The sequence below is a fragment of the Shewanella psychrotolerans genome, from assembly GCF_019457595.1.
GTDB classification, from domain to species: Bacteria; Pseudomonadota; Gammaproteobacteria; order Enterobacterales; family Shewanellaceae; genus Shewanella; species Shewanella psychrotolerans.
In genome coordinates this window covers 3806324-3921666 of sequence record NZ_CP080419.1, presented here as the reverse complement: position 1 = coordinate 3921666, position 115343 = coordinate 3806324, and the positions used below count along the sequence as shown (strand labels likewise).

Below are 115343 nucleotides of genomic sequence, written 5' to 3'. Positions count from 1 at the left end.
GAAACTGCCGAGATGGTTGCTAATATGTCAGATGATGACATCTGGCGTCTAAATCGTGGTGGTCATGATCCTGTTAAGATTTTTGCTGCGCTTCAACATGCTAAAAACACCAAAGGCCGTCCAACTGTTATTCTCGCGAAAACTGTTAAAGGTTATGGCCTTGGTGATGCGGGCGAAGGTAAGAACATCGCTCACAACGTTAAGAAGATGGATATCAGCGCGGTTCGTTATTTCCGTGATCGTTTCAATATCCCGATCCCAGATGATCAGTTAGAAGATATTCCTTTCTACCACCCTGGCCCAGATTCTGAAGAGGTTAAATACCTTAAGGAACGTCGTGAAGCCTTGCATGGTTCAATGCCTGCTCGTCGCCAGAAGTTCTCTGAAGATCTAGAAGTACCTTCATTGAAGATTTTTGACTCTGTGCTGAAAGGTTCAAATGGTCGTGAAATCTCAAGCACCATGGCGTTTGTACGTATTCTTACGGCACTGCTTAAAGACAAGAAAATCGGTAAGCGTATCGTGCCAATTATTCCTGATGAAGCACGTACTTTCGGTATGGAAGGCTTGTTCCGTCAAGTGGGTATTTATGCTCACGAAGGACAAAAATACGTACCACAAGATTCAGACCAAGTGGCTTACTATCGTGAAGATAAGTCAGGTCAAGTACTGCAAGAAGGTATTAACGAGCTAGGTGCAATGTCATCTTGGGTCGCTGCGGCAACCAGTTATTCAGTTAATGACACACCAACGATTCCTTTCTATATCTACTACTCTATGTTTGGTTTCCAACGTATTGGTGATATGGCATGGGCTGCGGGTGATATGCGTGCTCGTGGCTTTATGGTCGGTGGTACCTCTGGTCGTACAACGCTTAACGGCGAAGGTCTGCAGCATCAAGATGGTCACAGCCATGTGTTAGCCAACACGATTCCAAACTGTATTTCTTACGATCCCACTTATGGTTATGAGATTGCGGTTGTGGTTCAAGATGGTATCCGTCGTATGTATGGCGAAAACCAAGAAGATATCTTCTACTACTTGACCACAATGAATGAAAACTATGTTCAGCCAGAAATGCCAGAAGGCGCGGAAGAAGGTATCGTTAAAGGTATCTATAAGCTTGAGTCTGTATCTGGTAGCGGCAAGGGTAAGGTACAGCTGATGGGCTGTGGCACCATCCTTGAGCAAGTGCGTAAAGCAGCGCAAGCATTAGCAAAAGACTTCGGTATCTCTTCAGATGTATTCAGCGTAACCAGCTTCAATGAGTTGACTCGTGACGGTCAAACTGCTGAGCGTTACAACATGCTGCATCCAACTGAAACGCCTAAGCAAGCCTATATTAGCCAAGTGATCTCAAGTGATTCACCTGCGATTGTTGCTACTGATTACATGAAGATATATGGCGAGCAGTTACGTGCTTATATCCCAACAGATTACAAAGTATTGGGTACTGACGGTTTCGGCCGCAGTGACAGCCGTGAAAACTTACGTCATCACTTTGAAGTGGATGCTAAGTTCATCGTTATCGCAGCGCTTAAGTCACTCGTTGACCGTAATGAGTTACCAGTAGATGTATTGAGCAAAGCCATTGCTGAATACGGTATCGACGCTGATAAGATCAACCCACAGTACGCGTAAGGGGATAGATAATGGCTGAATTAAAAGAAGTTTTAGTCCCTGATATTGGTGGGGATGAAGTACAAGTTATCGAGATCTGCGTTGCCGTAGGCGATAGCATAGATGCTGAAGCATCTATCATCACCGTTGAGAGTGACAAGGCGACTATGGATATTCCTGCGCCTTTTGCTGGCACACTTGCAGAACTCAAAGTTGCGGTAGGTGATACCGTATCTGAAGGTTCGCTTATCGCTATGATGACTGCCGAAGCTGCTGATACAACCGCGCCAGCGGTTGCAGAAAAAACACCTGCACCAGCCGCGCCAGCCGAGCCAGTCACTGAGGCCGCCCCCGTTGCAGCTCCTGCACCTGCTGCATCATCAGCGTCACAAATTATCGAAGTTACTGTGCCTGATATCGGTGATGCGTCTGATGTGGATGTGATTGAAGTATTAGTGGCTGTTGGCGACAGTATAGATGTCGATACTGGGCTTATTACCCTTGAAACTGATAAAGCCACCATGGAGGTGCCTGCACCTGCTGCTGGTGTGGTTACGGAGATGAAAGTCTCTGTGGGTGATAAGGTTTCTCAAGGTTCCTTGGTGTTGATGTTACAAGTCAGCGGCGGTGAAGCTGCTGCGCCTGCACCTGCACCAGTTGCAGAGGCTGCATCTGAGGCTGCACCAGCTGAGACCACTATTGAAGTGAAAGAGATTGCGGTGCCCGATATTGGCGATGCATCAGATGTCGATGTGATCGAAGTGCTTGTTGTCGTTGGTGATGTTATCGAAGCTGACCAAGGCCTTATCACGCTTGAAACCGATAAGGCGACCATGGAAGTACCAGCACCGTTTGCGGGTAAATTGGTGTCGTTAACCGTTAAGGTAGGCGATAAGGTTTCTCAAGGCAGCGTTATAGCTACCGTTGAAACTCAGTCAGCAGCACCAGCAGAGGCTGTCGCTCCACAACCAGCGGCTGCGTCAGCGCCTGTTCAAGCGGCTGCAGCACCTGCTGCGAGTAAGCCTCCAGTACCACATCATCCGAGCGCGGGCAGTGCGCCTAAGACGGGGGCTGTGCATGCCTCACCAGCCGTGCGTCGTTTAGCGCGTGAGTTTGGTGCAGACCTGACGTTAGTCACAGGTACTGGTCGTAAAGGACGTATCCTTAAAGAAGACGTTCAGGCGTTCATTAAATATGAGCTAAGTCGTCCAAAAGCTTCTGCTGCTACAGCCGTTGCTGGTGGGGCTGGCGGGCTCAATGTGATTGCCGCACCTAAGGTTGATTTTGCTAAATTTGGCGAAGTCGAAGAGGTGCCACTAACACGTATTCAGAAGATCTCTGGTCCAAACCTACATCGTAACTGGGTGACTATTCCTCATGTCACTCAATTTGATGAAGCCGATATCACAGAGCTAGAATCGTTCCGTAAACAGCAGAACGAATTAGCTGCTAAGCAAAAGACAGGTGTTAAGATCACGCCATTAGTCTTTATGATGAAAGCAGTTGCTAAGGCGCTACAACAGTTCCCTGTGTTTAACTCTAGCTTGAGTGCCGACGGTGAGTCGCTGATCAAGAAGAAGTACTATCACGTTGGTGTTGCAGTTGATACGCCAAACGGTTTGGTTGTGCCCGTGGTTCGCGATGTCGATAAGAAAGGCATTCTTGAGTTATCTGCTGAGTTGATGGAGATCTCTATCAAGGCTCGTGACGGTAAGTTGAAAGCTGCAGACATGCAGGGTAGCTGTTTTACGATTTCGAGCCTAGGTGGCATCGGCGGTACGGCATTTACCCCAATAGTGAACTATCCTGATGTAGCGATTCTTGGTGTGTCTAAGTCTGAGATTAAACCTAAGTGGAATGGTAAAGAGTTTGAGCCTAAGCTAATGTTGCCATTATCTTTATCATACGACCACCGTGTGATCGATGGCGCAATGGCGGCACGCTTTAGTGTGACACTGTCAAGTATGCTGTCCGACATACGTACACTTATTTTGTAATGATAAAGGCTACTCATGTTGAGTAGCCTTTTGTTTAACTCGTTGACAGGTTAAAATGCGGCCACCTTACAAGAACACACGTTCACAAGCTGGCATCATCAAGTGTTGGGCCGGGCTTCCTCCCAACGGAATGAGAATGAATAGAGGAAAACATGAGTAACGAAATCAAAACTCAGGTAGTGGTATTAGGTGCAGGTCCTGCGGGCTATTCAGCGGCATTCCGTGCTGCAGATTTAGGTCTAGAAACAGTGATCGTTGAGCGTTTTAGTACCCTAGGTGGTGTATGCCTAAACGTGGGTTGTATCCCATCGAAGGCGCTACTTCACGTATCTAAAGTGATCGAAGAAGCGAAAGCGGTTGCTAGTCATGGTGTTGTATTTGGTGAGCCACAAATCGATTTAGATAAATTACGTGATTACAAGAAGAGTGTTATTAGCCAACTCACTACGGGTCTAGGCGGCATGTCTAAGATGCGTAAAGTTGATGTGGTTAATGGTCTCGCTAAGTTTACTAGCCCGAATACTCTTGAAGTGACTGGTGAAGATGGCGTTAAAGTGGTTCGCTTTGAACAAGCGATTATCGCTGCGGGTTCACGTCCAATTCAGCTGCCTTTCATTCCTCATGAAGATCCACGCATTTGGGATTCAACCGATGCACTAGAACTTAACGAAGTGCCAGGTAAGCTGCTTGTTATGGGCGGCGGCATCATTGGTCTCGAAATGGGTACCGTATACTCTTCGCTAGGTAGTGAGATTGATGTGGTTGAGATGTTCGACCAAGTTATCCCTGCTGCCGATAAAGATATCGTTCGTGTGTACACCAAGAAGATCAAGAAGAAGTTCAACTTGATCCTTGAAACCAAAGTGACAGCGGTTGAAGCGAAAGAAGATGGTATTTACGTTTCAATGGAAGGTAAAAAAGCGCCTGCTGAGCCAGTTCGCTATGATGCAGTGTTGGTTGCGATTGGTCGTACGCCAAACGGTAAGTTGATTGATGCCGATAAAGCGGGTGTTAAAATTGATGAGCGTGGCTTTATTAACGTCGACAAGCAGATGCGTACTAACGTACCGCACATCTATGCCATCGGCGATATCGTCGGCCAGCCAATGCTTGCGCACAAAGGTGTGCATGAAGGCCACGTTGCTGCAGAAGTGATTTCAGGTATGAAGCATTTCTTCGATCCCAAAGTCATCCCATCAATTGCTTATACTGACCCTGAAGTTGCTTGGGTTGGTCTAACCGAGAAAGAAGCTAAAGAGCAAGGCATTGCTTATGAAACAGCGACTTTCCCATGGGCAGCCAGTGGCCGTGCTATTGCTTCAGACTGCTCTGAAGGTATGACTAAGCTTATCTTTGATAAGGAAACTCATCGTGTTATCGGTGGGGCTATCGTAGGTGTTAACGGTGGTGAACTCCTTGGTGAAATCGGCCTTGCGATCGAAATGGGTTGTGATGCTGAAGATTTAGCGCTTACTATCCATGCTCATCCAACATTGCATGAGTCTGTTGGCTTAGCCGCAGAAGTTTATGAAGGTTCAATTACTGATTTGCCTAACCCTAAGGCAAAGAAGAAGAAATAACTTAGGTTATTCAGTGAAAAGCGCTCAATGAGCGCTTTTTTTTTGCTAGTCTTACTTATATGATGTAACCACGTTGTATTTTTAATAACATCTCCATTATTTTTAGCTGATGAATCACTGAGTTACTTTTATCTATGAGCAATAACGGCTGGTGCCGATCTATTTTTTACTTTTTGCTTTTTTGGGTTATTGCTGTACCCGTTTCAGCTGGTGATTTAGTTCAGCGGGTTTTTAGTGCGCGAGATGGACTAAATAATGCGATAGTTAATCATATTAGCTTTGATGAATATGGCTATACTTGGCTGTCTACTGAGCAAGGTCTTTATCGTGTTAGCGATACCACATCTAGGCGTATAGATAAAATAAAACAGGATATCCGTCTCTCGGATGAATACATCATCTTCACTATACCGCTTAGCAAAAATCATCTGTTAGTGAGTAGTTACGCTAACACCTATCTTTATAATTTGATGACAGATGAGTTTGTCCAGTTTGGTAGCCTTGAGCTGTTTCCTGACTTTAAAAAGAGTGGTTTACAAGCCATTACGAAGCAAAAAGATGGCAGCTATATCTTTGTAAACTATCAATCAGAGATATATCGTTTCGATTATGTGGCGATGGAGCTTAATTTTGTTAATGCCTTGCCCCATGATCCCGATATTCCGTGGAGGGTATTGGCCAAGTTTAATGATAACCAGCTTATTGTTGGTACCAGTAGAGAGCTTCAATTAAGAGACAGCTTAGGGATGCTACGGGCTCTGTTTCCTTGGACTGAAACCATGGGATTGATAAAGACCTTGTTTGAGGATCGAGCGGGTCGAATTTGGTTAGGTTCGAGTAACGGTTTGTACCGTGTTTATCCCGATTCCGTCACCGTTGAAAAAGTGGCTCAAATGCCATTTTACATCACGCATATGGCCCAAGACCAAAAGGGGTTTATTTGGTTATCTGGCAGAGATGGTTTGATAAAGTGGAATCCAGATACCTTAGAGTTAAAGCAATTTTCCGACCAACTTAAGCGCGCGGCAGACTTAGATTATGTGTATGACATCGCTGTAGACAGCAACGATATTATTTGGGTTGGTGGCTCGGGTGATGGACTGGCTGTTATAGCCGATGAACCTGATTTTTCTGTGGATAATTTGACTCGAAAGGCACCCTATAAATTGGGTGATGAGATGGTTTGGGCTATTTATGCTGAAGATCAACGAGTTTGGCTTGGTAGCGATAAAGGTTTGATCGATGTCGATAGGGATCTTAAACGTAGTGTACTAATCACGCCATTAGGAATGGAAGTCAATGACAGTATTTATACCGTTGAGAGTATGGATTCAGAGCACCTGTTATTAGGCTCGACCAATGGTCTGTTTATTTATAATAAAGCGACTAAACAAGCGATACGCTTTGCCCAGTGGACAGGGGGAGAATCCTCTTTAGAAAATAAAATGATCTTTGCTAGCTACAAAGATCCACTGTTGATTGACCGATGGTGGTTTGTGACCGCTACAGGTTTATTTTATTGGGATAATGGCACTTTAGAACCTCAGTCTTTACCTGTTAAAGGTACCGATGGGGTTGTACGCAAAGGTCCGTTACGTTCCATTTTTCGTAGTGCGGATGGTAAGTTGTGGCTTGGCGGTGAAAACTCCTTTGGTTACCTTGATAGCCGCGGCGTGTTTTTTTCTCGTAGTGATATTTTTGCCGATACTAATAGCGTTATCGAAGTTAGCTACATTCAAGAGATCGATTCTGGAGTGTTATGGTTAGGCACATCCCCCAAAGGGCTGGTGGAATACCACCCTAAGACAGGGGCTACCTATATGTTGACCAAGAAGTGGGAACTCGACTGTAGTTCTGTCTATTTTATTGAGCAGGTGCCAGGCTATCGTCTTATTGGGTGTCCAAATTCGTTAGTCAGTCAGGATTTAGTTTCTGGTCAATTACTGGTTATAGAGAAACAAGATGGGTTAATCAGTCATGAGTTAAATGACGGAGCCTCCTTTTATCAACCCAGTGCAGGGCTCTATGTCGGTAGTCCCGATGGCGTAGGCCTGGTTGATGTTCCTTTACTTAAAAATCGACTCACTGAAGATGGCATTATGCTCGAATCGATATCGGTATTTTATGAAAATAAAACAGATATTGATCTTAATCCACCAGAACATAAGGTTGTGCATCCTGGCTCGAGACTGATTAGTTTTCAGCTGACGAGTTTAGATTATTTGACCGATACTCCGTTCGAATTACAGTACCGGTTGCGCCGTGAAGGAAAATCTTCAACGGTGAATTATCTGCAGTTAAATGGACAGTCTCAGGTTAATGTGTCTGGTTTAGAAGCGGGCAATTATACCTTAGACATTCTCAGCGAGAAGAATGGCATTTGGTCGAAAACACCTTACTCATACTCATTCAGTGTTGAAGATTTTTGGTGGAATCATAGTTGGTTTAAAATTCTACTCGTATTGTCTTTGTTCCTTGTCGGTTTATATTTTTTGATCGTCAGGCAAAGACAGCTTTCTGCATTTAGACAGCTTAATAGCGCACTTCAAGAAAGTGAAGCCAGATTAAGGCAATCGCTACGTGGCAGTGATTCAGAGCTGTGGGAGTGGCACAGTGATACTGAGCTGTTTAGCTTAGAAAATAATGGTGGAAATTTTCCTAGTGATGCTAAGGCAATGACGATCTCTATGGCTGAGTTCCCCATCTTTGATGATGATAAAGAAAAGGTTCAGCAAGCCTGGTTTCGTCTTATTAATAAACAAGACGATCGTTTCGATGTTGATTACCGTTATCGTCGTAGCGATGGCTCCTTTGGGTGGACTCGGGTGAGAGGACGTCCACTTGAGTTCGATTCCGTCAGTGGCAAGGTGAAAAAGGTCGCAGGTATCTATACCGATATTACCATGCAGCGTCGCTTGGAAGATGATGTAAAGCTGTTGGCACAAGCGTTTGGTAATACATCCGAGGGGGTATTGATTCTTGATGCTGATGAGCGAATTAGAGTTTCTAATAAAGCGGCGCAACATATTTTAGGGATAAATGCAGAAGATCTTGTTGATCGCTATTTTTCTCAATTAGTTTATCAAACTGATGAACGCAGTGATGAGATTCAACTGCTACTCGAACAAGGACTCTCTTGGACTGGAGAGCATGACTTTAGGGCGGCCGATGGCACTATTTGCCCTGTATGGTTGAATCTATCGACTATGAATGACGAGCGTGGTGTTGTTTCTCACTATGTCGCCGTGTTCTCAGATATTACCGAAAGAAAGCAGACGGAAGCGGATCTACGTCGTCTTGCTAACTATGACGTATTAACTGGATTACCTAATCGGTCTTCATTTTCGACTCGACTGGCAAAAACAATTCATAAAGCTGAGTCGACGGACGAAAAATTAGCCTTGATATTTCTCGATTTAGATCGCTTTAAAAATGTTAATGATTCCTATGGCCATAGTATGGGAGACGCTTTGCTGATCGAAGCGTCGCATCGTTTGCAGTCTTGCGTCGCTGACGAGCACACTCTGTGTCGGTTCGGTGGTGATGAGTTTGTTATTTTACTACGAAATATGGACGACATTGATGAGATTAACCACCTATGTGATGCCTTAATCCGTCAGATTGAGAAGCCGTTCGAGCTCTATGGAAGAGAGTTTTTTATCTCCACCAGTATTGGCGTCAGTTTATGGCCTGATGATGCTAAGCAACCAGAGATGTTGATTAAAAATGCCGATCAGGCCATGTATCACGCAAAAGAGGAAGGGCGTGGTAATTTTCAGTATTTCTCTGCGGAGCGAAATGCAGAAGCACTTTATCATCTCAAGTTAGAAGCAGATCTGCGTAAGGCGATCGATAAGCAAGAGTTTGAACTGTATTTCCAACCACAAATTGATATTTTAAAAGACGATAAAGTCATAGGTATGGAAGCATTGCTTAGGTGGTGCCACCCTAAAGAGGGCTATATCAGACCCGATATCTTTATTAAGGTCGCCGAGTCCTGTGGTTTGATCGTGGATATAGACCGTTGGGTATTGAGGCAAGCCTGTCTTCAAGGGGCGAAATGGGAGCGAGAATTCGGGACTGGCTTTAAGTTGTCAGTCAATGTCTCTGCGGTACAATTTAGGCAGCCAGGCTTTATTCTCGGAGTCCAGCAAGCACTAGCCGATTCGGGGATGTCGCCTAACATTCTTGGTCTTGAGATCACGGAAGGCGTGTTGATGAAAGAACTACATGTGGCCAAAGAGCATCTCAAAGCGTTGCGCGGGCTTGGGATCGATGTGGCTATTGATGACTTTGGTACCGGTTATTCGTCGCTAGCTTACCTACGTAGTTTTGATGTGAGCACCCTAAAAATAGATCGCTCATTTTTGATCGATATTGCTAATAACGAAGCCGACCAAGCGATTGTTAGCAGTATTATCGAACTTGCTCGAAACCTTAAGTTAACCGTTGTCGCTGAGGGCATTGAGACTCAGGAGCAATTGGAGCAAGTCTTTAGCCGTGGTTGTTACATTATTCAAGGTTATTATTTTGCTAAACCAATGGCGGTTAGCGAATTTGAGGTTTATTTACGGGACAGAGCATAAGTCATAAACCTCTGTTCTAACTAGCTAATGAATGACTCGGAATCTGGTCAGGCTCACCTAGTTTAGCTTGTTTAATCTCTTAATCTAAGTTGAGGATAATGATGATTGGATAGCAAGCTTACTTTTTCGTTTGTTAATATGTTTGCTAGAATGTGCAACCTTGTTTCAATAACGATAATAAACAATCCTATATGATACGTTTTCTTGTATTAAGCCTTTCCCTGTGTTTTAGCATTACGACTTATGCCGAAGCGATTCGTCCCAAAATTGGGTTGGTTCTCAGTGGCGGTGGTGCAAAAGGTGCCGCTCATGTGGCTGTGCTGAAAGTGATTGAAGATAACCATATTCCAATCGATTACATTGCGGGTACCAGTATTGGGGCTTACGTTGGGGGGATGTATGCTCTGGGTTATAGCGCCGAGGAGATCGAAGAGATCATGATGGGCGCCAACTGGAATGCTGGTTATTCAGATACCATTCCCCGCGAGGCCCTCAGTTATCGCGGTAAGCAGCAGCGCGACAGGTTCAATATCCCCATTAATGTGGGTTATCGGGACGAAGAAGTACAGGTTCCAAATGGCCTATTACATGGTCAGTCTATGTCTATTTTGCTGCAGCGTTCGACGGATCTGGTGCATAAGTTTGAGCATTTTGATCAATTACCTATTCCTTATCGTGCGGTGGCAACCGATCTTGAAACCAGTGGTGCCGTGGTGATCGATAGCGGCAGTCTGGTTGATGCTATGCAGGCATCTGCTACTGTACCGGGAGCACTGCAGGCTGCTCAGTATAAGGGCCGTATCGTTGTTGATGGCGGTATCGCCAACAATATGCCGGTAGATGTGGTGAAGGCTATGGGTGCCGATATCGTCATCGCTGTGGATATCGGTTCGTCCTTGGTAAAACGAGATCAACTGGAAAGCACGGTTGCTGTGTTAAATCAGTTGTCGACCATGTTGACCAATGCCAGTACCGAGCGACAAAAGCAGTTGATGACGGATAAAGATATCCTGATCCGCCCCGAGGTGGGGGTGCTCAGTACCACAGACTTTACCATCATGCCTGAAGCTTTTCGTTTGGGTGAGGTTGCGACGCAGCAACAACTTGAAAGGCTCAAACAACTTACCGTGACCTCAGAGCAGTACGCGGCCTATCAGGCGCATAAAGATGCCGTCAGCGTAGGTTGGCTCTATAACCTTTCGCAACCTGTCGTTGCCATACGCTTCGACAACAATTCTAGGGTGAGTGAAAAGTTGTTGGCTGAAACCTTAGGTATAGCGCCGGGAGAGGTGGTCGACAAGGCCAAGTTGGAGAAGGGGATAAATAACGTTTACGCCTTAGATAAATTTGAGCGGGTTAACGCCGAGTTTATTGATACCGAAGAAGGGCGTGTCATGGTGTTGCAAACCCGCGCCAAGTCATGGGGACCCAATTACTTTCAGCTGGGTTTTAGCTGGGAAGACGACTTCACCTTAGATTCTGCCGTGGCGTTTGATGTTGCCTATACCATGACAGATCTCACCGCCTATGGCGGCGAATGGCGCAATGAACTGCGTTTGGGTTATGAGAAATTACTCTCCTCTGAGCTGTATCTACCGCTGGATTCTGATCAGCGTTATTTTTCCCGTGCCGAATTGGGTTACGAGAATAAAGATTGGACCTTGTATGAGGCGAATAGCTTGTTTTTGGAGTTGGATCAGGTCAAGTATCACGCGGAGATGGGCATAGGCTACAACTACATCAAAGAAGGGTTGGTGGAATTGGGGCTGATGGGCGACGCAGGCTACCTTGAGAATGCCATTTTAGACGGCCGTGCCGACTTTAGTTCCTATGGAGCCTATTTTAAGTTTGGCTTTGATGACCTAGACAGCATCAGCTTCCCGACTTCAGGTAATCGTCTCACGGTTAACATCTACTATCGCCGTGAGCATTCTCCCGACATTTTTGGAGACGATCCATCCGAGACTTCGTTCCAGATCAAGGCGGATTGGCGTGGTGCCCTGAGTGTTGGTAATCATGCCTTCGTGGGTAAGGCCTCGCTGGCGACCGTGGATAAGGAGCGGGGCTTTAGTGTTAACGTGTCTGAGTTAGGCGGTTTCCTCAACTTATCTGGATACCACAAGAATGCCTTAGTCGGGCCGCACAAGCTATTCGGTGCCTTCGTCTATCAATACGATCTTGGGCGCGACATGTTGGGCATGACTGATTACCCTCTCTATGTGGGGGCTAGTATTGAGGCGGGTAATGTCTGGTCTATTCGAGACAGTGTCAGCTTCGACGACCTTATTTATGGTGGCAGCCTCTATCTGGGGACTGATACTCCAATAGGTCCTGCAGCAGTCGGTTATGGCTGGACAGACGACGGCGAAAATACTGTCTTCCTGTTTCTGGGTAAGAACTGGTAGGCAGATAAAGACGTCATACAAAGTTACAAAATCACCCTACAGTCAGACTGGCTGGGGTGATAGTGTGTCATTCGCAATGGTTTAACTAACCAGAAGATTAACAATAAAGCATAAAATGAACCGGGGATTTAGAGATGAAAAGAGTCAGTCATTTGGCATTGGCCGTAGCACTCGGCTTAGGCCTAGGGGCCTGCAGTAGTCAGGATGCCAGCAAGGTAGAGAGTGTGAAAACGGTCAAGGTGTCGGGTGTAGAGAAAGAGAACTTCGACCCTCAAGTGCGTCATCAGGACGACTTCTATTACAGTGTTAATGGTCATTGGCTCGCGACCACGCCTATCCCGGCTGATAAGTCTAATTACGGCGCTTTTTCGGTTTTGTATGAGCAAAGCCAAAATGCGTTAAAAGAGATCATCGACGAAGTCGCCGCCATGCCAAACAAGGCTGAAGGCTCGAGCGAACAGAAAGTGGGTGATTTTTACGCCAGCTATATGAACACCGATCTGGCCGAGCAGCTAGGCGTAACGCCAATTAAGGCGCCGATGGCCGAGATCCAAGGTCTTAAGAATCATCAAGATGTTGCCAACCAAATGGGAAAACTCTTGGTCTCTGGTGTGCAAGTGCCACTGGGCTTCTACGTTAACAATGATGCCAAGAAGTCGACCCAGTATGGTGTCTATTTCTACCAGTCTGGCTTAACCCTGCCGGATCGCGATTACTACCTGAAAGACGACGCTAAGTTTGTCGCCAATCGCGCTGCGTTGCAAAGCTATATCGCTGAATTGCTAGAAAAGGCAGGCTATTCTCATGCCAAACGTGCGGCGAAAAATGTCGCCGAGATCGAGCATTTTCTGGCAGAGAGTCAGTGGACGCGCACCGAGTCACGTGACGCCAATAAGAGCTACAACAAGATGGATATCGCCGGCTTGCAACAGACGGTGAGCAATTTCGATTACTCACAGTTTGCCAACGGCGCCGACATGAATAAGGTCACCGAAGTGATTGTTCGCCAGCCCTCTTTCTTCGATAAATTTGGCAAGCAGTTTAATCAATTTAGCGTGGAACAGTGGCAAGATTACCTGATGTTCCATCTGGTCGACAGCTATGCCGAGTTGCTGAATAAAGAGTTGGTTGACCTACACTTTGCGTTCCATGGCAAAACATTGATGGGTATCGAAGAGCAGAAGCCACGCTGGAAGAAGGCGGTAGATGCGGCCGATCAGGTGATTGGTGAGCTGGTGGGTAAAGAGTACGTTAAGCGTCACTTTAAGCCAGAAGCCAAGGCGCGTATGGAGAAGATGATCCAAAACCTGATCAAGGGTTTTGAGGTGAGCATCAATGAACTTGAGTGGATGACGCCTGAAACTAAGGTGGCGGCCCAAGAGAAGCTGTCTAAGTTCAACTACAAGATCGGCTATCCAGACAAGTGGAAAGATTACACAGATCTTAGCATCAAGGCGGATGACCTGGTGGGGAACTACTTGCGTTACGCGCACTTCGAGTATAAGAGCATGCTGGATAAGTTAGGTCAGCCAATCGATCGCACCGAGTGGCACATGACGCCACAGACGGTCAATGCCTACTACAGCCCTGTGATGAACGAGATCGTCTTCCCCGCTGCGATTCTGCAACCGCCATTCTTTAACATGGATGCCGACGATGCGATCAACTATGGTGGTATCGGTGCCGTTATTGGCCATGAAATTAGCCATGGTTTCGACGACCAAGGGGCCAAGTATGACGGCGATGGCAACTTGAGAGATTGGTGGTCAGACAAAGACAGAGAAGAGTTTAACAAGCGCGGTGCTAAGCTGAGCGCCCAGTATTCTGGTTACGAAGCCTTGCCTGGTAAGTTTGTGAATGGTGACCTCACCTTGGGTGAAAACATTGGTGATCTCGGTGGCCTAACGGTGGCTGCGCGCTCTTATCAGCTGAGTCTCAACGGTAAAGAGGCGCCGGTGATCGACGGTCTGACCGGTGAGCAGCGTCTGTTTATCGGTTGGTCTCAGGTATGGCGTCGTAACTATCGCGATGAAGAGCTGGGTCGTCGTCTGTTGACCGATTCGCATTCACCAAGTCATTTCCGCGCCATGGGTACGCCGCGTAACATACCAGCCTTCTACGAGGCATTTGATGTTAAGGCGGGCGACAAGATGTACCTGAGCGAACAAGAGCGCGTGAAAATCTGGTAAACATTGCCTTATTTGAGACAAGCCCATCAGATGATGGGCTTTTTACTATGTCGTCTTATTAAATCAGCGCTAAGTAGCTCTCTAATTCGGTTAAATCGCTTAATTGGCAATTTGCTGCAGCCCACCTTGGTTGTTTCGCTTCATGGGGCGCGGGAATCACCGCACTGCGCATGTTAGCTGCTCTTGCAGCGATAAGACCATTAAAAGAGTCTTCAATAGCAAGGCATGATGTTGGAGGGATATCTAAGGCTTGGGCGCAATTGAGATAAACTTCAGGGTGCGGCTTGCCAAAAGTGAGCGACTCGGCACTACAGATGGCATCGAAATAAGCGCGAATATCCAGTTTTTGCATCACAGCATCGATAAGAGGTGATGATGAAGAGGTGGCTAAACCAATTTTCAATCCTCTATTCTTACAGGTATCTAGGGCTTGGATCACCCCCTTCATTGCTTTGCCATTTGTTAATATGTCTGCAGCAACCTTATCAACGATTGCGTCGGCAGTTGCTTGATTGTCATAGTTGTCCCAAGGTTGGCGTTGATACCAAAATTCGACAACTTGATCTATGCGCAGGCCTGTCGTTTGCACCATTTCCTCTAGGGAAATGGTTAAACCAAGTTGGCTAAGAACATTAAACTCAGCAGCTTGCCAGCTGGGCTCTGAATCGATTAATACACCATCCATATCGAAGATCACGGCGGCTAATATCTTTTGGCTCATTTGAATAATCCTAGGAGCATTTCAGGTGATGAAAGTGGAACATTATGCGCAATAATTGGGTAATTACGACCCATAAATGAAAGTTTTTTAGATTATTTATCGTTAATAAATACTTGATTTAGTTCGTTTACAATAAAGTGTGTAAAAAGATTAAATCGCATATATATCAATTGTTTGGTATGTGTTTCAAACTATTGTCTAATTTCATTTGTTTTATCACTGAGATAAATTGTCTTACGCCCTAGAGAATCCCCGTAATTTCTCACATCTAAGAGTGTGATCTGATTCATACTTTTGCAAAGCTGTAGTATAATGCGGTCCGGAAATACGGGTTGAGCCTGCTTGACTGTTAGCTTCTTTATTGAAGACGTGCAGTTTCGCTGTTAGAACGCCAAACAAAGAGGAATGTTGCCGTGCTAGAAGCATATCGTAAACACGTCGCAGAACGTGCTGCAGAGGGCGTAGTCCCTAAGCCACTAGATGCCCATCAAGTGGCCGAATTAATCGAATTAGTAAAGAATCCGCCAGCGGGTGAGCAAGATTTTATTCTTGGCCTGCTAGAAAACAGAATCCCACCAGGGGTTGATGAAGCGGCATACGTTAAAGCTGGCTTCCTAGACGCACTGGCCAAAGGTGAAGTGACTTCTCCAATTCTCTCTTCTGAGCGCGCAGTTGAACTGCTTGGTACTATGCAGGGTGGCTACAATATTGAGCCACTGATCGCACAATTAGACCATGCATCACAGGCTCCGTCGGCTGCTAAAGCACTGTCAAACACTCTGTTGATGTTTGATGCTTACCACGATGTGGTTGAGAAGATGCAAGCGGGTAATGATTACGCGAAGCAAGTCGTTGAGTCTTGGGCAAATGCTGAGTGGTTCCTAAACCGTCCAAAGCTTGCTGAAAAGGTAACGCTTACCGTATTTAAAGTGACAGGTGAAACTAACACCGATGATTTGTCACCAGCACCAGACGCTTGGTCTCGTCCTGATATCCCATTGCATGCCTTAGCTATGCTAAAAAACGCCCGTGACGGTATCGTGCCTGATGAAGCGGGCGTTGTCGGTCCAATTAAAGAGATCGCCAGCCTAAAAGAGAAAGGTCATCCACTCGTGTATGTGGGCGATGTTGTGGGTACGGGGTCTTCACGTAAGTCAGCAACTAACTCTGTGCTTTGGTTCATGGGTGATGATATCCCTTATGTGCCTAACAAGCGTGCTGGTGGTTTCTGCCTTGGCGGTAAGATTGCACCTATTTTCTTCAACACTATGGAAGATGCGGGTGCATTGCCAATCGAGCTAGATGTTAGCAAGATGAATATGGGCGATGTGATTGATATCTATCCATATGAAGGTGTCGTTAAGCTTCATGGTACTGATGAAGTTATTTCAGAATTCAAACTGAAAACTGAAGTATTGTTAGATGAAGTTCGTGCTGGTGGTCGTATTCCACTGATCATCGGCCGTGGCTTAACTGACCGTGCGCGTGAAACATTAGGCTTACCTGCATCTGACGTATTTGTACGTCCACAAGACGTGGTTGATTCTGGTAAAGGTTATACCTTAGCTCAGAAGATGGTCGGTAAGGCATGCGGCGTTGCCGGTGTGCGCCCTGGCCAATACTGTGAGCCTAAGATGACATCTGTCGGTTCACAAGATACTACAGGTCCTATGACGCGTGATGAACTTAAAGATTTAGCATGTCTTGGCTTCAGCGCCGATTTGACTATGCAGTCTTTCTGTCACACCGCGGCTTATCCAAAGCCAGTTGACGTTAATACTCATCACACCTTGCCTGATTTCATCATGAACCGTGGTGGTGTGTCACTGCGTCCTGGTGATGGTGTTATCCACTCTTGGCTAAACCGTATGTTACTGCCTGATACTGTCGGTACGGGTGGTGACTCACATACTCGTTTCCCAATTGGTATCTCATTCCCTGCGGGTTCTGGTTTAGTGGCATTTGCTGCTGCGACGGGTGTTATGCCTCTCGATATGCCTGAATCTGTATTGGTTCGTTTTAAAGGTCAGATGCAGCCAGGCATCACGTTACGTGATTTGGTACATGCTATCCCGTTAAAAGCGATTGAAATGGGTCTATTAACGGTTGAGAAGAAAGGCAAAATCAATGCTTTCTCTGGCCGAGTATTAGAGATTGAAGGTCTAGAGCACCTGAAAGTTGAGCAAGCGTTCGAACTTTCTGATGCGTCTGCAGAGCGTAGCGCTGCTGGCTGTACCATTAAACTGGGTAAAGAGCCAATCACCGAATATCTTAACTCTAACATCGTGATGTTGAAGTGGATGATAGCCGAAGGTTATGGCGATCGTCGTACTATCGAGCGTCGTATTACTGCGATGCAAGAGTGGATAGCTAATCCAGAGCTTATGGAAGCCGATAGTGATGCTGAATACGCAGAAGTTATCGAGATCGATTTGAATGAGATCAAAGAACCTATTCTTTGTGCGCCAAATGATCCTGATGATGCGGTATTGCTTTCATCTGTTGCCGAAACAAAAATTGACGAAGTGTTCGTTGGTTCTTGTATGACTAACATTGGTCACTTCCGTGCTACTGGTAAGATGCTAGACAAGTTTGCTAAGACCTTGCCGACACGTCTATGGATCGCGCCACCCACTAAGATGGACAGAGATCAGTTAACGGAAGAGGGTTACTACGCCATCTTCGGTCGTGTCGGTGCGCGTATCGAGATCCCAGGTTGTTCACTGTGTATGGGTAACCAAGCACGTGTTGCCGAAGGTGCTACCGTGGTATCAACTTCGACACGTAACTTCCCGAATCGTCTTGGTACTGGTGCAAACGTTTACTTAGCGTCTGCCGAGCTTGCCGCTGTGGCTGCGCTACTGGGTCGTTTACCGTCACCAGCAGAGTATCAAGAGTACGCGAAAGAGCTCGATGCGACTGCGGCTGATACGTATCGCTACTTGAACTTCGATCAGATTGATTCTTATACCAAAAAAGCCAGCGAAGTGATCTTCCAGTCTGCGGTTTAATCAATAGGATTCAGTTTTAGCGTGTAATAACGAAAGGGCCAGCTACTTAGCTGGCCCTTTTTATATTCTAATTTGAGGAACGAATTCAAAATGCTTAGAAGCTTGTGTTATACCGACTTGTTATGCAGCACTTCGAGTAGCTGATCTTCTAGTTGGAAACGGGTTTCCATTACATCGCCAAGAGATGACAGATCTTTATCTAATTGATACAAAATCTTTTCGTCGTCAGCTTCGGTATATTTATCATTAAAGTCGAGGGCGAGATCGGTTGTTTCGCTTATTTTGGGGACAACGTTTTGTGCTAATGATTGACTCTCTTTGCAATTCTTTTCATACGCACTTAATACTCGGTCATAGACTTCAAAATGACCCTCTGATACGTAGTCGACAAGTAAATCACAAAAATCTTTGACCGCTTGAAATGATGGAAGTGATTTATCTAAGGTTTCGTAGGGGGGTAATCCCGCTATCTGGCAGTACTGTATCAGTAATTTTCGACGGTTATTCAGCCACTGATCAATCAGTGTATTTGAGCCTCTCCATTTTTTCTCAGCTCTTTCTAATTGTTTTAGCATGACGTTCCCCATCAAAGTTGCTCTATGACTTCTAATGTAGGTGACAATGGCTGCTTTGATCAACCCTTTTTTAGCGAGAGAGGACTATCTTCTGTCTCGTTGAATATGATTGTTTTGTATACAAAGGTAAGTCTCTACTAAGTGATTGAGTTGCAGAAAATAAAAAGCCCAGCAATACAAATCTATTGCTGGGCGAGTAAAGTTTTTACGGGCTCGATGCGACGAGCTTCTTGATTGTTCTTGCTAGCGCAGACTTTTTATACCAAAGGCGTGAAGGCGGTGCAACTTTTTTCTGTCATATTGGGAACCAGCTTTGCTATTTATTGTCTGGGTATTTTATGTGAGAAGCGTGCTCTTAGATGGTAAAAAAATATTCGAGCGGGGTTTGTCACATAAATGTGCTGATGGAGGTTACTTTACTCGCGTAAATGCTAAACTACCGTCCCAGCAGAAATCAATAAGCGTAGGAATAGAGCCAAATGGCAGAACTCAAAAATGATCGTTATTTACGTGCCTTACTAAAGCAACCTGTTGATAGAACTCCTGTATGGATGATGCGTCAAGCTGGCCGCTATCTTCCAGAATATAAAGCTACCCGTGCAGAAGCTGGTGACTTTATGTCTCTTTGTAAAAACCAAGATTTGGCTTGTGAAGTGACACTTCAACCGCTACGTCGTTATGATTTAGACGCTGCTATCTTATTTTCCGATATTTTGACTGTACCAGATGCTATGGGGCTTGGCCTTTATTTTGAAGCTGGTGAAGGTCCACGTTTCGAGCGTCCTACTGACACCATCGACTCGATCAAAAAGTTATGTATCCCTGACCCAGAAGATGAGCTTGGCTATGTGATGCGTGCTGTCAGCACTATTCGTCGCGAGCTAAAGGGTGAAGTGCCGCTAATTGGTTTCTCTGGTTCGCCATGGACACTTGCAACCTATATGGTTGAGGGTGGTTCGAGTAAAGCGTTTGAGAAGATCAAGAAGATGGCCTACGAAGAGCCAGCGACTTTGCATCTGTTACTCGATAAGCTTGCCGATTCAGTGACCCTTTACCTGAATGCGCAAATAGCCAATGGAGCACAGTCTGTCATGATTTTTGATTCATGGGGTGGGGCACTTTCTCATCACGCTTATCGTGAATTCTCGCTACGTTATATGCAAAAAATTGTTGATGGTTTGACTCGTCATGCTGACGGTCGCCAAGTACCGGTTACCTTATTCACTAAAGGTGGCGGACTATGGCTTGAATCTATGGCTGAAACTGGCTGTGATGCATTAGGTTTAGACTGGACTGTTGATATTGGCGATGCGCGCCGCCGCGTTGGTGATAAAGTTGCCTTGCAAGGCAATATGGACCCATCTGTACTTTACGCATCTCCAGAGCGTATTCATCAAGAAGTGGATCAAATTTTAGCTTCTTACGGTGAAGGTACTGGCCACGTATTTAACTTAGGTCATGGTATTCACCAGCATGTTGATCCTGAGCATGCAGGTTCATTTATTAAGTCTGTTCATGAGCTTTCTGCTCAATATCACAAGTAAATTCTAGTTTACTTGATCGTTGTTTAAAGCCCGCTTAGCGGGCTTTCTTATAGATAAAATTAGTCAGTATTTAGATATTTTATTGGGATAAGTCGCTGTACCGTGCTGTATGCTGATTTTAATAAATGATGAAATTGCTTTTTATTTTAGGCATATGAGTAGCTTCTCAATTTTTTGTTTAGATTATGGCGCAATAACTAAACCCTGCTCTAAATCAAAGCTTTCATCTTAGTACCGATGCACTCTAGTGGCTATTTTACACCGAGAGAACACAAAGCTTTGTCATCACGGTGGTAACGGCGGTATTTTGGCCTCCCGCATTAGCTTGGATGCGGTTTTGAACCAAACAGGATAGTCATCACTTACATGCGTATTAGCAAAAAATTAGTCATTTTTGTTGTAGGTTTTTGCTTGCCTGCAATCATGGCCATCTCATCTTCTCTTGGTGTTTGGTTCGATAATCGTATCGATGAGATGAAGCACGCACTTGTCGAAGCAGAATTGACAAATATTCAAGGGCAGATAAAAAGAGATTTAACGCAGTTAGAGTTATTCAATCAGATTTATGCTATCCCCATGATGAGCTTAGAGAGCGATGATTATGATGCCTTTGAAGAAGCTTGGCTTGAGTCGGGGATCGCAGAATATTTTCACCTTTTTTACATTCAAGATGGCCAAGTGGCCCCATTTTCGCCTGCTTATGAACAAGTCAATAATTTTGATTTTTCTAACTTATCTTCGTCATTCTTAGCAATAAACCAACAAAAAACGGGTTTTGTTTTGTCTGGTGATAATGGATATATGGTGAGTGTTATTCCTGTTTCTGATGCTTTATCTATCGCCATCGTTAGGAATATCGATAAAAGTCTGCTGACTCACTATCAGGCTAATAATTTCTTAGCGAACCTCAAATTAAAGCCAGGGGAAGTCGCTAATAATCGTTTTCTTTCACAATCTGAGCCTAGTTTAGCGTTTAATGTTCCGAGTTTGACCGATGAGACCAAGCTGCACCTTGAAGTCTATTTGGGCAACAGTATGTTTATTGATATTACTAAAGATTCTTCATTGCTAATCTATTTGGTTTGGGCGTTTAGCCTATTGCTGTTGTTTATTGGTTATTTATGGTTAAGGGGCGGCGTTGTAAGACCCTTTAAACAACTTTTAGCCCAGCTAGCTAAGATAGATCCAACCGCGAAAACATATCAACCTATTCATGGCGATGGATGTTCTGAGTTAATGGCAGTAGCTGATCAAGTTAATGGGTTATTAGCGCGAGTATTCCAGCAAAAGGAGCGCTCTAAAACGACCTTAGAAGCGATTGTCGAAGCGGTTATTCTGGTTGATGCTAGGGCGAAAGTTGTTTATTTAAACCCTCAGGCTGAGCGCTTACTTAAGGTTAAGTGTGAAAGTGCGATCGGTATGGCGATAGATCAGTTATTCAAGTCCGATCGGTCTATTAATCAGGCCCTATTTACGTTTATGAAAGGGGAAAGCGACTCTGCTTTAGTGAGCAAAGTTAAGTTTGACCGTTTTTCTCCTAAGATTATGGAGCGTAGTATTAGCCATTTACGCAACTCCCGTAACCAAGTTATTGGGGCTGTAATTGTGCTGCGTGATATAACTCAAGAAGAGCTGCTTAAGCATCAACTCAGACGACGAGCAAACTATGATGCTGTGACGTCACTGCTTAATCGAAGTGCGTTTGAAGATCGTTTAATTGCTTTTAGCCGTGATGCGCAGAGCCTAGCACTATGCTACTTCGATCTTGAACAGTTTAAGTTGATTAATGACTCATGCGGCCATAATGCAGGGGACGCTATGCTGAAGATGGTGGCAAAGGCGATCCAATCGAGTATCGAAGGCGATGTATTGTTAGCCCGTTTAGGTGGCGATGAGTTTGGTTTAGCGCTCAAAGATAATGGGGTCGTGGAAGTGGCCCAGCAGGTTAAAACGATCATTGATGCTGTGTCTATGCAAGTGATGGAGCATCAAGGATGCCATTATAAAGTCGGTATCAGTGCTGGGATCGCCGTTGCCAGAGCCCCTTACATTGTGCCGCAAGAGTTACTAAAAGACGCCGATATAGCCTGTATTGCAGCCAAACGTAAGGGCAGCAATCAAATACATTTCTACGATGATAAAGATAAAGAGTTAACTTACCAACGTAATGCGCCTAAATGGGCAGTACGTATTGCTCAGGCCATCGAGCACAATGAGTTATTACTTTATTATCAGCCTATCAGAGGAATTAGCGGTAATAGTCACCGAAAACGAATGGAGATATTACTGCGTATTCAAGAGCCTTGTGGTCGGATATTACCTCCGGCGCAGTTTATTGCTGCAGCTGAGCGTTTTAAGTTGATGACTGAGGTAGATAAAGAAGTGATTCGTAAGACTTTCTTATGGCTATCTATGCATGAGGAATTATGGGTCGATCACTGCTTGTCGATAAATCTATCAGGCAATAGTCTCGGAGCCGAGGGTATGGTCGATTACATTGTTGGCCAGTTACAACGTTTTGCTATTCCGAGTCATTGTATCTGTTTTGAGATCACAGAGACCAGTGCAATTCAAAACCATCATCGAGCGATGGAGATGCTAAACCTGCTGCGTAAACAAGGATTCTCATTTGCTCTCGATGACTTTGGTACTGGTTTTGCCTCGTACGGTTATCTGCGAGAGTTGCCGGTTAATTATGTCAAAATCGATGGCTGTTTTATCAAAACGCTGGCTAGTAATGCTAAAGATTATGCCATTGTTAAATCTATCCATGATGTTTGTCGGGTCATGGGAATAGAAACGGTTGCCGAATTCGTTGAGAACCAAGATATTATCGACAGACTCCAATCGATAGGGATCAATTATGCTCAAGGCTATGCTATTGGCCGACCTCAGAGTTTAGATAGCTACCTGACTTGCGAGCAAGTTGATACTCGACTGTTAGCTTAAAACTTGTGCTTGCTACTGCTCTCTGTGAATTTAAGTGATTATGAATTAATTAGAATGTTGGTAGGCTATGGGAGCATTCCTCGATAAGGTCGTTATCAATACACCTGTTAGGCGTGTTTTTACCTTCCTACTTCTGCGTTGAATGGCCTCATAAGGGAATAACCATTCAATCATCCATTCACTTTTACTAAGTTGCCAAAAAGCACGCTGAGTCGATCACTTTCTTATACTAAATTGGTATAGCTAGGGCCGAAATAAAACAGAACATAAAAAAACCGGCCAGTGGCCGGTTCTTATTACAGGGTGTTGCTTTAACTTTCGCGAGCGATAGCGCGGTAAGCGATATCGGTGCGGAAGTAGACATCGTCCCAGTGAATCTCATCAACTAAGGCATAGGCGGCTTTTTGCGCCTCTGTCACTGTATTACCTAAAGCAGTTGCACATAACACGCGTCCACCATTAGTAACCACATGGCCCTCTTTCATCGATGTGCCCGCATGGAATACTTTGGCGTCGTTGTTACCTAGGCTTAGCCCGTCAATCACATCGTGCTTACGGTAAGCATCTGGGTATCCGCCTGCGGCCAATACCACACCAACGGCAGCACGTGAATCAAATTCGGCTGTCACTTGGTCTAGCTCGCCGCGAGTCGCCGCTAGGCAAAGTTCAACTAAATCAGATTTCAGACGCATCATGATAGGTTGAGTCTCTGGGTCGCCAAAGCGGCAGTTGTATTCAAGTACCTTAGCGCTGCCATCGGGTGAGATCATTAGGCCAGCATAAAGGAAACCTGTGTAAACATTGCCTTCAGCCGCCATGCCATCAACGGTTGGGCGAATCACATTAGCGATAGTCCACTCGTGAACGGCTTGGGTGACAACTGGTGCAGGTGAATAGGCGCCCATACCGCCCGTGTTAGGGCCATTGTCACCATTGTCGCGCGCTTTATGATCTTGGCTGCTGGCCATGGCAAGAATGTTCTGCCCATCAACCATCACGATAAAGCTGGCTTCTTCACCTTTTAAAAACTCTTCGATCACGACTCGTGAGCCTGCTTCACCAAACATATTGCCTGCGAGCATATCTTCAATTGCCGCATCTGCTTCGCTTTGGTCTTGGGCGATAATCACCCCTTTACCTGCCGCTAAGCCGTCAGCTTTGATGACGATTGGGTAGCCTGTTTTTGCCGTGACTTCAACAACGTAAGCTTTGGCTGGCTCAATTTCGGTAAAGTTCGCGTAGGCAGCCGTCGGAATATTATGGCGTGCTAAGAAATCTTTGGTGAACGCTTTAGAGGACTCTAGCTGCGCAGCACCTTGTGTTGGGCCAAAGATAGGTAGACCAGCTTCATTGAATGCATCGACCACGCCTAGAGACAATGGCACTTCCGGACCAACGATGGTGAGTTCAATTTTGTTTGCTTGAGCAAATTCAACTAATGCGTTGATCTGTTCAACGTTAATGGCAACGTTTTCTAATTTTGGCTCTAGAGAGGTACCTGCGTTACCAGGTGCAACAAAGACTTTTTCAACTTGTGCTGATTGGGCTGCTTTCCATGCTAAAGCATGTTCACGACCGCCGCCACCAATAACCAATACTTGCATTTTGATCCATCCCTCTAATTATAAAATGATTTTGTTCTTTAAACGAAAAAAGCAGCCAAAGTAGGCTGCTCTAATCTAATGGTGATTAATGACGGAAGTGACGCATGCCAGTAAATACCATTGCCATACCGTGCTCATCAGCAGCGGCAATGATCTCTTCGTCACGAATCGATCCGCCTGGCTGGATGATACAGCTGATACCAGCAGCAGCTGCGGCATCAATACCATCACGGAATGGGAAGAAAGCATCAGATGCCATAACAGAACCAACCACTTCGAGGTTTTCGTCTGCGGCTTTAATGCCAGCTACTTTAGCGCTATATACGCGGCTCATTTGGCCGGCGCCGACACCAATGGTCATGCTGTTCTTGGCGTAGACAATAGCGTTTGATTTAACAAATTTAGCCACTTTCCAGCAGAACATGAGATCTTTCATTTCAGCCTCAGTTGGCTGACGTTTTGATACGACAGTCACATCGGCTTGACTAACCATACCTTGGTCGCGGTCTTGCAGCAGTAGGCCGCCATTGACACGCTTATAGTCTAGGCTGGTGGTCTTACTGTTCCACTGGCCGCACTCTAGCAGGCGCACATTGGCTTTAGTGGCGACAACGTCACGAGCGGCTTGGCTCACACTTGGCGCTATGATCACTTCAACAAACTGACGTTCAACAATCGCGCTAGCGGTTTCAGCATCTAATTCGCCATTAAAGGCGATGATGCCACCAAAAGCAGAGGTTGGGTCGGTTTGATAGGCGCGGTTGTAGGCTTCTAATAGGTCGTTGCCAATCGCTACACCGCATGGGTTAGCGTGTTTCACGATCACGCAGGCTGGCTCATCAAATTCTTTAACGCACTCAAGTGCCGCGTCGGTGTCGGCAATGTTGTTATAAGAAAGTGCTTTGCCTTGCAGTTGTACTGCACTAGCAACAGAAGCTTCGTCAATGTTCAGATCCACATAGAATGCGGCGCTCTGATGGCTGTTCTCACCGTAGCGAAGGTCTTGCTTCTTAATTAACTGGGTGTTGTAAGTGCGCGGGAACTTAGAATCGTTATGACACTCATCTTTGCTGTGTGCCGGCACCATAGTACCGAAGTAGTTGGCGATCATGCCGTCATAAGCTGCAGTATGCTCAAACGCGGCAATGGCTAGGTCAAAACGGGTTTCAAGCGTCGTGCTACCTTCATTGGCCTGCATCTCTTTGATCACTCGATCATAGTCTTTGGCGTTAACGATAATGGTCGTGTCTTTATGATTTTTAGCGGTCGAGCGCACCATAGTTGGACCACCGATATCGATGTTCTCAACGGCATCGGCTAAGGTGCAACCTGTTTTGGCGACGGTTTCTGCAAATGGGTAAAGATTGACGGCAACGAGATCGATAGGTTTAATGGCGTTCTGTTCCATGACGATCTCATCGATACCGCGACGCGCTAAAATGCCGCCGTGCACTTTAGGATGCAAGGTTTTAACGCGCCCATCCATGATCTCGGGGTGACCTGTGTAGTCAGAGACTTCAATGACAGGCACACCGTTGTCTGCTAATAGGGCTGCGGTGCCACCAGTAGAGAGCAGTTCAACACCTTGGGCATGCAGGGCTTGTGCAAACTCAAGGATTCCGGTTTTATCAGAAACGCTTAACAGCGCGCGACGAATAGGTCTGGCATTATTCATTTTGGGTACAGGGTCCAGTAGTTATTTTAAGGATCTTTCGGAAAACAGAACCATTCATGCCTTTCATCGGCTGGCTATGCTTTCCAAAAGCCCCTCAATTTTTTTGTTACTGTCCATCACGGCGCGCGTATTTTATCGCAAAATGAGATGCCATGTTGTTTTTTTCTGCGCGATTTCACAATACGCCCACGCGAACAAGCATCTCCTGGATAAATCCTAATAATAACCCTTGACCTTAGATTTAACTCCAAGGTTTATACTTAACTTAATCAACAGCCATTTGAACTCAATTGGATGATTTATGTACCGCATTGGTGAGCTATCAAAAGCGTGTGATGTCAAAGCTGACACCTTAAGGTTTTACGAAAAACATGGTTTGCTATCGCCGTCGATGCGAACCGAGTCTGGCTATCGTATGTATACAGAGGATGATGCTGAGCGGCTGCGTTTTATCCTGCGTGCTAAAGCCGTGGGGTTTACCCTTGCTGAAATCACCGAGTTATTGTCTATTGAGCTGGATAAGTCCAATTGGGCCTGTGCTGATGTCAAAGGCATGGTCGATATTAAGCTGGAACATGTTGAGGCAAAAATTGCCGAGCTTAACTATTTTAGAGAGTCATTGCAGCGTCTGTCAGATGCCTGCTGTGGTGGGCCAGAAAGTGCTGAGCATTGCTCTATTCTTGAGGCGCTAGAATCAAATGCTGCCGAGGTGAAGTGTGAGAATCATACGCATCAGCATGCACAAACAGAGTACAAAGCAAGTTGTAAGGTAAAGGGTTAATTATGCTACTAAGTAATTTTATTGATCTGTTTTTAGACTCGGCGCCATGGTTGTTATTGGGTCTTGTGTTGGCCGGTATGCTTAAGATGTTTGTCCCCATGGTGTGGATGCAAAAACAGCTCGGTGGCCACGGTTTCAAGACGACGGTAAAAGCCGCGATTCTCGGGGCACCATTGCCACTGTGTTCCTGTGGAGTGATCCCTGCCGCAGTGGGGCTACGTCGTTCTGGCGCATCAAAAGCAGCCACCACCTCATTTTTGGTCTCAACGCCTGAAACGGGTATCGATTCGGTCAGTGTTTCCTATGTGCTGCTTGGCCCCTTCATGGCAATTGTCAGACCGATAGCGGCTGTGAGCAGCGCTATCGTTGCCGGTTTGCTGGTGGGCCGTGATGATGACGAGGTGAAAGTGAGCGATATAGCTCAGCCTGCTAGTTCAAACCAAAGTGCGACAGATAAAGGCTCTGAGGCGAGCACTAGCTGTTGCAGCAGTAATAAGCCTGTCGAAAAGCCGCTGCACAAGCAAGTGTCATCGAGCTGCTGTGGCGACAAGTCAAATGCGCCAGTGCGAATGAAAGCGGATGCCTCGCCCATGATGATGCGCCCAGCGAGCTCAGGTGCTATGGCTAAGCCAGAAGCTTTGATTAAGCCAGCGGCAGCCACTCAGTCCGCGAGTGGGTCATGCTGTGGGAGCAAGGCAACGCCCGAGCCGGTAAGCTCATGTTGTTCTACTACTGATACGGCTAATCAGAGTAATAGCCAAAGTGAGAGCTGTTGTGAATCGACCAAAGATGTGGCCACTGAGCTCAAGGGCACTTCAGTGCTGGCACGCATGGGTAAAGGTTTGCATTATGCCGCTACCGATCTAGTGCGTGATACTACCGTTTGGTTGTTGATTGGCCTCTTCTTCGCTGCGTTAGTGCAGACTTATGTGCCGGGGGATTTCATGGCTAAATGGGGTGACGGCATCTTAGCCATGCTGGTGATGGTGCTGATTTCTGTGCCCATGTATATCTGCGCTACCGCCTCTACTCCAATTGCTGCCGGGCTGCTGCTGGCCGGTGTATCGCCAGGCGCCGTACTGGTGTTTATGTTGGCGGGCCCTGCGACAAATATCGCCACCTTAGGTGTAGTGACCAAGGAACTGGGTAAGCGCGCCCTCTATGGTTATCTCGGCGGCGTTTTGGGTGTTGCTCTTATCTCTGGTGTTATCGTTAACTATTTGGTGGAGACCTTCGGTTTTGTAGTGATGCCTCAAATTGGAGAAGAGCACAACCTCTTGCCTTCTGTGATAGTTAATGGCTCGGGGATCATCCTAGCCATCTTGATGCTGAAGGTATTGCTTGCCAAGCTACCCAAGAACTGGTGGCGTCGAGATTGTTGTTCTTAAATTCATTACATATCAAGAGCGCGTTCAGCGCTCTTCTTTATTCCCAGTAAAAGTTATTTTAAATGCCTGTTTTATATAGGGTTATAACATCAAGTGTTAAACAAGTAACTTTTGGTTTAGTTTTAAGTTAATTTGAAATAAATTCCGAGTTGATATCATAGGTTCGACATACTTTTTGCGTGCATAAACAGACCTTGAGACAGACCCATAGTATGATACCAATGAGTATAAAGATGTGTCGCCCTACGACCATTTAGTACTAAAGATTAGCGCGTATGAGTGAGTGTCTTAAGCATGTCGGGAACATACAAGACCTTGTTGTTTTCAACGAGTGAAGCGCATGCTTGTTCTAGGCTTAAACTCGTTCACACAGGGCTATAAGTGCTAAAATTCGCTTGTTAGGCGTGTTTTTCGCTTCCTACTTCTGCGTTGAATGGCCTCACAAGGGAACAAGCATTCCGTCATCCATTCGCCTTGAATGAGTTGCCAAAAAACACGCTGTGTCGATCACTTTCTTATACTGATTGGTATGACTTATTGTTGGTGATGCCGATGTTTTCTTGACGCTGTTAGTTCAGATCTAATTACTCGGTTTTTTTTCACTATCGTCAAAAGGATGATTCAAAAAGTAACAATTTCAAAATCTTAATCGTGCTTAGCTTCACAATAAATCGTCGCGTTTGTTCTTACTGTTATTAAGGGGGGAGATAAGGTCCATAAAAAAATAATGATAAGGAATGACGATGAATATAGTAAATAAACGCTATTTAGCTTTGGTTGTTGCCGCTGCCTTGGGGCTCAGTGCTTGTGGTAGTGACGGTAAGGACGGTCAAGATGGAGAAGATGGTGCTCCGGGTTTACCTTCACCTCCACCAACAGTTGGCGTCTCTGAAGTCACCTCAATTGAGGTGATTGATCATGTTATTGCTGATGGTGTGATTTCATTTGAGTTTCAAGCTCTCAATGAAAATGGTATTGCCATTGATGGATTGAAAAAGGCTGAGACTAAGTTTGCAGCGAAGACAGAGAAAGGGATAGTGTTAAGTCGTGCTGGAGCTGGCACAAACGGCGGATATGGAACCTTCGACGCGACGCTGGACAGTAACCCTGAAGGCGCCTCTTTAACCCTAAATGATGCAGGAAATTACAGCTTTGTCATGCCAATGGAAAATCTATCTGCAGGCGATGAGGGCATAGTGTGGTTACGTGTTGGTGGCGCTAAGGATAGCGGTATCGCCAGAAGTCTGCCGCTTGTTGTCAGTAAGCCAGAAAATATTCACACGACAACGACACAAACCTGTCAGTCGTGCCATGTGAATTACGCTGAAGGTACACGCCGTCATGCCAGTTACACCGCAATCAATGTTGATGGTGAAACCGACTTAGTTGCTGGATGTTTAGTGTGTCATAACAATGTCTCAAGAGCCGATGAGAATGGCGGCTACGCCACTAATACTCTACAAAAAATTGGCCACATCAATCACCAGAAGTTTGAGCGTGATTTTGAAGCAACCAACTGTTATACCTGCCACGCCGAACCTGTGATTAATACCAGTGTCACCGGTAATGGTTGTACAGATTGCCATAGCGCCGGGACTGTTGACCTAGCTAATTTTGCGGCAGATGCTGACTTTGATGTTAGAGAGATGCATGCCATAAAGAGCAGCATAGTAGAGCGTCAAGTGACTCGTAATAACCACAGAACTGAAACGTCCAATTTATATTGGGATGCCGATGTTACTTGGCCTGATACCTCTGTCGGTGCTGTCTGTACAGACTTATCGCTTTATGAAGTCGTTGATGAAACAGAAACTCAGCTTAATATCGGTGAGTTGTATGCTGATCATACTTTGACCTATGCAGGTGCTTATATCCACGGTTATGACAGTGAAAACAATACCATCACAGGTCGTGCTATTGGTCGTGGGTCTGAGCAGTATGTTGAGCGTGAAGATGGTACACGTTCTATCTGTTTCCCTGAGTTACTGGAGTTTGAAGGTAGTGATGGCACAGATTTTAAGTCAGGTAACTTCATTGCCAGCACCCGAGTCACCTTTGGTTTAGGTGAGCAAGATAGTGATGCAGCTGGATACACAGGGGTATCGTTGACCGGATACTCAGAAGTCGTGTCTACGGACTACTTTGAGATTGACGTGGCGACGACCGCACCTAGTTTCGCTGTGGAAAGTGGTTATACACGTCGTCATGCCGTGACTAGTGATAGCTGTACGACCTGCCACAATAGTGAAAACAATTACCATAAAAATGGTAGCTATCAAGCCGGAGGCTTAGATTGTGTGGCTTGTCATAACAATGGACAAAATCGCTCTGCAGGGCAATCAGCACCAGGCTTTGGCCCAATGGTACACAGCATGCACTGGGGTGTGGGCAGTGTGGATGACAATGGCGATAGCAATTCAGCGACCAAGCTGAATGCCGATAACTGCGTGGCGTGTCATGCCGACGGTATCGATCTATACGCAGTGCCAAACCAATATATCTTGGCTCGTGCATTCCATGAGGGTAAGCGTGGCTTAATGGCTAGCCCGATAACTGCCAACTGTTTTGCTTGTCACAGCAATGAGCAGGCGTTAAATCATATGAAGCAACACGGTGGTGAAATTGACGCAGTTGCTGATCCACTTTGGTACAAGACCAAAACTGGAGAATCGTGTGCAACCTGTCATGACACAGGTAAGACATTTGGTGTTGAAAAATACCATGTGTTTGAAAGATAGCAGAGATTCTTATCTTGGCTGAAGGTTTGAATGCTACCCTGCAGGTATTTGAACCCTTTATTTACCTAAGGTGAGATAAAGCAAAGGCACTCAATAGAGTGCCTTTTTTATGTTTATGACAAGGATGTCACTTAGGTCGCTGGAACAAAATCCATTGGGAAGTGACGTTCTGTCGTAGTGCCTTCAGTCACAACGACATCTTGCTCATCAATGTGGAGGAAGAAAGGTGCTTCGACATCTTCAGGCGTGTTAACTGATTCAGGATCGTCATTTTGTGCCACACAGGTATAGCCGAGGCTATAGGTATTGGCAGCAACGAAGCCAAATTCATACTCGTAACCGGTAACATTTTCAGCATCATCTGTAATTGGGTTAACGCGTGCAGAGGCAATAGGTGCCACTTGTGGTTCAACAACGTCGGCATCAGGGCGGAAGTCTACCATGTTTTCAAGCGTGGTTGCCGTTGGGTAAAGGTAAACCGCTGGGTTAAACTCAGAGCCTCCAGCTGCCACTTCACATGCTGCCATCACATCATCACTAATTTGGCCATTAATGGCGCCTACTTCGGCGTTGTTCACTAGCTGTACGGCCGTTGGCTTAAGCGTCCAGTAGTCATGGCTGCCGTGCGGTGCTTGAAGACCTTTAGAGAGGTTGAATTCGGCAACAAAGTCATTCACGCCAGCGGCAATGGTGAAGGCCTTGTTGAAGAAGAGGCGACCTGTTCCTACCTCACCCTGTATGCCTGCACAGGTCCCTTGGCTGTTAGTATTGAGTCCTTGGATAATGTCATCCTTTGTTATGACATATGACCCATTCTCATTAGCCACTTCATCACTTTGCATGAAAATGCACATCTGGTATTCACCGACCGGGATGGTTTGGGCGGGAACCAAGGTTTCTATCTCTTGGCCTTGTACTGTGAGTAGGTCAACATGCTTTAATTCACCATCTTCTGAGACGTCGAATGAGATAGGTTCACCCGCACCTTTTAATACTACCTGTTTGAAAGCAATGTTTACTACTTTTGCATCGGCTGGGTTGTCCGAGACACCTAGGCTAAAGACGCCTGTTTTTGGTGTTTCAGGCTTGTCATCACTTCCACCACAGGCGGCAAGTAGGCTGGTGAGTGCGATGGCGATGATCGATTTTGAATACTTCATAGGTTACCTGTTCATCATGTTGGTTGATCAATTGTACGTGACAAGCCATTCCGAACAGGAGCGGCAAATCACGTGCGGTTGATTTGGATTGTTTTTGTAGGTCTAGCTATAAGGATAGGCGAGTACAGGCTCAAGTCCACCGAAAATGGCTTTTAAAGGTGCACTATGAATAAAGTTTAATTGATAGGGTGGTAAGTACTTACTACAAGTGCCAAGCCTTTGACTAAGGTCAAAAAAATTACAGGTTGATTGGTGAAAAAAAAGCGATTCGTTACTTTCGTGAAACGAATCGCTTTTTATTGTTCAGGCCAGAGTGACAGGCGAGAGAGGTGATGTTTATGCCTTGATGTCGGCGTTGTGGTAGACGTTTTGTACGTCGTCACAATCTTCCAGTGCAGCTTGGAACTTTTCGAACTGGGCGATCACTTCTGGATCGGTGAGTTCTGTCATGGTCTGTGGCACGAAGGCAATCTCTTCTACTTCCAATTCAGTGTCAGGGAAGGCGTCGTTAAGGGCTGTCTTTGCCTTGTTGAACTCTGTGTGCGGCGCAAACACGCTAATGATGCCATCTTCTACTTCGATGTCGGCGATATCGACGTCGGCCATCATTAGGGCTTCCAATACCGCTTCTTCATCGTCACCTTTAAAGGCAAATACAGCTTGGTGATCGAACATGTGACCCACGGTTCCCGGGCTACCTAGTTTGGCATCATTCTTAACGAATGCCTGACGGACTTCGGTAAAAGTACGTTTACCGTTATCAGTTAAGCAGTCGACGATGACCATAGCGCCACCAGGACCAAAACCTTCATAACGAGCCGTTTCATAGTCTTCACCACCGCCGCCGCGAGCCTTTTCGATTGCACGCTCGATAACATGGGCTGGCACTTGATCTTTTTTAGCCTTGGCGATCATTTGACGTAGCGCTAGGTTACCGTCTGGATCAAAACCACCATTTTTAGCACAAACATAGAGTTCTTTGCCGTAACGAGAGTAAAGTCTAGTTTTTTGTCCAGCCGTTTTGGCCATAGATTCTTTGCGGTTTTGGTATGCTCTTCCCATCTTGATCTATCTCAGTAAGCTAAAAAAATTGGCCCAATATTAGCAGCTTTGTCCAAAGTTTTGCAGCGTTGAGCTACGAATTTGTCAAAACATCGCTAAGTGTCACTATTGCGCGTTATTTTTAATGATGTTTAGCTTATTATTGATAGCAGTGTTTGCGGTTCTCGCAATAAGAAAATCGGTGGCATCCTAGGGATTGTCTACGAATGTAAATTACGGGTAAACTGGATAATTACATTGTGGCGATAGGGAATAAATTGTGCAGTGGAATGATTATGGCTTTATAGAGCTAACTACCGAGCAATTGTATGAGTTGATAAAGCTAAGAATTGATGTATTCGTTGTTGAACAAAATTGCCCTTATCCCGAGCTAGATGGCAAAGACAGTTTAGCGGATACTAGACATTTATTAGGTTGTGATAAGCAAGGTCGTATTGTTGCCTATGCTCGTATTTTAGCACCTGGTGTGAGCTACCCAGATGCCAGTATTGGCCGGGTGTTAGTCGCAGAATATGGGCGCGGTGGCGGTGTTGCACATCAGCTGATGCAAAATGCCATCGCGGTCGCTAGAGCGTATTGGCCCGATGCTAATATTCAGATTGGCGCACAAGAATACTTAGCTGATTTCTATCAGAGACAAGGTTTTATGCAGGTTTCCGACGTGTACCTTGAGGATGGAATTCCGCATATGGATATGTTGCTAAGCTAGAGTAAATGGTTAGCATATAAAAAGGAGCACAAAATGTGCTCCTTTATGTTTGGGAAAGGTCGCTTGAAAGCGATTAAATACTCGTTAAATAACTCGGTATTAATCCCGTAAGCAGATCTTAGGGTTATGGTTCACATCACCATGTCTATCTATGATAGAGAGTTGGTTTTGTTGCGCGATAACGGCCAGTGGACCCGAAGGCAAATGGCGAACAAACAACAGCCGATACCCATATCGATGCAGGCTATAAAGGGCCATCTTTTGTTCCGCGCTCATTGAGCTCCAATGCTCATCATGATGCAGGACGTTCCCTCGCCTGTCTTGCAGTTGTTGTGCTATTTGCATGTTATTATCTACACGTTTGTCGGCCGATGTAGCCAATAATTAGCCTGTGAAGGCATTGTCCTACAGGTGTAAAAGTTTAATCTGAATGAGATTAACGTCAGTCATTCTACTGACTCTGATTGAACATAAATTGAACGAGATCAATTTATAGGTCGAGATTGGCACACCAATACCAAAAATTATGAAAGTGCTCACATATTCACCATGAATTGAGACAGGTAAAAATGATTAATTATATTGAGCCCCTATTCAGACCACCTTCGGAATGGAAGTCCCTCATTCTTCAAGTGACTAATGGTTGTAGCTGGAATCGCTGTCACTTCTGTGACATGTATACCGCGCCGCAGAAGCAATTTCGTGCACAAAAACTGGATAATATTGCAGCGGATATTGAACGGGTGGCGCAAAGCGATGTGCCGGTTTCTCGGGTATTTCTGGCTGATGGCGATGCCATGAGTCTGCCTTTTAAGCGGCTTGAGGCTATCTGTTTGTTGATCCGTGAGCATCTGCCACTGGTGACCCGAATTAGTAGTTATTGCCTGCCGCGCAATCTTAACAATAAGACGGACGAGCAACTCGCTCGGCTCAGAGAGTTGGGGCTGAGCCTCTTGTACGTGGGTTGTGAGAGTGGCGATGATGAGGTACTGGCTCGCATCGAGAAGGGCGAAACCTTTGACTCCTCTTTGCTGGCGCTACAGCGTATACGCGCTGCCGGCATGAAGTCCTCTGTGATGATACTCAATGGCTTGGGCGGGGTGGAGCTATTCCGGCAGCATGCGCTCAATTCGGCGCGCCTGATGAACCAGGCACAGCCCGACTATCTATCGACGCTGGTGGTCACTCTGCCCTTGGGTAAGGCGCGTATGGACGCCGGATTCGATGGTGATTTCAGATTGCCGGATCAGCATGGATTATTGAGTGAGATGCAGCTGCTGCTGAGTGAACTTGAGCTGGAGAAGACGATCTTTCGCTCGGACCACGCCTCTAATTACTTAGTGCTTAAGGGGATCCTTGGTCGTGATAAACATAACTTGTTAGCCCAGGTCGATCAGGCGATGCAGGGGCTGGTGCCCCTGCGTCAGGAGTGGCAGCGCGGCCTATGAGCCCGTTGCTAATGAAAGAAGTTATCGCTCGATATGGATCTCGCGTACCGGGCAGGGGATCTCTATACCCGCCTGGCGAAGCGCGTTGATTAGCTCCAAATTGACCTGATATTTATTCTGATAGTAGCTGTTGGTGGGTACCCAATAACGCAAGCCTATCTCTAAGCCTATGCTGTTAAAACCATTGATACCTATCTGGGGCGGACGCTCCTGGTTAACCTCTTTGTTGGCATCAAGCACCTGCTGGGCGATGGCGAGCACTTGGTTAGCATCGCTGCTGTAGCTGATGTTAAAGCGGATCTCGACCAGCTTGTCGCTAAAGGAGTTGTGCAAGATCTCGCCGACAATATGTTTATTGGGGATGCTAATTACCTCGCCTTCTTCATTGGTCAGCAAGGTAAGCCCCAGGTGAATACTCTTGACGACACCACTAACGCCTTGGATCTCTATGGTGTTGCCCACGACGAAGGGGCGGGTCACTATGATGGTCACGCCGGCGGCGTAGTTTGACAGCATGCCTTGCAGCGCCAAGCCTGCGCCCAATGATGCGGCACCAATGGCCGCCACCATAGGGGTGATACTGATCCCCAGTTTACCCAGCGCGATAATACCGACCATGATAATGATGATTATCCGCACTAGATTAGAGACGAAGTTACTCAGAGTAATGTCGATCTCATGTTTTTCAAACTGCCTGGCGACTAGGTCGGAGACCTTGTTGGCGACCCAGAGTCCCAGCATGAAGATAAGCAGGGCACCGACCAGTTGAAAACTGTATTTCACCAGAAATTCGGTCAACAGGGTGTAGACATTCTGCAGTTGCGCCAGCTCCTGCTCCAGACCATTTTCATTCATAGCACTCTTCCTAATACCTTGGTGTACGATGATTGCGTTAACTGTGGCTATGTTACTTAAATTTCAACGGCTTGATAACAAATATCTCAAGTTTGTGTCATGGCAAAAATTAGCGTGAGGCGCATCAAGCTATTGTTATGCATTCGGGGGCATAGGGTGCAGTATAAGATATAGTCTGTTTTCCTGTAAGTTAACTTAACTGTTTAGAAAGAGGCATTATGAAAGCGCTAGTTTTGGCCATGGGCGTGCTGTTCTCGGCCGTCAGCTTTGCCAGCAGCCTAACCCAAGGTGACCATATCGAGGCGATAAGCCTGACTGATCAGAATGAAGCTGTATTGGAAGTCAATTCGGATACCCAGGTTTTACTCTTTAGCCGTGGCATGAAAGGCGGTGAGATCATTCAGGAGGCGATTGAGTCTTTGGAGTCACCTATGCCGAGCAATTGGCGTTATATAGCCGATATCAGCGGTATGCCATCGCTTATCGCTAAGTTTGTTGCCATTCCTAAGATGCGAGATTTTAGCTTCGCTATCGGTCTCGACCAGGAAGGCGAGGTGACTCAGTTGTTACCTGGTGACAAAGAGACGGCAACGGTTATCAGCCTGGATGGACTTAAGATCATCAAGGTCGTTCAAGTCGATTCGGCAAAAGCCCTGCTGGAGGCGGTGAAATAAACTAATTAAGGCTTTCGACAACGCGTACTAATTTCTTTTAAATATTAATCGCTTAAGTTGGTTTTTATCGAGCCGAAAATCGAATCGATATTTTTGGAATAAAAACTTATTTATTAAGCATAAAAATTCGTTGATCTGTTCAGAAAAATAGCGTTTACTTCGCAACGATTTTTAACCGAATCACGCGAATTTATTTTTATTCTGCTACGGAGATACTGGCGAGATGAGCCAATTTCAAGCGATTGATGTTAATGAGTATTATGACCAAGCTACCTTTGACCGTATCAAGTCATTTGCTCAGGACAAACCGACACCTTTCGTCGTAATTGACACTAAAATCATTGCGAAACAATACGATGACATGGTGCATAACTTCCCTTACGCCAGTATCTACTATGCCGTTAAGGCGAATCCTGCCAGAGAAGTATTGTCTTTGTTACGTGACAAAGGGGCAAACTTCGATATCGCCTCTATTTATGAGCTTGATATGGTCACCAATATTGGCGTGACCACCGATAGAGTCAGTTACGGAAATACCATCAAAAAACGTAAAGATGTGCGCGCGTTTTTTGAAAGGGGCGTGCGTATGTTTGCCTCTGATTCAGAAGCTGATCTGCGCATGTTAGCTGAAGAAGCGCCAGGTGCCCGTGTTTATGTGCGTATCTTAACCGAAGGCACTCATACCGCAGATTGGCCACTATCACGTAAATTTGGTTGCCAAAATGAGATGGCATACGAACTCTTGGTGTTGGCTAAAGAGTTAGGTCTCGTTCCCTATGGCATCTCTTTCCATGTTGGTTCACAACAGCGTGATATCGGCGCGTGGGATTCGGCCATTGCTAAGGTGAAAAGCATCTTCGAGCGTCTACGTGAAGAGCATGGCATCACGCTGAAGATGATTAACCTTGGTGGGGGATTCCCAGCTAATTATCTCGATAAAACCAATGCACTTGCTATGTATGCAGAGCAGATCACTCATTTTTTAAAAGAGGATTTTGGTGATGAACTGCCCGAGATCATTTTAGAGCCAGGGCGTTCTCTATTATCTAATGCGGGTATCTTAGTATCCGAAGTGGTGTTAATTAGTAAGAAGTCCCATACGGCGCTAGAGCGTTGGGTGTTTACCGACGTGGGTAAATTTTCTGGTCTGATTGAAACCATGGATGAGGCGATTAAATTTCCGATCTATACCGAGCGTCAAGGTGAATTGGATAAGTGCGTTATTGCTGGACCGACGTGTGATAGTGCCGACATCATGTATGAGCATTATAGCTATGGATTACCTGAGGATTTGGCGATAGGTGACCGTATGTATTGGTTGACCGCGGGGGCTTACACAACCACTTATTCAGCAGTATGCTTTAATGGTTTTCCACCGTTAAAAGATTATTATTTATAGCTGTACACCCAAGTGGTAAAACTAGCGGCAGCGCTAAGTTATAGGGCGTGAATAACGCCCTATAACGATTAATCGTTGATATTGTCTTTTACGTTATATAAGGCTGCTGGCAGAGATGTCACTGTCCGCTTTTAACCTAGTATTTATATCTTAAATAATGCCACTGAAGGGCTTAAGTCTGACGCTGACACAATAAATTTTCATCAGTTAATGGAAAAAATTAAGCGCGAAATCTCAATATATTCGAATGGTTCGCTGCACTATCTCACGCCATCCTCGGTGACATATTCTCTTCCTATCCTGACCTTAATTAATGATTTGTGATCTACTTCACTTCGTGAAATCTGAATTAAAAATTCCTTGTTTTGTTCGCTACCTTTTTGTTTCTTATGTTGAAAAATAATAACGTAACGTTGATGAACCTCTTGGCATTCGATCTCGAACTCTGCGGTGAATAATTCGCCTATATTAACTGGCAGACTAGGTGAGAGTAGCTATATTTGCTGTTATTGCAGATAAAATGTTTTGGTAAATTGTTTACAACCAAGTATCTAACTACTGGCTAGAAAAGTGTGATCGGGTTAACCTTAATAGCTTGGATACTAGGTTAAAGTCCAATTTATAAGAATTTTATAATCAAAAATGAAAGGGGTTTTCACAATGTCAGATGTATTTCATTTAGGCCTGACCAAAGAGATGCTTGATGGAGCATCGCTTGCAATCGTGCCTGGTGATCCAGAGCGCGTTAAGCGTATTGCAGAGTTAATGGATAATCCAACCTTCCTTGCAAGTCACCGCGAATATACTAGCTATCTTGCTTATATCGATGGCAAACCAGTGGTGATCTGTTCAACTGGTATAGGCGGTCCTTCGACGTCTATCGCTGTTGAAGAGTTAGCACAGTTAGGTGTTGATACCTTCTTACGTGTAGGCACTACCGGTGCAATTCAGCCGCAGGTTAACGTGGGTGATGTTATTGTTACTCAGGCTTCAGTACGTCTTGATGGTGCAAGCTTACATTTCGCGCCAATGGAGTTTCCTGCGGTAGCTAACTTTGAATGTACTACCGCTATGGTTGAAGCGACTCGTGAAGCGGGTCTTGAGCCACACATCGGTATCACCGCATCTTCAGATACATTCTATCCAGGGCAAGAGCGTTATGACACGGTATCAGGCCGTGTGACTCGTCGTTTTGCAGGCTCGATGAAAGAGTGGCAAGAGATGGGTGTACTTAACTATGAGATGGAATCATCTACACTATTTACCATGTGTGCGAGTCAAGGTTGGCGTGCAGCATGTGTTGCTGGTGTGATTGTTAATCGCACACAACAAGAGATCCCAGATGAAGTGACAATGAAGAAGACTGAGACTAGTGCTGTGTCTATCGTTGTTGCGGCCGCTAAGAAATTAATGGCTTAATTAATCAGTTACAAGCTTCCCTGCAATTAGCTTGAATATGATTCAAATAAAAAAGGCGCCTAGGCGCCTTTTTTGATACAAACAGCCTATTAAAAATGATATTGCGCGATAACCGAATAGGTATTTTGGTCGATACCCTCTACGCCATACTTATTCTGCCAGTAATCATATTCAACACCGACGAACAGTTGATTTTTCTTAAGTTCACCGAAAATGGTCGCACCTAAGTCATACTTAATTTGTGGATTGAAGTGGATATTTTCTTCGTAGCCTTGATTGTCAGCTGAGAATACCCAATCGATAAAGCCGTCTAAAACGATGTTTGAGCTGCCTACAGGGAAGTCCATTCTAAACACAGGCGTTAACTGCCAGCCATCACTATTGTTACCGTCGCTGATCGCATCACGGCGATAAGCGTTAAGGTTAAAATAGCTAAAGTATGGAATCGCAAAATCCACACCTACACCGTAAAGGAAACTCTTTACTGGACCTTCACCCTCTTCAAATGTGAATGATAATGATACGTCTGTGATCGCGCCAAATTTAAGTTCTTTGCCTGACATTTTGCCCAGGCTGAAGCGTGGTGAAATTTCACCGTAGGTGGTGCTATCTTCACTTACGTTCGAACCATTGAACATAATGAAGTCTTGGAACGCATACCAGTCGCCATATTTCCAAGCACCAGCAGTCTCTAACGTTATTGTTGTTTGTCTATCTGACGCAGCTAAATCGTAATTTGTACCATGTAGCGCAGTAACACTTACGTCCCACCAGTGAATCATATCCTCAGCCATTGCTGGCTGGGCGGCGAGTAGAGTGAGTGCTAGCCATTTGTAGTTCTTCATCGGTTACCTTTTATTTTTGATTGGTCTTATTTAGAGAACAGCATCTGTACTCTGCGGTACATTGATTGACTGTGTTTCACACTTAGGTGCTAATTGCGCCGTAGTATAAGGGATTTAATTATTATGCCAAAATCATAAACAGTGCGTTGGATCAAAATGATCTCAAATTTTTCACATATTGATTGAATATGTACGTGACATAATATGTCGCAAAAAGTAAAAGGAGCTGATATAGTCAGTTTATGGATACTCTCATTTCAGGGGGAAATATGGAGTTTTCGAGTCCTATCTATATCTGGGTGGTAATTGGCATCATATTGATGTTGGCAGAAATTATCTTACCCGGTGGTATCGTTATTCTGCTCGGCGCTGCGTGTCTTGTGGTTGCGAGTGCTATAGCCGTGGGCGTGGTTGATGGAGTGGTCCAAGCAATGACTTTATGGTTCATTGCATCGATTATCTTGCTTCTTGGTTTTCGTCATTTTACGCAAAAATTAGTAGGTGGTGATTCTCATGTCGATAATACTGATGAGGAGTTTGACCTCTATGATAAAAGAGCCTTGGTTAAGTCTGTGATCGGTCCGGCACAAAAGCAGGGGCGCGTTGAATTTCAGGGAACGGAATGGCCAGCACTTGGTGATGGTACAGAGATCCCTGTGGGTGTTCAGGTTAAGGTGATATGTCGTGATAATATCGCTTTGGTTGTTGAACCTTTAACAGAGCAGGATTGAACTGCGCTGATTTTTAAAAGGATGTAATTTATGTTCGCTTTTACGTTAATCGTATTATTTGTTTTCTTTATTCTCTATAAATTGTTACTCATTGTCCCAATGCGCGAAGTCCATGTGATTGAGCGTCTCGGCAAGTTCCGGACAGTGCTCCAACCTGGTTTTCATTTTTTAATTCCATTCTTCGATCGTGTCGCTTATCGCCACGATACCCGTGAGCAAGTGTTAGATGTGCCACCACAGAGTTGTATTTCTAAAGATAACACTCAGTTAGAAGTTGATGGCTTAGTTTATTTGAAAGTGATGGATGGCAAACTTGCGAGTTACGGTATTGAAGATTATCGCCGCGCCGCCGTTAACCTGGCGCAAACGACGATGCGGTCGGAAATCGGTAAGCTCAGTTTGAGTCAGACTTTTTCGGAGCGTGACAGCCTAAACGAGTCAATTGTACGGGAAATTGATAAAGCATCTGATCCTTGGGGGATCAAGGTGTTGCGTTATGAGATTAAGAATATTACGCCTTCATTCAAGGTTATTCATACGCTTGAAAAGCAGATGGAAGCTGAGCGTCGTAAGCGCGCAGAGATCACCTTAGCCAATGCTGAAAAGGCGGCGATGATTAATCTGTCGGAAGGTGAGCGCCAAGAGGCGATTAATATTTCTGAAGGTCAAAAGCAGAAGCGGATTAATGAAGCGAAAGGGACTGCCCATGAGATCGCTATTATAGCAAAAGCGAAAGCCGAGGCGATGACCTTAGTCTCGCAAGCATTAGCGCTTGATGGCGGTAATGAAGCAATGAACATGCAGTTAAAAGAGCAGTTTATTGTCCAGATAGGTAAGATCCTCAACGAGGCAGATATATCTGTTGTACCGACTGAAATAGCAAAGCTTGAAGGTTTTTTTGAAGGCATGGAGCAAGTCACACACAGTGCTAGCAAAGTAAAAGGAGCGCGCTCATGATCGCAGGTATCGATACAGATTTGATTGTCATGGGAATTTGGGGACTCATTTTTGCTATTTTCCTGATTAAATTATTTCAATCAATTCGTCTAGTGCCGACTAAGTCTGCATGTGTTGTTGAACGTTTGGGGAAATATCATTCGACTCTGGATGCTGGCTTCCACGCTTTAGTGCCATTTGTCGATAAGGTCGCCTATGTTCATGACCTTAAAGAGGAGACCATAGATGTACCTCCACAAGAGTGTTTCTCGAGCGACGAGGTCAATGTCGAAGTGGATGGGGTTATCTATATCTCAGTGATTGACCCAGTAAAGGCAAGCTATGGTGTGACGGATTACCGATATGCGGCCATCCAGTTAGCGCAAACCACCACACGTTCGGTGATCGGTACTCTCGATCTGGACCGTACATTTGAAGAGCGAGACGTGATCAGTGCCAAGGTTGTAGAAGTACTGGATCAGGCTGGTTCTATGTGGGGCATTAGAGTGCATCGCTATGAGATAAAAAACATTACGCCACCCGAAACCGTTAAGAATGCAATGGAAATGCAGGTCAACGCCGAGCGTGAACGCCGCGCATTATTAGCTAAGAGTGAAGGTGATAAGCAGAGTAAGATTAATCGCTCCGAAGGTATACAGGCCGAAACTGTCAACCGCTCAGAAGGTGAAATGCAGCGCCGTATAAATGAGGCTGAAGGTAAGGCGGAAGAGATCTTGGCCATTGCCAGCGCTACCGCTGAGTCTATCGAGCGAATGGCTGCCGTTATTGCCGCACCGGGCGGTAAAAATGTGGTGCGGATGCAACTCGGTGCTCAGTATCTGCAGCAGTTTGATGGCTTAAGCAATAATTCCAGCAAGATCGTATTGCCAGGCAATATGATGGATTTTGAACACTGGATGGACAGTATGGGCTTAGAAGAGAGCAAAGACTAACTCTTACATTGAATCATGCTAGGTATAAAATCGGAGCTTGAAGCTCCGATTTTTTTATCGATTGTTATTGGCAAAGCGTAAATGCAATCAGATAGTGATAAAGCCCTGCTATCTGTATGACCTAGACCTTGGCTCCTGTTATACTTCCAGCCTGATTTTTTGGAGGCAGAATGGACGTATCTTCTTTACTCGATGGTTTAAACGACAAACAGCGTGAAGCCGTTAGCGCGCCGCAATCTAGCATGTTGGTGTTAGCGGGCGCGGGCAGTGGTAAAACACGAGTGCTAACCCATCGTATTGCATGGCTGATGCAAGAGTATCAGCAGAGTCCTTATTCAATTTTAGCGGTGACCTTTACCAACAAGGCGGCGGCTGAGATGCGTGAGCGTGTTGAAAAAGTCAGTGGTAGCAGCATGGGGCGGATGTGGATCGGTACCTTCCATGGTTTAGCTCATCGCTTGTTGCGCACTCATTACCAAGATGCCAATTTGCCTCAAAGCTTTCAAATTCTCGACTCTGACGACCAACTTAGACTGATTAAACGGATTCTTAAGAGTCTCAATCTTGATGAGAAGCAGTATCCTCCGCGTCAGGCTCAAGGCTATATTAACGGTAAGAAAGACCAAGGTTTACGCCCAAAGCATATTGATGCGGGTGGCTTTCCTATTGAGCAAAACTTACTGAAAATTTATCAGGTTTACCAAGAGTCTTGCGATCGTGCAGGCCTTGTCGATTTCGCCGAAATCTTATTACGAGCCCACGAGTTATGGCTCAATAAGCCCCATATCTTAGAGCATTATCAAGACAGATTTAAAAATATTCTCGTCGACGAGTTTCAAGATACCAACGCGATTCAGTATGCCTGGATCCGTGTGCTTGCGGGCAATACGGCCAACGTGATGATCGTGGGTGATGATGATCAGTCCATTTATGGCTGGCGCGGCGCACAGGTGGAAAACCTGCATAAATTCTTAGACGATTTCCCACGCGCACAGACGATACGCCTGGAACAAAATTATCGTTCTAGTGCCAATATTCTTAACGCATCGAACGAATTGATCGCTAATAACCCAGAACGTCTGGGTAAAAAACTGTGGACCGAAGATAAGGCTGGTGAACCAATTGGGGTTTACTGTGCTTTTAATGAGATGGATGAGGCTCGCTTTATCGTCGGTCGGATCATGGATTGGCAAGATATGGGCGGCAACTTAAGTGACTGTGCCATTCTCTATCGATCTAACGCCCAGTCTCGTGTTTTAGAGGAAGCGTTATTACACAAAGGGATGGCATATCGCATCTATGGCGGTTTGCGTTTCTTCGAGCGCCAAGAGATTAAAGATGCCATGGGGTATCTGCGCTTAATCAGCAATAAAAATGATGACGCCGCGTTTGAGCGAATTATTAATACACCGGCGAGAGGTATAGGTGGCCGCACTTTAGATATTTTGCGCTCTACGGCGCGTCAGCAGGAGCTAACATTATGGCAAACCTGTTTATGTGCACTCGATGAAAAACTGCTGAGCGGCCGTGCCGCCAATGCGGTGCGTGGCTTTATGGATCTAATTGTTGAGTTGCAACAGGATACAGAAGAGCAATCCTTACATCGTATGACAGACCATGTGATCCAAGCGTCGGGTCTTAAGACCATGTATGAAACTGAAAAGGGTGAAAAGGCTCGCGCAAGAGTAGAAAACTTAGAGGAGCTGGTTACCGCCGCTCGTACTTTTGTGATGCCTGAAGACCTCGAAGATATGGGCGAGCTTAATGCCTTCTTATCCCATGCGGCGCTAGAGGCGGGCGAGGGGCAGGCGGATGCATTTACCGATGCGGTGCAGCTTATGACATTACACTCGGCTAAAGGCTTGGAATTTCCTATGGTATTCATGTCTGGTGTCGAAGAGGGGATTTTCCCGAGTCAAATGGCGATGGATGAAGGCGATAGGCTCGATGAGGAGCGCCGTCTCTGTTATGTGGGGATGACCCGCGCCATGAAACAGCTATATATCACCTACGCTGAATCGAGGCGTATCTATGGCCGCGAAAATTTCGCGCGGCCATCGCGTTTTATCAAAGAGATCCCGAGCGAGTTTGTACAAGAGATCCGCCTAAAAGCGCAAGTGACAGCGCCAGTAAATCGATTTACTAACCGGATCTCAGATGCTATTAGCGAAAGTCGTAACCGCCCAGTGAGAGCGGTGGCTGGTCATGACTCTGGCTTTAGTATTGGCCAGCGAGTAATGCACTTTAAGTTTGGCGAAGGCAAGGTGATCGATCTCGAAGGTACTGGTGAGCAGGCCGTTATCGAAGTGAACTTTGACGATGTTGGACGCAAGCGTTTAAAGATTGCTTTTGCTCGCTTGGAAAAATGCTAATCGCTGTAGCATATAGAAAGGGGCGAAAGTGGTATTATGTTCGCCATACTGCCTGCATAACAAGAATCGATTAAATGCTAAGTGGTATTTTAGGAGAGCCTCATTATATGAACATTAGGGATAAATTTGACGTTTATATGCGTCTTGCTCGCATGGATCGTCCCATAGGTACTTTGTTGTTGTTGTGGCCGTGTTTAATGGCCTTAGTGCTTGCCGCTGGTGGCATGCCTGACTTAAAAGTATTGATTATCTTCATTGTGGGTGTCGTGGTGATGCGTGCGTGTGGTTGTATCATCAATGACTATGCCGACCGAGATTTAGATGCACATGTGGATCGCACTAAATTGCGGCCATTAGCGAGCGGTGAAGTCACCGTCAAAGAAGCTCTGAGTTTGTTTGTGGTAATGGGACTGATTGCCTTTGGTCTAGTGCTGATGCTCAATCCTCTGGTGGTGAAGCTGTCAGTTGTTGGCATCATTTTAACCATCATTTATCCCTTTACTAAGCGCTTTACTAACATGCCGCAGATGTTCCTTGGTGTGGTGTGGAGTTGGTCTATCCCTATGGCTTATGCTGCACAAACGGGAAGCGTGCCAGTAGAGGCTTGGTGGTTGTTTGCCGCTAATTGGTGCTGGACTGTCGCCTACGACACCATGTATGCCATGGTGGATCGTGAAGACGATTTAAAAGTGGGTATCAAATCAACCGCTATTCTATTTGGCCGTTTTGATCGTCAGATCATTGGACTGTTTCAATTGGCTGCATTGGCCTGTTTTATTATGGCGGGAATGAGTGCGGATCGCGGCTTAGTGTTTGCTCTTGGGATTATGACTTTCATCGGTTTCAGCTTGTATCAGCAAAAGCTTATCTTTGCTCGTGAAAGGGCCCCCTGTTTTAAAGCTTTTTTAAATAATAACTGGGCAGGCTTGGCATTATTTGTCGCGTTAGGCATCGATTATCTAGTCTGAGCCGTTGTTTTGTTGATTCCCGAAAATTGTCATCAATTAACTAAATCATTTTGGTAATTGGCCGATGAATAGAAGCGATGAATATTATTATCACTCAGCACAAGTTGCTCGTTAAGGAAGGCGCAGTATGAACATTCAAGGAGTAAATCAGCAAGGGATTGGCTTAGCGAGTTTGAGTCGCTTGACTGTGGCGATAAAAGAGATGGTGGCGGTAAAAGAAACGGCTGCCTCAGCTGTCGTGGCTTCCACCCAAGAGAGCAGTCAAGTTTCTATCTCTAGTGAAGGTCGCCAAGCGTTAGCGAGTGAACTTGGTGGTGTATTGCACGCTAAAGTGAATGAGATGCAAGAAACTCAGCAAGCGGCAGCCAGCGACAAATCCCATAAGCCTTCCCTTGATGAGCTGATTGAACAGCGCAAAGAGAAAATAAAAGCACTTCAGCAAGAGCTTAAGGCCTTGGCTAACGATAAAAGTGAAACGGCCGAAAAGCGTCGAGCTCAGATTAGAACCGAAATCGCGGTGTTATCTGCCCAAATTGCCGATTTAATGAAGCAAAAAGTTGAGAATGAGAAGTCTTCGGCAATTTAGCTCTGTTACTGTCTTAATTTTATATAAAAATCTTCCCTTTAAAAGACTTAAATTAACGCCACGAGGTTGAAACCAGAGTCGACTCTCCCCATATGTTATTTACAAATAAATAACATTACATAGGGAGCCTTCTATGAGGCGAAGTGTTAAATATCGTTTGCTGTTTCTGTTATCCGCCGTTGTGGCTTACAGTCTTGGCTTTACTTATCTTCCCGCGAGTTTAGATGAACCTAGTGCACTGATTCGGCTAAGTGTATTTTCTGTTATCTACTTCCTTGTTTTACCACTCGGCTATTGGATAGCCATCATCAAAGTAGCTGGTCAAAAGTTATGGAAGCTACTTATCATTTTTAGTCTCAGCAGCCTGATGGCACGTCTTAGTTTTCCGGCGGAGATCGCAAGCTACTTTGAGTTTATCGCATGGTTACGCTTTCCGATTATTGCCGTACTACTCGCGATTGAACTGTATTTGATCGTGAGTATTGCTAGAGGGCTGTGGCAGGCTAGAGCTGCCAAAGGTGACCCGCGACTCACAGTGATAAATCAATATGGCACAAACCCCCCTCAAACACAGTTTGCAACAGACAGTGCAGATAAACCGCAAGTTCAGGACGATAAGAGGCTCACCTTGGGATATATGCTGGCGACTGAACCGGCCAGCTGGTATTACGCCATTGGTTATTTTTCTCGTCATCATGCAAGCGCCATTGCGCATATTAGCTCTTTGTCTTCGAGTCGTTGGCACCTGTTGTCGCTGATCACAGGTTTGCTGGCTGCTGCGACTTGCTGTTACCTAGCTTTAGTTGGTTGGAGCGAGTTAACGGCACTCTTTTCAGCTGGGTTTATCGCCTACGGTGTGGTGGTGCTTTGGGCAAACCATCGAATTGCGCGGCACTATAGCTGTTACCTCATTGATAATAAGCTGGTGCTAAACAATGGTATTTGGGGAATGCTTGTTGTTGAGTTAAATCGTATTGCAGAGGTGGAGTTGCTCGATGATAGTGGATTGCGAGACAAGCAAGATCTGAGTTTCGGCAGAGGGAAAAGTAATGCGCGAATTATGTTTACCTCTCCTCAAGTCTATATAGGCGCAATGGGGCAGCTAACGGAGTGGATCGGTAAGATCGACTTAGTGCTGGATAATCCGCGGCAATTTAAGTCGATTGTAGAGACTGCGCTAATCAATGCAGAGCCGCAGTTACAAGAGGCGAGTTAGTTTGTCGGTAGTACTCGGTATTAGTTGGGAATAAAAAAGCCAGTGACAAGGTCACTGGCTTTTCTTTTTACTCGGCTAACCGCTTAGCCGTTGTCATTCTCTTTTAACCACTGAGCTGCACGTTTGGCAAAGTAAGTTAAGATGCCATCGGCACCCGCTCGCTTGAAGCAAAGTAGTGACTCCATCACAATGGCTTTTTCCGCTAACCAGCCATTTTCAATAGCGGCCATATGCATAGCGTATTCACCACTCACTTGGTAAGCGAAAGTAGGTACCGCGAGTTCGCGTTTAACGCGAGTCACGATATCTAGGTATGGCATACCAGGTTTTACCATGACCATATCTGCGCCTTCTTGAATATCAAGAGCGACTTCATGTAAGGCTTCATCGCTGTTGGCAGGATCCATTTGATAGCTATGCTTGTTACCGCCCTTTAAGTTGCCCGCTGAGCCTACTGCATCACGGAATGGACCGTAGTAGTTTGATGAGTATTTAGCCGAGTAAGCCATGATTTGAGTATTGACGTGACCCGCTTCTTCTAAAGCCTTACGGATAGCACCGATACGGCCATCCATCATATCTGACGGAGCAACAATATCCGCGCCTGCTTCGGCATGCGAAAGCGCTTGCTTAACTAAGATCTCAGTGGTGATGTCGTTAAGAATGTAACCCTCGTCATCGATGATGCCATCTTGTCCGTGGGTGGTAAATGGATCTAGGGCTACGTCAGTCATCACACCCAGTTGTGGGAATGCTTCTTTCAGTGCTCGTACCGCGCGTTGTGCTAAAGCATCGGCATTATAGGCTTCTTCCGCCATCAGTGACTTTTTCTCTGCCGGCGTGACAGGAAATAATGCGATCAGTGGGATACCTAATTTGACTAACTCTTCCGCTTCTTTTAGTAATAAGTCGATTGAGTAACGCTCAACACCAGGCATTGAGGCGACTTGCTCTGTGCGATTATTTCCTTCCAGTACAAACATTGGATAGATTAAGTCATTAACCGAAAGTTGATTTTCGGCCATTAAACGGCGACTAAAATCATGTTTACGCATGCGGCGCATTCTGCGCTGAGGAAAAGCACTGGTAATGATGTTCACATTCGACTCCTAATTTAGGGTTACTGACTTCAGCTGTTCACACCGTTGGGTTGGCGAGGTTGCCATGGTGCAATTATTGAAGTTTTATGTTGTCTATTTTTCGAGTTCGGGCGTATATACACAAACGCGATTACGCCCATCGTTTTTGGCACGATAAAGTGCTTTATCTGCTCGGTCGACCAATGAGTTGATATCTTGATCGTCGGTAATCACTTCGGCATACAGTCCCACACTAATAGTGAGTGGAATTGTATTTCGTTCCCAACTCAGTGGCAGTTGGAAAACGGTTTCACGCATCGATTCCGCCACAGTTAGAGCCCCCTCCAGCGAGGTATTTGGCAATATCATAGCAAACTCTTCGCCACCGAAACGTGATACTAGATCACTTGGACGTCTTAAGTTCTGCTTTAGTGCCTGCGCTATTATCTTTAATGCGTGATCGCCCGCTAAGTGACCGTAGGTATCGTTAATCGCCTTAAATCTATCAATATCAATCATTAACACCGCAAGTGGTGTCTGCTGGCGTCGACTCAGTCGGCCTTCGGCAAGCAGGCGTTTATCGAATGCCGCCCGGTTTTTTACGCCAGTGAGACTATCGACAGTATTTTGTTCAGTAAGTTTCTGGTTAGCTTCATTTAATTCTCTAAGTGCGATCTCAAGCTCTAATGTGCGCTCTTGCACCATCTGTTCGAGCCTCTCATTGCTGTTGGCCTCGATCTTTAATGCATCTTCTTTACTTTGACGGAGCCGTTGTGCTTGTTTGAGAGCTTCTTGCTGGATTTTTAATTTAGCTTTACGTTCATCGTTATAGCGAATCGCCAACACGGCAGCCATAAAGATAATTTCAAAGCTTAATCCAATCATGATAGGGGTTTGGTGCATGATTGGTAGATGTAACATACCTAAGTACATCATGGATGTAACTAAGGCACCGGTTAACATCCCCGACCAGGCTATTGTATAGAGCCTAGCGAGTTTGTGTCCGCGCAAGCTGAGTGTGAGAGCTATGACCATCAATAGCAATGTAGTAATAAGCACTGCAACAATATTAATCTTTAGGGCAACAGAATAGTGAATAAATGGCGTGACGAGGGTAAGACAAAAAACCGTTGCCGCACTATAACGACATATCCTCAACATCCTTAAATTATGGTATTTAAGCTGTAACACTTTTTCAGAGAACATTAAAGCAAACGTCAGTGTTATAGGGATTAATAAAGGTATAAGAATGGGCTCGAATAAGGGGAAATTTGGCCAAATGTATCTAAATGAAAGTCCTTGCAAAGTTGCAACGAGTAGTGTGGCACTGAGTACATAGCCAGAGTAATAGCTATAACTGTAAGAGTGCGTGGTTAACGCAATAAACAGGCTGAATAACCCAATCGCAACCAGCGCTCCTAATTGTAAACCTTGATATAGCGACTCTGTCTCAGTGTCTTTGACTAATTGTTCTGGTGATAATAGGCTTAATGGCAAATTGGCACTGCCTTGGGTTTCTATTCGAGCATAGAAGGTATGCAGCACTTCCGGTGTTAAATCGAACTTATATAGGAAGTTATTATGGGCAATGGGACGCTGAGAAAAGGGATAGCTGTCGCCCATCTCTATATGTATTGGCGCCTGACCAGGTTGAATATGATAAAGGTTAATCTTGTCTATATGGGGATTCGCTAGCGATAAATAGCGACGTATCTTATGTTCGGTTGCATTATATAGACTGATTTTTATCCAAAATGGATCGACGGCTAATCTTTGGTTAAATGTCGAATCAATCCGTGACCAGAGGCTGGCGTTGAGGTTAATGACCTCGTCAATTTGTGTAAGCTTGCTGTCTTGTGCGTAGTAAAGCCAAGGTGACAGGTTTATCGATTGCTCATCATTGACGGCGAGCAAGGGGTCTGCATCAGCAAAGTAGGACAGACTCAAAAGGAATATTAGCGAAATAACCGTATTAAATCGGTTCATAAGTAGCCTTTAAACCGAAAAATTCACAACTGTTGTTATAAGCTTGCTTCGCAAATTCATTAGCCGATTGGCCTCGCAATGATGCAATATATTGACTGATATAGGGCAAGTATTGCGGCTCATTTTTGCTCGACTTGGGTTTTGGTCGCATGCTGCGAGGGAGCAAGTAGGGGCTATCTGTTTCAATCATAATGCGATTAGCCGGAATATCGCCAACTAATGACGCCAGTTCGGCACCGCGGCGCTCATCGCAAACCCAACCTGTGATACCAAGGTGAAGATCGAGTTCGATATAACGCTCCAAGCTTTGTCTATTGCCTGTAAAACAATGCAGTAATGCCCCTTTTAGTCGTGGCCGGTATTCTTGCAATATCTCGACAAAATCGTCGTGTGCGTCGCGTTCATGCATTAAAACGGGCATATTCAGTCGTGCGGCAAGGGCCAACTGCTCAGCAAATGCAATGCGTTGCATTGGCCTCGGGGAAAAATCGCGATTGTAATCTAAGCCGCATTCGCCTATGGCGACAACATTGGGTTGTTGGGCTAGATGGGTTAAGCGTTCAACACTCGATGCTTGCCACTCACTGGCATGATGGGGGTGAACCCCTGCGGTTGTATATAAGGATTTAGGGTATTGTAGGCAGCAGTCGATCGCTTGTTGACTTTCATCCAAGCTACTGCCAATAACAATAAGCGGCGAAACCCTTTGGGCTGCGGCTCGCTGGATAACGTTATCGATGTCTTTTTCTAGAGCGCTGCCAACTAAGTTAACAGCGATATCTATGTGACTTGGCATTAGTCGAGGCGTTTAACCCGTATTGTTGTGTTGAGGCTTTCTTTCCCCAACATGAATGAACCTAATGCTCCTTTTTCGATATAAACGGTTTCGCCCGCTTTTATTTTGAAGCGGCGACTGTCACTTTGTTTCCAAACCTGACCGTTTTCAAAACTAATTTTAAGTGCGCCATAGGCGTCTTTAGAAACCGACTTCACTGTCATATCGATCTTAGTGATCTGATCTGGATCTTCTTTATAAATTTTACCAAAGCTTTCTTCTGCACTAATGGCTGTCGCAGCAACGACTGGAGCTTGCGCTACTGGTGCGGGTTTTGATACAGAAGCTTGAATCGGCTGATTGACATTGTGATTTAAGGCGTTTGCGGCCAAATTATCGTAACAAATTAGTCTATCGAGTTTATCGCTTATTCCTGCACAATTAGTGAGTTGTTGCTCAAGACCTGCCGAAGCATTTAGAGAAATAAGTAAAGTTGGTATCGCTATCCAACCTAGGCCGTTAAAACGACTTAAGCTCATATAAGAGTTCCTTTTTTATTATTGTGAGCATCAAGTGGCTGACCAATAAGAACAGCTACCCCTATAGATAGCTGTTATTTGACTTAATTAGCATGCCTTATTGGCCTGGTTGATCCTGTTCTGTCTGCTCATCGTCTTCTTCAGTGTCCTTTTTACTGTAGAAACGAGCGGCAATCAATCCCCCTTCAAATAATATCAACATGGGTATCGCTAACATTGTTTGTGAAATGATGTCTGGTGGCGTGAGCAACATACCTATGATAAAGGCACCAACCACGATATAGGGGCGCTTAGCTTTGAGGTCTTCGGGGGTTGTAACACCGGCCCAACAGAGCAATATCACCGCAATCGGGATTTCGAATGCTAAACCAAAAGCAAAAAATAGCTTGAGTACGAAACTAAGATAACTACTGATATCTGTTGCTACCTGTACACCTTCTGGTGCCACACTGGTGAAGAAGCCAAAAACAACAGGAAAAACGATGTAATAAGTAAATGCGATACCTAAGTAAAATAGCAGTGTACTGCTGGTTAGCAGCGGCAACATTAAGCGCTTCTCATGTTTATACAAGCCAGGTGCGATGAATGACCAGATCTGAAATAGCACATAAGGAATAGCGACAAAGAATGCCAACACTAACGTCAATTTAAATGGAGCAAAGAAGGGCGCCGCAACATCAGTTGCGATCATACTGCTGGTTTCTGGCAATGCATCCATTAAGGGAATTGCCAGATAATGATAGATATCGTTCGCCCAATAGACTAGGCAAATAAACACAAAAAGCACACTACCAATGGCTTTAAGTAACTTATTACGTAACTCAAGCAAGTGGCTAATTAACGGCAGCTGTTGCGACATGGATTACCCGTCAGATTTTTCGTTTGAATTGCTCGCCTTAGCTGTATTGGTCTCTTTAGGTGTCGATGTTTCGCTGGTAGTTTCAGTACTGGCGATATCTTCAACCTTATAAGGACGATTAACAGATTGGGCTGCTTCTTTTAATTGATCTATTGAATCCTGTAACTCAGGAGAAAGATTTTTAAGTCCTTGGTTTTCAGCCTTTTTCAGATCTGAATGCAGTTGCTCAATTTTAAGTTCCTGCTCAAGTTCATCTTTTACTGAGTTGGCCATGCGTTTCATGGCGCGGATCCAGCCTGAAATTGAACGCACTGCAACCGGGAGTCTTTCGGGGCCAAGAACCACTAGCCCCAAAATGCCGATCAACAGTAGTTCCATAAAGCCGATACCGTCGAACATAAGGAATTACGCCTGTTCTTTATCCTTGGACTCAGTCTTCTTTTCATCAGTCTGAGCGGTTTTTTCTGCGGTGTTGTCTTCGAGTGCTTTCTTTTCTTCTTCTGAAGACATTGCGCTCTTAAAGCCTTTCACTGCGCCACCTAAGTCACCGCCAAGTGAGCGTAATTTTTTTGTTCCGAAAAGCAAAACGACAATTAAAGCAATGATAAGAAGTTGCCAAATACTAATGCCACCCATGAAACGATCCTCTTTATTTAACTCTTACTTAAGATTGGTTCTATTATGAACCTTTGGTTATTTAGTGCTAGCTAAAACTTGTGATTCTTTGGCCTAGATCGCCATCCCAGTAGCCAGAGTATGGTACCGATACTGATAGACCCATAAGAGGCCCATAGTGTAGCGTCTTGCGCGAACAAAATAGTGCCGCAGATCACTAAAACTGCCGATGTGATTAAAAGGTAGTTACTTTTATGGGTCTTCTGTTGCTGTTTTAGGTAACGATCAAGTAGCTGGTTTTGGCTATTAACAAAATTCTTACCCATTTTAAGGTTATCGTAGACCAGCTCTGGTAGTTCGGGTAATTTGTCAGCCCAATAAGGGAACTGCTTTTTGATTTTTTTAGCCATGCCAACGGGACCCATCTGCTCGGCCATCCAATCTTCAAGGAAAGGTTTCGCGGTTTTCCACAGGTCGAGTTGAGGATAGAGTTGACGGCCTAAGCCTTCGATATACAGCAAGGTTTTTTCAAGTAGCACTAACTGTGGCTGTACTACCATATCGAAACGTCTCGCGGTTCTAAACAGTTCTAACAGTACATGACCGAAAGAGATCTCATCTAACGGTTTATTAAACATGGGCTCACAAACCACTTTGATCGCCTGTTCAAATGCGACGATATCAGTATCTGCCGACACCCAGCCAGATTCGATATAGAGCTGAGCAATTCGGGTATAATCTCGATTGAAAAAGGCGAGAAAATTCTCTGCTAGATAACGTTTATCTTGATCGGTAAGGGTGCCCATAATGCCGCAGTCGAGACCGATATAGAAAGGATCATTCGGGTGTTCGGTACTGACAAAAATGTTGCCAGGGTGCATATCGGCATGGAAAAAATTATCACGGAATACTTGCGTAAAAAACAGCTCAACGCCGCGCTCCGCTAATAGCTTAAGGTTAGTCCCTTGAGCCTCGAGTGCCGCCTTATCGGATACTGGAATACCATAGATACGTTCCATTACGATTAGACGAGTAAAGCAAAACTCTTCATACATAAAGGGAATATATAACGCCCCTGAGTCGATAAAGTTATTGCGTAACTTAATGGCGTTGAGTGCTTCGAGTTTTAAATTAAGTTCACCTTCGATGGTGGTACGGTAATCTTCTACCACCTCGGCAGGGCGCAAGCGATTACCTTGGCCAAGCAGTGCCTCTAAAAACTGCGCACTCTGGCTCATCAGTTGTAGGTCGGCGTGGACCTTATCTTCTACGTTCGGGCGCAAGACCTTGAGCACCACATTTGCGCCATTGGACTTGAGGGTAGCAGTATGGACTTGGGAAATTGAGGCCGATGCCAGAGGCGTATCATCGAAGTCGTCGAAATAGGTATCGATAGGGCAGCCAAGCTCGGCTTCTATCTGAGCTTTGGCAATCGCAGAGTCAAAAGGTGGCACTCTATCTTGCAGCATCGCTAGCTCTTCGGCCCACTCATCGTTGAGCAGATCTCGGCGGGTCGATAGCATTTGGCCAAATTTAATATAGACAGGTCCTAGCTCCTGCATCGCAAGCTTTAAACGTTCGCCGCCGACTTTGTCTTTATGTTTGTTGGTTAACCAGAAAAAGCTCCAGCGCAGGAGTCTAAAATACCAAGGTTTTAGCTTTGATGGGATAAGATCATCAAGGCCATAATTAAGTGCAATTTTAATGACTTGGTAAGCGCGTTGAATACTTTTAAGTGTCATTTGGTCCTGTTTGCCCCACTAATGAGTTGATCAATCCTTTGGCTTAAGGCGTCGGTATCTTGTTTGAGTTGCTCGATTCTATCACCAAAATGAATAAATTCGATTTTATGCGGGGTCAAACGGTATTCTTCGACAGTGAGTTGACCGATATGATCGCGGCTCTTACGCAAGACGGTGGTGAGTTCTTGTTTTAGCTGTTTTGCACCTTGGAGCAGTATATGGGTCGGCGCATCACCAATATAGCGCGATAACGGCTCGGCAAAATCAAACTCGATCTGCTGCATAAAATGGCTAAAGCTTTGCAGCAGGTTGAGGTCGCCCTCTAGTTTCAGCTTATCTTGCTTAATTAACTCGGTGAGGTTAGCCCCTTCGCTCAGGCGATAGAGGGTGGTCAGATCAGCATCGACCTTGGTGTTAACCGAACCATCATATTGACCAAAGACTTGGATCTCTTTGGCAAATAAAAGATAAATCGGCGAGTTGAGTTGAGTCAGTTGAAGACATAACACTTTACCGTGAAGCGTATGCTGTTTGGCATATGCTTCGGGTGACTGTTTTACAGCGTGTTGTAGTGCGGTTTCAAGCCCCGCACTGATCAGCAATGCAATTTCACGTTTCATGCTAAACCTAATTGTGTGAGGCCTGTAGAGCAGTTGCTAGAATTTGTAGCCTTTATGCAGCGCCACGACACCATCGGTCATATTGGTGTATTCAACCTGTTCAAAACCGGCTTCAACCATCATACCTTTAAGGGTTTCTTGATCTGGGTGCATACGGATAGATTCGGCCAGGTATTCATAGCTACCCGCATCTTTAGTGATGATATCGCCCATCTTAGGTAAAATTTTAAAGCTGTAGAGATCGTAAACTTTACGCATGATCTCATGCTGTGGCTTTGAAAACTCAAGTACCAGTAGCTTTCCACCCGGCTTCAATACTCTTAGCATAGATCGGATCGCGGCATCTTTATCGGTCACGTTACGAAGGCCAAAAGCGATAGTAATGATATCAAAATGGTTATCAGGAAATGGCAATGCTTCTGCGTTTGCCTGAACATAGTTCACATTTCCAACCACACCGCGATTACGTAGCTTCTCACGACCGACTTTGAGCATAGACTCATTAATGTCGGCGAGTGTGACTTGGCCAGTGTTACCGACAATGTGTGAAAATTTTGCCGTTAAGTCACCAGTGCCGCCAGCAAGGTCTAATACCTTCATGCCTGGACGTGCGCCCGCACTCTCGATCGTGAGACGTTTCCATAGACGATGGATACCAAAGGACATGACATCGTTCATAATGTCGTACTTGGCTGCGACTGAGTGAAAAACATCGGCGACTAAGTCCGCTTTTTTCTCTGCTTCTACCGTCTTATAACCGAAATGCGTACTGTTTGGTGTGCCCTCTGACATCTCTGTGTTCCTGTGCGTTGCTGCTAATATGGCGAGTGTAAGTGATTGACTCAAATTGCTGAATCATTCATCGACCACTCTGTGATCGATGTTAATAATCCACGCTCACATTTTAAAAAAATGCGTGATAGCGCAGAGTTTGCAAAATTTGGCCCAGCATTACAGCATAATATTAGCGATATGCCAAATTCCCTGAGGCCAATTAGCCCAAGGGATGTTGAGCAGTACGTCCTTGGATATAGGAATAGATCAATTCACTGATACTCTGTCCGGTTTCACGGCGTCCAGCCTCGATGCCAGCAGCGTGGCAATTCGGTGCGCCTTCGGCTAAATGCAGGTAACAGGCGTTGGCGTTACGGGCCACCTGATTGACATAAAAGAGGGCATCAATAAGTGGAATCCCTGCACTTGTCGCTGCGCTGCTGGGCATATTGATGATCGCGTCGAGATCGAGTTCAATCGCAACCGGGAGCCCGCTGGCGTTCAGGTCGGTGATAATGTCGCTGATGGCTTGTTTTAGCGTCAACTCTTGGCGTACCCAAATCGACTGAAAGGTGTGCCATTTACCGCCAAAGGCCGCTAATTGATCTAAGGTCTGTTGGCTGTTCTTAAGTTCATGCATTCCCAGTACGTGGTAGTAAGCGAGCGCACCACTCGCCGCCGCATAACTAAAACCGTTGCCGCTGTGGCGTCCTTCTCTTGGCCTAAAGTCAGAATGGGGATCGAGATTGACCGCAGCAACTGGGCGTTTAGTGGCGGCTTTGGTTGCCATCAACAAACCATAGGCATTATTGTGGCCACCGCCAATCACAATTGGCTCTAATTCCGCTGCGATAATTGCAGTCACAATGTCAATAACTCGCTCATCTAACTTTTCGACGTTATCTCTAAGGTCGCTCGTTTTCGCATCGGCGGGCAGTTGCAAATCTTGGGTAGCTATCTGGCCGAGAACGAGGCAAAGACGACTGTCGAGAAACTGATTGGATTGAAAGTTACAAAACTGTGCCATCGCTGCTTCGAAAGCATCAACCGCGCCGCCACGGCCCAAATTGGCGCGAGGGCCGATATCTTCGCCAATCCCGATAATGGCAAACCTTGCTCCTTTATCTTTAGCTTGGCTGAGTGCGTGTGTTAGCGGTGTTTGGCCATCGTAGCAATGTAAGGTTTGGCCAATTTTTGTTTCGCCGTCGCGCTTGGATACATAGGAACTACAGATCTCGGCAGTAAAAGGGATAAGTGTTTGCATGGTTTCGATTCTATTTGTTGTTAGTGATGCAAGGTATCTGCTGATAATAGTAATTGATCAATTTAAATAAAGTGTGGTTTTTTTGTGGGCTGCACAAATTTCAGTTTATTGGATTGGGTTTTGGGTGATTTGGCTTGGACAACTGGCGATGGTATTCGAATGTTAGCCCGTGGCGGCATAGGTGTTGGATGGGGGTTTGAAGGTCGCACCTTCATTGTTATTTAACGCCTGCACGGCGGGGGATGTGCAAACACTATTTTGGCACGCCACGAGCACTTCCTTGTGGGCTCTGCGAAATCATCTGACCTCCAAGGATGGAGGGAATGCCGAAAAATGTCAGGAACATTTTCGGCCATGATTTCGAAGGCCAAAATCGTGTTTACACTGGGTCATTTTCTCTCTTCGATTTGGCTTTATTTGATGTGGCTAGGTTAATCGAAGCTAAATTATTTTTGCCCCAAAGTTTGTTGGCCTTTAAATGAAGGTATGGCATTTTTTTATGTTTGCTTGAGTAGCGTTTGGCCGCATCTTATTTGTTAAGTGTACTTGAAGGTCACACCTTCACTGTTACTAATCGCCTGTCCGGCGAGGAATGTGCAAGCACTCTTTTGGCTCGCCACGAGCACATCCATGTGGGCTCTACGAAATCATCCATGATTTCGAAGGCCAAAACCGTGCTTACACTGGGTCATTTTATCTCTTCGATTTGACAGTGTTTGGTGTGAATTCAGAATTAAAAGCTAAGAAGCTTTTCCCCAAAAATGAGTTAACAAGTTGTCGGTGGATCAGTAACTGACGGATTTTCTGACCTAGAAATTTTCATCGCTACACCCGAGTGATGTAATTCACTACTCCTCACCAATAAACTGGATAAGTATACAGTTATATTAAAATCATAAGGATTTTGAACGATTTTCATCCTGTATTCGTGCGCGTTTTCTCATTTCGCTTTAAATAAATATAATTAAAATTAATTACTTATAGTATTAGTCAAGTAGATAATAAGTTTGGAAAACGCGCATGCGCGTTTTTCCAGATGGTATATTTAGCAAAATGCTGATAAGTTCATTACATACAGATAGTTAACTGTGCGCGTTTTCACTGGTGCAACGAGGTAAACGCGCATGCGCACTAATAAAATGTTAGGGCTCTAATCGACATATTCAAGATCCTTAATATGATGTTATAGTTAGATTTTTCATGGTAAATACTTTTCACGGGTGGATTCATTGGGTATCAAAGATAAACTCAAATTTTTAAAAGCAAATGAGCACAATATCTACGTGATTCATTATTCGTGCGAAAATCTCAATGACAACAATGAGAATATTTCACCGCGTGTAACCTCAATCGCAGTTCTGCATCTACAAAGTCATACAATGCATAGTTTTTCGATTCATCTTGTAGCCGAGAAAGCACACATTGGGCGGGATGAAATCGCTGATAATTACAATGATCTAGAAAAGCAGATGCTAGCTGATTTTTACTCGTTCGTACGTGATAACAATGGTGCATTATGGTTGCACTGGAATATGTCGAACATCAATTATGGTTTCGAGGCATTGTCTCATCGATATGAAGTACTATCTGGTGAAAAAGGTGTGAGAATTCAAGACTCTAGCAAACACAATTTGTCTAGTCTGATTATTGAAAAATACGGTAAAGATAGTATTGCTCACCCTAGAATGAAAACTCTTCAGAATTTAAATGACGGTAATCATCGTGATAGTCTTAGTGGTGAGGAAGAAGTTAAAGCTTTCCAAGACAAAGAATTTGTTAGGCTTCACAAGTCAACAATGTCAAAAGCTTACTGGTTTCAGTCTATGTATTTCCTATTACAAAAAGGCAAGATAAAAGTTTCTAACTATAACTTGTCTCAAAAGCTAAATAATCAAATGGAAAAACCGTGGGTAAAGCTTCTGAGTTTTATCGCAGTAATTTTTACACTCGTACAAGCAGGACAGCTAGCTTATGCTCAATTTAACGATCCTCAAGCGGATGAGGTTATTAAGGCAGAGCAACCGGTTGGAAAGCCCTAACAAACGCTTCAAGATGGATTCGCAACGCTTGGCGGTTTTGGTTTGATTTGGCTTTTGTGTTTACGGTGTAATAATTGGGTGTCGTGGTAGCGTTGCTCACCACTTAAGCGGGCGTTAAGTGTTTCTGGTAATAGCTATGGTTGACCATATAAAGAAATCTAAAGTTATCCTAAGAGAGGAAAGAAAGTCTAGAGACTATAGGTTTCTAAGTGCAGAAATTAATGAAAATGGAGACTTGGTTTTTGTGGGGCAAGATCTAGGCGATAGTGTTGAAGGAGCGTATGGATACACAGAATATGAGTGGTGCTGGACAGTAAAAGAAGCAGAAATTCCTAAGCTCCAGAATGCAATTGGAGAAAATGGGGAGGTCTTAAATTTGTTAGAAAAGTATTTTAGCAAGGAAAATGCGGATAGTCTTTATATGTTCCTTCAAGAGCATAATGTGGAATTTACGTCATGGAGCCGAATTGGAGATTAATACACTTAATCGGGTGATTAATAATGGCTGGCTTTGATTTTGATTCTGTTGTCGCTTTCCAAGTAGCGATCGCTTCCTCATCAATCCAGAAGGTCAATGAGCCACGGTTAATCAAGGCTTGATTGTACTGTTTCCAGTTGGTTGTCTTATAGCGAGGCTTTGGCACGGTTGATTAGTGGAGCTGTGAATGATGCCGATCTGATCACTGATTACAGATTTAGTTCCATCGATTTAGGAAACAAAGCCCTTAATCAGATCACATTCCAAGGTGTAAGTTCACTCTAATCTCATGATTTATATCAAAGTTATCAGGGGATTCCTCAGGGTAGAGCTCACATGGAAGTGCTCGTAGCGTGTCACAAATGTGTTTGCACATAAGCCTGCCGCAGGCAATTCAAAACCATGAAGGTCAACGCTACCATCAGCGAAGTAAAAACCTATTCCGGCAAATGCTACAAGCCAAACAATGCTAATACCTTCATTCGAAGGTCAGATACTTTTGTCCAAAAACGATTTAACTTTTGGTTGACCGGATGATACCTGAAAGGCCAAATCGAAGAGATAAAATGACCCAGTGTAGATGCGGCTGCGGACGTTGATGGCAGGGATGCCATCGTCGAGCCTCCACGGATGGATTTACGGCGTGTAGCAGCAGTATCTGCACACTCCTCGCCGGACAGGCGATTAGTTACAGTGAAGATACAAATTTCAAAGACACTCTACCAACACTAATTCAGCCAAATGTTAAACCACAAAAATGCCAACACCTTCATTCCAACGCTAAAACACTTTTGTCCATAAGCAACTTAGCTTTGACAGGATTATGGGGACCAAATGCGGTTCAATCGAAGAGATTGATAACCCAGTGTTGATGCTGTTGAGGGTATCGAAAACAGGGATGTTTTCGTTAAGCGGTCAGGGATGACGTATAGCGTCCCGAGGCAGTATCTGCACATAAGCGAGCCGCAGGCTATTAATTGCAATGAAGATTCGACTTCATACACTCTCACCGGCATCCACCAAGCCAAAGGCTAAATGTTTAAAAAGAGCCAGCATGCCTCGGCAGTACCTGCACATAAGGTCGTTCTTTCACATCTGTGTGATCACGACATTAGTGCGTCCTTGCACTGCACCTGCCGCAGGCAATTGATACACCATGTGGTAAGGTTTCAAAATGCCACTTCAAAGTTCAAGGTCGCTTGAAGCTCAACTTAGATAATGCAGTACCTTACCGATCACGGGTAATACTGGTTGCAGTGAGAGAATAGTGGCCATCGATAGGCCACAAAAAAGGACGACCTGTGGTCGTCCTTTTTGCTTTCTGATTAGGTCTAAATACCTAGCCTAAAAAAATCATCGTGCCATTTCGGGCGTTAGCTTAATCGATATCTAGAGGCTCAGGTGACAGGATAATACCTGTGTTGTCAGCGTAAACATGATCGGCTGGTAAGAAAGTCACACCACCGAAATTCACCGGGATCTCTAACTCGCCAACACCATGACCATCTGCGCCGACAGGGATCGAGGCTAGGGCTTGAATGCCGATATCGAGATCTTCTAACGCATCAACATCTCTCACCGAACCGTAAACAATAATACCTTCCCATTTGTTATCGACACCAATTTGAGCGATAGATGCATCCAGTAGTGCGCGACGAAGTGAACCACCACCGTCGATCAATAACACTTTACCTTCACCATCTTGTTGAAGAGCTTCAATGATTAGGCCGTTGTCTTCGAAGCATTTAATGGTACTAATTGAACCACCAAAAGAGCTACAACCACCGTAATTACTGAACATAGGTTCAACAACATCAACGACATCAATGTAAGTGTCACAAAGTTCTGAGGTGTTGTATTCCATAAGTCATACTCCTGTAGAAAGGCATTTTGCTTGAATAAATCAGCAACATATTAATACCAGCCAGTATATAAGGGATTCTTAAAAAGAAAAGCGTTATCAATCACGCTATTGGTGATAAAAGCCGCTATTACGTAATTTGTTGTAATCTTTTGTCTTTTGTAAATGCATTTGATCGTAAATATGATGTTGGTCATTAAATTACGTATTTAAATTACATCAAGACGCTAAATTTGGTAGCATAGGGGCAATCATTGATTACTTAACTTTAACTTGCTTTAGGGGCACGGACCCCCCAGTTAGCTTATGGACGGCAGAGGGCCTCAAGAAGGTGCCTTATGGAAGTTTCAAACTCGATTGAACTTATTGGATATTCTGCGTCAGTAATGGTTGCAATATCCTTGATGATGAAAGACATTGTTTGGCTGAGATGTCTTAATTTTACAGGGTGTACACTGTTCGTTATTTATGGGATTTACATCTCTGCATGGCCAGTCGCAGGCATGAATGCTTTTGTTGCCTGTATCAACATTTACCACTTAGTAAAAATATTCCGCGCTAAGTCTCAACAAGGTTCGACTGCAGAAGTCTAACGACCAATGTCACAAATATTTAGGCTAGATGTCACTCAGACGTCATAGCAATTTTTTAGGCTCTTGAATCATCGAGTGTTGATTCGGAGCCTTTTATGTTTGAACCCATTGCTAAGCTTGACGGCCAAGTATTTGCTGTGATCAACGGTTTTGGCAACAAGTATCACCTCCGCTCTAAAGCTAAAATTGTCTCCGCATCAGGGGATGGTCCCGCTTATCTCTATCTTTGTGTCGGGCTCTTGCTGGTTAATCAGCAGGGCGAACAGGTTTTTAATAGCGTATTGGCGGCATTTATCATTGAGCTTCCTTTGTATCTTGCTTTAAAGAATGGTATCCGCCGCACTCGACCTTGCTTTCAACAATGGGCCGCTGAGGGAGCCACTCCTCCATTAGATTTTCAACCGTCAGACAAATTCAGTCTTCCTTCGGGCCATACCGCTGCCGCTTTTGTTATGGCAACGACCTTGGCTTGGGTTTTTCCGAGTCTTGCTTGGTTGGGTTTCGGTTGGGCCAGTCTCATTGGCCTGTCACGTATCCTATTAGGCGTGCATTACCCGTTAGATATAGTGGCTGGCGCCTTGCTAGGTGTAAGCAGCTGTTATTTGACTCAGCCTATGTTCGGCCAATAACCCCACGAGACAGCCAATATGAAAATTCTTTACGGTGTTCAAGGAACGGGAAATGGTCACCTGAGTCGAGCGCGAGTGATGGCGAAAGCACTCAAGGCTCAAGATATCGACGTTGATTTCTTCTTTTCTGGTCGAGATGCCAATCACTATTTTGATATGCAATGTTTTGGTCAATATCGGGCGCAGGCTGGACTGACTTTTGCGACACATGAGGGGAGTGTCAGTCTTTCTAAGACCGCATGGCAAAACTCGTTACTAGCATTAGTTAAAGATGTGCGTAATTTGGATTTAACTGGCTATGATCTGGTGCTTAATGATTTTGAACCCGTATCGGCGTGGGCGGCTAAATCCCAGGGGGTTCCCTCGATTGGTGTCAGTCACCAAGCCGCGCTGCAGTATGATGTGCCTAAAGTGGGTAATCGTTGGTTTGATCAGGTATTGCTTAACTATTTTGCCCCTGTGGATCATGCGTTAGGATGCCATTGGCATCACTTTGGCTTTCCCATTTTGCCGCCTTTTGTCGAGGTTAATGCAAAGGTGGCGTATAACTCCCATGAGATTTTGGTATATCTCCCCTTTGAATCGCCAAGCGCTATCTGTCAGCTGCTTAGCTCATTTGAAGCGTATCAGTTTTATGTGTTTCATGCTGGGGCTAAGCCTTTAAATTGTCCTAGGAACATCCATTGGTCCGGCTTTAGCCGAGATGGGTTTAAGGTCAAGCTGTCTCAGTGTGGTGGCGTGATTGCTAGTGCTGGATTTGAACTGGCTAGTGAGGCCTTGACCCTTGGTAAAAAGTTGTTGGTGAAACCTCTGCATGGTCAGTTTGAGCAGTTGTCTAATGTGGCGGCATTGCAACTACTTGGCGCTGGAGACTGTATGATGAGCCTAGAGCCTCAAGTGGTAAAACGCTGGCTTAAATCGCCGCGTCCCGAGCCGATAGCGTATCCGCAAGTTGGGGATGCCTTGGTGACTTGGTTAAAGCAAGGGCAATGGCATACGGGCAGTGATCTTTGTCAGACCTTGTGGCAACAAGTCGATCTTCCTGAAAGCTGGCGTAAGAAAAGTCCTTGAAACCTAGGGTGATAACCAGTGTTCTAAGTAGTGGATCGACTGGGATCCAGCGATAAAACCTTCTTCTTTAATAAGATTTTTTAGCAGTGGGATATTGGTTTTAATGCCTTCGATTTCGAGCTCATCGAGTGCGCTTTGCATGCGAGCAATGGCGGTCTCTCTGTCCTCTCCCCAAGTGATCAGCTTGCCTATCATGGCATCATAAGAGGGCGGTACTTGGTAGCCTTGATAAAGGTGGGATTCCCAGCGGATCCCTAAACCATTCGGCTGGCGCAGATGGGTTATCGTGCCAGGTGAGGGGATAAAGCTTTTGGGGTCTTCGGCATTAATTCGGCATTCGATAGCATGGCCTTGAGCTGGAATAAGTGCTTGAGAATGGCTTAAGGTTTTGCCTGCCGCGATATTGATCTGCTCGGCCACAATATCAACATGAGTCACCATCTCGGTCACCGTATGCTCGACCTGGATACGAGTGTTCATCTCCATAAAGAAAAATTCGTTATCTTGATAGAGAAATTCAAATGTCCCCGCGCCTAGGTAACCGATAGCCTTGCAAGCGGCAATACAACGCTCTCCTATCGCCTGTCTTTGATGAGGGCTAATTTCTGGCGCGGGCGCTTCTTCAATGACTTTTTGCTGGGAGCGCTGCATAGAGCAGTCGCGATCGCCCAGTGAGAATACATTCCCGTGTGTATCTGCCAAGATTTGCACTTCGATATGGCGTGGTTTCGTGAGGTATTTCTCAAGATAGACGCCGCCATTTCCAAATGCCGCCTTGGCTTCGCTCTGGGTCAGTTCAATGGCCTCAAGTAGTTTTATAGGCTCATGGACGACTCGCATCCCTTTTCCACCACCACCGGCAGTCGCCTTAATGATCACTGGATAGCCAATGCGCTCTGCTATAGCTAAGTTGGCGTCGTGATCGTTTGTGAGTATGCCTTCAGAGCCCGGCACAGTGGGAATTCCTGCGTTTTTCATGGCGCTAATCGCGCTTACCTTGTCGCCCATCAAGCGGATAACATCACTGCTTGGCCCAATAAAGGTAAAGCCGCTGGCGGTCACCTGCTCGGCAAAGTCGGCGCTTTCAGATAAAAAACCATAACCTGGATGAATAGCATCGGCTTGGGTGAGGTCGGCGGCCGCTAAAATGGCCTGGCTATTAAGGTAACTTTGGCTTGCTTGAGGGCCGCCAATACAGATGCTCTCGTCGGCCATGGTAACATGTAATGAATCTCTGTCGGCACTCGAGTGCACACTGACCGTAGCTATGCCCAGTTGGCGGCAGGCACGAATGACCCTAATGGCAATTTCACCGCGATTGGCGATAAGGATTTTGCTAAAGGGTCTGGTGTGAGTCATTGCTGTGCTACTCGATGACCATCAAAGGCTGGTCAAACTCTACCGCATCACCACTTTCACATAAGATGGTTTTGACGATACCTGAGTGCTTAGCCTGAATCTGATTCATCATCTTCATCGCTTCGATAATGCATACTGTGTCGCCGGCTTCTACTTTTTGCCCTACTTTGACCAAGGGGGCTGATTCTGGCGATGGCGCGAGATAAAAGGTGCCCACCATAGGCGAGATCAATAGATCTTCTTCATCATAATCGGCTTGTTGTACCGAGGTTTGGCTGACGGTAGCGGTTTTGTTTGGCGTTGGTTTATTTGGGCTGGCACTCGTGGTGCTAAGATCGCGGCAGATACGAATAGACTCTTCACCCTCTTTAATCTCAAGTTCAGATATATCTGAGGCTTGCACTAGCTCAATCAGCTTTTTAACTTTACGAATATCCATAATAACGACCTAAATTTATGCTGACTTTGCCGCTTTAATTCGAGACATAGCCGATGCTAGTGCATATTGATAGCCCTGCTCTCCTAAGCCACAAATGACCCCAACAGCCTTGTCTGAAAAATAGGAGTGATGTCTAAAAGGCTCACGGGCATGAACATTTGACAGATGCACTTCGATGAATGGAATCGCAACCCCAAGGAGGGCGTCTCTCAGTGCCACACTGGTATGGGTAAAGGCCGCAGGGTTGATAATAATAAAGTCGGCATCGGTTTCGTGAATGGCGTTAATCAGTTCATGCTCGGCATTGGACTGAATATGAACAAGGTCGACATTCTCTGACTGGGCAGTTTGGGTTAAGTGCTCAACAATTTGCGTTAAGGTTTGGTGCCCGTAGTGGCCGGGTTCGCGGCGGCCTAACAGATTAAGGTTGGGACCATTAACTAATAAAATTTTTGCCTGACTGCTCATTCAACATACCTTTTCATTGAGAGGCGCAAATAGATAAGCGCATCATAATTTGGATAGATAGCTGCAAGTTAGCATAAATTAGCATCATTTTGTCAGCACGAGTGAAATTTAGGGCCTAAGAAAGCAGTGTTGTTAGTAGCTAGATTTGTCTTGCCTAAGGGCCTTGGTTGCGCCGCGCTGCTTCTTGGCATCGACCCGCCGCCTCTGGCTGCCCTTCGTTGGTTTAGTGGCTACCCGTTTTTTTGCTGTATGGCCGACACTGGCGACCAATAGGATAAATTGCTCTAACGCCGTTTGCCTGTTAGCGTCTTGACTGCGACTGGCTTGGCATTTGATGATGATTTTGCCGCTTTTAGTGATGCGATGATCCGCTTTGTTAATTAGGCGCTCTTTATAGAGCTCGGGTAGCGAAGAGGCGTTAATATCGAAGATCAACTGCGCCGCGGTAGACACCTTGTTGAGATGCTGACCGCCAGCACCACTCGATCGAATAAATTGCCATTCGAGTTCATTGTCTTGTAACTGTATACGATTGCTGATTTTTATCATACTGGCTCTTAAGTGGTGTTTATTTGATGCAGACCTGTATCATTAGGATGGCAAAATGATGCAAAATGGTCAGCTAACAATTGCACCTTAGCGGAGTCTGGGTATGTTATGTCAAATCGCTGATATCACCAATGGGGTGATCAGTTTATTTGCCAGTGGTCGTCTATCGACAAAAGATTATTGCCAGCAAATCGTTCCCATCATCAAAGAGTATCAACACGAATCAGGTAAAACCTGTATCTATATTGAGGCCGATGTGTTGCTCGAAGGCTGGGAGAGCCAATCGCTCTCTGGGGTGGGTGAAATTCAGCTCCCCACATTTGACGCCTTAGTTTTAGTGGGTGGCCCCGACTGGTTTGGGAATGCTGTGCGCCTGATGGGGCCCTTTATGCAGGGGGAGGTTGCGTGGTATCCTCTGCAAGATAAACCTCAGGCAATCGAGTGGATCACGGCAAAGCTTAGCTGTCCGTTAACGCTCGAAACCGATATTGCCTAGTTAGTTTTATCCGTCATCTTGGACAATTCATCAAAATATTGAAGGGAACAAATATGTCATTGGTCACATCATCTAACCTTAAGATTAGCGCTACCGTTCTTGGGTTCGTATTGATCACATCACTATCGGGATGCGCCCCAGAAGTTGGCAGTGAAAAGTGGTGTAAGCAGATGGAAGATAAGGCTAAAGGTGATTGGACAGCCAACGAAGCGGCTGATTACGCTAAGCATTGTGTCTTTAAATAGAAACCGTTTGGTTATTTAGCCCCACCCTGACAATACTTTGCATCTATTGAATGATTTAAGCATTGTCAGAGGTGAACTCATTATTACAATGCCTGTCTGATAGCTAGCAGCTTCATTTATTAGGGTTACTTTGAGTCTATTCCTGCGTCAGTTTATCCAAAAGATCGCATTGATGATGATCGCCGTTGTGGCACTGCAGTTTGCAGGCGCTAACCTTGGCGCACATCAGTTGCACTTGGGTAGCCATGAAGAGGAGAGCGAGACCCATCCCCACCTGCAGTTTACCGCCGAGATTGTCAGCTTTGCTCAATGTTTGGATTGTCAGTGTGAATTTGACCAACCATTCCCTGAGCATGAAAAACAGCATGACCATCAATTTAGCAAGACCGAAACCAAGACCTTTGATCTGTGCCTAGATTGCCAATGCCACGGTGGTCATGTGACCTTGGTATCACAGGTTTCCGTTATGCCTTCAGTGCCTGTAGGTGAAGAGCCTTCTAACCTCGGACATCGCTACTTTTCCCCTGAGCAACAACCGAGTTATCGCCCCCCAATCGCTTAATCTAGTTTAAAAATACCATACCTGTAGTAAACGCTTTGAACTGACGCCAACGGGTGTCTGCTTTTGCTGTGGGTCATTACTATTTTTATCAGCACTATTTATCAGCACTACGCTAAGGCAACCCAATACCGTCACAAGGTTAGAGGAGTCGGCGTAGATCTGATACTAGAGATTAGGATAACCGATGAAAAGAGCCATTATCGCCACTCTGATGCTGGGCTATTGTTGTAGCGCCAGCGTTTATGCTCAATCAATTTCAATCCCCAGCACTGTGGATAGCGCGATGGCTTATTCGCCGTTAGCGCAGCAAAGCGCCAACAGCGAGCCATTTGCGTCATGGTTACAACCATTGATGAACCAATTTAATCAGCTACCCGAAGTTAAAGCCCTGCAAGCTAAGGCGAGCCAAACACAGTTGCTGATCCAAGCCGCAGATAAGGTGCCATTTAACGACTTTATCGAGTCGCTAGAAGCTCACGACCACGAAGAGGCTGAAGCGGAACACAGTGAAGCATTAACCCTGAGTGCTGCGCAGCGAGAGCTGGCAGGTATTGAGGTGGTTAAGTTGGCAGAGCAGAGCTTTAGTCTCGAGGCCGTTGCAACGGCGACGTTGGTGGTCGACAGAAATAGAACTGTCACCTTAGCGCCTCAGCTAGAAGTGCGTGTACTTAAGCGTCATGTGGTGCCTGGGCAAGAGGTGGCTCAAGGGCAAGCCATCTTGACCTTAGGCGGCGCGGCCGTTGCACAGGCGCAGGCCGATTACATCAATGCCGCTGCCCAGTGGAGCCGAATAAAACGCATGAGCAGCAGTGCGGTCAGTGCCAGTCGTCGTTTGCAGGCGCAAGTGGATGCAGAGCTAAAACGTGCCACGCTTGAGGCGATCAAAATGACCGCTGCGCAGATAAACGCGCTTGAATCTAATCCAGAAACCATAGGTAGCTATCAATTGTTAGCACCTATCTCGGGTCGAGTTCAGCAAGATGTTGCCATGTTAGGCCAGGTTTTTGTGGGGGGCACCGCCTTGATGCAACTCACCGATGAGTCACACCTTTGGGTTGAGGCGCAGGTGACACCGACTCAAGCGGAAAAGGTTAATGTAGGCAGCGAAGCCCTAGTGAGAGTGGGGCAGCACAGTATTGAAGCTAAAATCATTGGCCGCTCCCATGAGCTCAATAGCGTGACCCGCACCGAGCAGATCTTAGTGGCGTTTGAAAACCCTGGGCATGTATTGCACGCGGGGCAATTTGCTGAGATTTACCTCTCCGATAATGCCAAGGGGGGAGCCGTGTTGCCCGATGCTGCCTTGACCCGTGGCGGTGATGGTGATTGGCAGGTATTTGTCGAAGACGGCGATGGTTTCGAAGCGGTAGAGGTTGAAGTGGTTGAACGCCAGCGAGGCATGAATTTGGTCAGGGGCTTAGCGCCAAATGCCAAGGTAGTGATCTCTGGGGCGTTTTTCTTAGCCTCTGAGCAAGCTAAAGCAGGTTTCGATATTCACAATCACTAAGAGGTTGCTCCTATGCTACAGAAATTAATAGACACTGCGATTCGCAACCGTCTCTTGGTGGTATTGGCGTTGCTATGTGCCGTTGTCGCCAGCGCAGTTATGCTGCCAAAGCTTAATCTTGATGCCTTTCCTGATGTGACCAATGTGCAGGTAACGGTCAACACTGCGGCGGAAGGTTTAGCCGCCGAAGAGGTTGAGAAACTGATTAGTTACCCCGTCGAGTCGGCCATGTATGCCTTACCCGCCGTGACGGAAGTGCGCTCGTTGTCGCGCACCGGTTTGTCGATAGTGACCGTGGTGTTTGCCGAAGGTACCGATATCTACTTTGCGCGTCAGCAGGTGTTTGAACAGCTGCAATCGGCCAGAGAGATGATCCCTGATGGTGTAGGGGTGCCAGAAATTGGCCCCAATACGTCAGGTTTGGGGCAGATCTATCAGTACATTTTACGTGCAACCCCCGAGTCAGGTGTCGATGCATCAGCGCTAAGGAGCCTAAATGATTACTTAGTCAAACTGATCATCATGCCCGTTGGCGGCGTGACCGATGTGCTCTCTTTTGGTGGTGAAGTGCGTCAGTACCAAGTACAGATTGAGCCTAACAAGCTGCGCAGTTACGGACTGTCTATGGCACAGGTGACCGATGCGTTAGAGAGTAATAACCGCAACGCGGGTGGTTGGTTTATGGACCAAGGCCAAGAGCAGTTGGTGGTGCGGGGCTATGGTTTATTGCCCGCAGGCGATGCAGGCCTTAAAGCGATAGGGCTAATTCCGCTAACCGAAGTGGCAGGGACCCCCGTGCGCGTCAGCGATATTGCCAAGGTGGATTATGGCAGTGAGATCCGTGTGGGCGCTGTGACCATGACGCGTCGCGATGAGGCGGGTAGGGTCGATAATTTGGGTGAAGTCGTTGCGGGTGTGGTACTCAAACGTATGGGAGCCAACACGAAAGCCACCATCGATGATATTGCCCAGAGAACCGCGCTGATAGAGCAAGCACTGCCTGATGGCGTGTCATTTGAGGTGTTTTATGATCAAGCTGACTTAGTCAATCAAGCGGTGAAAACGGTGCGCGACGCACTGCTAATGGCCTTTGTGTTTATTGTGGTGATCCTCGCGCTATTTTTGGTCAATATCCGCGCTACCTTGTTGGTATTGCTATCGATTCCTGTATCGATTGGTCTTGCATTGATGATCATGGTCTATTTCGGCATGTCGGCTAACTTGATGTCACTCGGTGGTCTTGCCGTGGCAATCGGTATGCTGGTCGATGGCTCGGTAGTGATGGTAGAGAATATCTTTAAGCATCTCACTCAGCCCGATAGACGTCATTTAGTGGCGGCGCAGGCTCGTTCTGCTGGTGAGTGCGACCCGCACCATGCTGACTTAGACGGCCTTGGTGAAGGTGGACGTGGTGGTATTGCTATGCGAGTGATGCTGGCGGCCAAAGAGGTATGCAGTCCTATCTTTTTTGCCACCGCGATTATCATTGTGGTGTTTGCGCCGCTGTTTGCCCTCGAAGGAGTTGAGGGCAAGCTGTTTCAGCCGATGGCGGTCAGTATTATCTTGGCGATGATCTCGGCCCTGATGGTGGCATTGATTGCCGTGCCTGCATTGGCCGTGTATGCATTCAAACGTGGTGTGACGCTTAGGCAAAGTGCCTTACTTAAACCGATTGAGTCGGGCTATCGCAAGTTGCTCGCCATCACTATGGCCCACCCCAAAGCTGTGGTGCTGACGGCGATGCTGATGTTTGCCTTAAGCATGGCCCTATTGCCAAGGCTGGGGACTGAGTTTGTGCCTGAGTTAGAGGAGGGCACCATTAATCTGCGCGTCACATTGGCCCCCACTGCCAGCTTAGGTACGTCACTTACGGTTGCGCCTAAGTTGGAGCAGATGCTGCTGGAGTTCCCTGAGGTGGAATATGCGTTGAGCCGCATAGGGGCACCAGAGCTAGGTGGCGACCCAGAACCTGTGAGCAATATTGAGATCTATATAGGCCTTAAACCCATTGAAGAGTGGCAATCGGCGAGCAATCGTTTTGAGCTGCAACGTCTGATGGAGCAAAAGCTAAGTGTGTTTCCCGGTCTGCTGCTGACTTTTTCACAGCCCATTGCCACAAGGGTAGATGAGTTACTCTCTGGGGTAAAAGCCCAACTTGCGATTAAGATATTTGGCCCCGATTTGGCGGTATTGTCTGACAGAGGCCAAGTGCTGACCGATCTTGTCAGCGAGATCCCTGGAGCCGTAGATGTGTCGCTGGAGCAGGTGTCGGGTGAGGCGCAACTAGTGGTGCGGCCTAAGCGGGACTTGCTGGCGCGTTATGGTATCAGTGTCGATGAGGTGATGAGCCTAGTGAGTCAGGGCATTGGTGGTGTCAGTGCCGGACAAGTGATCGAGGGTAATGCCAGATACGATATCAATGTGCGTTTAGCGCCAGAGTATCGTAGTGCGCCCGATGCGTTGGGTGATCTGCTGCTGAATGGTGTCAATGGCGCGACCGTGCGTTTGGCTGAAGTGGCCGATGTGGTGATTGAGATGGCGCCGCCGAATATTCGTCGTGACGATGTGCAGCGCCGCGTAGTGGTTCAAGCTAACGTCGCGGGTCGCGATATGGGCTCAGTGGTCAATGATATCTATGCCATCGTGCCGAAGGCAGAACTGCCGCCCGGTTATACCGTGGTGGTCGGTGGCCAGTATGAGAACCAGCAGCGCGCGCAGCAAAAGCTGATGCTTGTCGTGCCTATCTCTATTGGGTTGATTGCCTTGCTGCTCTATTTTTCATTTGGCTCCATTAAGCAGGTCGCGCTGATTATGGCCAATGTGCCACTTGCCTTAATTGGCGGTATTGTCGCGCTCTATTGCAGCGGTACGTACCTGTCGGTGCCAAGCTCGATAGGGTTTATCACTCTGTTTGGTGTGGCTGTGCTTAACGGTGTGGTATTGGTCGATTCCATTAATCAACGCCGCGCCGCGGGTGAGCCGCTTTATACCTGCGTGTATGAAGGCACTGTCGGGCGTCTTCGTCCGGTATTGATGACGGCACTGACTTCCGCTTTGGGCCTGATCCCTATTCTGCTTTCTAGTGGTGTAGGCAGTGAGATTCAAAAGCCTCTCGCCGTAGTGATCATCGGTGGCCTATTTAGCTCTACAGCGCTGACATTATTGGTACTGCCGACCTTGTATCGCTGGCTGTATCAAAGCCACACACTTAAGGGCGATAAGGAGCTAGAAGCTTTGGATTAAATCAAGTTGTGGTTGAGTTAACCGAGCCGTGTTAACCGAGCAGTATTAAGTGGACTGTTTTATGTTGGCCAAAGATGGCCTGAGGATGTTAGGTCAGAAAGCGCCTCTAGGCACTCGTTACAATGAACTTGGCTGGTGGCTGTGTATGCACCTGTTGAGACGAGCTGTAGCATAATCAACCTAAATGAACTAAGAAGGGCGCTGGATTGGTGACAATCCGCACCCTTCTTTTTAAACGACAGGTTAACAGCTTAATGCATAACCACCTTTGAGATGGGCGATATTACTAAAGCCAAGGCGGTGCATGGCTTGAGCTGCCACCATAGAGCGACTGCCGCTGCGACAGACTAAGACCCACTCATCGTGCTTGTCATGCTGATGCTGTTGAATAAACTGCACGAGTCGTGTCATTGGAATATTAATGCTGTGTTCGCTCAATTCGCCCAGTTCATGTTGCAAAGCGTATTCATGGGGTTCACGAATATCCAGTAGTTTGATGGCCCGCGCTTGCTGAAACTGCCGCTTAAGACTGCTGGCATCGTACTCTTTGATCATGGCTTTATCGCAACTGCCAGTGTAGGCACCGCAGATGATATCTGTGCCCATCTCATCATTAAGATGGCTATCGAGTTGTGCCTTTTGCTGTTCAAATAAGCCAATTGGCATCACGCCATTGATGGCCTCATTAAGTAGAGTATTACGGCTAAACTCCGCGCTAAAGCTGGTGGTAAATTCATTATTGTAGTCGTGGCTTGGGCACAATAAGGTATGATCGCCAATCAAGCTGTGTAGTAGTTTTAAGCTGTAAAACATCTGTTTGGCGCAGCTGGTATCAAAGTTGGTTCTGCCTAGGCTGCCCATCAATATCATGTCGCCGCAGAAGGCGTACAAGACTGTGCCTTGTGGGTTAAGCAGTAATAGGCTAATGCTGTCTTTGGTGTGGCCTGGGGTGGCAACTTTAATCAGTGTCTGCTCACCAATTTTTATTGCTGGCACAGGGCGACCGTTAATATCGGTTAATACATGGTCCGCTGGCCAACCAAGGTTATCGGCTGCTTGCTGCGGTAAATAGCGATCGGCTAATGAAACGCGGCCTGACACATGATCGGCGTGACCATGAGTGTCGATAAAGGCGACGGGTGTTAATTGCTGGCATTGCAGCAAGGTGTCAATGCGCTGTTCAAGTTCGGGTAGTGGATCGATGATCAGCGCTTGTTTACTCTTATGATCGGCATAAATCCAAGTGCAATTAGCGCCTGACTTGAGCTGTACTAAACCATTCAATGGGGTTTTATTATGCTCACCGGCATCGACGTTTAATGACAAACAACTATTGCCAAGGGCGTCAGCTGCCGATTGAATTCGCTCGCAGGCCAAATCCACCTCGATCTGTGTCATAGCAGGGCCAAAGGAGAGGCGAATGGCAGATTCGCTTTGCCATGCAGGCAATCCCATGGCATCGAGCACAAAGCTGCGTGTAACCTTTGAGCTGCAGGCTGAGCCAGAACTAACGCGAATATTGGCCGCATCAAAAAGATCCATGATCTCTTTGCTACTGAAACCTGGGACGGCGAAATTGAGTGTCGTTGGGACACTATTGCTGAAGCTGTGGTTAAACACGATTGCTGGGAAAGCGCGTTGCAGCGCTTGGGTTAGCTGTACTCGGTAGTTATGTAAGGTTGCTATTGGGAAGAACGTGTCGTCACTTTGATTGAGCAGCATCTCAAATACAACGTTTAGCGCTGCCATACCGGGGAGGTTTTCGGTGCCAGAGCGCAGACCACTCTCTTGACCGCCGCCCGCAATAAAGGGGGTGAACGGCGCACTTTCGCGGATGTAAACAAAGCCTATACCTTTTGGAGCATAGAGTTTATGGCCACTAAACGGTGCGTAATCTATGCTGGTTTCAGCCAGTTTTAGTGGGCGTTTTCCCAGCGATTGAACGCAATCTACCATCCAAAATAGATTGGGATTATGCTGACGGATGAGGCGATCTAATGCGGCTAAGTCTTGGTAGACACCAGTTTCGTTATTGACTGCCATGGTGCAGATCATTAAGGCATCCGCCGCTTCTTGGGCGATAAAATCACGATCCAGTTCACCGCTGCCGTCCACCGGAATCGCTTTGAGCTCGGCATTGATACCCAATAGTTGGTTCCAGTGCGCTAACGAGTTCGGTACGGCTTTATGCTCTGTGGCACCGTAAAGTAGAGTGTATTTTTTGTTTGGCGTTAGTGATGCTTTAGCGTTAACTAGCGCAGATAAAATGGCGGTTTGTATGCCTTCTGTCGCGCCACTGGTAAAGATGATTCTACCTTGATCGGCGCCGAGTAATTGCTTAGCTCGGCTTCTGGTTTGTTCCATTAAGTATTTAGCTTTTAGACCTGTGACATGGCTACTCGATGGGTTACCAAATAGTTCTTCCATCGCACTCATGGCCGCTTTGGCTGCTTGTGGGAGGACCGGGGTTGTAGCGTTGGCATCGAGGTAAATTTGGCTAAGAGTGGTGGTTTGGCTCATGGGGTACTCGCAATATTATATTTTTATTATTAGAAAAACGCCTATATAACAAAATGAAATATATAATTCGATGTGGCTATATTAGCAGGTTGTGCGTATTGATCAAGATCACGTTTTCATGTCGCGAGCCGGTGGGACTCGTTAGCTGAATCTGTATTGTAGGGAGGTTTTTCAGGCGAAGTGAATATCGCTAAACATTGGGGGAGGCAAGGTGTGTTTATATTAAAAAGCCTCCCTTGGATGGAGGCTTTAACTATTAGGATACAGGCTTAAATACGCGGGAGCAGGAACTAAATTTTAACTTTAATTACCACTTTTCTGACCGCTTTAGGTGTCGCCGACGTTCCCGGCATATGCATGTCTTGCGGGAAAAACAGCGCAAACATCCTCGCTTTTAACGGGATAAATGCCGCATCTGATTTATTGGACTCATAGTCGTATTCTGCGTAGTCGTGTTTGTCAAAGTAGGGTTTTGATGGTGTCTGATCTGCCAATGGAAGATAGCCAAACTCCTCTTCACCGCTGACCACATATTGGACGTCGATGTAGCGGCGGTGTACCTCAAAGGGCCGGACTTCTCTTGGCTTGGTGTCATAGTCGTTGACGATAACAAACAGCTCTTTGCCGTCGAGCTCATAGGTGCCCACTTCGAGTTGGCTGAAGTCGGTATCGACCAAGTGCTTAAGCGCGGTGGCGATGCGTGGACCAAGGTGGGTGTATTGTTCAATATTATCGAGCGTGTCTACTATCATGGCTATAGGTCGGTGAGTGAAATAAAGGATTAGTTTAGCAAGCTTTTTGACGCTCTAGATAGTATTAGCTTCCAGGGATGGCAATATCGCATGATTGCCTAAAGTCTTTCCACCATTTGACGTGGCGTTTCATCTGCTGTTTGAGTTGTGCTGGCAGGGCATCGCCGCGCTCAGAAAAGTGGTACTCGACGTAATCTTGATAAGGAGTACCATCAAAAAGTTGTAGCATTGGCTGACTCAAGCGGTAATGCAGTTGATTTAATTGGGATAGATAAGCTTGGGTTTGTGCTAGATAGTATTTGTGAAACAGGTTTTGCAGGATCGCTTGTTGTAGATTGGCATGTCCTGGCCGACAGGCCGCGATAGCTTGGTGATTAAATAGATAGTCATTGATCGCCGTGAGTTGCGACACGCTTAATGAAAGCGATCGTAGATATTGGTTTAGTAGTGGTTGGTGATGAAATATTGCTAATACTTGCTCTAAGTTTTCTATTTCGATCTGTTGCCAATCTTGATTGGCAATCTTTTGCTTAGTGGTGTTGAGCTGACTTAATGCGCTTTCAAACTCTACTCGTCCCGTTTGCATCTGATCTAAGGTAAGTGAGTTATAACCGATAAATAGCCGCTTATTGATACTTTTATCGTGCGTTAGCATCTGTGTAAATACGTTTAGCGCCTGCAGCTGTTTTTGAGCAAGTCCTAATGTGAGTGTGTCGATAAGTGCGCTATCGTCGAGTGTCGCTATGCATTCGGGCGCTAGTTGGATAAAGCGAATATGATAAATAAGCCGCTGGCTTGGCGGCGCTACCTTGCCAAGAGAGCTATTGTGGTCGGCAATAAGCTCACCGAGTTTGCAATGGTTAAGTTTAAAGCTTTGCAGGATTGAGATATTCAAACGTGTGGGCGTCTGATGAGCGGCTTTGGGCAAGGTTAATGGGGCAAAGTCGGCCGGCTCGAATGGAACCTCTAATACTGACTCAAGCCGTTTGGTGTAATCATGCCAAACAAAGTCAGCGTCTTTATTCGGCTGGCAGCCACTAACTAATAATGCCGCAATAAGTAGAAGACTTGTTGTGTTAATTACAATCGCTCCGCTGCATAAACCTCTCCTACAATATAGCGGCTAACCGCAAAGGTTTAAATCATGGTTGTTGAACTTAAGGTTTATGCATGACAAGGCTAGAGTTTATTTCAAAGGGAATGCCATGAGCTTCAAACGCTGATTGGAGTGCAATGGTGGTTTTGGATTGAGGTTTTAGTGGGAAGCTGACTTTTCCTCTCGTGCCATGGATAAACAGATGATCACCGAGCAGACGCACAGCGTTTATTTCATCGTAGTTTAACTGCAGGTCGCGAGGCAGAGTAAAGTCACTTTCAACAGACATCTTGATAAAGTTAACTGACGTCGCCGAGAAAACGATTTTTTGAGTATTAATCGCCACAGCCCAGTAAATCATAGCAATGCAATATCCTGAAAATAACAGGTATTCTGCGAAGCTTTCGCGTTGTTCGATAAAAAAGTTAATGCCTACCAATATTATCGTTAGGGCAATAACAAAGTGCCCTAAGGTTTTGTAGGGCCTAATGCAGATGTTTTCGTGTGATCTGTCCAATGTTGTTCTCCCTGTGACCTCCTATCACAGTGGTATTTTAGAGCATTCACCGATGACAACCCAAGTAAAATTCCTTTAATATGCAACTTTTATTACAAATTAAAAGGGAGCGCTGGTTGTCTAAATTGAAGCCGAGAGTTCGATTTCTTGCGGGTCCAACGGCCTTTGAACAGATCCGTGAGCAAGGCCTTCACCCTGCGCTGTTTTCTCAACTACTGGCAGCATCGGGCGGCCCTAAATGGATCGGGATCGCAGCGTTAGATCGCATGCTATTTGGTGAATTTTTCAAAGATCGAGACCAGCCACTACATACATTAGGTGCGTCATCGGGTGCATGGCGTTTAGCCTGTTTGGCGCAAGATGATCCGCAGGCTGCTTATGATCGCCTCGAACGCGCTTATATTCAGCAGCGATACGATGTCAAACCAACTCCCAGCCAAGTGTCACAGCAAGTTTCTGGGATCATTGATGAGATCCTGGGTGACCAAGTTGGGCAAGATATCGTCGATAACCCGATTATTAACAGTCACTTTATAGCTTGCCGAGCAAGGCACCTAAGTCGAATGTCAAACCGTGTGGCATTAGGTGCTGGACTGGCAACCACGGCGATGAGTAACCTACTAAGCCGTAAGACCTTAGGGCTGCATTTTCAGCGTTATGTTTTTGGGCGCGATCTGTCGCATTCGCCTTTTTCAAACCTTAATGACCTTCCTAGTCATTATGTTGGTTTAAGTAAACATAATATCCAGCAGGTGCTACTTGCGACAGGTTCGATACCCTGGGTATTAGCTCCTGTGACAGAGATTGATGGCGCTCCTATCGGTCATTATTATGATGGCGGCATTACTGACTACCACTTTGATCTGGCTGTAGATCGCGGACATGGGTTAACCCTATATCCGCACTTTAATAGTAATGTATTACCGGGTTGGTTTGACAAATCGCTGCCGTGGCGGAGGGCAAAGCAGAACTATCATGATGCCCTCATTCTAGTGCCTAGCGATGACTATTTGGCTTCGCTCCCTTTCGGTAAGCTACCCGATAGAGGTGACTTTACCCTGTTAACTAGCGATGAAAGGATCCGCTATTGGCAAAAAGCTGCTGCCATGAGTCAGGTATTAGCCGATGATTTCGAAATGATTTGGCGAAGCGGGGATGTCGCACAATATTTAGAACCATTTTAGATTTTTGGAGCATCGCAACAAAATGGCAGGAAACAAGGTCTAATGAGATAATGGCGTGCTTTTTGATTGGCCATATTAAGTCAATCCAATAATGAGTTTGCAGCAGTAATTTTGACACCTGCTACACTTTAAATATTATTGCTTCAGGTCAATTTTTAGCCGTTATAGAGAGATGAATTAGGCGAGTGACCCTGAAGAGGGAGGTTGCTATGTTAACTCAAGAGATGGCGTTAATTGCTCGTGATGATCTGCTATTGCCCGGTGGCCGAATCGAAATTAGAGTCGCTGGACCTAGTGCTTTGAGTTTAATAGCCGAAGTGCTGAAGGGGCATTTTTCATTGGCGTTTGCAATGAGTCGAATTAATGAAACACCCCCTTGTTACCCGTTAGCCACCCAGTGTGAAATCATCGATTTTAATCAATTAGACGATGATTCTTTAGGTGTTGTGTTAGAGGGGATACAGCGAGTTAAGGTGTTGTCTGCTGCAAAACGTGCAGATGGAAATTGGATAGCGAGAACCTTAGCTTGCAGTAATTGGCAAGAGGAACCTATCCAAGGCGAGTTTGAGTTAATTAGTGCCGCACTACAGCAATTTTATGATGTGAATCCTGCATTGTTCGAACTCTATGGGGATCTTCACCTTGAAGATGCAACTTGGGTCAGCCAACGCTGGTTAGAGGTGTTACCTCTGTACAATAGGGATAAGCAAGTATTGGTTAATCAACCCGATTGCCATAAAACCATGAACTTTGTCCTCGAGTTAATTAAGTCCCATGTAGGGCATTAACAAATAATCTGATAGCGGTTCCTTTTTTTGCTAACATAGCCCTCTCTTTGTTTCAGGCAGCATAGCTATGGTTAGGGCGACGCAGGCATCCTCTATTGTATTACCGTTAAGTCAGTCTGCCCCAGAGACAGTGCTCGATTTTTTAGCCATAAAATTTCCACAAATTCCCTATGATGTTTGGTTCGCTAGAGTCGTCGATGGCAAAGTACACTGGCAAAATGGCGATAGGATTGACGTTGACAGTCGATATTTGCCCAAGCAGAGAGTCTTCTATTATCGTGAAGTAGTTGAAGAGCCAAAAATCCCTCTCTATGAGTCGATTATCTATCAAGATGAACGGATCATCATTGCCAATAAACCCCATTACCTAGCGCTTCATCCCAGTGGTCAATGTGTTAACGAGTGTTTAGTTAATCGCTTGCGAATCAAAACGGGTTTCGAACAGTTAGTCCCAGCTCACAGGCTCGACAGAGCCACTGCGGGTTTAGTCATCTTGATTAAAGATGTGCAACATCGAGACGCCTATCATGGACTGTTTCGTGATGGCGCGATCAATAAAACCTATCAAGCCCTTGCGCCGTTAACTGCCGAACTTAGCCAGCAATATGCTAATGGTCGGCTGGCGCGGCCTGCGTGTTGGAGTGTAAAAAATCGGCTAGTTAAAGCTGAGCCTTCATTTTTAAGAAAGGTGATTTCAGGAGAGCCTAACTCTCATTCAGAAATAGCCTTGCTTGAGGTGAGTGATGGTATCGGTCGATTTGAACTTTCGCCTATCACAGGCAGAACTCACCAGCTTAGAGTGCATATGCAAAGCATAGGGATGTCTATTGTTAATGACAGATGTTACCCACAGTTGTTGTCTCCTGCTGTGGATGATTACCGTCATCCTTTAAAGCTATTAGCACAAAGAGTGGAATTTTCCGATCCCGTTAGCGGCCGCCATATTGATATTCAACTGGCAGACCTTGAGTTGTAGCCCTTACTCTTTTTTGCTGTTTTTGGGTGGCAGAAATTGAGTTTGGGAGGCATCTGCATGCAGTACACTTATCTGTTGAGGGGCACCATCAGCAGATAAGGTCACTAACCCTATACCGCTTTTATTGATAAGCCGTTGGCTGCGATGACCATTTGGCCTGCGACCTCTAATAGACATTCGTTTTCGTTTAGTAAAGAAGTTCAGTGGTGAGAAATGTCCGTAGAGCCAGCCATTAAATTTATCAAAAATAGGTAACAGTTTTTCGGGAAATTGATTTTTGATTCCGCTGCTAGTGATTTGATAGATTTTGGGGCTCATCGAGCGAAATCGGATCCCTATGTCATAGGCAAATGAGTAGTGCACATCACCCGACAAGATCACAAATTGCTGAGGTGTTTTTCGGTGTTGAAAGATACTCAACAAGGTATTGGCGGTACCTGGGTGGGCCATCCAGTTCTCAGCATCTACCAGCAGTGACGCACCAAAAAAGGTCGCTACACGTTGCACTGTTTCTATCAGTTTTACCCCAAATATTGGCGCTGCCGATACGATAATGACCTTATCTTGACCGACAAGTTGCTGCTGTAGATCCATTAAGGCTTCCCAATCCATCAAACCCGATGGTTTAGCGAGGTTTGATTCGCTACGCCAGCGTTGAGTTCGCGTATCGAGCACCACCAATTTGGGGCTAGTATCTAGATGATAATGCCATTGTTCAAATGCCAGCAGAGTGTCGATTAAGGCATCATGTTGCTGCTCATTGGGGTGGGCTAAAAATGTGCTTAACTCGGGTATGATCTCTTGCTTAAACTTTTCGGGCTGATTACCTATTCCCTGAAACAGGGCATAGCCGATCAATGCATTACCTATGATACGTTTCGAAAACGGGTGTCCGTAGGCTGCCTGTTCCCACTTTGCGGTTAGATTCCAGTCGTCGGTAATGTCATGATCATCAAAAATCATATAGGTTGGCAGATGAGCGAATAGCCGCCTTACTTGGGTGAGCCCTGCTTTAAATTCGAGTAAATGGGTCCATTCTCGTTGCCAGCGGCTGCTATTGGCGGCAGATAGTCCGCTGACTTGTTTGGGGATATCGAACAGTTGCCATAGCTCTGGTGACCAATAGAGCAGGTATAGCGCGGTAATTTCAGCCAAGCTGGTTAAGTGATTTTCGGCTATCGATGATGTAAATATGGGATGATTAATGTACCAACGAACTAACGCGCTCCCCGCTGGATATTCGGTACGCGGGAGTAGGTTTTTATGCCGTTGATACATAGCTGCGGGATGATAGCTGATCTGCTTGCTATTAATCAGGGCGGTTTGTTGAAACTGCTCATCACTAAGCTTTAATAGTTCGATGGTTTTGCCGATGGCGAACAGCATAGGGCCTGCCACATCGTCCACATAGACTTGATCGCCACTGAGCATGAGTAGTGCCGGCCTAGCTTTTTCACTCAGGTCTTGTTCTAACAGGGTGTCGCATGCCACTAACGCATCGCCGCTATGGTGATGGGCATTGCGGCAAGATCCATGAAGAAGTTTATCTATCTCCGGTTTGATAACAAATTGCGGATGAGGTTGATTTGAATAGGTTAAGCCGTCGATCTTACTCAATAGATCACCGTGAACTGTGTCGATAAGCTGATAATCTATGGCGATATTGAGAGGATTTAATTGTGGACGGCTAAGATGGATTAGGTACTGATGCGCATGTTCACCTAATTTGAAATAATGGATTTCATCTTGGTTAAGTCGATGTAGGTTTGCGCCTAAATGTAAGTCGAGATCGTTTAAAGGGCTGCTGGTTACCATCCACAGCGTGAAATTGTGTTGATCGCAGTGGCGTAGTATCGGTCCAGCCAGTAGCAAAGGAAGTTTCGATGACATTCTGTTTCTATTTTTATCCATTAAGTCCCAATCTCGCGCGGTACAGGCTATAGCTATTTGACGACTTTGCAGTTCATCTCTGGTGCCTGATAACCCCAAATAATAGTTGCTTCACCATGGTGCTCCCACAGTTGCTCATTTTGACCTTGATATTTAGCGCCGCTGCCACTTGGCTGTATTGTCATAAACGATGTTTGGTCACCATGCTCGGCAATAAGGCTGGCTGGCGTGGTTTCGAAATAAGTGACAACGACCTCTTTGGCTGGATTGTTATCACAGCGGTAAAATATAGCCTGAGAGTGTGCGACCAGACGATATTTAGCCTGTAATTCAGTGATTCGGTTTGTGTAGCTTTCGGTGATGCATTGTTTTTTATCTGCACTCTTCCAGCAATCGTTACGGCCTTTTATCCATCCTTGCTGTTCAACTTTTAATATTGGCGGATGTTCGTTTTGGGCTTTGGTTATTGCTTGTCTATAAACCGTGCTCATGTGATTGTCCAGTTTAGCGAGTTCATCATCCCGGCAAATAAGGGTTTCAATGCTATTTAATGAGGAATTACTGCAGTCATAGCTGGGAGCAACATGAGTGGATGATACATCTGCTGGTGAATCGTAGACGGAAGACATTTGCTCGCTTTTTACGCCACATCCTAAAAGTACAATACTTAATCCTAAAAGTAGTAAAGACTGTTTGTTCATGACGTTAGTTCCTGATTTTGATGTAAATCCATAGTGTAGACGAGAATATCGTTTTAGTTCTTATGCAGCAAATTTTTGCGATTAATTAATTTTAATCAGTATCTTAGCGGCGGTTACTTAATTGTTTACGACACGCTGAGCTAGCCTTTCAAAGTGGTTGTAAAAGGCATCATTAAAGCCAAGTAATATAAAATCTATCGGAGCCAATATTAGTCAGGGAGTCGATTGCTGAAAAATGCTCGCGTATTCATTAAGCTGCCTAAATATGACCCGAGTCTATAGTCTATTACCGAGTTTTAGATAAGCCATAAGGTCTAGTTTCATGGCAATGATGCCAGTGTCATTGGTATTAATTAAATAGTAAATTCAAACAGATGTTTGTTTTAATGAGCACTGTGGTTTAGCTAATATTAGCGATTAAATCATTATTTTTTATAGGGCATTTTACGGTCTGGTTTATTTTTTCAATAATAAAAATCCAAAGTGAACTCATTTATTTGGTTTTTTAATCAGATGCTTATTGTTTTTTGGCTCATCAGGTTTAGTTTTTTTGGTTCAGTTGTATGACCAATAAAACTGATTGACAAACGGCTAGTTAAAGCTATAACTCACTAATATACCGTTTGATAAATAAAACGGCTTGTAATTTTTACTGTGCTGCCAAATGCTTAATTAGCGTTAGGCAATTATAAATAAATGAACATTTGGTATGTATTATGGAAAACAACTTCAATCAAGCATCGACCTTATCAGAGAAAGATCCTGAGCATTTCAAAAAGCAGCGTAACTTATTTCTCAAGCGGATATTAGATGGCGACGAGACGGATCTTAAAGATGAAGAGCCTGATTGCTACGTGCTGGGATATAACTGATTATTAAACTATTGCTGCTCGTCAGGCTAATGAATATGAGTTTAATAAGCCAAATTGGCGTCTGAATTTTCAGGCGCTTTTTTATTATCCCTATCAGTGATCTACTCAGCGTGTTTAGCAGTTAGAGCTAATCTTACGGGGAACTGGGGAGGAGAGCTTAGAGGAGTTTGCCACTTCGTGGTTATCGGCCCAAGTTTTGATCTATTTAAGCCGTATTTCCACGTTAGTTATCAGTTGAAAATAGCGATAATATCAGCTCTATTACCGCTATTTTATGTCATGTTAGTCAACAGCAACCATAACATTACTCGCTTTGATGATGGCATAAGCACTGCCACCCACTACAAGTCCGAGCTGTTCACAAGATTTTTTGGTTACCACTGATGTGATCTCTACACCTGGTGCGAGTTCAATCACGACTTCATTGTTAACTGACCCGATTTCGATTGCCTTTATTTTGCCTGTTAACGTGTTACGCGCGCTGATCTTCATTCCAATACTCCATGATTTGAGTGATAAAGCTAAAGTTTAACATTTAGTTAAGCAGATTACTTAGTATCTCTCAACCTTCTTTTTATTAATTATCTCAATAATTTGAGGCATCAATGAAGCCAATATCATGCCAGTCATGAGGAGATATTGATGTGGGGTAAATGTTTCATTTAGCAATACCATACCAGCGACAATTCCTGCGACAGGGTTAGCGATACCACCAAAGGTAAAATCGACTACGCTCATACGTTGAAGTAGCCATACATACATTATGTATCCCAGAACGGTATTGAGCAGTATGATCCAAATAAGTCCTAACGCATTGTTTAAGCTGAAGTGACTAATGCTCTCTATATAACTTTGTGGTTCAACGAGGCTGTGAACAAAGGCGACTAATGTCAGTATTGCGCCACCTAAAATCAATTGCCAGGTTAATACTGTCCACCAATGAATTCTATTCCCTAGTGCTTTGGTGATAGTGCTTCCTACTATAATGCACCCGATTGCCGCTAACATGGCCAAGAGTCCAATAGGATTGAGGCTAATGGCATTAGGATCAAATAGAAACCACGCGAGAATAATTAGCAAGGCTCCGAAAAATGACGGTATTTTTCCGGGGCGGCGTTTGCTGACCATCCAATGAAATAACATGGCAAATACCGGAACAGAGATCATTCCGACACCCGATATCGCCGATGGGAGTGTCAACGCCATCACAAATATTAGGCTGAAAAAGGCAGCAATATTAATAAAACCGAGTTTGAGTAATATCGACCAATCTTGTCGTTGTGGCAATGTTGGCTTTATGGCTAGCAATATCAAGCCAGCAGGCAAAGCCCTAAGTGCACCAAGCAGCAGTGGTGGCCAATCTGGCAACGTGAACTGGGTCATCGCATAAGTGGTGCCCCAGAAAAAGGCTGGGATCATAGCCAACAGTACATTCATATTTATCTCTGTAAAAAGAATCTTAATGTAAAGATAGTTAGTTTGCACTTAAATTTACACCTTGTAAAGTATCTCGCAGTTAATTATCTTAATGCAAAGATAAATGGGTTCGCCCAAGGTATGATAAGCGTGTGACTAGATGATGTTTATTTAAGCTATAGGCTGAGTAATGACCGCCATAATTTTCTGTAGGGCAATATAAAATATGAATCCGATCCAAGATGATGTTGATAACCTTGTAGCACAGTGGGCGAAGGAAAAACCTCAATTAGATACACTGCCGATGGCAATATTGGGTCGTATGATGAGGCTGTTTAAGCATATTGAAGCTGACATATCGGCATGTCATAAAAAGTTTGGTTTGACGATGGGAGAATTTGATGTTTTGGCTACCATTCGCCGAAGTGGTAAGCCTTATTCACTTACTCCATCTGATTTACTATCGTCAATGATGTTGACATCCGGTGCTATGACTAATCGCATCGATAAGCTCGAAAGTAAAGGCTTGATCGTTCGGACTCACTGCACTCAAGATCGTCGCAGCGTGAAAGTGGCCTTGAGTGTGGAAGGTTTAGCTGTAATTGATACGGTTATTGAAGCTCATGTCGCTATTCAGCTGAAACTTACGCAAGGATTATCTGCAGAAGATAAAGTGCTGCTAAATAGCCTATTTAAGCAGTGGCTACGCCAGTTTGAGTCATAAATGCTCTCTTTTGCTTGGGGGCGTGCATTAGATTGCATTGCTCCCATAACGAGTTGGATTATGTCGCGCTACAGATATTATTTCGTCCGGTGTGTTTAGCGCGGTACATGGCTTTGTCTGCCTTAATTAGCATGGTTTCAGGGGTATCTAATTGGCTTACGGTGGCAGTGCCAAAACTTGCTGTTATCGGAATAGCGTTATCTTGCCAAATGACGGGGGACGAATTCAGTTTTGATCTTAGCTTGTCAGTGATGATAGCAACTTGCTGTGCATCGGTAGCGGGTAATATGATCAAAAACTCCTCACCGCCATATCGGCTAAAGGTATCAATTGCGCGTATTACTTTGCTTAATTCAGTCGCCGTTTGAATAAGGACATGATCACCTGCGGCGTGGCTGTAGTTATCATTTATTTCTTTGAAGTAATCCAGATCAAATAAGATCAAACTGTAGGTTTTGCCATCTCTAAGCCAGCATTGGTGGAGGAGTGCAAGCCGTTGATGCATTGCACGTCGATTCCAAAGACCCGTCAGATAATCTTTGTCTGCTTGTAAACGGATTTTTTGTACCAGCCGCGTTAATGCATTTCCTATCATGACTACGTTAACTAACAGTGTCATCATGACGAAAAACCACAGCATAGGTATAGCGTCGGCACTCTGTAGGTTAGCCATGTGAGAACCCAAGGAGGGTGCGAATAGCAGTAGTAGGGTTCGTAAGGTAAAAATGAAAGCTAGAACAATAATGGGACTGAGTAATAACAAGATGAAGGTTAGGTTGAGAGAAGGTGCCAGCGCAATTCGATTATCTTTTGCTAGCAGTAGGAAGCTGAGCGCTGCCATTGAAGAAAATAAAATACCTACGATTTGATTCGACTGTGGGCCCGGCTCTTGTAGTGCAATAAGCACTGTGAATACTGTCAATAATACGCAGTCGGTTTTTATACTGCTTTTTAGGCGAAACAGTCGTTGGGTGCCATGTCTTAACAATAAGAAACCCATTAGTATCATGATGTTGGCAATGGGCCAATATAAATAACTCGGGTCGCTACTTCGTTGGCTGGTTAAAATAACCCCAATTAATAAAAATAAATTAGCAACAGAAAAGTAGCCACTGGCACGCGGCGCAATGCGCAAAGGATACGCCATCGCTCCCCATGCGAGTGTTGCTGTCGTCGCAAGTAGGCAGATGAAAAAGATAAGCTGTTGAGCTAGGGGATCGGTAATCATAAAAAGCTTATTCGTTTTTTATCCACTATAGAGGATAACTAACCCAATAGTGAACTTAATTTTGATGTTTTTCTGCTTAATTAGCCAGCAATTGAAGAGCTTGTCTTTTAACTCTTAAACCTAGTAAGTTTTTATTTTAAATGCAGTTCTCATCCATCACATACAATTCACCGAACTATACTTTGATTTAGCATAAATCATATATTTAGATGAAACCTATGATCATATTGCTAACCTGTTTTATCACCAAATTTTGCCTAACGATTAGATGAGGATGATAAGTATGATGACGCTTACATTTTTAGGAGCCACTCAGGAGGTGACCGGGTCCTGTCATCTGCTTAATATCGATGGGCGGCAGGTGTTGCTCGATTGCGGCATGATCCAAGGAGGTAAACTTGATGCTATGCGAAATCATGAGCCGTTTCCTTTCGATGCGGCGCAGATCCATGCTGTCGTATTAAGCCATGCTCATATTGATCATTCTGGTCGTTTACCGCTACTGATTAAATCGGGTTTTACGGGACCGATTTTTAGTCACAAAGCCACGGTAGAGCTGTGTGCGGTAATGCTTAAAGATGCGGCTATGCTGCAATTTCGCGATGCAGAGCGCACCAATAAAAAGCGCATTAAAAACGATCTTGAACCTATCGAACCACTATTTACCGAGGAGGATGTCGACGCGGTAATGCAGCAGTTTGTTGCACTCGATTATGGCCAACATACTCAAGTGCTCCCCAATCTAACCGTGTGCCTCTCTGATGCTGGACATATTCTGGGTTCGGCGATTGTTGAATTATGGATAGGGCCAAAGGATCAGCGTAAAAAGCTGGTTTTTAGTGGTGATTTGGGCCGAGCTGGCATGCCAATACTCGATGATCCCACCTTGATAGAAGAGGCCGACTTGGTGTTGATGGAAAGTACTTATGGTGACAGGCTCCACAGAAGCTGGGATGAGACATTAGCTGAGTTGAAAGCTATTTTTGCCACAACCATCAAGCAAAGCAGAGGTAATATTCTATTACCAGCGTTTTCAGTGGGGCGGGCTCAAGAGCTGCTTTACCTGTTTCATCTGTACGCTAAAGAATGGGATCTTGGGCGGTGGAGGATCTGTTTAGATAGCCCGATGGCAATTAAAGCGACCCAAGTTTATGTTGGCAATTACAATTTGATGGATGAAGACTTTAAACGTTTTACTCGTCTATCCCCAGGCCAACACCCTTTACTCTCCAACGTTGATTTTATTGATACGACCGATGAGTCAATGGCGCTTAACCATATTCATGCAGGGCTTATTATTATCGCTGGCAGTGGAATGTGTAATGGAGGCCGAATTCGTTGTCATTTGGCGCATAATCTCGCCAACCCGCTATCGGATGTCATTATTTGTGGATATCAAGCCATCGGAACTCCTGGGCGCTTGTTAGTCGATGGTGCTGAAAGTTTGACGATACATGGAGAGAGTATTCCTGTGAATGCCAAGCTCCATACAATAGGCGGGCTCTCGGCACATGCCGATCAAGCTGAGTTACTTAACTGGTATCGTCATTTTAACAATACGCCGCCAGTAGTGTTGGTACACGGTGAGGTTGAGGCGCAAAAAGGCCTACTCAAAAAGTTACAAGAGGGTGACGAAGCCTCTTCTGTCCATGGGGAGATTGCCGAGTTTGGTGACTGCCTCGACTTAACAACATTACCGCAGCTAACTTGGATTGCACAAAAATCTTAGGTGCGTGTCTTAAGTGATGATTCGGTTTCGTTGACCTTGTGACAAATTAGTCTGTTGTGGATTCAGCGGATTATTGCCTGCCTCACTAGAGAAGAGTGACGGACTGGTAATATTAATAGATTAAATTTGATAAGTTCGATAAGTTGGTTTTGGTATTGGTCTCAAAGCAAAGGATTCGAGAAGTATGGATGAGCATATTGTTATATTAGTCATTGCCTTAATCGTGTTGTTGTATGGCTATATTTCAAAATGGCTCGCACGTTTTAATATCTCTGGGCCAATGATGTTTACCGGGCTGGGATTGTTATTATCACCACTTGGATTACACATCACTCAAGTTCAGATCGATGCTGAGTTTGTGACCATTCTAGTCGAAATAGCCCTCGTTTTCGTGCTGTTTAGTGATGCGGCTTTACTCGATCTAAAGTTGCTTAAACAGTCGTGGAAATTACCTGCTCGACTGCTGTTTATTGGGTTACCACTTACCGTGGTCGCTGGCACTTTTGTGGCGCAGCAATTTTTCCCCGATCAGCCTTTGACCTACCTGATATTGCTAGCATTACTATTAACCCCAACTGACGCCGCGTTAGGGAAAGCAGTGGTATCGGACCCTAAAGTGCCTAAAATTATACGCTCGACGATTAACGTCGAAAGCGGTCTAAATGACGGCATCATCTTTCCGGTCTTGTTGACCGTTGTCGCTTTGATTGGGAGTGGTGTAGAACATGCCCAAGGACATGGATGGATAGGTTATGTCGCCGAGCAGATTATTTTCGGCGCTTTGGTCGGCGGTGCGGTGGGATATTTAGGAACCCGCTTGCAATTAGCCTGTTCGAAACGTGATTGGATGGTAGAAAGTTACCAAAACCTGATCCCTATCGCATTGGCGATATTAGCCTACTATTTGGCGGAAGATTTCTCGGGTAATGGTTTTATCGCGGCATTTTTTGCTGGTCTTTATGCTGGAAATACCAGTGAAAAGACCCGCAGTCACATTGAAGACTTCGCCGAGAGTCAGGGGGAGTTACTTGTATTGATTAGTTTCTTTATTTTCGGCTTGGCGTTTGTACCTAATACGCTGCCCTTTGTTACGGTCGAGGTGGTGCTTTATGCGCTGTTTAGCCTAACCTTATTACGAATGATCCCTGTGATGATCTCGCTTATCGGCGCGAAATTGGATATCGCGACTATGGCATTTATCGCTTGGTTTGGTCCTCGTGGTATTGCTTCAATCCTTTATGTGCTAATTGTCGCTAATGACATGGGGACTATTAAGGGATTTGAAACGCTTTACGCCGTAGTCACCGTGACGGTACTGATGAGTATTGTTGCTCATGGCCTGTCGGCACAGCCTTTGGCAAATTGGTACGGCAAACGACATAAAGAGTAGTTGCTAACTCCAATGCTGCTTAGTTTTTGTAAAACGCACCGATATTCAGCGCGTTTGGGTTTTGCTAGGCCGCTCGTATCTTAGTTCGAGAATCGCTGTTATCCAGCAACAGGGGTTTGGCCTGCTGATATTCGTTCACTACTTTTAATAAGCATATAGATGCTGGTGGTTAACAGGCATCCCCCGAGATAGAAGATAATGTTATCACTTGCATCTGATAACTTTACCGCCAGTATTGGGCCTAATACCGAGCCAATACTGTAGCTTAACAACATTAGCTCAGTAGCCGATACAATTTTGGCTGCTGGTAGCAGATCACAGGCTAGGGTGATCGCGATAGGATAAAGGGCGAAACTACACGCGCCTAATAAGAGATAACTTAACGCCATCATATTAAAGCTACTGCTTTTTAATATCCCCAATACGCTTAGGGTGCCGAGTAGACAGAACATTGCCATCAATAAGCTTTTACTCATCCGTGTCGATAAATAACTGACTAATGGCTGTACTAGCATGCCGCCAATAATAATGCAGGCCATCAATAGTCCGGTTTGGTCTGCATAATCTGCTTGTGAGGCAATATAGACAGGCATTAATCCGTAAATTGGACCAAGTAATAGTCCAGATACCAAACAGCCCAAAATCGCGGGACGACTTAATGTTTTGAGCTCTTTTAACGCTAGTTTTTGCTGCTGTTGTCTTTCTGGTTGACCTGAGGTGATTAACAGTGGCGCTAAGATAGCGAGTCCAAGTAGCGATATCGCAAATAGGTAAGGCGTTGTCCCTTCGGTACCTAGAGGGCCAATGGCAAGTTGTCCGCATGCACTTCCGCCGTAAAGCGCCATCATATATAGGCCTAAGCGTTTCGCTCTCGCTTTTGGGGTGTCGGCCATTAATAGCCATGATTCAACAACCACAAAAACACCCGCCACAGCAATGCCCGCTATAAATCGAGCCACGAGCCAGATTGATGCCGTGGGGACGACAAGCATAGTCGCAACACTCAATATTAAGAGGCAAAGAAATAGGATGAAAGCGATTCGATGGCCTGTTTTAGCCACGATTCGTTCTATAGTGGTTGCGCCTATCAGTAGACCGAGGTAGAAAACACTGGCAAGCCAAGGAACTAGTGCACTATCTAGCTTAAAGTTGGCGAGTGACAATGGGATCAAGCTCATCAAAAAACCTGAAGCAATAGCAAAAAATGACAGTCCAATAACGGGTGCTGCAGGATTGTTCAATTTGCAATTAGTTGGGGATGTATCCACCGAGTATTCCAACTTAAATGTAACAAATAGCAGTTTGATATGAGTTCTGATGGCTGTCTGCTGTTTGTTGTAGTTTTACTGGGCGGCGAATGTAAATGGGCGCAAAGATTAAGTAAAGCATTTTTCGGTATTTGTACAAATATTGTTTAATTATGCCATGTATCGCACGTTTTTTATTCATTGTAGGGGTGGGTAATCGGTATTTTATAATGAGTTCTTCAAAGAGAATTTAAGACAACATTTATTGCTATATTGATGTTGGTAGCCATAAAATCTATAGATAGTTAGGTTTTATGGCTGCTTGGTATTGTTGAGTGCTCTTACTGATTAAAAGTGGGTGTTTAATCGTGGATAAACCGTCGGGCTTGGTTGATCTAGAATTTGTGGCTAAGCCAGTGCAATGGCCACGATTTTTAACGGATGCTTGCCATCAAAAGAGGGGAAGTCTGGATGGCAGTCTAGCCATTGATACTGGGTTACACTGCGACCTTGCTTTTCAACACAGCGCACTAAGGCATCAAACCAAGCTTGTCTGTCGACTTTAGCGACATTGTTACAGCAGACAATTGTGCCGCCTTTTTTGGTTGCTAACATGGCAGGCTTAAATAGACTCTGATAATCATTGATCAAATCCACCGTGCCGAATGGACTTTTAGCAAACCTAGGTGGGTCGAGAAACACTAAATCAAACTGGGTTGGACTGAGTTTTGGATAATTAGGTAACTTTTGATTGCGACGACCGCCAACCTTCATACCTGCTAGTTGACGCATCGCCGGAAACGCATCGCTTTGTACAAACTCACACACACTTTCGACTTGGTTTAATTCGGCATTTTTTCTGCCTGCCGCTAAAGCGAAAGAGGAAAAATCGACATTGGTGACTTTGGTTGCGCCACCAACAGCGGCTGCGGTGCCGATGCCACAAGTATAAGAGAATAGATTAAGTACCGATTTTCCTTTGCTATTAGCTTTGACATATTCTCTACCTATACGCATATCGAGAAATAACAGCGGATCTTGCCCCTCATGGCGCAATTTGCTGCAGAACTGGATACCATTTTCATGTATGACTTGTTCAGATGTGGCAAAAGCCTCTACTGTTTTATCTAGGGGATTGAGAATACGAGAGTTCTTATTCGATCTATCGTTATATATCACGCAAAGCTCATCGAGTTTATTAAGAATGAGGCTAATTTCGCTAAGTTCTTCGGCAGTTAAAGATTGATGAAAGGTTTGGATAAGCCATGCATTACCATAGCGGTCAATATTGAGGCCATTGACGCCTTCGACCGTGCCATGAAATACGCGATAGCAATCTGTATTATTGGCTTTAGCGTCAGCGATTAACTGGCTACGTTGAGCTAATGCCTTGGCTAATAATGCATTAAGCGACATGGCTGGAGTGTCCGTATTGATATGAGATGGGAGTAAGGGCGCAATCATAACAAATATCATTTGTCTGTTGGTGAAATTCTTAGTGACACATCAAATTTAAGGGAAGACTGAGATGAAGTTGGTACTGATACACGGAATATTTAACACGGGCCATGTGATGGGATGGATGCGTAAGCGTTTTGAACAGCAAGGATATGAGTGTATTGCTCCATCAATCGCCCCTTTTGATGGTCGTCATGGGATAGAGTATGCTGCTGCCCAACTTAAATTGGCGATAGAAACCCAGTTTGGTCATGAAAGCCCAATTGTGTTGATCGGATTTAGTATGGGCGGCGTAGTTGCGCGCTATTATCTGCAATGTCTTGGCGGTGCGAGTCGAACCAAGGCGTTGTTTTCTATCTCATCGCCTCATCGAGGGAGTTATTTAGCCTATCTACCTTATCCATCTAAGGCGATGCGCCAACTTCGGCCTAACAGTCAGCTATTGCAGCGGCTCGATCTTGAGCAAGACTCTCTGAGAGATGTTGCGCTTTACTCTTATCGTACTCCAATGGATTTCACCATAGTGCCGAGTCGAAGTTCTCACTGGGACGTGGCGAACAATAAGGTTTTTATGGTGCCATTACACCTATCGATGATTTTTAGCAGGCGAATTGTGAATGAGATTTTAGCGCTAATACCTAAAGGTTGATGTCAGGTAGGGCTATGTTTATGATCGATGGAATTATGCCTAATTGCCTAAATATTATTTGTTTGCATTCTATTGAGTTAGTCTAGATGAATCATATCCATGTCCAGATGACAAAAGATGGTACTCATACCCTGATGAGTAGCCTGTTTGATGATAGCTATCATGCCCATAATGGCGCGATGAGTGAATCAGAATACGTTTATATTGAATCGGGTTTTAAGTCATTATCCACTGATTTTGCAAGGGTGAGTATTTTGGAGTTGGGGTTTGGATCGGGTATGAATGCGATCTTAACCTTAAAACATGCACTTGCTCAAACGGGCAAGATAGTGAAACCGATTCGGTTTGTCAGCGTCGAGGCCTATCCCGTTGCCAATGAAGTGATCAAGCAACTTAACTATAAACAACATTTTAGTGCAGAACTAGCAGCGCTATTTGATGATTTGCATCAAGCGCCTTGGAATTGTGATGTTGAAATTATTCCTGGATTTGTTTTGCATAAGGTACACGGCAAGCTCGCGGATTATCGTGCGCCAGAGCAGACGATTAACCTGATTTACTATGATGGCTTTGCCCCAAGCAAACAGCCAGAACTCTGGACTCAAGACAACTTTGACCGCCTTTATCCTATGATGATGCCAGACGGGATGCTCGTCAGTTATTGCGCCAATGGTCAGTTTAAGCGCAATTTAAAGACGGCAGGTTTTAAGGTGAGACCGCATCCAGGTGCTTTGGGGCGACGTGAGATGACCAGAGCTTGGAAGCCCTGCTAACTCGTCATTGGCTATTTTGTTTGTAACAAGCGGTTAACTTATCTTTCCTTTTGCGCTGAAGTCGTTAGATTAGAGCTATCACGATTTAGGTTAATAAGGATGTTGTTACAATATGAGAAATGCCAAAATAGGCTTGGGAACTATTCTCAGTTCACTGCTATTGCTCCTATCTTCATCGGCAATAGGTGCATCAATTAACAGCCAGTTGTCGCTATTTTCCCAGACGATTGAAACAGGATTCCGACTCACTCATCCTGTTTTATCCGTCAATCTATTTGGTGATACTACTAAAGAACTGGTCACTATGGGCGTCGATGATAATCAACAGAAATGGTTGGCTATCTATGGTTTTGATGCCGATACAGCCCAATATCGCCAGCGATTTAAGCATTCGTTACCGCTGGAGCTATTTGCTTTCGATATTACGCCAGCCGATGATGAGCAGCCTCAAGGATTACAATCACTCTATTTCCTTTCCAGCGAACAACTGCTCAAATTAGATGTGAGTGGTGAGCAGTTGGCGTTCAAGGCATTGACAAGGATAAGCCCACTGATTATGACATCTCGGCCAGATTTCATCTCTCGGGGAAGTTTTGTTCATGACTTAAACAAAGATGGCTTAGATGACTTTATTATCAGCAGCTTGAACCAAGCAGAGCTACTGATCCAACAAGCTGACACTTCACTGCTCAGCCAGTTTTTACCGATAAAACCCCAAGTATTACTGTATAGAGATGGTGCTCGATATATTGAAGCAAACCTCTATTTTGCTGATCTTAATCTTGACGGTAGAAACGATATTGTCAAAGTTGCCGAGGGGGAACTTGAGCTGTATGCCCAGCGCCCTGATGGGACTTTTTCTACCATTGCAAAATATCAGCCTGTGAGTCTCGCGATAAGTGGTCTCGATTGGTGGAACAAACGTGATGCTTATGGTGAGGCATTCGATCAGAGTGATTTGGTTTATCGTAAGGTGGAGCTGCTTAAGGATATTAATAATGACGGCTTGGTTGATATGGTGGTTCGCTATACCAAGAGTTCTGGTGTACTGGATCGGGTCAATGATTACGAGCTGTATCTCGGGGAGCAAAAGGCTCAAGGGATCGTCTTTGGCAAGCAACCGAGTAATGTCATTCGAGCCGATGGTACCTTGACCGGATTTGAGCTGGTGGATATTGATGATGACAAGATTGACGAAGTATTGGTGTCCGGTTTTGATATCGGATTATCGCAAATTATTGGCGCGCTAGTGTCTGGCAGCATAGATCAGGATGTGTACATCTTTAAGATGAACGCTAATGGAAAGTTTCCCAAAAAGGCCAATATAAGCAAGGATGTTGAGCTGAGTTTTAGTCTCACCTCAGGTCAAAGTGGCAGCCCGATCGTGAAGCTGGTTGATCTCGATGGTGATGGTTATCAAGATCTCTTGCTATCTGATGGTGAAGAGTCACTTCGATTATATCTTGGGCAAAATGATGGCGATCTGTTTAGCCGTAATAGTGAGACCTTAAAGGTTCGTCTGCCCAGTGATGGCGAGATGCTCAGCGGCGATGATCTTAATCATGATGGCAGAAGTGAACTAATCATTAACTATGGTCGCCAAGATAGTCTGTCATTGCAGAGTCAGTTCGTCGTCATTATGGCCAAATAGCTTGTTATACCAATCAGTATAAGAAAGTGATCATATCTTTATACTGATTGGTATTATTACTAAGCCGTTTATTGTGACGAAATCGTTTACTGCTGAGACTGGGATATTTCTTGGTTATTGCATAATGTTTTATGAGTTCGGCTGTGTGATTAGCTGATGGATATTAGTGGAGTGGTTTCCATTGCTAATTTGAGTGTCACAGCTTTGGTGTTGGTAAGCGGTTGTAGATCGGCAATGACTTGCTCAATTCAACCCTCTTGCCCGCAAATGATTTAGTGCAATAAAAATAATGTCGCCAGACCAAGAAAAGCAAACAGTCCAATAACATCGGTAACCGTTGTCAGTACCATTCCGCCAGCTAACGCAGGATCGATATTAAGTCTTTTTAGCAATAATGGTATGCAGGCGCCAGCAAGCCCCGCAACTGTCATATTAATCAGCATTGCTCCGCCGATAAGGCCGCCAAGCGCAACATCCCCTTTCCATAACCATACCGCAGCAAAGACCAGTATCGACCAAAGTAGACCGTTAAGAAAGCCGATAGCAAGCTCTTTTCCGATTAGCCAGCGTGAGTTACTTTGGCCTATTTGACCAAGAGCTATCCCTCGAATGACCAATGCTAAGGTTTGATTGCCCGCGACGCCGCCCATACTCGGTACGATAGTCATTAAAATTGCGATGGTGGCAAACTGCTCTAACGTCCCTTCAAACATGTTGCTTACCGATGCGGCTAGCAGCGCGGCAAATAGGTTGATGGTAAGCCACAATGAGCGCCTGAATGTACTCTTGAGTACGGGGCCAAAGGTATCAGTATCATCATCCATACCAGCCATACCCATCATTGAGTGTTCGGCATCTTCACGGATAACATCAACCACATCATCGATGGTTATACGACCAAGCAATCGATTAGTCTGTTCTTCCACGACGGGAGCCGATACCCAGTCGTGGCGTTCGAATAGCTGAGCGACCTCACTGTCATCCATAGCAACGGGAATGCCTTCAAGATCGTCATTCATGATGTCTCGTACCGATGCGTTGGGATCGCAGGTCAGTAAATCCGCAATTCTCACACCGCCAAGAAGGCTATCATGTTTATCGACCACATATAGGGTATCGGTGGCTTCCGGTAGCTCTCCGCGAATACGCAGATAGCGGAGAATGACATCGATATTAACGTCGGGTCTAAGGGTTACCGTGTCGGTATTCATTAGACTTCCGGCAGTATCTTCTGGATAAGAGAGTGCCTGTTCGACTCGAGACCTATCTTGTGACCTCATCGACTGAAGTACTTGATTGAATACACTGTCAGGTAAGCTACGCAGAATGTAGGCTAAATCGTCGGTATCCATCCGTTCGGCGGCTTTAGCAACGCGTTCAGGACTCATCTGGGTAATAAGGTGATCTTTTAGTTCTTCACCGAGTTCATCTAAAATTTCACCTGTATGGGCTTGGTCGATCAACTGCCAAAGCACCTGACGAGTACGTGGTGGTGAGGACTCCAAGATAAAGGCAATGTCAGACGCTGCCATGTCATGGAGCATATTACGCACGTGGACAAACATACCGCTATTAAGGGCTTTAGTAAGCCGATGCATACGCTGATCTGTGGTTTCACTATCTAATACTTCGATCGGCATGGGTCCCCCGAGAAATCAAAATGACTAAATCAGCTTTTTGGGTATGTAAGTTTATGATTATTATAGAACGGATCGCGCTACATATAGCGAAAAAAACCGTTAGGATATTCTAACGGCGGGCAGATTATACGGCTTCTTCGAATTTAGCGTCAATAAGTGCGCTGATGGCGTCGAGCGCCGCTTGGGCATCCTTACCTTCGCTGGTAATAGTGATGGTTTTTCCCATACCGGTTTCCAGCATGAGTAAGCCGAGTACGCTTGCGGCAGAGGCCTGCTTGTCTCCTTGAATCAAGGTGACTTGAGCATCAAACTGTGCCGCTAATACCGCCAGTTTTGTTGCTGCTCTTGCGTGTAGGCCGAGTTTATTGCAGATGGTTAACTGACGCTCAAGCTTCATGTTTCTTTAACTCTCTGTGGCGCGCTTGAACCTTGTGTTTACCTTTATTAAATAATTTAGCAAGTTGGTCGGTAACATAGACAGATCTATGCTGGCCTCCAGTACATCCAATAGCGATAGTGAGGTAGCTACGATTGTTACGTTCGAGGTGAGGTAACCAAGTTTCGATAAGATTTTCGATTTGCCAAATAAACTTGTTCACTAAAGGTTGCTGGCTTAAAAACTGCTGCACAGGCTCATCTAAGCCTGTTAGTGGTCTTAGCTCTTGTTCCCAGTGAGGATTGGGCAAAAAACGCACATCAAACATAAAATCGGCTTCAGTAGGCAGTCCATATTTAAAGCCAAATGACTCAAAGTTGATCACTAGCTCTTTATCAATGGTACCGAGTAAGATCTCTCTTACTTTGTCACTTAAATCATAGATATTGAGGTTTGAGGTATCGATATAATGGTCAACCACATTAGAGATTGGCTCGAGCATTTTGCCTTCAAGCTTAATTGCTTCTTTCAGTGAGACTTGAGCGCGCGAGAGTGGATGTAACCTGCGGGTTTCGCTATATCGCTTAAGCAGTACTTCATCTGACGAGTTAAGAAAAAAGCTCAATAGTTCGATATCTTTAGGAAGATTAGCTAATTGCTGATCCAATTTAAGATCTTGGGTTGGAATATTACGAACGTCGACGCTAATGGCGACCAAATCGTTACTGCCTTTGAGCTGGGCTAACAGCGACTCTATCATCTGTAATGGCAGATTGTCGACACAGTAGTACCCGAGATCCTCTAACACTCTTAGTGCTACTGATTTTCCCGATCCTGAGCGCCCGGATACTATGACTAACTTCATTGAGTGATCACCTGATATAGCTCTGCTTCATCTTGGGTTTTCCTTAGCTGTTTCATGATGGCTTTATCATTTAACTTCTCAGCCATAGCGGCTAATGTACTAAGGTGTTGCTCGCATTGATCTGCGGGCACGAGTAACGCAAATAAGATATCGACTGGCTGATTATCAATGGCATCAAATGCGATTGGTTCAGCACACTTTATCAGTACGGCGACGGGTTGATCTATGTTGGTTAGTCGCCCATGAGGAATCGCAATACCATTGCCTATACCTGTGCTGCCCATTTTTTCTCTCGCCAGAAGACTTTCAAATATCTCTTGAGAGGAAAGGGTGGGGTACTGGACAGCGGCTAAGTCGCTGATAAGTTCCAGTACCTTTTTCTTACTGCCCGGAGTGGCGCAGGTTGTGCACTCCGGCCGCAGGATGGTACTAAGTTCCATCGTTAATGTTTAGTTTGCTTCTCTTTGTGTTTAATAACCTGACGATCTAATTTATCGATCAGGGAGTCTATCGCGGCGTACATATCCGCGTGTTCCGATGTCGCGAAGACTTCTCCACCACGGAGATGTAACTTGGCTTCAACTTTTTGCATCAATTTTTCGACATTTAATATAACGTGGACATTATTGATCTGATCGAAATGTCGTTCAAGCTTTGTGAATTTCTCTTCAACATAGTTCCGTAGAGATTGGGTTATCTCAATGTGGTGCCCTGTAAGGTTTATTTGCATAAATTCACTCCTCCGGTTTCCAGTTGTTGATTACAAACTTTTACGTTGGTTCGATGGCGGTATTAATAATGCCTCTCGATATTTAGCAATTGTACGTCTCGCAACTTTTATGCCTTGCTCCGCCAAAAGTTGAGCCATTTTGCTGTCACTTAGTGGTTTCTTTTGGTTTTCCGCTGCGACGAGCTTTTTAATAAATGCCCGTATTGCAGTAGAAGAGCACTCACCACCATCGTCGGTTCCCACATGGCTAGAGAAAAAGTATTTTAGTTCAAAAATGCCTCTCGGGGTGTGCATATATTTTTGCGTTGTTACTCGAGAGATAGTCGATTCATGCATTTCAACGGCTTCTGCAATGTCGTTTAGCACCATCGGCTTCATCGCTTCTTCGCCAAACTCAAAGAAGCCTTGCTGAAAATCAACAATACAGTTGGTGACTTTTAACAGGGTTTCGTTGCGGCTCTCCAAACTTTTCAAGAACCATTTCGCTTCTTGTAGGTGGCCCCTAATAAACTGTCCATCCGCCTGGCTCTTAGTGCTGCGAGCCATAGCGGCATAATGCTGATTTACATTAATTTTAGGCATACTATCGGGATTAAGCTCTACGACCCAGCGACCTTTTTTCTTCGTCACGGTGACATCTGGGATAACATACTCGTCGCGGCTGGCGGTGATTGCCAGTCCAGGACGCGGATTGAGCGTCTGGATCAGTGAGATCGCATCACGTAAATCGTCTTCTTTTAGCTTAGTTTTACGCATCAATAGGCGAAAATCTCTACCCGCGATAAGATCTAAATGTTCACTAATGAGCATTCTTGCATTAGCTATATGCGGTGTATCATCACTGTACTGCGCTAATTGAATGGTTAAGCATTCACTGAGATCTCGGGCGGCAACGCCAATAGGATCGAAATGCTGGACGCGTTTGAGTACCGCTTCGATCTCATCGAGTTCGATTTCTGGATCGCCCATGGCTTCAAGAATATCGTCGCAGGTTTGCGTGAGGTAACCGCGTTCGTCGATGGCATCTATAATGGCTGTAGCGATGGCTAAATCGTTATCTGAAAAGGGAGTGAGATTTTTTTGCCACTCGAGGTGTTCATACAAGCCTTCAGTCGTTTCCCCTTGAAAAGGCATATCATCGTCGCGCATCGCGCCTGAACTGGAGTTAGATGAGGCTGTGTATACCTCATCCCACGTGGTATCAACGGGGAGTTCATCAGGCATGGAATCTTGGGTGAGCGCGTCGGATGTTTCTAAGCCAGAATTGTCCTCGCTGGAGTCAACTTGCAGCTTATTATCGTAATCGACTTCGTAGGTTTCATTATTATCATTGCGCTCTTCTCGAGCGTCGCTATCGGCGCCCTCTTGCTCCTCATCTAACTCTAAAAGAGGGTTAGATTCTAATGCCTGCTGGATCTCTTGTTGCAGTTCCAATGACGACAATTGCAACAAACGAATCGCTTGTTGTAACTGGGGTGTCATGGTTAAATGCTGACCCATTTTGAGCTGAAGTGACGCTTTCATTGTACTGCTATTCCCTTGTTTCTAATTATAAAATGAGAAAGCTTTATTGGTAGCCTTAATTGGTTAAAGGCAAATATTAATTATGTACGGCATAGGAGGGATCTCCTATGCCGATCGCTTATAAGATTAACTATAGCTTGAATTGTTCACCTAAGTACACCGCTCGTACTTGCTGGTTGTCTAAGATTTCAGCAGGAGTTCCCTCGGCAATCAAATTGCCATGACTCACAATGTATGCTTTCTCACAAACATCGAGAGTTTCGCGCACATTATGGTCGGTGATTAATACACCTAGGCCGCGATTTTTCAGCTGCTCGATAATTTTCTTAATGTCGATAACTGATATAGGATCGACGCCAGCGAAGGGCTCATCGAGCAAAATAAACTTAGGGTTAGCGGCTAACGCTCTGGCAATTTCTACTCGGCGACGCTCGCCTCCCGATAGTGCCATGCCTTGGCTATCACGAATATGGGTGATGTGAAACTCTTCTAGCAGGTGTTCTAACTGCTCTTCACGTTGATCGTTGCTGAGTTCTCTTCGTGTTTGCAGTACGGCCATTATGTTGTCGTGTACCGAAAGCTTTCTAAAGATACTCGCTTCTTGTGGCAGGTAGCCAATCCCTTTGCGAGCTCGCAGATGCATAGGGTCTAAGGTGAGGTCGTCTTCATCGATAAAGATACGTCCTTTATCGCTCTGAACTAGACCCACAACCATATAAAACGTGGTCGTTTTTCCTGCTCCGTTGGGGCCGAGTAGCCCCACGATCTGTCCTGTTCTTACGGTTAAGCTTACATCTTGAACAACTGCGCGACTTTTATAGCTTTTAGCTAAATTAACCGCTTTTAATGTCATATCTGTCATTGCTTTTCCTGCTGCTTAGGTTGCTCTTCAGCGGGAGTTTTCGGGGTTTCTTGGTAATTTTCAGGTTGAATGATAGTGATCACTCGGTCGTTACCCGTGCTTTCGGCAATCAGTTGCTGTTGTTCAATATTGTAACGGATCTGGTCACCTGTCACTTGGCTGCCTTCTTGTTCGAGGGTGGCATTACCTATCAGTGTCAGGGTACGGCTGGATAGCTCGTAGCGGATCTCTTTGGCGCTGGCTGAAGCTGGCCGTCCATTTTCCATCACTTGAGTATATGTTGCTGGATCACCTGTCGCGACGAGAATTTTTCCGCTGCTGTTTTCTTTGCTAAATGCGCGTAACTCATCTGCTAGGATCTTTATTGAGCCTTGGGTTACTTCAACAGGGCCATTGAAGATAATCTGATTATTCTTAATATCGGCTTCTTGGCTAGCGGCAGAGATTTTAACCTCTTGCAGTAGATCATTGTCCTTGGCTGAGCTACCTAAGCTAACTAGGCTTAGCGTGCAAGCAAGAATAAGATTATTTAGTTTCATATGTTCCTTCTACCTGACTAGTCAGTCGTACATTTTGTGCATTCAGGTCTGCATGCAAACCTTGGCCAGTGATCAGAAAATCGTTGCCTGTAATTCGAATGGTGCGGTCTGATGTCATGATCATAGTATTAAGATCGAGCTCCAGATAGGTTGTTTCTATGGTTTGAACCGGTTCTTCTGGGCTAATAGCATCAATGATAACATTATTTTCTAGGGTTACTTGTCCGCTATTTTTATCTAAGGTACCTTTCGTTGAACGTAAGCGCCACTGGGCATCACCATTAGCGGGATAGACTAAGTAAATAGGATCTGAAAAATAGGTCATATTCCGGTCGGAATAATATTCCATGTGACTGGCTGATACGCGACTGTTGATATTGCCTTGCTCATTGTACTGGACGCTTTTCAAGTCGTTAACGATGTAATCTGGACGCTCGGAAGCATCGACAATCTGCTCGTTCGCGCTGCGTTTTGTCTGCACTTGCCAGTAGAGTATTAAGGCTGCGCCAAAGAACGCTATAATCGCCAGCGTGACTCTATTCATATACTCATTCCGTGTGCGGATTCAAACTTATCTTGGCTGAGTAAAATAAGATCCGTTAGCTCTCTAAGGGCGCCGTGGCCCCCTTTAATATTTGTGACCATATCGACGTGTTGTTGCACGTATGGGTGACCGTCTGCGACGCACACGGAAAGTCCCACTTGTTGCATCACTGGCAGATCAACCATGTCATCACCTATGTATGCGACTTGCTGTGGGGTGACTTGGTAGAGCTTTAGCAACTCTTGGTAAGGCACCATTTTATTGTCGATACCTTGATAGATATGGGTGATTCCCAGTGCGGTCATACGATCTTCTACAATGCGTGATTTACGCCCCGTGATAATCGCAACTGGAATATCACTGGTTAGCAAAGAGCGCACACCATAACCATCGCGAGTATGGAAAGTTTTAAGTTCATCGCCAGAATTGCTCATATACACTAGGCCGTCAGAAAACACGCCGTCGACATCGCAGATAAGCAGTTTAATCTGTTTTGCTTTTTGCCATATCGTATCGGTAATAGGGCCATAAAAACCTTGATGCGTCATGATTAAATCACTCCTGATTTGACCATATCGAGCATATTAAGTGCCCCGATAGGTTGTTGATGCTGATTGGTAATTATCAGGCCATTGATCTCTTTCTCATCCATGATCTTAAGGGCTTCTGCGGCTAAAATGCCATCGCTGACGGTCACACAACCATGGGTCATGACTTGGCTAATAGAAGTGGTTCTTAAGTTGACTTCTGCATCGATCACTCGGCGCAGATCGCCATCGGTAAAAATACCCACTAACAGACCGCGATCGTCGGTGACGGCTGTCATACCCAAGCCTTTTTTTGATATTTCATATAGTGCTTCGGTGATGCAGATATCTTGTGGCACTACAGGCATGTTTGCGCCTGTGTGCATTACATCGCTGACCTTAAGCAATAATCGTCGACCTAGACTACCACCTGGGTGTGATAGGGCGAAATCATCTTTGGTAAAACCACGAGCCTGCAATAGCGCAACGGCTAACGCATCCCCCATTACCAATGTTGCAGTCGTGCTTGAGGTGGGGGCTAGACCCAGTGGGCAAGCTTCTTCTGGTACTTCAATACATAAGTGAACCACAGAATGTTTGGCCATGTTTGAGTGGGGTTTACCTGTGACAGCGATAATGGGTAAGCCCATGCGTTTTATGACCGGCATTAAGGTCAATATTTCCCCAGATTCTCCAGAGTTGGAGATCGCCAGCACGATATCATTTTCGCTTAGTACGCCTAAATCGCCGTGACTCGCTTCACCTGGGTGAACGAAGAAGGCTGGCGTTCCTGTACTGGCTAGCGTGGCAGAGATCTTATTGCCGATATGGCCTGATTTACCCATTCCCATGACGATCACTTTACCTGTGCAGGAGAGAATGAGTTGGCATGCTTTAGCAAATTCGAGTGAATCTACATATTGATAAAGGTTATCCAATGCATTGCGCTCGATATCGATAACATTGCGTCCCCATTGGCGTAATTGATTTGCATCTACCATCTTGTTCTCTCTTTGTTGTCAGCTAGTGCTTGACGTGAAATTAGGATAGAAAAAGTACTGTTTGGTATGCGACAAAAGTCACTAATAACACTCCTCCATGCCATGGCTTTAACTGGCGAGCCTTACCTGTTAGCAGAATGAGTATGGCTAAAGCGCTACTCGTCGCTAATACCATATAAAAATCACGAGTGCTGGCAGACGCGTCCACCGCTCCCGGTGCGATAAGAGCAGGCAATGCCAGTACCGCTAAAATATTAAATAGGTTTGAACCAACAATGTTGCCAATAGCAAGGTCATCTTCTTTCTTTAGAACACCGGCAATACAGGCGGCTAATTCGGGCAAACTGGTCCCTACGGCAATAATGGTTAAACCTATCACGAGATCTGAAAGATGGTATGCCTTGGCGATACCCACAGCACCTTGGACCATCCAGTCTGCCGATAGTGGCAGTAATACGATGCCGACGATGAGCCACAGTATGGCCTTAGCGGTTGGAACGCCTTCAGGTATTTCGCTCTCAGCTTCATCGACAAATGGATCGGATCCCTTGTTGGTGACCGCATGCCAAATAAGATAGCCCATTAAAGAGAAAAATAGTGTCATCAATATCACCCCTTCGATGCGGGTCAACTCACCATCGAATAGGAAATATCCCGCAAGCAGTGTCGCCCCCAACATCATGGGGATTTCCCGTTTTAGGGTTTGAGAGCTTACCGATATCGCGCCCATTAGTGCTGTGAGTCCTAATATTAGGGTAATATTGGCGACGTTTGAACCTAATACATTACCGATAGCGGTATCGGTCATGCCTTCCATTGAAGCGGTGGCAGCTACAAACATTTCAGGTGCTGAGCTTCCCATGGCTACAATGGTTAAGCCAATTAGCATAGGTGGCAGCCCTAAATTACGAGCAAAAGCAGCAGCGCCATACACAAATTTATCGGCACTCCATACTAGGGCGCCTAATCCAGCAATCAGTAGAAAAATATTAAATAGCATTAAAGTTCATTATTGTTTAGAAGTCTGCCGCGCATTTTCGCTGGATTTGAACAAAATTGAAAGTATTGAGGCAAGATAGTGTCGATTAGGTTGTGCACAATAGGTCAATTACGTACAATTTGCCTCTTTTTCTGGCGTTTTACCATGGAACACATTAGGTCTTACTATGAGTAATGAACAGGTAAATGATAAAGCTAGACCGCTAGTCGAGATAACTCATCTCGGTTTTAGTCGTGGCTCCCATGTCATTTATGAGGATGTTAGCCTGTCTATTCCTAAAGGGAAGGTGACCGCTATCATGGGCCCCAGTGGTATAGGTAAAACCACATTGCTCAAGTTAATCGGTGGGCAATTACAGCCTCAGCACGGTAGCATAAAGGTCGATGGTATCGATGTGCATAAGTGCAATCGTGGCGAGCTGTTTGAACTGCGCAAGCGAATTAGCATGTTGTTCCAAAGTGGTGCCTTGTTTACCGACATGAATGTGTTCGATAACGTTGCCTTTGCATTGCGCGAGCACTCGGGACTTCCCGAAGCCATTATTAAGCGCATTGTGTTGATGAAGTTGGAAGCGGTTGGGCTGCGCGGTGCGTCGAAGATGATGCCTAGCGAGCTGTCTGGAGGTATGCAACGTCGTGCGGCCCTCGCTAGAGCCATCGCGTTGGAACCTGAATTAATTCTTTATGATGAGCCTTTTGCTGGCCAAGATCCTATTTCAATGGGTGTGCTAGTTAAACTTATTCGAGAGCTGAGTGACGCGCTGAATCTGACTTCCGTGGTGGTGTCCCATGACGTACAAGAAGTACTAGGCATTGCTGATTATGTCTACGTTTTGGCTGACAAGTTAGTTATCGCCCATGGTACGCCAGAAGAGTTAAGGCTAGCCGATAACCCGAAACTAAAGCAGTTCATTGGCGGAGAACCTGATGGGCCTGTGCCGTTTCATTTTCCTGCTCAAGATTACCAAAAGGAGATGTTAGGTGAGCTTGACTGATCACATTGCAAATTTAGGCCGTAGTGCCATAGCCAGCGTTACGGGCCTTGGCCGGGCAGGGTTAATGTTATGGGGGGCAATTGCCAGACTGCCCAAGCCAAGTAAAGGCATTCCGTTGCTGGTTAAACAGCTCTATGTTATCGGTGTGCAATCTATGGTGATCATTTTGGTCTCCGGATTGTTTATTGGTATGGTGCTGGCGCTACAAGGCTATAATATTTTGGTTGGATTTGGCACCGAAGATAGTTTAGGCCCTATGGTTGCCTTGAGCTTACTTCGTGAGCTAGGACCTGTCGTCACCGCGCTGCTGTTTGCTGGGCGGGCAGGCTCCGCACTTACCGCTGAAATAGGCTTAATGAAAAGCACCGAGCAGCTGTCGAGCCTAGAGATGATGGCGATCGATCCACTCAGGCAGATCATTGCCCCACGCTTTTGGGCTGGGGTCATAAGTTTACCTTTACTGGCCTTGATGTTTACCGCTGTGGGTATTTATGGCGGTCATTTGGTTGGTGTCGAATGGAAAGGGATCGATAGCGGAAGTTTTTGGTCAATATTGCAAGCTTCGGTTGAATGGCGACAAGATATTGTTAACTGTTTGATTAAAAGCGTGGTGTTTGCCGTAGTGGTAACTTGGATTGCACTTTATCGTGGTTATCATGTGATCCCCAACCCTGAAGGTATTAGTCGTGCGACGACACAAACGGTAGTGCAATCTAGTTTAGCTGTGCTGGCGTTAGATTTTCTGTTAACGGCGATGATGTTTGGCCGTTAATTAAATATTGTTTATGGATGAACCTATGTGCCGCGCGTCGTGGTATGTATAGAACTGAGTGGTAATAAGAGTATGTTGACTCGAAAAATTGAACTATTAGTTGGCTTGTTTATTCTGTCTGGTTTGATGGCATTTTTAGTTTTAGTGTTTAATGTGGCCAATGTCGAAGTGAAGCCAGGCCAGAGCCATTACACCTTGTATGCTAAGTTCACCAATATTGGTGGGCTTAAGGTTCGCTCTCCGGTAAAAGTTGGTGGCGTGGTGGTTGGTCGAGTAACGAATATTAGTCTCGACCCTCAAGAGTTGGTTGCGGTTGTCGAGTTGGCAATGGATAAACAGTATGATCAATTTCCAGAAACCAGTAGCTTGTCTATCCTGACTTCAGGTTTGTTGGGCGAGCAATTTTTAGGGCTAACCCCAGGCTTTATTATGGATGATATCGGCATGCTTAAAGATGGTGACAAGATTGAGGATACCCATTCAGCCCTAGTGCTAGAAGATTTGATTGGCCAATTTTTGTATAGCGTTAAGTCAAAAGATAATTAATAGAGATGATTATGAAACAGTTATGGAAAGTAATGCTGTCTTGTGTGGCAATGGTTGTGAGTGTCACTGCATTTGCGCAAGAGATCGAAGTTAATACAAAAGATCCCTATGCGATGGTTGAATCTGTCGCGAATAAGACATTTGCCCGTTTTCATCAGGATATTGACACAATTAAGGCTAATCCTGACCACCTTAAGGTGATAGTCTCTGACGAGTTGATGCCTTATATCGACTATAAATATGCGTCCTATAAAGTAATGGGGACCTATTTAAGACAAAGTACAGCCGAGCAGCGTGAGCGTTTTTCAGAGGCGTTTAAAAGCTATTTGGTTGCTACTTATGCACAGGCATTTACTGAATATACCAATCAGAAAGTAGAGTTTGAACCGGCGAAGAATTTTGCCGATGAGAAGATGGTCGATGTGAATGTACAGATCATCGAGCAGGGACGTCCACCAATTAAGTTGCAATTTAGAGTTCGTCGCTTAAAAGATGACACATGGAAGGCGTTTGATCTGGTTGCTGAAGGCGTGAGTTTACTTTCGTCCAAGAGTGCTGAGATCTCTAATTTAATACGTCAAAACGGAATAGACTCTGTGATTGAAGATTTAGAAAATCACACTAGCAGTCATATTAGTTTAGGTAAAAAGGATACCAAGCTGTAATGCTTGAATTTAGGGACGAAGGAAGCACTTGCTTTGTCAGCGGTGAGTTATCACAAGCAGAAGTGATACGAATTTGGCCTATGGTCGATAAGTTAGTGGCTCAACAAGTTGAATGTGTAGACTTGTCAGGCATTAACTACAGTGACACCGCAGGCGTCGCGATGTTATTGCATATTGTTGCACTGCAACATAAGGCTGGTGGTGCTTTGATGTTATGTCGAGCGCCACTGCAGTTGCAAAAGTTAATTGATTTATATGATTTACAAGACTTCTTCGTCGAAGAAGCCAATTAAAGGTTACCAGTCCATGGAATGTAAAGAGATTGAACAGCTTCTAAGTGAAGCGCTTTCCCTAGAAGAGGTTCATGTGAGCCAAGATGGCACACATTATAAAATCGTAGCGGTAGGTGAGTGTTTTGATGGCGTTAGCCGGGTTAAACAACAACAGATGATTTATGCTCCATTGATGGAACAAGTCACCAGTGGTACGTTGCATGCCATTACAATCAATGCATTTACTCCTACGCAGTGGAAGCGTGAAAAAATCTTCAACATGCCAGGTTAGAGACTCATTGTGGATAAACTAAAAATTCAGGCTAGTGGTGCACTTGCCGGTGAAGTGGTTATTTCAGGGGCAAAAAATGCCGCCCTTCCTATCCTTATGGCAGGCGTTTTAGCCGATTCAGATTTTGTGGTCAGTAATGTTCCTAATCTTAGAGACGTGAATACCAGCTGTGAGTTGTTACGCTGCTTAGGTGCCGATGTTGAACGTGCTGATAATGGCGAAATTACCATCTCAACCACACACCTTAATCAGTTTTGTGCGCCCTATGAGTTAGTGAAAACCATGCGTGCTTCTATCCTGATCCTAGGCCCCTTGCTTGCTCGCTTTGGTACTGCCGATGTGTCATTGCCTGGTGGCTGCGCTATTGGTGCTCGTCCGGTCAACTTGCATCTACATGGTTTAGAGCAGATGGGCGCTAAAATCGAGGTCAAAGAGGGGTATATTAAAGCCCGTGTCGATGGGCGCTTGAAAGGTGCGCATATCTTTATGGATATGATCAGCGTTGGCGCAACCGAAAACCTGATTATGGCCGCCGCGCTTGCCGACGGTGAAACGGTAATTGAAAACGCAGCGCGTGAACCTGAGGTGATCGATTTGGCTAATTGCTTGATCGCCATGGGGGCAAACATCACTGGCGCAGGTACAGATACTATTCGTATTCAAGGTGTGGAAAAGTTAAGCGGTTGTCATTATCGCGTTATGCCTGACCGTATTGAAACTGGTAGTTTTCTTGTGGCTGCTGCGGTCACTCGCGGTAAAATTCGCTGCACCGCTGCCGATCCTAAGACGCTCGAATCTGTGCTGGCCAAGTTGGAAGATGCTGGCGCAACCATCACCACGGGTGAAGATTGGATTGAGCTCGATATGCAAAATAAGCGCCCCACTGCAGTTAATATTAAGACCATGCCTTATCCTGGTTTTCCAACGGACATGCAGGCGCAGTTTTGTGTGCTTAACGCCCTAGCCGAAGGCACGGCGACCATTACCGAGACCATCTTTGAGAATCGCTTTATGCATGTGCCTGAGTTGATCCGTATGGGGGCTAACATGGAGCTTGAAGGCAATACTTGTATTATTCAGGGGATTGAGAAGCTTAATGGTGCTCAGGTAATGGCAACCGATCTGCGTGCTTCGGCGAGTTTGGTTATTGCAGGCCTTGTGGCCGATGGTGTGACTACCGTTGACCGTATCTATCATCTCGATAGAGGCTATGAGCATATCGAAAATAAGTTCAAAGGTCTTGGTGGCGAAGTGGTTAGAGTTAGCTAATCATTTGGTTGCCAATTTGCAATGATTTCAAAGCCATCGAGATTTCGGTGGCTTTTTTATTTGTCGTATTCTTATGCTCTAAATTGCCAATAAGCTCACTTTAGCCTTGGCGAATAGCTGTTATTGTGGGCAGATGTCGACATTTATTATTTTTAATATTTATCTCTTTTACGGCTTGGTATTTTTTTCTTGCCTGAGTGACAGCACTTCGAGCAACATAATCGACTTTATTTGGGAGGATAATATCCTGTTTATTAATCAGTTGCCTAACGGACTCCCCCCCGAAATAAAGCCATGCCGATAACAGCCCAAATCATAGACTCCATAGGTAATTTTCGCTTACGAAGCGTGGCTACACCATTGGATTGTAAACAGTTTTGAATAAGCTCTGGACAAAGAAGTTCCCCAAGATTGGTGAACTTAGTAGGTCGATTGATAGAAGTACGCGCTAAAGCTTCAGAAAGTTCCATTAAAAAATCCAGTACAAACAAGAGTCTGTACTGGATTTTGAAGGCTTTTAAAGATCAGTCAACCGATCATATTGGCATTAACTGATCGGCATTAGCTGATTGCTGGCTTTTTAATGGTGGTTAACTTATTGGCCTGAGTTTTCACCTATAGTAACAGGGACTTCATAATATTTACCGTCTCGAATAATGGTCATGTTTACCTGAGTACCTGGTGGTGTTTCGGCAATCCTATCCATTAGCATTTCAACGCCAGGAACCGTTTCTTCATTAAACTTGGTGATCACATCGCGTGGTCTTAATTTGGCTTGGGCCGCAGGACCCTGATGGTCAATATCTGTGACCAATACGCCAGTTAAATCAGGAAGGTTGAGGATTTGCGCCATGATTGGATTAATCGGTTCACCTGTAATACCTAATGCCCCACGAATTACTCGACCATCTTTGATCAGTTTACCCATAATGCTGTGAGCGAGTTTAATGGGGATAGCGAAGTTAATGCCATGACCACCACCCTCGCCACCGACTTGGAAGGCTGCAGTATTGATGCCGATAAGTTGACCGCTGGTGTCTATAAGTGCGCCGCCAGAGTTACCAGCGTTAATCGCTGCATCGGTTTGCAAGAAATCAAGATAACCAGAACTAAGGCCATTTCGCCCCGTGGCACTGATAATCCCCTGAGTGATGGTTTGCCCTAAATTATAAGGATTACCAATCGCTAGCACGACATCACCTACTTGAGCAGGAATGTCTAGGTTTATCGGGACAACTGGGAGGGTATCCCCCTCGATCTTGAGTACGGCTATATCGGTTATGGGATCTGATCCGACAACCTCGGAGGTAAACTTTCGACCATCTTGCAACGCGACGACGATTTCGTCAGCCTTTTTAATCACATGATAGTTGGTAAGAATGTAACCTTCCTTGCTCATTATTACCCCAGAACCTAAGCCTTGGAGCGAACCTGAATTGAGAGGACGGCTTTGATTTATGCTTAGGCTGTAGATATTGACCACCGCTGGAGCGGCGCGCCTTACCGCTTGCGAAAATGACAGTTCAATGCCGTTTTGACCACGAGATTGAAAAAAGCCGTTTTGTTGCTTATTGCCTGTAATAAGTGGCGTAATGACTAGAAAAACAGCGGCCATGATTAGGCCAAATAGTACTGCTTTGCCAATATAAATAACCGTGTCTTTTAGAGTCATGATTCAGATAATTATGCGAAAAGTGCTGTTAGATTAACATGTTTATTTATACGGCACTAATGGCTATTTTTTAGAAGCTAAGAAGATACTATGGCGTGATAAACGATGTGATAAATCGGTGCTCATAATAATAAAGTCGCTCAACCAGTGTTTTATCCGTTTTCTCGGTTGAATTCCCTTATCTACAAGGCAAATGAAAAGAGACCATGAAGATCTCATGGCCTCTTTAGCTAGACACATTTAGCTAGATATATTTAGCTAGAATAGTGCGTTATCTCAACACTAGATAAAGGTTGTTTCCATCACGTTGCAGCTTAAGCGCAACTGCACCATGGGTGTCGTTAAGTTCTGCTTTTAGCTCTTTAAGATCATCGATGCGAGTACGATTCACCCCAACGATGAGATCACCTTTTAACAATCCACTAGCCGCAGCCGCAGACCCTTTCGCTACTTCGGTGATCTCCACCCCTTTTTTCGCATTTTCAAGAGTTGCACCATCAAGCATTTGATGGATCGCGCCAGCTGCTGTCTCGGTCGATTGACTCGCTTCGCCTAAAACTGCGGTCACCGTTTTTTCATCACCATCACGAATTAATCCAAGTTTTACTTTTGCTCCAGCTCCCATCGTCGCCACTTTAGCGCGGAGTTCTTGGAATGACTTAATGGGGCGATCGTTAACGCTGACAATGATGTCACCCGCTTTGATACCTGCTTTATCGGCAGCGCTGTCTGACATCACTTCATTTACGAATCCACCGTGCTGTGTGTCAAGGCCAAACCCTTCGGCCAACTCTTTATCTAGATCGCGGCCGCTGACACCTAGTACCCCGCGGCGAACTTCACCGTGTTCGATAATTTGGTCGACTAAATTGTTGACCATGTTTGCAGGAATGGCGAAACCGATACCTACGTTCCCACCTCCCGGCGCGACAATCGCGGTATTGATACCAATTAACTCGCCATTTAGATTAACCAAAGCACCACCCGAGTTACCGCTGTTTATCGCAGCGTCGGTTTGAATAAAGTTCTCTAGCATCTCGATTCCTAGTCCACTTCTGCCCATGGCACTGACAATACCAGAGGTCACAGTTTGTCCAAGACCAAATGGATTACCAATTGCCACCGTAAAGTCACCCACACGCAGCTCGTCAGAATCAGCACGTTTTAGTGCGGTTAAGTTTTTAGCTTTTATTTGCAGCAGGGC

101 protein-coding genes and 2 pseudogenes (2 of these 103 running past the window's edge) are annotated in these 115343 nt (G+C 45.3%); 51 read left to right on the top strand and 52 right to left on the bottom strand.

Features of this window, described 5'->3' with window-relative positions; genetic code table 11:
- From aceE to K0I62_RS17225, 6 genes are all read left to right on the top strand, one after another.
- Positions 1–1641, top strand: partial view of a pyruvate dehydrogenase (acetyl-transferring), homodimeric type gene (gene aceE, locus K0I62_RS17250; RefSeq protein WP_220069269.1) — the 3' portion only. The gene continues 1026 nt to the left of window position 1, outside the view; 1641 of the gene's 2667 nt are visible here — the last part of the coding sequence; the start codon falls outside the window, past its left edge; its stop codon occupies positions 1639–1641.
- 11 nt (positions 1642–1652) lie between these two features.
- Positions 1653–3617, top strand: coding sequence for a pyruvate dehydrogenase complex dihydrolipoyllysine-residue acetyltransferase (gene aceF, locus K0I62_RS17245; protein ID WP_220069268.1), 1965 nt, complete (start codon positions 1653–1655; stop codon positions 3615–3617).
- A 152-nt stretch (positions 3618–3769) separates the two neighbouring features.
- Positions 3770–5197 (top strand): dihydrolipoyl dehydrogenase, encoded by a 1428-nt coding sequence (lpdA, locus tag K0I62_RS17240; protein WP_220069267.1) that lies wholly within the window; start codon positions 3770–3772, stop codon positions 5195–5197.
- A 134-nt stretch (positions 5198–5331) separates the two neighbouring features.
- Complete coding sequence (locus tag K0I62_RS17235; protein ID WP_220069266.1) at positions 5332–9783, top strand: EAL domain-containing protein; 4452 nt, start codon at positions 5332–5334, stop codon at positions 9781–9783.
- Positions 9784–9974: 191 nt separating this feature from the next.
- Positions 9975–12188 (top strand): patatin-like phospholipase family protein, encoded by a 2214-nt coding sequence (locus K0I62_RS17230; RefSeq protein WP_220069265.1) that lies wholly within the window; start codon positions 9975–9977, stop codon positions 12186–12188.
- 134 nt (positions 12189–12322) lie between these two features.
- Entirely contained in the window at positions 12323–14377 is a 2055-nt protein-coding gene (locus K0I62_RS17225; RefSeq protein WP_220069264.1) for a M13 family metallopeptidase, read from the top strand.
- 58 nt (positions 14378–14435) lie between these two features.
- Here the strand turns inward: K0I62_RS17225 and hxpB are convergent, their stop codons facing one another.
- Complete coding sequence (gene hxpB / locus K0I62_RS17220) at positions 14436–15098, bottom strand: hexitol phosphatase HxpB (protein WP_220069263.1); 663 nt, start codon at positions 15096–15098, stop codon at positions 14436–14438.
- Positions 15099–15511: 413 nt separating this feature from the next.
- Between hxpB and acnB the strand changes: the two genes are divergently transcribed.
- Entirely contained in the window at positions 15512–18109 is a 2598-nt protein-coding gene (gene acnB / locus K0I62_RS17215; RefSeq protein ID WP_220069262.1) for a bifunctional aconitate hydratase 2/2-methylisocitrate dehydratase, read from the top strand.
- 107 nt (positions 18110–18216) lie between these two features.
- Here the strand turns inward: acnB and rsd are convergent, their stop codons facing one another.
- A complete protein-coding gene (gene rsd, locus K0I62_RS17210) occupies positions 18217–18684 on the bottom strand; it encodes a sigma D regulator (RefSeq protein ID WP_220069261.1) in 468 nt (155 codons plus the stop codon).
- Positions 18685–19163: 479 nt separating this feature from the next.
- Here rsd and hemE point away from each other — a divergent pair, with 479 nt between their 5' ends.
- Positions 19164–20228, top strand: a complete 1065-nt coding sequence (gene hemE, locus K0I62_RS17205) for a uroporphyrinogen decarboxylase (RefSeq protein ID WP_220062933.1) — start codon at positions 19164–19166, stop codon at positions 20226–20228.
- Positions 20229–20594: 366 nt separating this feature from the next.
- Entirely contained in the window at positions 20595–23177 is a 2583-nt protein-coding gene (locus K0I62_RS17200; protein ID WP_220069260.1) for a putative bifunctional diguanylate cyclase/phosphodiesterase, read from the top strand.
- Between the two features lie 311 nt (positions 23178–23488).
- Here the strand turns inward: K0I62_RS17200 and purD are convergent, their stop codons facing one another.
- Complete coding sequence (gene purD, locus K0I62_RS17195; RefSeq protein ID WP_220069259.1) at positions 23489–24781, bottom strand: phosphoribosylamine--glycine ligase; 1293 nt, start codon at positions 24779–24781, stop codon at positions 23489–23491.
- Positions 24782–24866: 85 nt separating this feature from the next.
- Positions 24867–26456, bottom strand: coding sequence for a bifunctional phosphoribosylaminoimidazolecarboxamide formyltransferase/IMP cyclohydrolase (purH, locus tag K0I62_RS17190; protein WP_220069258.1), 1590 nt, complete (start codon positions 26454–26456; stop codon positions 24867–24869).
- A gap of 301 nt (positions 26457–26757) precedes the next feature.
- Between purH and zntR the strand changes: the two genes are divergently transcribed.
- The 3 genes from zntR (at position 26758) to K0I62_RS17175 (ending at position 31363) form a co-directional block, all read left to right on the top strand.
- Complete coding sequence (zntR, locus tag K0I62_RS17185) at positions 26758–27237, top strand: Zn(2+)-responsive transcriptional regulator (RefSeq protein WP_220069257.1); 480 nt, start codon at positions 26758–26760, stop codon at positions 27235–27237.
- Positions 27238–27239: 2 nt separating this feature from the next.
- Positions 27240–28625 carry an SO_0444 family Cu/Zn efflux transporter gene (locus tag K0I62_RS17180; RefSeq protein ID WP_220069256.1) on the top strand — a complete coding sequence of 462 codons (1386 nt, stop codon included), beginning with the start codon at positions 27240–27242 and terminating at the stop codon, positions 28623–28625.
- Positions 28626–29368: 743 nt separating this feature from the next.
- The gene (locus K0I62_RS17175; RefSeq protein ID WP_220069255.1) at positions 29369–31363 is read left to right on the top strand and encodes a multiheme c-type cytochrome; all 1995 of its coding nucleotides are present in this window, start codon (positions 29369–29371) and stop codon (positions 31361–31363) included.
- A gap of 131 nt (positions 31364–31494) precedes the next feature.
- On the opposite strand, the gene K0I62_RS17170 is transcribed toward K0I62_RS17175, so the two are convergent.
- Both K0I62_RS17170 and K0I62_RS17165 read right to left on the bottom strand, forming a co-directional pair.
- On the bottom strand, positions 31495–32523 hold the full coding sequence (locus K0I62_RS17170; protein ID WP_220069254.1) for a DUF4382 domain-containing protein: 1029 nt from the start codon (positions 32521–32523) through the stop codon (positions 31495–31497).
- A gap of 336 nt (positions 32524–32859) precedes the next feature.
- Positions 32860–33585 carry a YebC/PmpR family DNA-binding transcriptional regulator gene (locus tag K0I62_RS17165; protein ID WP_033539509.1) on the bottom strand — a complete coding sequence of 242 codons (726 nt, stop codon included), beginning with the start codon at positions 33583–33585 and terminating at the stop codon, positions 32860–32862.
- A 259-nt stretch (positions 33586–33844) separates the two neighbouring features.
- On the opposite strand from K0I62_RS17165, the gene K0I62_RS17160 reads away from it, so the two are divergent.
- Positions 33845–34294: a GNAT family N-acetyltransferase gene (locus K0I62_RS17160; RefSeq protein ID WP_220069253.1), complete on the top strand. Its 450-nt coding sequence runs from the start codon at positions 33845–33847 to the stop codon at positions 34292–34294.
- A gap of 99 nt (positions 34295–34393) precedes the next feature.
- On the opposite strand, the gene K0I62_RS17155 is transcribed toward K0I62_RS17160, so the two are convergent.
- Positions 34394–34570, bottom strand: a complete 177-nt coding sequence (locus K0I62_RS17155) for a hypothetical protein (RefSeq protein ID WP_258405034.1) — start codon at positions 34568–34570, stop codon at positions 34394–34396.
- A 293-nt stretch (positions 34571–34863) separates the two neighbouring features.
- Between K0I62_RS17155 and K0I62_RS17150 the strand changes: the two genes are divergently transcribed.
- Positions 34864–35742 carry a radical SAM protein gene (locus K0I62_RS17150; RefSeq protein ID WP_220071436.1) on the top strand — a complete coding sequence of 293 codons (879 nt, stop codon included), beginning with the start codon at positions 34864–34866 and terminating at the stop codon, positions 35740–35742.
- 21 nt (positions 35743–35763) lie between these two features.
- Here K0I62_RS17150 and K0I62_RS17145 read toward each other — a convergent pair whose 3' ends face one another.
- A complete protein-coding gene (locus K0I62_RS17145; RefSeq protein ID WP_220069251.1) occupies positions 35764–36597 on the bottom strand; it encodes a mechanosensitive ion channel family protein in 834 nt (277 codons plus the stop codon).
- A gap of 218 nt (positions 36598–36815) precedes the next feature.
- On the opposite strand from K0I62_RS17145, the gene K0I62_RS17140 reads away from it, so the two are divergent.
- From K0I62_RS17140 to udp, 3 genes are all read left to right on the top strand, one after another.
- Positions 36816–37271 (top strand): hypothetical protein, encoded by a 456-nt coding sequence (locus tag K0I62_RS17140; RefSeq protein ID WP_220069250.1) that lies wholly within the window; start codon positions 36816–36818, stop codon positions 37269–37271.
- A gap of 223 nt (positions 37272–37494) precedes the next feature.
- On the top strand, positions 37495–38670 hold the full coding sequence (locus tag K0I62_RS17135) for a type III PLP-dependent enzyme (RefSeq protein WP_220069249.1): 1176 nt from the start codon (positions 37495–37497) through the stop codon (positions 38668–38670).
- A 660-nt stretch (positions 38671–39330) separates the two neighbouring features.
- Positions 39331–40089, top strand: a complete 759-nt coding sequence (gene udp, locus K0I62_RS17130) for a uridine phosphorylase (RefSeq protein ID WP_220069248.1) — start codon at positions 39331–39333, stop codon at positions 40087–40089.
- Positions 40090–40178: 89 nt separating this feature from the next.
- Here udp and K0I62_RS17125 read toward each other — a convergent pair whose 3' ends face one another.
- Positions 40179–40934: an outer membrane protein OmpK gene (locus tag K0I62_RS17125; RefSeq protein ID WP_220069247.1), complete on the bottom strand. Its 756-nt coding sequence runs from the start codon at positions 40932–40934 to the stop codon at positions 40179–40181.
- A gap of 269 nt (positions 40935–41203) precedes the next feature.
- On the opposite strand from K0I62_RS17125, the gene K0I62_RS17120 reads away from it, so the two are divergent.
- The 7 genes from K0I62_RS17120 (at position 41204) to K0I62_RS17090 (ending at position 48696) form a co-directional block, all read left to right on the top strand.
- Positions 41204–41665, top strand: a complete 462-nt coding sequence (locus tag K0I62_RS17120) for an NfeD family protein (protein ID WP_220069246.1) — start codon at positions 41204–41206, stop codon at positions 41663–41665.
- Between the two features lie 30 nt (positions 41666–41695).
- Complete coding sequence (locus K0I62_RS17115) at positions 41696–42622, top strand: SPFH domain-containing protein (RefSeq protein ID WP_220069245.1); 927 nt, start codon at positions 41696–41698, stop codon at positions 42620–42622.
- Complete coding sequence (locus tag K0I62_RS17110; RefSeq protein WP_220069244.1) at positions 42619–43554, top strand: SPFH domain-containing protein; 936 nt, start codon at positions 42619–42621, stop codon at positions 43552–43554. Before K0I62_RS17115 ends, K0I62_RS17110 begins: the two co-directional genes overlap by 4 nt.
- 170 nt (positions 43555–43724) lie before the next feature.
- A complete protein-coding gene (gene uvrD / locus K0I62_RS17105; protein WP_220069243.1) occupies positions 43725–45926 on the top strand; it encodes a DNA helicase II in 2202 nt (733 codons plus the stop codon).
- Positions 45927–46033: 107 nt separating this feature from the next.
- The gene (ubiA, locus tag K0I62_RS17100) at positions 46034–46894 is read left to right on the top strand and encodes a 4-hydroxybenzoate octaprenyltransferase (protein WP_220069242.1); all 861 of its coding nucleotides are present in this window, start codon (positions 46034–46036) and stop codon (positions 46892–46894) included.
- 127 nt (positions 46895–47021) lie between these two features.
- Positions 47022–47480, top strand: a complete 459-nt coding sequence (locus K0I62_RS17095; RefSeq protein ID WP_220069241.1) for a FlxA-like family protein — start codon at positions 47022–47024, stop codon at positions 47478–47480.
- A 133-nt stretch (positions 47481–47613) separates the two neighbouring features.
- Positions 47614–48696, top strand: a complete 1083-nt coding sequence (locus K0I62_RS17090; RefSeq protein WP_220069240.1) for a hypothetical protein — start codon at positions 47614–47616, stop codon at positions 48694–48696.
- Positions 48697–48779: 83 nt separating this feature from the next.
- Here K0I62_RS17090 and hemB read toward each other — a convergent pair whose 3' ends face one another.
- From hemB to K0I62_RS17035, 11 genes are all read right to left on the bottom strand, one after another.
- Positions 48780–49796 carry a porphobilinogen synthase gene (hemB, locus tag K0I62_RS17085; protein WP_220069239.1) on the bottom strand — a complete coding sequence of 339 codons (1017 nt, stop codon included), beginning with the start codon at positions 49794–49796 and terminating at the stop codon, positions 48780–48782.
- A 93-nt stretch (positions 49797–49889) separates the two neighbouring features.
- Positions 49890–51761, bottom strand: a complete 1872-nt coding sequence (locus K0I62_RS17080) for a sensor domain-containing diguanylate cyclase (RefSeq protein ID WP_220069238.1) — start codon at positions 51759–51761, stop codon at positions 49890–49892.
- Positions 51748–52557 (bottom strand): TatD family hydrolase, encoded by an 810-nt coding sequence (locus K0I62_RS17075; protein WP_220069237.1) that lies wholly within the window; start codon positions 52555–52557, stop codon positions 51748–51750. The genes K0I62_RS17080 and K0I62_RS17075 overlap by 14 nt, the downstream gene beginning before the upstream one ends.
- Entirely contained in the window at positions 52557–53075 is a 519-nt protein-coding gene (locus K0I62_RS17070) for a hypothetical protein (protein WP_220069236.1), read from the bottom strand. Before K0I62_RS17070 ends, K0I62_RS17075 begins: the two co-directional genes overlap by 1 nt.
- A gap of 97 nt (positions 53076–53172) precedes the next feature.
- On the bottom strand, positions 53173–53934 hold the full coding sequence (tatC, locus tag K0I62_RS17065; RefSeq protein ID WP_220069235.1) for a twin-arginine translocase subunit TatC: 762 nt from the start codon (positions 53932–53934) through the stop codon (positions 53173–53175).
- A 3-nt stretch (positions 53935–53937) separates the two neighbouring features.
- The gene (tatB, locus tag K0I62_RS17060; RefSeq protein ID WP_220069234.1) at positions 53938–54333 is read right to left on the bottom strand and encodes a Sec-independent protein translocase protein TatB; all 396 of its coding nucleotides are present in this window, start codon (positions 54331–54333) and stop codon (positions 53938–53940) included.
- Positions 54334–54339: 6 nt separating this feature from the next.
- A complete protein-coding gene (gene tatA / locus K0I62_RS17055) occupies positions 54340–54570 on the bottom strand; it encodes a Sec-independent protein translocase subunit TatA (RefSeq protein WP_220062968.1) in 231 nt (76 codons plus the stop codon).
- Positions 54571–54641: 71 nt separating this feature from the next.
- On the bottom strand, positions 54642–56291 hold the full coding sequence (gene ubiB / locus K0I62_RS17050) for a ubiquinone biosynthesis regulatory protein kinase UbiB (protein ID WP_220069233.1): 1650 nt from the start codon (positions 56289–56291) through the stop codon (positions 54642–54644).
- Positions 56288–56911 (bottom strand): ubiquinone biosynthesis accessory factor UbiJ, encoded by a 624-nt coding sequence (locus K0I62_RS17045; protein WP_220069232.1) that lies wholly within the window; start codon positions 56909–56911, stop codon positions 56288–56290. The genes ubiB and K0I62_RS17045 overlap by 4 nt, the downstream gene beginning before the upstream one ends.
- Before the next feature lie 36 nt (positions 56912–56947).
- Positions 56948–57703: a bifunctional demethylmenaquinone methyltransferase/2-methoxy-6-polyprenyl-1,4-benzoquinol methylase UbiE gene (ubiE, locus tag K0I62_RS17040; protein ID WP_220062971.1), complete on the bottom strand. Its 756-nt coding sequence runs from the start codon at positions 57701–57703 to the stop codon at positions 56948–56950.
- 202 nt (positions 57704–57905) lie between these two features.
- Positions 57906–58949, bottom strand: coding sequence for a formimidoylglutamase (locus K0I62_RS17035; protein ID WP_220069231.1), 1044 nt, complete (start codon positions 58947–58949; stop codon positions 57906–57908).
- A gap of 1229 nt (positions 58950–60178) precedes the next feature.
- Between K0I62_RS17035 and K0I62_RS17030 the strand changes: the two genes are divergently transcribed.
- The gene (locus K0I62_RS17030; RefSeq protein ID WP_220069230.1) at positions 60179–60988 is read left to right on the top strand and encodes a hypothetical protein; all 810 of its coding nucleotides are present in this window, start codon (positions 60179–60181) and stop codon (positions 60986–60988) included.
- A 136-nt stretch (positions 60989–61124) separates the two neighbouring features.
- Positions 61125–61466: a hypothetical protein gene (locus tag K0I62_RS17025; RefSeq protein ID WP_220069229.1), complete on the top strand. Its 342-nt coding sequence runs from the start codon at positions 61125–61127 to the stop codon at positions 61464–61466.
- A gap of 37 nt (positions 61467–61503) precedes the next feature.
- On the opposite strand, the pseudogene K0I62_RS17020 reads toward K0I62_RS17025, so the two are convergent.
- Together K0I62_RS17020 and rraA are read right to left on the bottom strand one after the other, a co-directional pair.
- Positions 61504–61632, bottom strand: a pseudogene (locus K0I62_RS17020) (IS5/IS1182 family transposase); the annotation flags it as partial.
- A gap of 1212 nt (positions 61633–62844) precedes the next feature.
- Complete coding sequence (rraA, locus tag K0I62_RS17015; RefSeq protein ID WP_220062976.1) at positions 62845–63330, bottom strand: ribonuclease E activity regulator RraA; 486 nt, start codon at positions 63328–63330, stop codon at positions 62845–62847.
- Positions 63331–63665: 335 nt separating this feature from the next.
- Between rraA and K0I62_RS17010 the strand changes: the two genes are divergently transcribed.
- The 3 genes from K0I62_RS17010 (at position 63666) to K0I62_RS17000 (ending at position 65620) form a co-directional block, all read left to right on the top strand.
- Positions 63666–63920 carry a uroporphyrinogen decarboxylase gene (locus K0I62_RS17010; RefSeq protein WP_220069228.1) on the top strand — a complete coding sequence of 85 codons (255 nt, stop codon included), beginning with the start codon at positions 63666–63668 and terminating at the stop codon, positions 63918–63920.
- 95 nt (positions 63921–64015) lie between these two features.
- On the top strand, positions 64016–64549 hold the full coding sequence (locus K0I62_RS17005; protein WP_220069227.1) for a phosphatase PAP2 family protein: 534 nt from the start codon (positions 64016–64018) through the stop codon (positions 64547–64549).
- 18 nt (positions 64550–64567) lie between these two features.
- Positions 64568–65620 carry an MJ1255/VC2487 family glycosyltransferase gene (locus K0I62_RS17000; protein WP_220069226.1) on the top strand — a complete coding sequence of 351 codons (1053 nt, stop codon included), beginning with the start codon at positions 64568–64570 and terminating at the stop codon, positions 65618–65620.
- Positions 65621–65623: 3 nt separating this feature from the next.
- On the opposite strand, the gene accC is transcribed toward K0I62_RS17000, so the two are convergent.
- The 4 genes from accC to arfB all read right to left on the bottom strand — a co-directional run bounded on the left by accC (position 65624) and on the right by arfB (position 68435).
- A complete protein-coding gene (gene accC, locus K0I62_RS16995) occupies positions 65624–66979 on the bottom strand; it encodes an acetyl-CoA carboxylase biotin carboxylase subunit (RefSeq protein WP_220069225.1) in 1356 nt (451 codons plus the stop codon).
- A gap of 7 nt (positions 66980–66986) precedes the next feature.
- Positions 66987–67418 (bottom strand): acetyl-CoA carboxylase biotin carboxyl carrier protein, encoded by a 432-nt coding sequence (gene accB, locus K0I62_RS16990; protein WP_220069224.1) that lies wholly within the window; start codon positions 67416–67418, stop codon positions 66987–66989.
- 15 nt (positions 67419–67433) lie between these two features.
- Positions 67434–67886 carry a type II 3-dehydroquinate dehydratase gene (gene aroQ, locus K0I62_RS16985; protein ID WP_220069223.1) on the bottom strand — a complete coding sequence of 151 codons (453 nt, stop codon included), beginning with the start codon at positions 67884–67886 and terminating at the stop codon, positions 67434–67436.
- A gap of 132 nt (positions 67887–68018) precedes the next feature.
- Entirely contained in the window at positions 68019–68435 is a 417-nt protein-coding gene (arfB, locus tag K0I62_RS16980) for an alternative ribosome rescue aminoacyl-tRNA hydrolase ArfB (RefSeq protein ID WP_220069222.1), read from the bottom strand.
- Between the two features lie 103 nt (positions 68436–68538).
- On the opposite strand from arfB, the gene K0I62_RS16975 reads away from it, so the two are divergent.
- The 5 genes from K0I62_RS16975 (at position 68539) to K0I62_RS16955 (ending at position 74488) form a co-directional block, all read left to right on the top strand.
- Entirely contained in the window at positions 68539–68931 is a 393-nt protein-coding gene (locus K0I62_RS16975; protein ID WP_220069221.1) for a SpoIIAA family protein, read from the top strand.
- Between the two features lie 53 nt (positions 68932–68984).
- The gene (locus tag K0I62_RS16970) at positions 68985–69176 is read left to right on the top strand and encodes a DUF3012 domain-containing protein (RefSeq protein WP_220069220.1); all 192 of its coding nucleotides are present in this window, start codon (positions 68985–68987) and stop codon (positions 69174–69176) included.
- 172 nt (positions 69177–69348) lie between these two features.
- Positions 69349–69738: a hypothetical protein gene (locus tag K0I62_RS16965; protein WP_220069219.1), complete on the top strand. Its 390-nt coding sequence runs from the start codon at positions 69349–69351 to the stop codon at positions 69736–69738.
- Between the two features lie 184 nt (positions 69739–69922).
- Positions 69923–71245 (top strand): efflux RND transporter periplasmic adaptor subunit, encoded by a 1323-nt coding sequence (locus tag K0I62_RS16960; RefSeq protein ID WP_258405032.1) that lies wholly within the window; start codon positions 69923–69925, stop codon positions 71243–71245.
- A 12-nt stretch (positions 71246–71257) separates the two neighbouring features.
- Entirely contained in the window at positions 71258–74488 is a 3231-nt protein-coding gene (locus K0I62_RS16955; RefSeq protein WP_220069218.1) for an efflux RND transporter permease subunit, read from the top strand.
- 243 nt (positions 74489–74731) lie between these two features.
- Here K0I62_RS16955 and K0I62_RS16950 read toward each other — a convergent pair whose 3' ends face one another.
- From K0I62_RS16950 to K0I62_RS16935, 4 genes are all read right to left on the bottom strand, one after another.
- Entirely contained in the window at positions 74732–77008 is a 2277-nt protein-coding gene (locus K0I62_RS16950) for an aminotransferase class V-fold PLP-dependent enzyme (RefSeq protein WP_220069217.1), read from the bottom strand.
- A 290-nt stretch (positions 77009–77298) separates the two neighbouring features.
- A complete protein-coding gene (locus K0I62_RS16945; RefSeq protein WP_220069216.1) occupies positions 77299–77760 on the bottom strand; it encodes a NanQ anomerase/TabA/YiaL family protein in 462 nt (153 codons plus the stop codon).
- Positions 77761–77824: 64 nt separating this feature from the next.
- The gene (locus tag K0I62_RS16940; RefSeq protein ID WP_258405158.1) at positions 77825–78817 is read right to left on the bottom strand and encodes a DUF3080 domain-containing protein; all 993 of its coding nucleotides are present in this window, start codon (positions 78815–78817) and stop codon (positions 77825–77827) included.
- 100 nt (positions 78818–78917) lie between these two features.
- Positions 78918–79373, bottom strand: coding sequence for a hypothetical protein (locus K0I62_RS16935; protein WP_220069215.1), 456 nt, complete (start codon positions 79371–79373; stop codon positions 78918–78920).
- A gap of 116 nt (positions 79374–79489) precedes the next feature.
- Between K0I62_RS16935 and K0I62_RS16930 the strand changes: the two genes are divergently transcribed.
- The 3 genes from K0I62_RS16930 to K0I62_RS16920 all read left to right on the top strand — a co-directional run bounded on the left by K0I62_RS16930 (position 79490) and on the right by K0I62_RS16920 (position 82321).
- Positions 79490–80557, top strand: a complete 1068-nt coding sequence (locus tag K0I62_RS16930) for a patatin-like phospholipase family protein (RefSeq protein ID WP_258405031.1) — start codon at positions 79490–79492, stop codon at positions 80555–80557.
- 209 nt (positions 80558–80766) lie between these two features.
- Positions 80767–81345 (top strand): LON peptidase substrate-binding domain-containing protein, encoded by a 579-nt coding sequence (locus tag K0I62_RS16925; RefSeq protein WP_220069213.1) that lies wholly within the window; start codon positions 80767–80769, stop codon positions 81343–81345.
- A 67-nt stretch (positions 81346–81412) separates the two neighbouring features.
- Positions 81413–82321, top strand: a complete 909-nt coding sequence (locus tag K0I62_RS16920) for a pseudouridine synthase (RefSeq protein ID WP_220069212.1) — start codon at positions 81413–81415, stop codon at positions 82319–82321.
- A 3-nt stretch (positions 82322–82324) separates the two neighbouring features.
- Here the strand turns inward: K0I62_RS16920 and K0I62_RS16915 are convergent, their stop codons facing one another.
- Positions 82325–84211, bottom strand: coding sequence for an alkaline phosphatase D family protein (locus K0I62_RS16915; RefSeq protein WP_220069211.1), 1887 nt, complete (start codon positions 84209–84211; stop codon positions 82325–82327).
- A gap of 53 nt (positions 84212–84264) precedes the next feature.
- Positions 84265–84840, bottom strand: a complete 576-nt coding sequence (locus K0I62_RS16910; RefSeq protein ID WP_258405157.1) for an MliC family protein — start codon at positions 84838–84840, stop codon at positions 84265–84267.
- Positions 84841–85628: 788 nt separating this feature from the next.
- Between K0I62_RS16910 and K0I62_RS16905 the strand changes: the two genes are divergently transcribed.
- Positions 85629–85784: a hypothetical protein gene (locus K0I62_RS16905; protein ID WP_220069209.1), complete on the top strand. Its 156-nt coding sequence runs from the start codon at positions 85629–85631 to the stop codon at positions 85782–85784.
- A 282-nt stretch (positions 85785–86066) separates the two neighbouring features.
- Here the strand turns inward: K0I62_RS16905 and K0I62_RS16900 are convergent, their stop codons facing one another.
- Positions 86067–86276 carry a TOBE domain-containing protein gene (locus K0I62_RS16900; protein WP_220063008.1) on the bottom strand — a complete coding sequence of 70 codons (210 nt, stop codon included), beginning with the start codon at positions 86274–86276 and terminating at the stop codon, positions 86067–86069.
- Positions 86277–86336: 60 nt separating this feature from the next.
- Entirely contained in the window at positions 86337–87221 is an 885-nt protein-coding gene (locus K0I62_RS16895) for a DMT family transporter (RefSeq protein WP_220069208.1), read from the bottom strand.
- A gap of 205 nt (positions 87222–87426) precedes the next feature.
- Between K0I62_RS16895 and K0I62_RS16890 the strand changes: the two genes are divergently transcribed.
- The gene (locus tag K0I62_RS16890; protein WP_220069207.1) at positions 87427–87924 is read left to right on the top strand and encodes a MarR family winged helix-turn-helix transcriptional regulator; all 498 of its coding nucleotides are present in this window, start codon (positions 87427–87429) and stop codon (positions 87922–87924) included.
- 58 nt (positions 87925–87982) lie between these two features.
- Here the strand turns inward: K0I62_RS16890 and K0I62_RS16885 are convergent, their stop codons facing one another.
- On the bottom strand, positions 87983–89152 hold the full coding sequence (locus tag K0I62_RS16885) for a GGDEF domain-containing protein (protein ID WP_220069206.1): 1170 nt from the start codon (positions 89150–89152) through the stop codon (positions 87983–87985).
- 286 nt (positions 89153–89438) lie between these two features.
- On the opposite strand from K0I62_RS16885, the gene K0I62_RS16880 reads away from it, so the two are divergent.
- A complete protein-coding gene (locus K0I62_RS16880; RefSeq protein WP_220071433.1) occupies positions 89439–90881 on the top strand; it encodes an MBL fold metallo-hydrolase RNA specificity domain-containing protein in 1443 nt (480 codons plus the stop codon).
- A 184-nt stretch (positions 90882–91065) separates the two neighbouring features.
- Positions 91066–92271: a cation:proton antiporter gene (locus K0I62_RS16875; RefSeq protein ID WP_220069205.1), complete on the top strand. Its 1206-nt coding sequence runs from the start codon at positions 91066–91068 to the stop codon at positions 92269–92271.
- Between the two features lie 98 nt (positions 92272–92369).
- Here the strand turns inward: K0I62_RS16875 and K0I62_RS16870 are convergent, their stop codons facing one another.
- Entirely contained in the window at positions 92370–93539 is a 1170-nt protein-coding gene (locus K0I62_RS16870) for an MFS transporter (RefSeq protein WP_258405030.1), read from the bottom strand.
- A 387-nt stretch (positions 93540–93926) separates the two neighbouring features.
- A complete protein-coding gene (locus K0I62_RS16865) occupies positions 93927–94934 on the bottom strand; it encodes a class I SAM-dependent rRNA methyltransferase (RefSeq protein ID WP_220071432.1) in 1008 nt (335 codons plus the stop codon).
- A 112-nt stretch (positions 94935–95046) separates the two neighbouring features.
- On the opposite strand from K0I62_RS16865, the gene K0I62_RS16860 reads away from it, so the two are divergent.
- The 3 genes from K0I62_RS16860 to K0I62_RS16850 all read left to right on the top strand — a co-directional run bounded on the left by K0I62_RS16860 (position 95047) and on the right by K0I62_RS16850 (position 98049).
- The gene (locus tag K0I62_RS16860) at positions 95047–95625 is read left to right on the top strand and encodes an esterase/lipase family protein (RefSeq protein ID WP_220069203.1); all 579 of its coding nucleotides are present in this window, start codon (positions 95047–95049) and stop codon (positions 95623–95625) included.
- 86 nt (positions 95626–95711) lie between these two features.
- Positions 95712–96398: a tRNA (5-methylaminomethyl-2-thiouridine)(34)-methyltransferase MnmC2 gene (mnmC2, locus tag K0I62_RS16855; RefSeq protein ID WP_220069202.1), complete on the top strand. Its 687-nt coding sequence runs from the start codon at positions 95712–95714 to the stop codon at positions 96396–96398.
- A 112-nt stretch (positions 96399–96510) separates the two neighbouring features.
- Positions 96511–98049, top strand: coding sequence for an FG-GAP repeat domain-containing protein (locus tag K0I62_RS16850; RefSeq protein WP_220069201.1), 1539 nt, complete (start codon positions 96511–96513; stop codon positions 98047–98049).
- A gap of 272 nt (positions 98050–98321) precedes the next feature.
- On the opposite strand, the gene mgtE is transcribed toward K0I62_RS16850, so the two are convergent.
- From mgtE to K0I62_RS16790, 12 genes are all read right to left on the bottom strand, one after another.
- A complete protein-coding gene (mgtE, locus tag K0I62_RS16845) occupies positions 98322–99689 on the bottom strand; it encodes a magnesium transporter (RefSeq protein WP_220069200.1) in 1368 nt (455 codons plus the stop codon).
- Between the two features lie 124 nt (positions 99690–99813).
- Positions 99814–100086, bottom strand: a complete 273-nt coding sequence (locus K0I62_RS16840; RefSeq protein WP_220069199.1) for an HPr family phosphocarrier protein — start codon at positions 100084–100086, stop codon at positions 99814–99816.
- Positions 100076–100930, bottom strand: a complete 855-nt coding sequence (gene rapZ / locus K0I62_RS16835; RefSeq protein WP_220069198.1) for an RNase adapter RapZ — start codon at positions 100928–100930, stop codon at positions 100076–100078. Before rapZ ends, K0I62_RS16840 begins: the two co-directional genes overlap by 11 nt.
- Positions 100927–101370: a PTS IIA-like nitrogen regulatory protein PtsN gene (ptsN, locus tag K0I62_RS16830; RefSeq protein WP_220069197.1), complete on the bottom strand. Its 444-nt coding sequence runs from the start codon at positions 101368–101370 to the stop codon at positions 100927–100929. The genes rapZ and ptsN overlap by 4 nt, the downstream gene beginning before the upstream one ends.
- A gap of 2 nt (positions 101371–101372) precedes the next feature.
- A complete protein-coding gene (gene hpf, locus K0I62_RS16825) occupies positions 101373–101660 on the bottom strand; it encodes a ribosome hibernation promoting factor (protein WP_220069196.1) in 288 nt (95 codons plus the stop codon).
- A 30-nt stretch (positions 101661–101690) separates the two neighbouring features.
- Complete coding sequence (locus K0I62_RS16820) at positions 101691–103184, bottom strand: RNA polymerase factor sigma-54 (RefSeq protein WP_220069195.1); 1494 nt, start codon at positions 103182–103184, stop codon at positions 101691–101693.
- A gap of 130 nt (positions 103185–103314) precedes the next feature.
- Positions 103315–104046, bottom strand: a complete 732-nt coding sequence (gene lptB / locus K0I62_RS16815; protein WP_220069194.1) for an LPS export ABC transporter ATP-binding protein — start codon at positions 104044–104046, stop codon at positions 103315–103317.
- Positions 104043–104585: a lipopolysaccharide transport periplasmic protein LptA gene (gene lptA / locus K0I62_RS16810; RefSeq protein WP_220069193.1), complete on the bottom strand. Its 543-nt coding sequence runs from the start codon at positions 104583–104585 to the stop codon at positions 104043–104045. The genes lptB and lptA overlap by 4 nt, the downstream gene beginning before the upstream one ends.
- Entirely contained in the window at positions 104572–105129 is a 558-nt protein-coding gene (lptC, locus tag K0I62_RS16805; RefSeq protein WP_220069192.1) for an LPS export ABC transporter periplasmic protein LptC, read from the bottom strand. Before lptC ends, lptA begins: the two co-directional genes overlap by 14 nt.
- The gene (kdsC, locus tag K0I62_RS16800) at positions 105126–105677 is read right to left on the bottom strand and encodes a 3-deoxy-manno-octulosonate-8-phosphatase KdsC (RefSeq protein ID WP_220069191.1); all 552 of its coding nucleotides are present in this window, start codon (positions 105675–105677) and stop codon (positions 105126–105128) included. The genes lptC and kdsC overlap by 4 nt, the downstream gene beginning before the upstream one ends.
- Positions 105678–105679: 2 nt before the next feature.
- Complete coding sequence (locus tag K0I62_RS16795; protein ID WP_220069190.1) at positions 105680–106657, bottom strand: KpsF/GutQ family sugar-phosphate isomerase; 978 nt, start codon at positions 106655–106657, stop codon at positions 105680–105682.
- 40 nt (positions 106658–106697) lie between these two features.
- Complete coding sequence (locus tag K0I62_RS16790) at positions 106698–107657, bottom strand: calcium/sodium antiporter (protein ID WP_220069189.1); 960 nt, start codon at positions 107655–107657, stop codon at positions 106698–106700.
- Between the two features lie 166 nt (positions 107658–107823).
- On the opposite strand from K0I62_RS16790, the gene K0I62_RS16785 reads away from it, so the two are divergent.
- From K0I62_RS16785 to murA, 7 genes are all read left to right on the top strand, one after another.
- Entirely contained in the window at positions 107824–108651 is an 828-nt protein-coding gene (locus tag K0I62_RS16785; protein WP_220069188.1) for an ATP-binding cassette domain-containing protein, read from the top strand.
- Positions 108638–109423 (top strand): lipid asymmetry maintenance ABC transporter permease subunit MlaE, encoded by a 786-nt coding sequence (gene mlaE, locus K0I62_RS16780; protein WP_220069187.1) that lies wholly within the window; start codon positions 108638–108640, stop codon positions 109421–109423. The genes K0I62_RS16785 and mlaE overlap by 14 nt, the downstream gene beginning before the upstream one ends.
- Positions 109424–109495: 72 nt before the next feature.
- On the top strand, positions 109496–109969 hold the full coding sequence (mlaD, locus tag K0I62_RS16775; protein WP_220069186.1) for an outer membrane lipid asymmetry maintenance protein MlaD: 474 nt from the start codon (positions 109496–109498) through the stop codon (positions 109967–109969).
- Positions 109970–109977: 8 nt separating this feature from the next.
- Positions 109978–110634, top strand: coding sequence for an MlaC/ttg2D family ABC transporter substrate-binding protein (locus K0I62_RS16770; RefSeq protein ID WP_220071431.1), 657 nt, complete (start codon positions 109978–109980; stop codon positions 110632–110634).
- Complete coding sequence (locus tag K0I62_RS16765; protein ID WP_220069185.1) at positions 110634–110927, top strand: STAS domain-containing protein; 294 nt, start codon at positions 110634–110636, stop codon at positions 110925–110927. Before K0I62_RS16770 ends, K0I62_RS16765 begins: the two co-directional genes overlap by 1 nt.
- 13 nt (positions 110928–110940) lie before the next feature.
- On the top strand, positions 110941–111198 hold the full coding sequence (locus K0I62_RS16760; protein WP_220069184.1) for a BolA family protein: 258 nt from the start codon (positions 110941–110943) through the stop codon (positions 111196–111198).
- A gap of 9 nt (positions 111199–111207) precedes the next feature.
- Positions 111208–112467 carry a UDP-N-acetylglucosamine 1-carboxyvinyltransferase gene (murA, locus tag K0I62_RS16755; protein ID WP_220069183.1) on the top strand — a complete coding sequence of 420 codons (1260 nt, stop codon included), beginning with the start codon at positions 111208–111210 and terminating at the stop codon, positions 112465–112467.
- Between the two features lie 160 nt (positions 112468–112627).
- Here murA and K0I62_RS16750 read toward each other — a convergent pair.
- The 3 genes and pseudogenes from K0I62_RS16750 to degQ form a co-directional block, all read right to left on the bottom strand.
- Positions 112628–112937: pseudogene (locus K0I62_RS16750) on the bottom strand (transposase domain-containing protein); the annotation flags it as partial.
- Between the two features lie 125 nt (positions 112938–113062).
- A complete protein-coding gene (degS, locus tag K0I62_RS16745; protein WP_220069182.1) occupies positions 113063–114139 on the bottom strand; it encodes an outer membrane-stress sensor serine endopeptidase DegS in 1077 nt (358 codons plus the stop codon).
- A gap of 271 nt (positions 114140–114410) precedes the next feature.
- Positions 114411–115343, bottom strand: the 3' portion of a protein-coding gene (gene degQ / locus K0I62_RS16740; RefSeq protein ID WP_220069181.1) for a Do family serine endopeptidase DegQ. The gene runs 420 nt beyond the window's last position; only the last 933 of its 1353 coding nucleotides appear in the window; the start codon falls outside the window, past its right edge; the stop codon is at positions 114411–114413.

Bases quoted from the DNA above. Each gene is read 5' to 3' on its own strand.
- aceF (WP_220069268.1), top strand. From the start codon at position 1,653: ATGGCTGAATTAAAAGAAGTTTTAGTCCCTGATATTGGTGGGGATGAA.
- lpdA (WP_220069267.1), top strand. From the start codon at position 3,770: ATGAGTAACGAAATCAAAACTCAGGTAGTGGTATTAGGTGCAGGTCCT.
- K0I62_RS17235 (WP_220069266.1), top strand. From the start codon at position 5,332: ATGAGCAATAACGGCTGGTGCCGATCTATTTTTTACTTTTTGCTTTTT.
- K0I62_RS17230 (WP_220069265.1), top strand. From the start codon at position 9,975: ATGATACGTTTTCTTGTATTAAGCCTTTCCCTGTGTTTTAGCATTACG.
- K0I62_RS17225 (WP_220069264.1), top strand. From the start codon at position 12,323: ATGAAAAGAGTCAGTCATTTGGCATTGGCCGTAGCACTCGGCTTAGGC.
- hxpB (WP_220069263.1), bottom strand. From the start codon at position 15,098: ATGAGCCAAAAGATATTAGCCGCCGTGATCTTCGATATGGATGGTGTA.
- rsd (WP_220069261.1), bottom strand. From the start codon at position 18,684: ATGCTAAAACAATTAGAAAGAGCTGAGAAAAAATGGAGAGGCTCAAAT.
- hemE (WP_220062933.1), top strand. From the start codon at position 19,164: ATGGCAGAACTCAAAAATGATCGTTATTTACGTGCCTTACTAAAGCAA.
- K0I62_RS17200 (WP_220069260.1), top strand. From the start codon at position 20,595: ATGCGTATTAGCAAAAAATTAGTCATTTTTGTTGTAGGTTTTTGCTTG.
- purD (WP_220069259.1), bottom strand. From the start codon at position 24,781: ATGCAAGTATTGGTTATTGGTGGCGGCGGTCGTGAACATGCTTTAGCA.
- purH (WP_220069258.1), bottom strand. From the start codon at position 26,456: ATGAATAATGCCAGACCTATTCGTCGCGCGCTGTTAAGCGTTTCTGAT.
- zntR (WP_220069257.1), top strand. From the start codon at position 26,758: ATGTACCGCATTGGTGAGCTATCAAAAGCGTGTGATGTCAAAGCTGAC.
- K0I62_RS17180 (WP_220069256.1), top strand. From the start codon at position 27,240: ATGCTACTAAGTAATTTTATTGATCTGTTTTTAGACTCGGCGCCATGG.
- K0I62_RS17175 (WP_220069255.1), top strand. From the start codon at position 29,369: ATGAATATAGTAAATAAACGCTATTTAGCTTTGGTTGTTGCCGCTGCC.
- K0I62_RS17170 (WP_220069254.1), bottom strand. From the start codon at position 32,523: ATGAAGTATTCAAAATCGATCATCGCCATCGCACTCACCAGCCTACTT.
- K0I62_RS17165 (WP_033539509.1), bottom strand. From the start codon at position 33,585: ATGGGAAGAGCATACCAAAACCGCAAAGAATCTATGGCCAAAACGGCT.
- K0I62_RS17155 (WP_258405034.1), bottom strand. From the start codon at position 34,570: ATGAGCGCGGAACAAAAGATGGCCCTTTATAGCCTGCATCGATATGGG.
- K0I62_RS17150 (WP_220071436.1), top strand. From the start codon at position 34,864: ATGATTAATTATATTGAGCCCCTATTCAGACCACCTTCGGAATGGAAG.
- K0I62_RS17145 (WP_220069251.1), bottom strand. From the start codon at position 36,597: ATGAATGAAAATGGTCTGGAGCAGGAGCTGGCGCAACTGCAGAATGTC.
- K0I62_RS17140 (WP_220069250.1), top strand. From the start codon at position 36,816: ATGAAAGCGCTAGTTTTGGCCATGGGCGTGCTGTTCTCGGCCGTCAGC.
- K0I62_RS17135 (WP_220069249.1), top strand. From the start codon at position 37,495: ATGAGCCAATTTCAAGCGATTGATGTTAATGAGTATTATGACCAAGCT.
- udp (WP_220069248.1), top strand. From the start codon at position 39,331: ATGTCAGATGTATTTCATTTAGGCCTGACCAAAGAGATGCTTGATGGA.
- K0I62_RS17125 (WP_220069247.1), bottom strand. From the start codon at position 40,934: ATGAAGAACTACAAATGGCTAGCACTCACTCTACTCGCCGCCCAGCCA.
- K0I62_RS17120 (WP_220069246.1), top strand. From the start codon at position 41,204: ATGGAGTTTTCGAGTCCTATCTATATCTGGGTGGTAATTGGCATCATA.
- K0I62_RS17115 (WP_220069245.1), top strand. From the start codon at position 41,696: ATGTTCGCTTTTACGTTAATCGTATTATTTGTTTTCTTTATTCTCTAT.
- K0I62_RS17110 (WP_220069244.1), top strand. From the start codon at position 42,619: ATGATCGCAGGTATCGATACAGATTTGATTGTCATGGGAATTTGGGGA.
- uvrD (WP_220069243.1), top strand. From the start codon at position 43,725: ATGGACGTATCTTCTTTACTCGATGGTTTAAACGACAAACAGCGTGAA.
- ubiA (WP_220069242.1), top strand. From the start codon at position 46,034: ATGAACATTAGGGATAAATTTGACGTTTATATGCGTCTTGCTCGCATG.
- K0I62_RS17095 (WP_220069241.1), top strand. From the start codon at position 47,022: ATGAACATTCAAGGAGTAAATCAGCAAGGGATTGGCTTAGCGAGTTTG.
- K0I62_RS17090 (WP_220069240.1), top strand. From the start codon at position 47,614: ATGAGGCGAAGTGTTAAATATCGTTTGCTGTTTCTGTTATCCGCCGTT.
- K0I62_RS17080 (WP_220069238.1), bottom strand. From the start codon at position 51,761: ATGAACCGATTTAATACGGTTATTTCGCTAATATTCCTTTTGAGTCTG.
- K0I62_RS17075 (WP_220069237.1), bottom strand. From the start codon at position 52,557: ATGCCAAGTCACATAGATATCGCTGTTAACTTAGTTGGCAGCGCTCTA.
- K0I62_RS17070 (WP_220069236.1), bottom strand. From the start codon at position 53,075: ATGAGCTTAAGTCGTTTTAACGGCCTAGGTTGGATAGCGATACCAACT.
- tatC (WP_220069235.1), bottom strand. From the start codon at position 53,934: ATGTCGCAACAGCTGCCGTTAATTAGCCACTTGCTTGAGTTACGTAAT.
- tatB (WP_220069234.1), bottom strand. From the start codon at position 54,333: ATGTTCGACGGTATCGGCTTTATGGAACTACTGTTGATCGGCATTTTG.
- tatA (WP_220062968.1), bottom strand. From the start codon at position 54,570: ATGGGTGGCATTAGTATTTGGCAACTTCTTATCATTGCTTTAATTGTC.
- ubiB (WP_220069233.1), bottom strand. From the start codon at position 56,291: ATGACACTTAAAAGTATTCAACGCGCTTACCAAGTCATTAAAATTGCA.
- K0I62_RS17045 (WP_220069232.1), bottom strand. From the start codon at position 56,911: ATGAAACGTGAAATTGCATTGCTGATCAGTGCGGGGCTTGAAACCGCA.
- ubiE (WP_220062971.1), bottom strand. From the start codon at position 57,703: ATGTCAGAGGGCACACCAAACAGTACGCATTTCGGTTATAAGACGGTA.
- K0I62_RS17035 (WP_220069231.1), bottom strand. From the start codon at position 58,949: ATGCAAACACTTATCCCTTTTACTGCCGAGATCTGTAGTTCCTATGTA.
- K0I62_RS17025 (WP_220069229.1), top strand. From the start codon at position 61,125: ATGGTTGACCATATAAAGAAATCTAAAGTTATCCTAAGAGAGGAAAGA.
- rraA (WP_220062976.1), bottom strand. From the start codon at position 63,330: ATGGAATACAACACCTCAGAACTTTGTGACACTTACATTGATGTCGTT.
- K0I62_RS17010 (WP_220069228.1), top strand. From the start codon at position 63,666: ATGGAAGTTTCAAACTCGATTGAACTTATTGGATATTCTGCGTCAGTA.
- K0I62_RS17005 (WP_220069227.1), top strand. From the start codon at position 64,016: ATGTTTGAACCCATTGCTAAGCTTGACGGCCAAGTATTTGCTGTGATC.
- K0I62_RS17000 (WP_220069226.1), top strand. From the start codon at position 64,568: ATGAAAATTCTTTACGGTGTTCAAGGAACGGGAAATGGTCACCTGAGT.
- accC (WP_220069225.1), bottom strand. From the start codon at position 66,979: ATGACTCACACCAGACCCTTTAGCAAAATCCTTATCGCCAATCGCGGT.
- accB (WP_220069224.1), bottom strand. From the start codon at position 67,418: ATGGATATTCGTAAAGTTAAAAAGCTGATTGAGCTAGTGCAAGCCTCA.
- aroQ (WP_220069223.1), bottom strand. From the start codon at position 67,886: ATGAGCAGTCAGGCAAAAATTTTATTAGTTAATGGTCCCAACCTTAAT.
- arfB (WP_220069222.1), bottom strand. From the start codon at position 68,435: ATGATAAAAATCAGCAATCGTATACAGTTACAAGACAATGAACTCGAA.
- K0I62_RS16975 (WP_220069221.1), top strand. From the start codon at position 68,539: ATGTTATGTCAAATCGCTGATATCACCAATGGGGTGATCAGTTTATTT.
- K0I62_RS16970 (WP_220069220.1), top strand. From the start codon at position 68,985: ATGTCATTGGTCACATCATCTAACCTTAAGATTAGCGCTACCGTTCTT.
- K0I62_RS16965 (WP_220069219.1), top strand. From the start codon at position 69,349: ATGATGATCGCCGTTGTGGCACTGCAGTTTGCAGGCGCTAACCTTGGC.
- K0I62_RS16960 (WP_258405032.1), top strand. From the start codon at position 69,923: ATGAAAAGAGCCATTATCGCCACTCTGATGCTGGGCTATTGTTGTAGC.
- K0I62_RS16955 (WP_220069218.1), top strand. From the start codon at position 71,258: ATGCTACAGAAATTAATAGACACTGCGATTCGCAACCGTCTCTTGGTG.
- K0I62_RS16950 (WP_220069217.1), bottom strand. From the start codon at position 77,008: ATGAGCCAAACCACCACTCTTAGCCAAATTTACCTCGATGCCAACGCT.
- K0I62_RS16945 (WP_220069216.1), bottom strand. From the start codon at position 77,760: ATGATAGTAGACACGCTCGATAATATTGAACAATACACCCACCTTGGT.
- K0I62_RS16925 (WP_220069213.1), top strand. From the start codon at position 80,767: ATGTTAACTCAAGAGATGGCGTTAATTGCTCGTGATGATCTGCTATTG.
- K0I62_RS16920 (WP_220069212.1), top strand. From the start codon at position 81,413: ATGGTTAGGGCGACGCAGGCATCCTCTATTGTATTACCGTTAAGTCAG.
- K0I62_RS16915 (WP_220069211.1), bottom strand. From the start codon at position 84,211: ATGTCATCGAAACTTCCTTTGCTACTGGCTGGACCGATACTACGCCAC.
- K0I62_RS16910 (WP_258405157.1), bottom strand. From the start codon at position 84,840: ATGTCTTCCGTCTACGATTCACCAGCAGATGTATCATCCACTCATGTT.
- K0I62_RS16905 (WP_220069209.1), top strand. From the start codon at position 85,629: ATGGAAAACAACTTCAATCAAGCATCGACCTTATCAGAGAAAGATCCT.
- K0I62_RS16900 (WP_220063008.1), bottom strand. From the start codon at position 86,276: ATGAAGATCAGCGCGCGTAACACGTTAACAGGCAAAATAAAGGCAATC.
- K0I62_RS16895 (WP_220069208.1), bottom strand. From the start codon at position 87,221: ATGAATGTACTGTTGGCTATGATCCCAGCCTTTTTCTGGGGCACCACT.
- K0I62_RS16890 (WP_220069207.1), top strand. From the start codon at position 87,427: ATGAATCCGATCCAAGATGATGTTGATAACCTTGTAGCACAGTGGGCG.
- K0I62_RS16885 (WP_220069206.1), bottom strand. From the start codon at position 89,152: ATGATTACCGATCCCCTAGCTCAACAGCTTATCTTTTTCATCTGCCTA.
- K0I62_RS16880 (WP_220071433.1), top strand. From the start codon at position 89,439: ATGACGCTTACATTTTTAGGAGCCACTCAGGAGGTGACCGGGTCCTGT.
- K0I62_RS16875 (WP_220069205.1), top strand. From the start codon at position 91,066: ATGGATGAGCATATTGTTATATTAGTCATTGCCTTAATCGTGTTGTTG.
- K0I62_RS16865 (WP_220071432.1), bottom strand. From the start codon at position 94,934: ATGTCGCTTAATGCATTATTAGCCAAGGCATTAGCTCAACGTAGCCAG.
- K0I62_RS16860 (WP_220069203.1), top strand. From the start codon at position 95,047: ATGAAGTTGGTACTGATACACGGAATATTTAACACGGGCCATGTGATG.
- mnmC2 (WP_220069202.1), top strand. From the start codon at position 95,712: ATGAATCATATCCATGTCCAGATGACAAAAGATGGTACTCATACCCTG.
- K0I62_RS16850 (WP_220069201.1), top strand. From the start codon at position 96,511: ATGAGAAATGCCAAAATAGGCTTGGGAACTATTCTCAGTTCACTGCTA.
- mgtE (WP_220069200.1), bottom strand. From the start codon at position 99,689: ATGCCGATCGAAGTATTAGATAGTGAAACCACAGATCAGCGTATGCAT.
- K0I62_RS16840 (WP_220069199.1), bottom strand. From the start codon at position 100,086: ATGAAGCTTGAGCGTCAGTTAACCATCTGCAATAAACTCGGCCTACAC.
- rapZ (WP_220069198.1), bottom strand. From the start codon at position 100,930: ATGAAGTTAGTCATAGTATCCGGGCGCTCAGGATCGGGAAAATCAGTA.
- ptsN (WP_220069197.1), bottom strand. From the start codon at position 101,370: ATGGAACTTAGTACCATCCTGCGGCCGGAGTGCACAACCTGCGCCACT.
- hpf (WP_220069196.1), bottom strand. From the start codon at position 101,660: ATGCAAATAAACCTTACAGGGCACCACATTGAGATAACCCAATCTCTA.
- K0I62_RS16820 (WP_220069195.1), bottom strand. From the start codon at position 103,184: ATGAAAGCGTCACTTCAGCTCAAAATGGGTCAGCATTTAACCATGACA.
- lptB (WP_220069194.1), bottom strand. From the start codon at position 104,046: ATGACAGATATGACATTAAAAGCGGTTAATTTAGCTAAAAGCTATAAA.
- lptA (WP_220069193.1), bottom strand. From the start codon at position 104,585: ATGAAACTAAATAATCTTATTCTTGCTTGCACGCTAAGCCTAGTTAGC.
- lptC (WP_220069192.1), bottom strand. From the start codon at position 105,129: ATGAATAGAGTCACGCTGGCGATTATAGCGTTCTTTGGCGCAGCCTTA.
- kdsC (WP_220069191.1), bottom strand. From the start codon at position 105,677: ATGACGCATCAAGGTTTTTATGGCCCTATTACCGATACGATATGGCAA.
- K0I62_RS16795 (WP_220069190.1), bottom strand. From the start codon at position 106,657: ATGGTAGATGCAAATCAATTACGCCAATGGGGACGCAATGTTATCGAT.
- K0I62_RS16790 (WP_220069189.1), bottom strand. From the start codon at position 107,657: ATGCTATTTAATATTTTTCTACTGATTGCTGGATTAGGCGCCCTAGTA.
- K0I62_RS16785 (WP_220069188.1), top strand. From the start codon at position 107,824: ATGAGTAATGAACAGGTAAATGATAAAGCTAGACCGCTAGTCGAGATA.
- mlaD (WP_220069186.1), top strand. From the start codon at position 109,496: ATGTTGACTCGAAAAATTGAACTATTAGTTGGCTTGTTTATTCTGTCT.
- K0I62_RS16765 (WP_220069185.1), top strand. From the start codon at position 110,634: ATGCTTGAATTTAGGGACGAAGGAAGCACTTGCTTTGTCAGCGGTGAG.
- K0I62_RS16760 (WP_220069184.1), top strand. From the start codon at position 110,941: ATGGAATGTAAAGAGATTGAACAGCTTCTAAGTGAAGCGCTTTCCCTA.
- degS (WP_220069182.1), bottom strand. From the start codon at position 114,139: ATGACTCTAAAAGACACGGTTATTTATATTGGCAAAGCAGTACTATTT.